Genomic DNA, 115,343 nt, shown 5'->3' with positions numbered 1-115,343 from the left:
CGAGAAGTTAGTCCTGTAGCATTGGCCGTCTCTTTGCATGCTCCAAATGATGAATTACGCAATGAGTTAGTGCCTATTAATAAAAAATATCCTCTTTCACAGTTAATGGCCCTATGTAAACGGTATTTTCAAGATGAGCCTAGGCGTAAGGTTACCTTTGAATATGTCATGTTGAAAGGGGTTAATGATCAACCTGAACATGCACTACAATTGGTAAAGCTGCTATATAATGTTCCTGCTAAAGTCAATTTAATCCCTTTTAATCCTTTCCCATTAACCCAATATGAACGTTCATCGCAAGCAGCTATCAATCGCTTTCGTGATATTTTAATGGCCAAAGGAATTAATACTATTACGCGTAAAACGCGAGGTGATGATATTGATGCAGCCTGCGGACAGTTGGCGGGTTCCGTTAACGATAGGACAAGCCGCTCAGCTCGTTGGCAAAAAATGCATTTTAAGCCAGTGACTAATTTAAAAGAGCAAGAAAAACAAAACTATTAAGCGAGCCTCAGTATATATGACTAAAACTACCTATGCTAATCGTTATCGCGGGATAGATTTTAGGTTAAATCCAGAACGTTATGTCATTGGAAAAGGCGAGCAAGGGGTGTTAATTGCTGAGCCTTATAAAAGTGAAATACTGCCGCATTGGCGTTTTAAAACACCTGATATTGCTAAGCAGTCAGCACAAGCTATTTATAATTTATTTTTACAATACCGTCATGACGATGATTTTGTAGGTATGGATATGGCAAGAAAGTATTTGCAAATGGGTTTTACGCGAGCCAGGCGCTATGCAAATCATGCTAGTGGCCGCAAATATAATGCAGATGGAAGTATTAAACCTCAAGATCTTGATTCAGAAAATTCACCTAAAGCGCAGTCAGCAGCAATCTTTCTTTCCTTTTATCAAAAAGCAATGGCTGATGAACATTATCAAAAATTAAAAGAGCTACATTTACAATTAGAAAAAACACAAACTAAATAATTAAATTTTAAGTTTTTTTTATAACAAAACTTGCAAACTATTCTTCTATGTCCAACTACACTTACACATCGCACTTTTTATTTTCCTACCTTAGACTTCTTTGGAAATTGCTATTGCTGACCAATCTCAAACGAAAAAATATGTTTCAAATTGTTCATTTATTTGATTTAAACTGCCAGTTTTTAACATTTTTTTGCTTAACCTTTTCTTAGTACTAGCACTTTTCAAAGAGATCTATCGCATCGCTTGCTTCTTATATCGCTTCTCATTTTTTACGTCCAGATTCATATTCGCTACGTCTAAATTCATACTCCCTACGTCCCGTGACTTGTTCGCGGGATCCAGTTAAATGCAAGTTTTATTAAGTTTATAGTATATTCGCTGAAGGTGGAAAAATTGACTAAATTACAATATATCAAAAAAAAATACTTTCTAATAAAGGCTAGACTTTAAAAGCAATCTTTTATTTGACTAAGAATAGTCTTTTTTAAATTATCCATTCCCGGTTATAATGCACAGTCAACAAGAAGTAGGATGGGTAATACTTTGTTTAGGTTTAGGGTAGGTCAATTATTACTTGTATCAATTCTAAGTTTATTAGAATTACAAGGATGTCAAATTAATACACAAGAAAAGGCAGAGCAAACGCAACAAACTAATAAACGTAATAATACGGCAGCTTATAACATCCAGTTAGGATTAGGTTATTTACAACAAGATAATAGGCCGCGAGCAAAAAGAAAATTTCTTAAAGCGTTAGAATTATCGCCAAAATCACCTGAAGCAAATGCAGCTATGGCTTTTTATATGGAAAAAACGGGTAATTTAGATGAGGCAAAAACCTTTTATAAAAAAGCATTAACATTAGCCCCGGAGAATGGCGCGCAGTTAAATAATTATGGCGCATTTCTCTGTCGGATTGGCTCTTATCAGGAGGCAGAAAATTATTTTATAAAAGCAGTTAATGATGTGAATTATATTAATACTGCTGGCGCTTATGAAAATGCTGGTCTATGTGCTGCAGCTATTCCAGATGAGAAAAAAGCTGAACATTATTTCTTAAGAGCTTTGGAACAAGATCCAAGACGTAGGCAATCATTAATAGAATTAGTGTCTATTCAGTTAAAACAAAATAAGCCAGCCAACGCCTTAACTTATTTGCAAAAATACCATGAAATAGCATTAACTGATCGTATTTTATTAAAATTAGCTGCACAAGTGGCACAAAAAGCGGGTAAAACTGATTTAGAAGCAGATTATAAGTTACGGTTAAGTAGACTTACTTACTTAACAAAGAGTTCTGGAGCAATAAATGAATACAACAACAATAATGGATGAAGTTAATCAAACATCAGATAGTCCTGGTTTAAACTTAGCGCAATTACGTGAGAAAAGAGGATTTACTCAAGAGTATGTGGCTGGAAAACTACATCTACGCGTAAAGGTTATTGAGCTACTTGAAGCAGACGATTATGAGAATATGCCTGAGCCTGTATTTATTAAAGGTTATCTTCGAGCTTATGCAAAATTATTAGGTGTTTCTCCTGAACCCTTTTTGCAAGTTTTTAATAGCCATTATACGTATGAACGAAAACCAGAAAAAGCATTATGGCAAAGTAGGCGAGAAACAAATAGAGGTGAACGCTTTGTAAGATGGTTTACCGGGCTTGTAGCTATTGCAGCGGTAATTGCTATTGGTTTATGGTGGCATAAAAATAAAGATAATATGCAACCGGTATTCACAGCCAAGCAGCAAGAAGTGGTCAATCCTAATCCTACTAACGCAAGTGCCCAAGCTGAAAAATCAGAAACTAAACTTACAGCACTTTCAAGAATGCAATCAATGTTTGCAACCAGTGATGAAGCTGATGATAACGATAATGGGGCGGAGAAGCAAAGTGGTTGAAAAGGTTCGTGCAATACGAGGTATGAATGATATCCTACCTCATGAAACTGGTGCATGGAGATTATTAGAACAGACATTCATAGCTTGTTTAAGTAGTTATGCTTACCAAGAAATACGCTTGCCTCTTGTTGAAAGTACGCAATTATTTAAGCGGACAATTGGTGAGGTCACGGATATCGTTGAAAAAGAAATGTATACCTTTCAGGATTTAAATGGTGATAGTCTAACTTTGCGTCCTGAAGGTACAGCCGGCTGCCTTAGAGCTTGTTTAGAGCATGGACTTTTGTATAACCAACAGCAAAAAATTTGGTATATTGGTCCTATGTTTAGACATGAGCGACCACAAAAAGGGCGGTATCGCCAGTTTAACCAATTAGGTGTTGAAGCGTTAGGAATAGCAGGTATTGCTATTGAACTTGAGTTAATTGCTATTTGTAAGCGCCTTTGGCAGGAATTAAAAATAGATAAAGCGCTGCGTTTACAAATTAATACATTAGGTGAATTAAATGAGCGTCAAAACTACAAAGAACAACTAATTGCCTTTTTTACCAAGTATTACGATAAGTTAGATGAAGATAGTCAGCGGCGTTTAACTAGAAACCCTTTAAGAATATTAGATAGTAAAAATCCTAATATGCAAGCCTTACTGAATGATGCTCCAAAATTGATTGATCATCTAGGTGAAGAAAGTAAGCAGCATTTTTTTGATTTATGTGCTGGTTTAGACAAAATCGGTATTGAGTATGATATTAACCCCTTTTTGGTACGAGGATTGGATTACTATGGTCATACAGTGTTTGAATGGGTCACTGATAAATTAGGAAGCCAAGCAACTGTTTGTGCAGGAGGCCGTTATGATGCTTTAATTAGTCAGCTAGGCGGTAACCCTACACCGGCGATAGGTTTTGCAATGGGTATTGAGCGTTTACTATTATTAATGGAAACTTTAAATGTTAATTTAATAGCAAAAGCACCACCAAGTTTATTTTTGATTGCTACTAGTGAGGAAGGGTTGCAGCTGGCCATTATGATTGCTGAACAATTACGAGATCATAATAAAACATGGCAAGTAATTACCAATACTGCTGGTGGAAGTTTTAAAAGTCAGTTTAAAAAAGCTGATAAGGTTGGCGCTGACTTAGCACTTGTATTTGGTGATGAGGAATTAAGAAATCATCAAGTCAGTATTAAAAACTTGCGAAGTAATGAACAACAGGTCACTATTTCGCAAAATGAATTAATTAACTATTTACAAAACTACGCATTCTAACGATTATTGCTTTTAAGTTATTTTAATGGGTTTTGAAACTAAGGTGTATTGTGACCTTTAATAAACACACGGTGTCGATGTAGATAATAAAGTTGAAGTTTTTAGTCTTTGAATTTATAACACTGCAAATTGTTTAGTAATTGGTACGATACAATCTTCTATTGGAGATGAGAAGCATGTCAGTATATATGACGGAAGAAGAGCAATTAGAGGCAATTAAAAAATGGTGGCATAAATATAGCACTGTAATTACCATTGTGCTCTCTATTATATTACTTAGTATATCTGCTTATAAATATTGGCATTGGCATCAAGAAAAAGTGATAACTGAAGCGTCTAATGCTTACGAGCATCTAATGGTCGCTTTTTCAAATCAAGATAATAAAAATGTTAAAACGTATGCTAATCAGCTAATTACAGAATATGGCAACACGGTTTATGCTCATGCTGCCAGGTTGACATTAGCAAAGCTATATGTTGCAAATGAAAATTTTAACAAGGCGAGTCAACTACTTGATTATGTCGCTAACCATTGTCCGGTAAAGCCACTTAGAGATGTAGCACGTATTCGCGCTGCCAGAGTTTATACGGCTGAAAAAGCTTATGATAAAGCTCTTACTGAGTTAGGTAAAGTTGATGATTTAGTTTATATTCCAGTAGTCAATGAACTTAAAGGGGACATTTATACTGAAACAGGTCAATATCAACAAGCTATTAACTTTTATAAAAAGGCTATTTCAGAAGTACGTACACAGGGAATGGGCAATCTTTATTTAGAAATGAAAACAAACGAGTTGGCGGCTCTCGCTCAGTCGGTAGATAGCCACATTTCGAAAACAGTGTAAGAGGTTTTATGTTAAAGCTGAAAAGAATAATACTTTACCCATTAGTAATATCATTTACTGTTAGTTGTACAAAGCTTGATGATTATATGTTAGGTAAAGATAATACACCCATACCACAAAACTTAGAGCCAGTTGCTACTAAGGCACAACTAAAAGAAAAATGGTCAGTACCTGTAGGTTCAGGACAAAAAAATAAAGCAGTTTATTTAAAATTAAAGCCTGTTATCCGAGGAGATATTGTTTATACGGCTGACAGTAATGGTGTTGTAGAAGCTATAAATAGAGTTACAGGTAAAATTCTTTGGTCTAAAAAACTTGCTACAGGGGTAGTAAGTGGTCCTGCTATTGCACAAGGTTACCTTATTCTTAGCACAGATTCCTCTAGTATTATTGCCTTAAATCAGACAACAGGTGAAAAACTTTGGCAAAATAAAGTATCTAGTGACGCACTTAGTCAACCCGTCATTGCTCAAGGCAAAGTAATTGCTAAAACAATTGATGGTAATTTATATGCATTTGACTTAAAAACAGGCAATAAACTATGGGTATCGGAACATGGTGCACCTAGTTTAATTTTAAAAGCAAGCTCTTCTCCTGTTGTTGTCAATAACGTCGTTTTAGTCGGCTATTCTGATGGTAAAATGGATGGTGTAGATTTACAGACTGGCCAAATCCTATGGCAACGAAGTATTGCTTTTGCTAGTGGGTCAAGTGATGTCGAGCGTTTAGTAGATATTGATGCTGATCCTATTGTGCAAGGCAATGTTGCGTTACTAGCAAGTTACCAAGGCTATATTGGTGCTTTATCTTTATCTGATGGTCAGTTTATTTGGCGTAAACCTGCTTCCACTTTTTCAAACTTAGCTATTAAAGGTAAGACTTTGTTTATGGCTGATAGTAATGATGTTATTTGGGCATTTAATAAAACGAATGGTCAGGTACAATGGAAGCAAGATGCTTTAAAAGCACGACGCTTAACTGAGCCTGTTTTAATGGGTAATTATTTAATTGTCGGTGATAAGACAGGTATGTTACACGTCTTATCGACTGAGACAGGTGAGTTTATTTCCCGTCTAGCTTTAGGTAGTGCTATTAGCGTTGCGCCAAGCGTTGCTGACAATAATATTTATGTTATGACAGCCGATGGTAAATTAAGTCACTTCACTGTAGGTTAATAATGATTCCTGTTGTAGCTTTAGTAGGTCGTCCTAATGTAGGTAAATCGACTTTATTTAATCGTTTAACCCACACGCAAAATGCGTTAGTGGCTGATTTCCCAGGTTTGACTCGCGATCGGCAATATGGCGAAGCAGAATTTGATAATAAGCCGTTTATTGTTGTTGATACAGGCGGGATTGGTGTTGATGATGTTGCTGTTGATGAATTAATGTCTAAACAATCGCGAGCAGCACTAGATGAAGCAAATATCATTTTATTTTTAGTAGATGGTAGAGCAGGCCTTACCGGCATCGATGAAACGATTGCTAGTAGGTTACGTAAATTAAATAAACCTGTTTTCCTTATTGTAAATAAAACAGAAGGTTTTAATGAGGAAGTGGCTTGCGCCGAGTTTCAGCGTTTAGGTTTTAATAATATTTATTCTATTTCAGCAGCACACGGTCAAGGCATAGAAAATCTCTTACAGACACTAACAGCTGATTTCGTAGTACCTGTTGATAATATTGCAGCTGACGATGCAGCAATTAAAATTACCTTTGTTGGGCGACCAAATGTAGGAAAATCAACATTAATAAATCGTATTTTAGGCGAAGAGCGCGTAGTAGTTTATGATATGCCTGGCACCACTCGAGATAGTATTGCAATTCCATTTAATCGAGATGAAAAAAATTATATTTTAATTGATACAGCAGGTATAAGAAGGCGTGCTCGTATAGATGAAAAAATAGAAAAATTTTCTGTCATTAAAACCTTGCAGTCTATTAGAGAATCTAATGTTTGTTTAATGCTTCTTGATGCTAAAGAAGGTTTAACTGAACAAGACATGCATTTATTAAGCTTTATCATTGAAGCAGGAAAAGCTTTAGTGCTTGCTATTAATAAATGGGATGGGTTAGAGGAAGAGCATAAAGAGCATGTAAAAAACGAACTATCTCGTAGATTGCAATTTGTCAATTTTGCGAAGTTGCGTTTTATTTCTGCGTTACATGGTAGCGGAGTAGGTTTGTTATTTAAGGATATTGATGAAGCGTATGCTTCTGCTATGCAAACTTTTGCAACGCCTAAATTAACCCGTTTATTATTAGATTTAGTAAGCCAACATCCACCACCTTTAGTACAAGGTCGACGGATTAAACTACGTTATGCACATGCAGGTGGCCATAATCCACCTATTATCGTTATTCATGGTAATCAACTAGATTCATTGCCTGATAGTTATAAACGTTATTTAATTAATAACTTTACTACCCATCTTGGCCTGGTAGGTACGCCACTTAAATTAGAATTTAAAGGCAATATTAATCCCTTTAAAGATAAAAAAAATAAGCTTACTTCTAGGCAACTAAAACGAAAGAAACGTTTAATGAAGCATGTGAAAAAACGTTAGCTAAAACCATCGTTAAAAATAATTATTTAGGACAGGCGTTTAATGATAATCTATTAATTTAAGAACTTAATTAGCTCGTAGTGTTAGAACAGCACAAGACGCATGGCGTACAATAGCATCGGCTGTACTGCCTAAAAGTGAAGGCAAAGTATAATGTGAGTGGCTACCAATAATAATCAAATCACAGCCTAATTCTTCTGCTTTTTTCAAAATGTGGCTATAAGCGGTACCAACTTCAACATGCTGGTTAGATAATGGAATATTAAGTGCTTCTCCCAAAGTAGCCATAGTGGTTATAGCATCATCTTTAACGGGTACAGCTAATTCAGCAAAGCCAAGGCTTTGCGCCCATTGTAAAGAGGTAGGTGTTTCAATGACATGTAAGAAATGAAGATTAGCTTTAAAACATTGAGCAAGTGCTACTGCTTGCTGGCAAAGATTATAATGATTTTCGCTTAAATCCGTTGCATGTAAAATTGTTTTATACAATGCTTTCCCCTTACATACTTTTTTAAATTAAAGTAATTTAAAGCTAAGTTCTTTTAATATAAAAGATTTTTTAAATTATTTATAGTGCATAGATAAAAATTAATTTTCTGACAAACTAGTAAACTTAGTCTGTAACTAGATGAAGGAAGCTTTGATCTTTATTAATCTTAAGCGGGTTAAGAATGAGTTTTGAGAAGTTTCCTAGGTAAAGTAAAACCCAGATGTAAAATTACAATCTGGGTTTTTATAAAAATAGACTGCTTAACTAGATTAATTACAATTTCCTTTAATAACACAATTTACTAAGCTAGTAGCAAAATTAAAGTTATTATTTTGATCATAAGTTATTTCCCATTCAAACACGCCACCAAATCCAGGATAAGTTTGAGGAGGAACATAAGTGTCACAGCTAGATGAACTAACAACACCAGTGCGTAAACATTGAATAGCACGCTTGATAGTGCTAATTACGGCTGGAGGTTGTCCATCGCTCTGACCAGAGGCATTGGGTGCAGGATAACCTAAAACCACTTGCGAAGGTTTTAAGTAACTAATATAAGGTTGAAAACCTGTTTTTTGCCCGGTACTCGTTGTTGCCGGCCAATTAGCTAATAAATCAGTAGCCATAGCGACTGAGGCATCAGGACTACTAGTTTTATTGGGATCATAGCAAATTAAATCTATGCCATAAGCACAGCCTGAGTTATACATTTGGATTCCTACCCACTCTAGCGATTGGTAGGTTTGCATAACCAATGAAGCGTAATTTCCCCAGGTTGCATCAAATCCAGAAGTGGCCGCAATATTAGCAATTTGCGGTACTAAAGTAAGTAGTATATTAGGATGCTTACTATGCATGGTGTTAATGATATTCGCTAATACGGCAATATCACCTGTAGGATTTGTAAAAGTTCCGCCAGCATTTAAGCCACTTTCAATGTCAAAGTCAAATCCATCAAAACCATATTGAGTCATTAGGTTTTCAAGGGAGCTAACAAAGGTTTGCTCAAAGGCCGTTGGAGAAGAGGCAGAGGATAAGACCTGATGAAAATCCACACTAGTATTAGGAAGATTAGTTAAAGCGCCGCCTAAAGACAGTAATACTTTGATACCGGCACTTTGTAAAGACTGAATATAGGCTTTGGTAACAGTATCAAAAGCAGGAGTAATTTGACCAGGTGTTGTAGTACTAAACACGCCAAACGCTATTAATACATGTGTATAGCCTGCATTAGCAATGGCAGTGGCGGAGGGTGGGGTTTTCCAGCCAGGTAAATAGGCAATAATTCTACCGCCACTATTAGTAGAGTTTTGTTTATAAGTTATTACTTCAGTAGCATTTGCAGAAGCGGTTAATGGCTGAGGTGAATAACTTACTGTATATCCATTTACTGTCGTGGCACTTACAGTATAAATAACGCCATCACTCAATTGTACTGAGCCTGAGCCTGAACCATTAGATAAAGAAATGGTCTGACTTACTGGGGCTGCATTACCTGGTGGTGTGAAAGTTACTTTTACAGAGGAAGTAGTAGCTGGAGCGCCAGTAATTCTGACTGAAACATTATCTACAGCGACTTGTGAACAACTATAAGTTAGTTGTACAGTTGGTGCAGAAGCAGCCGCCGTTGCTGAGGTAGGTGTAAAGCTTGGAATGCAGTTATACCCATTATAGCTAATTGCGGGAGTAGAAAAGGTATAACTAACACCACTTACTAATTGATTGACCGTAGTAGTAGCATTCCACTTAACTGCTGCCGTAGTTGAACTATGATTATCTGCTCGAGTAAGGGTTACAGTGGGTGTTGCAGTATAGCCTGATAATTGGCTAGGTAAGGCTTGGAGTTTAATATTAATCGCACCTGTATTGGCTTGCGCTGCATAACTAATACTTGAGAGAACGGTGTTATTAGCAGTCACTGTAACCGTGCTAGGACTAGCGCTACCTTGATAAACAACCCCATTACTATCCGTTACACTCAGTGGTGAAATAACATAGGTGCCTGCGGCTAAGCCTGATATTGTCTGTTGCCCAAACCAAGCTAATTGTGCGGTACTAACTGTTTGACCGTTTAAAGTAATATTAACTAAAGCATAAGGTTGACTAACATTAGCTGGCTTAGGAGAGGTACTCGTTAAACTAATCGCTCCTGTGGCAAGTGGTGATCCTAAATAAACTTTAACACTGTTGCTCGTGTAATCAGCTTTTGGTGCACCATAAATAAGAGTAAACGAGCTGCCTTTTGGTAAAATGCTATTGGCTCCATTGTAAGTCGGAAACTGTAATGATAGAGAATCTAAATAGGTGCCATTGCCTTGAGCTTGTGAGGTGATTTTTAAAGAGTTAATAGGATAGGATAAAGGCGGGAAATTACCCCAAAAGTCAGCATTATTAAGATTGCTTGTTGTAGTAAAAGTGATCGTTGAATTTTGAAAATCAACTGCTTGATCACAGTTATTAGTTAATTTTAATGAAATTGTTTTCCAGGAACTACTGCCAGTTGAACTGAAGTTGGCTGAAATACATGTGGTTGGTTGTGGCACAGTTACTACAGGGCTGGCCATGCCCTCACTCAAAGTAAGGGACAATCCCATTGCAAGCCATATCTTTTTCATACTTTTCCTTATTGTTAGAAGTTAAAATATTTTGTTACATCTTAAAGCAGCCTAGGTTGAGTAAATTTTTAGTTTAATAAAAAATTTATTATTTAAGCAAATTTATATTAATTCGTTAATTATTTATCCTCATTTTGAGTTTTTAGATCAGATTATTTTAATGTCGGTAGCTATACTATTTTATTAAGTAATAAATACTGAATTTCTTAAAATTACTTTATAAGGTTATTGAATGCTAAGCATTTAGCTTAATTTTTAAATTTAAAAGGAGGTAAATAATGCGTTTAACTACCACAAATCCTAACGAGCTTTCAGAGGAACAGAAAGCCCTCTATCAAGATATGAAGAAAGGAATTGAAACAAATTTTAAAGGTTTTAAGGCGATAAGTGATAGCGGTGCTTTAATTGGGCCTTGGAATCCCTGGTTAAAATTTCCAAAATTTGGTGCTCCTATGTGGGAATTAGTTAAAACCCTTTCAATGTCACCTGTACTGCCAAAACCTGTTAGAGAAATAGCAATCCTTGCTGTAGGGGCAAAATTCCATGCACCTTATGAATTATATGCGCATATTTTAATGGCTGAAGCGCGTGGCTTAAATGATAAAGTTATTTCAACTATTGTCGCAGGGCAGCGACCTAATTTTGATTTAGATACAGACGAAGGATTAGCTTATGATCTTACTTCTTCGTTGCTTAGCGGTGGGATATTGCCTGAATTGCTGTATAACCAGAGCTTAGCGCATTTTGGTGAAGAAGGAACTTTTGAGTTAATTTACCTAATTGGCCTTTATTGTATGGTATGTCTTACATTAAATGGTTTTGATGTACCTGTTCCTGAATAAGTCTATAAATTTAATAAATTAACTTTATGTTCGAGTTTAAATTTTGCCAATATTAATAAAGATTAAACCGAGTTAAGTGGGTAAAATTAAATTATCAACTTTTAATTGTTTTGCAAACCTGTTCTTGAGCTAAGTTATCATAGATAAGTTCTCCATTAGGTAATCTAGCGTAGGGCGCAATTTTAAGTAATGGAGTAATAACAAAGTCACGATAAAGTAATTGTGGGTGCGGAATAATAAGAGAAGGCTTTTTAATAACTCGACTACCATAAAGTAAGATATCAATATCTATAGTTCTTGCACCCCATTTAATCCTTCGTACTCTACCTTGGGTAGATTCTATTTTTTGGCATGCTATTAGTAATTTTTCGGGCGGTAATGTTGTTAACAAAGCTACTACAGTATTATAAAAATTTGGCTGCGATTTTCTGCCCCAAGCGTGGCTAGAATAAAAGGGCGCTACCTTGATAATATAAGTATTTGGTAAGGTACGAAGACGCTGAATAGCTAATCTAAGTTGGCGTTGAGGTGAATTTAAATTACTTCCTAACGCTAAATAACATAAGATCATGATGATGTTTGTTGTTTTTTCTTTCGTTTTGATTTATGGCTTGTAGGTGTAGGGAGTTTAGCAATCATTTGTAGCTGTTCCTCTTCGCCAGCTTCTTGGAAGGTAGTCCACCACTTAGCTAAATCAAGTGATTCATCACCTGCTAAGGCTCGAAGCGATAAAAAATCATAAGCCGCTCGAAAACGGGGATGCTTTAATAAATTAATAGCCCGGCCGCCCCAACGTTTAGGAAAGCGAAATTGGAGAAGCCATATTTCTCGCATGACTTGGCTGTAGCGTTTAGGAATAGCAATGACTTTATTTTGTTCGCTAATAACTTGTGACATGGCTTTTTCTAAAGCAGGTAGAGGCGGGAGTTGTTCTTCACGTTGCAGGCTGGCTGCTCGGTTGAGTAAAGGAAACCATAATAAAACTGCAAATAAAAAAGCAGGTGTAATAGGTTTGTTTTCATGAACACGAGCATCGGTGCTTTCCAGCGCAACGCCTAAAAAAGCTTTAATAGGATACTGGCTATCAAATAGGGCATGAGTCTGCGCAAAAAGGTGCTCAAATAATCCATATTTTATTAGTAGGCGTTGTACTGTTTCTGACTCGCCACACTGGTAAAGTTTAGTCATTTCATCGAATAAACGAGAGCTAGAAACATGTAAAATTAACGAGCTAAGTTTTTCTAGGGGAGCGGCTGTATCTGCTGCTAGATTAAAATGTAATTTTGCACTAAAACGAATGACCCTTAACATCCTAACAGGATCTTCTTGATAACGAATTTCTGGCTCACCAATAATGCGTAATGTACGATCCTGAATATCTTTTACACCGCCGGTAAAATCAACAATAGCTGCATCATCAATACTGTAATAAAGCGAATTAATAGTGAAATCACGACGCCAAGCATCTTGATCTATTGTACCGTAAACGTTATCTCGGATAAGCATCCCACGCTCATTAGTCATTTGCACTTGCTTATCGTTTTCGCTAGTTCCTCTAAAGGTTGCTACCTCAATAATGTCACGATGAAATATAATATGAACTAATTTAAAACGACGGCCAATAATTCTACCGTTTCTAAATAACGCTTTAATCTCGTTAGGTGTCGCATTAGTAGCTATATCAAAATCCTTAGGTGATTTACCTAAGAGCAAATCTCTAACACTTCCACCGACTAAATAAGCTTGAAAACCGGCGCTGTTAAGGCGGTTTAGTACTTTCAGTGCGTTGGTACTAATATCAGTTTTTGATATATTATGCTGATTACGAGGAATAATATAATTAGCTTCTGCGGGCACATGCTTGCCCCGAGATTTACGTAATAGCTTTTTAATTAACTTAATTATTGGCAATACTCACAGTAGGTATAACGGACTGTATTATAGCCAATATTAAAATAATGTGAAACTCTTCCCACTTGTTTTATAAATTAATTATTATTGCATAAAGACTATAGATGAGGTTATTGTTAACTTTTTTCTTATTTAAAAAATTAATAAGCTTCTTGTTACACTACTAAATCAGCAATTGTTAAAATATGGTAGTGCTTAAATCCTTAGGTACTCAATGTATAGATTAAGCCAGCTTTTATGGTTACTAAACTTAGCTATTAGCAATTTAAAGAAGTCTAATGGATGGTTAATTTAGAGGTTAAAACATGGATTTGATTGATATTTTCTTAAGTTTATGTGCCTTAATTGTTCTTGAAATTGTTCTAGGCATAGATAACTTGGTTTTTTTATCCATTTTAACTGAGAAATTACCAGCTGCACAACGGCGCAGTGCCAGACGTTGGGGTCTTACTTTTGCTTGGATAACTCGTCTCGCTTTACTTGCTTCTGCAGTATGGCTGGTTAAGCTTACAATGCCTTTATTTCATATTGGGAGTTTTGAGCCTTCAATAAGAGATTTATTTTTATTTATAGGTGGCGGTTTTTTAATTGCTAAAGCAACCCAAGAAATTAGACATGAGGTTGATGATGATGCTGATGATATCAAAGAAATGAAGCATAAATCAGTAACTTTTTATGGTGTTGTTATGCAAGTTGGTATTATGGATATTGTTTTTTCTCTTGATAGTGTTTTAACAGCAATAGGTTTAACATCGCGATTATGGGTAATGGCTATAGCAATAACCTGCGCAATTTTAGTAATGATCTATGCCAGTGAGTCTGTAAGTCGATTTATTGATAAACATGCTACTGTGAAGATGTTAGCATTAAGTTTTTTAATTTTAATTGGTATGGTTTTAGTTGCTGATAGTTTTAAATTTCATATTCCGCGTGCCTATATTTATTTTGCAATGGGATTTTCATTAGGCGTTGAAGGTTTAAATTTGCTTAGACGCTCACGGAAAAGACGTCAAAAGCGTAAAGAGTAACTGGGTTAGTTAATAGAACAGGGTATCTTAAATCTTGAAAGATTAGATTTTGTAAGGGGGGCTCGCTTAATGGGGGCAGTTTAGAAATAGCTCTGTCTTTCCCGTGTAGGCGGGAATCTATTTTTATGTCGGCATAGTAAGTATTAAGATAGATTTCCGCCTACGCGGAAATGACAGAATTCTTAAGTTGACACCATTAGGTGATCCCTTAACAGTGTTAATTTAAGCTTAATGTAAGTTAGGTCTTGGCTTAACAATAGCTATGTAAATGTTGGGCCACGGCTAATGGCTGCATTAAGACTCTAGCCTACGTCCGTGGCTTGTCCACGGGGTCCAGAGCTTTAATCCTCGGCCGAGATTCCTGGATCCCTCGGACAAGCCACGGGACGTAGAGTGAGTCAAAATGCCTTAAGGCAGCGCCATTAGGCCACAGCCAACTTACATAAAAATTCTCTTATGTTGATATTATTAGGTGATTTCTTACTATGTTAGTCGTTAAAGCATTTCATATTATTGCTATGGTTGCCTGGTTTGCAGGACTCTTTTATTTACCACGTTTATTTGTTTATCATGCTGAGGCTACTGATAAAATAAGTAATAACCGTTTTAAAGTAATGGAAAGACGTCTTTATTATGGTATTACTTGGCCTGCTGCTTTACTTACAACTATTTTAGGTATCTGGCTTATTACTTTTAACCCATCATATTATCTACAGGCGCCTTGGATGCACGCTAAATTAACTTTAGTTATTCTAACTTGGCTTTATCACTTAAGCTGTGGCCATTTTCTACGTTGTTTTGCTAGCGAGACTAATTGTCGTGTAGCCCTATTTTTTCGGATATTTAATGAGGTTCCCACACTGTTATTAGTTGGGATTGTTTTATTAGTGGTGGTAAAGCCCTTTTAGTAAAAAGCAGCCGTTTTTGCTAAACGACTGCAAAATATGTCAATAGGCGCTGCAGTTTAGTATGAGCCATAAAATTGATTTTATTCAATTTCTATCATTTCAAAATCTTCTTTTCCCGCTCCACAATCTGGACAAAACCAATTTTCAGGTACATCTTCCCAGCGTGTACCTGGCTCAATACCATCTTCAGGCCAGCCTTCTGCTTCGTCATAGATAAAACCACAGATGACGCAAATATAGCGTTTATAGTCTTGCATAAGGTATCTCAAATTTAAAAAAAAGGTAATTTTGCCGGCTGAATAAAGCATTGTAAAGACGAATGATTAATTTGTATTAAATTTATACTTTATACAGCTTGTTAAATTGAGTACACTAAGAACATAATAATAGTAGGAAGTATATTTATGTCTAATTCTGAAAGTTTATTTATCCAAGCTCAATCAGTAATACCTGGTGGCGTTAATTCTCCGGTGCGGGCTTTTAAAGGGGTTGGTGGTAATCCTATTTTTTTTAAAGAGGGTAAAGGAGCTTATTTAGTTGATGTAGATAATAATCAATATATTGATTATGTCGGCTCCTGGGGACCTTTAATTTTAGGTCATTGCCATCCTAAAGTTATTCAAGCTGTTGAGGAAGTATTACACCAAGGCATGAGTTTTGGAGCGCCAACAGAGCTTGAAGTTAAATTAGCCCAAAAAATAATTAACCTAATGCCTTCTATTGAAAAAATAAGAATGGTTAATTCTGGTACTGAAGCTACAATGACAGCTATTCGTTTAGCTCGCGGTTATACAGAAAAAAGTAAAATTATTAAATTTAATGGTTGTTATCATGGTCATAATGATAGCTTATTAGTAAAAGCTGGTTCTGGTGTTTTAACGTTAGGCATTCCTGCTTCACCTGGAATTCCACCAAGTATCACGGAACATACTTTAACAGCTAATTTTAACGATTTAAATCAAGTAGAAGCTTTATTTAAACAATATCCTAAGGACATTGCCGCAATTATTATAGAACCTGTTGCTGGTAATATGGGTTTTGTGCAACCTAAGCCAGAATTCTTAGCAGGCCTGCGTAATTTATGTGATGCTTATCAATCCTTATTAATTTTTGATGAGGTCATGACAGGTTTTAGAGTAGGGCTTGGAGGCGCTCAATCGCTCTTTAATATCAAGCCAGATATTACCACATTGGGTAAAGTTATTGGCGGTGGAATGCCTGTGGGTGCAGTTGGTGGACGCGCAGAAATTATGGCTTGTTTAGCACCAGAAGGCAGTGTTTATCAAGCTGGTACTTTATCAGGTAATCCCTTGGCCATGGCAGCAGGACTTGCAACTTTAAGTGAGATAGAAAAGCCAGGATTTTATGATAAATTGGCGTCACATGCAGAGTTGCTTATGACAAGCTTGGCTGAGCTAGCGCAGGCTTTTGATATTTCTTTTTGGCAGGCATCTCTAGGTGGTATGTTTGGTTTTTGTTTTACACAGAAATCAGAAATTTGGGATTATCAGGACGTTGCTGCTTCTGATGAAAAGTTATTTAAAAGTTTCTACCATAAGATGTTAAAAGAAGGTGTTTATTTTGCCCCATCTATGTATGAAGCTGGATTTATTTCAAGTGCACATAGTCAAGAAGAAATTCGCTTAACTTTAGCTGCTGCAGAAAAGGTATTTAATGATTTAAAAAATCAAATTTAATCAATTAATTACTTAAAATTTATATCAAGGATAAATTTATTTTTTTTATCCTCGATATAAATTAATTTTATAAATTAATTCAACTCATTTATACTGTTTTTTTGATTAAAAAAATTTTAAAGTTAATTTTAAAGGACTTTAAATAGAATAAGGATATAAAATGAGTTTAAAAAAAATTAGTATTATTTCTTTGTTTTTTTACGTAAATTCTTTATGGTCTTTTCCTTTAGCAGATAATTTAATTATTAATTCTAAAGCTAGTGCAGATCCTAATACTTTTACTTTCTCCTATGAAGTAACCATACCACAAAATTTTTATCGCGTTTATCTTGATGTAGATCATCAGCAAAATAGCGGTTTTCCACAAGGTGGTTTGATGGCTAATTACTTAATCGAAAACCAAATGCTTTATAAATATATAGGGCCTGGTTGGAATTGGAGTCCAATTAAATCAATTCCAGTTACTGCAAATAATGTTAAAACTTGGGTGGTTGCACGTGAAGATATTCTTCCTAATCAAAATTGTGCAGGCAGTTTAGATTATCTTTATCAGGTTGAGTCACCTGCAGGAATATCTTCATTAACAAAGATGACTCTTGCATACCCAGCTAATTCAAAGTGCGCTGATAGCACAGGGCAAAAAATTGCTGTTCCATCTTATTTTTATCCTTGTACAGGTACAAATAATTGCTATTGGGATCAATTAATTCAGGGCGCACCGACAGCGAATATTGTCCTAATTAATCCTTCTAGTGGACCTGGAACTGCAAAAAATGCCGCTTATGCTGAGCAAGTGGCTCGGAATCATAACTCTGGTCAAGCAGTTTTAGGTTATGTCTATACCAGTTATGGTAATCGCAGCCTTACAGATGTTAAAAGGGATATTATTAAATATTATAATTGGTATCAGGTAGACGGTATTTTTTTTGATGAGGGTTTTTCTGCCGATTGCAGTAAGCAAAGTTACTATAGAAATCTAAATAATTCTGTTAAAGCTAAAGGGGGTAAAGGCATCACTGTAGTAAATTTTGGAACTAATGTAGCAGAGTGTTATATCAATACCGCTGATATTTTAGTGACCTTTGAAGCAGATTATAATACTTATGTTAAGTGGAATATTAGTGGTTGGGAGACAAAATATCCTGCCTCGCATTTTTGGCATTTAATCCATACTACGCCTTATAATGCTTTAAATAATGCCATAAGTTTGAGTAAACAAAGACATGCAGGTTGGGTGTATATCACACCAGATATTATGCCTAATCCATGGGATACGTTACCAGCTTCTACTTATTGGCTAGACGAGTTAAGCAGGGTAAGCCAACAATAAATCTAAGGGTTCATAAGAGGTTTTTAGTGCTGGTGAAAGGAATAATCAACTAATCGTATTAACTTAAGAACAGTCCTGTCCTTCCCGCCTAAGCGGGAATCTATTTTATATTGGTCAGTTGCAAGTATCGAAATAGATTTCCGCCTACGCGGAAATGACAGAGCTTTTAAGCTGGATCGATCTAATTTATGTGCACCCTTAATGGCGTCAAAATTTAAAACCAGCGCTGTCTTTCTCGTGCCATCAGGTATCTATTTCTATTTGGGCCTGGTGCCAGTATGAAGAAAGATTTCCACCTGCACAAAACTTCTATCATTCCCGCGCAGGCGGGAATCTATTTTTATATAGGCTCAGTGCCAGTCTGAGGATGGATTTCCGCCTGCGCGGAAATGACAGCATGTTTGAGCTATATCGTATTAGGTTATATTAATAATTAAGTAGGTCGACTAAAGAAAAAGCCTCGTCATATCCGCACAAGCGAGAATCTATTTTTAGGTCGGCACAGTGCAAGTATTGAAATACATTTTAAGCTATGCAGAAATGGCAGAGTTGTCAAAGAATGTAAATAATAGGATAGATTTTCTTGCTGTCATTCCCGCGTAGGCGGGAATCTATTTTTAGGTCGACACAGGGTAAATATGAAGATAGATTTTAGCCTACGCAAAATGACAAAGTTCTTAAATGAGAGTGTTATGGCTTATACAAAAAACGTTTAAACACATCAGCTACATCAATTTAAAAATAGCCCTGTTATACCGGCGCAGGCGGGTATCTATTTTTATATAGGCTCAGTGCCAGTCTAAGAATGGATTTCCGCCTGCGCGGAAATGACAGCATGTTTAAGCTGTATCGTATTAGTTTATTTGAACAATTAAATAGGCCGACTTAAGAAAAGCCCTGTCATACCCGCGCAGGCGGGTATCTATTTTTAAGTAGCCACAGTGCAAGTATTGAAATAGATTTTAAGCTACGCAGAAATGACAGGATTCTTAAACAGTAAAATAGTAAGACAGCTTTTCATACTGTCATTCCAGGGTAGGTAGGAATCTATTTTAGGCTGGCATAGTGCAAGTATTGAAATAGATTTTAGGCTACTCAGAAATGGCAGAGTTGTCAAAGAATGTAAATAATAAGATAGATTTTCCTGTTGTCATTCTCGCGTAGGCGGGAATCTATTTTTAGGTCGGCACAGTGTAAATATGAAGATAGATTTTAGCCTACGCAAAATAACAGGGTTCTTAAATTGATATCTTAGGTAAAAATTTACAAATCTAATTTTAAATCTTTAAACATTTAATTTTTCGGCGACTTTTCTAGCTATCCATTTTTCCTCATTTCCTGGAGCAATTACAATGGGAATCCCTGATTTAGTAATTAAATAACATGAGTTTTGTTTTTCTGCATGGTTTAATTGCCTATCTAATTTAAAATTTAAATGAGCTAAGGGGGAGACAATTTTATCACGAATAAAGGCTGCATTTTCGCCAACGCCTCCAGTAAAAATTAATGCATCTAATTTACTTACTTGAGTTAAATAGGCACCAATTATTTTCTGAATGGCATAAACATAGATATCTAGTGCCAGTATAGCGCTTTCATCTCCCATTTCGTAACGTTCTAAAATAGCACGCATATCATTTTCATTCGTAATTCCTTTAAGGCCACTTTGTTTATTAAGCAGAGTATTAACAGCTAATAAATCTAAGCCTTGTTCTTGTAAAAAAAGTACAATAGCAGGGTCTATGTCGCCACAACGTGTTCCCATTACTAGCCCTGCTAAGGGTGTCATGCCCATAGAGGTATCAAATGATTTCCCTGCTTTTACAAGACAGGCACTTGCGCCATTGCCTAGGTGTAGCGAAAGAAAATTACATGCTGAAAGTGGTTTTTTTAATAATTGTGCTGTTTCATAACTGACAAATTCATGATTGATGCCATGAAAGCCATAATGTTTAATATTAAACTTTTGAGCTACTAGTTTATCTATAGCATAGGTTTGAATATGCTCTGGCATGGTATGATGAAAGCCTGTGTCAAAGATAGCAACATGAACTGCTTCTTTAAAATGCGATTGCGCATATTCAATACCAGCTGCATTAATTGGGTTATGAAGCGGCGCTAATTTAGCTAAAGCTTTAATTTCTTTAAGTACTGAAGGCGTAATAATCGCTGGTTGCCAAAGATGTTGCCCACCATGCACAACACGATGACCTACACCAATAATAATTTCATCAACTAAGTCTTTTTTTAATTGTTTATCTAAAGCTTCAAATGCTTTTTCATGATTAATAAACTGATGGCTCCACTGCGCTTGTTGCTTAGCATGGTGATGCCAATGGCCTGATTTTTCAGCAATGCCCTCAATTATTCCTGATATTAAAGGTATATTAAGGTTTTGGGGCCTAAACACTTTATATTTAATCGATGAGCTGCCAGCATTAATCGTTAGAATGCAATCTTGCTTGCTTATTTGGTTATAGTTCATAGTTACCCTCTGCTTGCAACGCAGTCACTAAAATAGTGTTGATTATATCTTGTGGGGTACAACCTCGACTTAAATCATTAACAGGTTTATTTAAGCCCAAGAGAATTGGCCCTATAGCTAATGCTTTAGTTTCACGTTGAACTGCTTTATAGGTATTATTTCCTGTATTTAAATCAGGAAAAATTAAAACATTCGCCTGGCCTGCAATTTTAGAACCAGGAAGCTTTTTGGCAGCAACATCCATATCCACTGCAGCGTCATATTGCATTGGCCCTTCAACCGGAATATGTGGATAATTTTGGTGAAGAATCTCGGCAGCTTCAATAACTTTATCAACACTTTTTCCGCTTCCAGAGTTACCTGAAGAATAAGATAAAAGTGCAGCTTTAGGCTCAATACCTAACTGTTTAGCAATTTCTACTGCTTGTATTGTAATTTCAGCGAGTGTTTGACTATCAGGTTCAGGATTAATGGCACAATCACCATAAATTAAAATACGAGTTGGTAGACACATAATAAAAATAGACGAAACTTTTGTTATATCGGGTTTAGTTTTAATAATTTCTAACGCAGGTCTTACCGTACTTGCTGTAGTATGTTCAGCACCTGAAACCATTCCGTCAGCATCGCCAGAGTAAACCATCATGGCAGCAAAATAATTAACATCAGCCATTCGCTCCAAAGCAATAGGTAAGTTAACATTTTTATGCTGTCTAAGCTGCCAATAACGCTTTGCATAATAGGGCTTTTTTTCCGACTCTTCAATATTAATAATTTGAGCGTGACTTAAGTCAAGTTGCAGGCGCCGTTCTAATAATTTAATTTTTTCTTTATTACCCAGTAAAGTAATTCTAACGACATTTCGTTTAAGTAGGTAATCTGCAGCAATTAAAATACGCGAATCCTCTCCTTCAGGTAAAACAATATGGCGCTTATTTGCTCTTGCTTTATTAAGTAACTCATGTAAAAAAATAGCAGGGGTTAGCCCAGAAATTTTCTGCGCTTGACTAATTAATTTTAAAATAGGAGGGGAGAGATAGGTTTCCATAGCTTCAATGGCATTTTTAACTTTAGTCGTATTATTTTTAGTTAAGCTAAATTTGGCAGAAAATAATAAGGTAGCTGTTTCATAAGTATGATGTGTGGTTAATAAGACAGGGAAAGGGCGCTCTAAGCCTGAAATGATTTCCCGAATTGTTTTGCCAGGCATTTCACCCCCTGTAAGGACAATTCCAGCTATTTTAGGATAAAAACTTGACTGATCAGCTAGCAATGAGCCTAGTAAAATATCGATGCGATCGTCTGGTGTAATAATTAACATTCCATCACGCTTAAGCCTTGATTCTAAAAAATTACCAATTGTTTTGGCAGCGACAGTAAATTGTTTTGCCGGGCGGTGTAATTCGTCTTTCCCACAAACAATAATGGCATTTAATTTTTGAGCAATTTCTTGCATGGATGGATTGGCTAAATTGTCAAATTCAGGAATAATAATGAAAGTTAAATGAGGAAAGTGGTTTTTAAAAAGCTCATAAGCTTTAAATTCATCTTTAAGAGCAATACGGTTAACAATAATTCCAATTACCTGTGCATGATTACGTTTGCTTATCTCTAGCGCGGTTGCAATAACTGATAAGGTATGGTTTAAAGTTCTATCTTTAGCTGAAATTGTAAGAATAATTTCGCAATTTAATTGCGCAGCTAATGTTAAATTTAATTCATATTCGAAAACATCACTATCGCTTTCAAAGTCACTGCCTTCTAAGTAGGTAATTTCATAATCTTTATTATCTTTAATGGTTTCAAAAATAGTTGAGAATAAAACATCTGGTGCGCTTCGCATCATATCGATAGCTTGGTTGACTGTCATAATCGGCGCGATAGTGTTATGGCTAATACTTTCCAAAAGTGAGGTTTGATTATTATTTAATTCTTTAAATAATTTTACACACTGCAAAGAATAATGCTTTTGTAAAATAGCAACAATTCCTAACGAGACAAAGGACTTTCCGGGCTTTTTTTCAATACCCGATAAATATATTCTTTTGTGCATGTAGATAACCTTTATTAAAATATTCTTTAAACGTGATAACAAAATTTAAAATTTGTTTAAAATATAGCAATATGCTTTATTAATGTCATTTTGTAAATAAAATGAGTTATCTTTTACAAAAATACATGACTTTGACTACTAACTTAAATGTCAACATAGACAGTTAAAAAATTGCATGGCATAGTCATGATTATGGCTAACCAGAGGAAGCATTAAATGTCAGCAAAAGATAGCAATAAAGCATTGGGTAGCTTTTTTTCTCAAAGTATTTTTGCACTTTTTTGTATTCAAGTTTTCTCAACTTTAAGCTTTAGTGTTTTATATTCAACACTTGTGCTTTATATGACTGGCCCCCTACATTTAACGACTCAATATGCTAATAGCATTATGGGCGTTTTCGTCGCATTTAATTTTGCCCTACACCTTTTAGGAGGCTATTGGGGTGGAAGATTTTTTTCTTACCGAGCTCTATTTTGTGTTGGCATGATAGCTCAAATTATAGGTTGTTTATTACTTGCCTTTGTTCAAATAGATTATTTGTATTACGGTTTAGCTGCTTTTCTTACTGGAGCAGGCTTAAACGTAACTTGTTTAAACTGTATGTTAACGCAACGCTTTAAGCCTGAAGATGTAAGACGAGAAAGTGCGTTCCTTTATAATTACGCTGGTATGAATATCGGTTTTTTTGCTGGTTTTAGTTTAAGTGGGTATTTTCAACTTTTGCATAATTACCATCGTTTGTTCTTGCTAAGTAGCATTGGCAATTTAGCCGCGTTGCTAATTTGCTTGTATTTTTGGCATGCTTTAGCTGATAAATATAGTATTTTTGCGCAACTTGATAAGCGCGGGCAAATTCGTTCTTCGTTAAAAGGTTTGTTAATGGTTATTTGCTTGCCTTTTATTTTAACACCCTTACTACATTTTGCTGATCTCGCCAATAAGTTAGTACTTCTTACCGGGCTTGCTATGGTTGGTGTTACCTATTTGTTAGCATTTAAGCAGCCTGAAAAGGAAGCACGCGAAAAGATATTTGCTTTTAGTATATTAATGATTGTTGGAATTGTATTTTGGATGCTTTATCAAATTGGCCCTATGGGGTTAACCCATTTTATCGATCATAATGTGCAACGACATTGGTTAATGCTCACTATTCCACCACAATGGTTTCAAAACATTAATACTATTTGTATCGTATTAGGTGGGCCTTTATTAAGTGCTTTATTTACTCGCATGCGAGCACGTGGATTCTATATTAATATCCCTATGCAATTTTCATTTGCACTTTTCTTAATTGGGGCTGCTTTTGCTATTTTACCCATCGGCATTGCTAATGCTAATGCACAAGGATTAGTAGGCCCCGAATGGATAGTGTTAAGTTTTGTATTACAAAGTGCAGGAGAGCTACTTATTTCGCCTATTGGCTATGCGATGGTTGGTGCCTTAGCACCTAGCTCGCTTCAAGGTGTTATGATGGGAATTTGGATGCTATCTACCGGAGTCGGTGCAACCTTATCAAGCTATAGCTCTAACTGGATGACCGTAGGCCAAAATACCGTAAATCCTTTAGTAACTAATGCAGGTTATAGCCATGTCTTTTTAATTTTAGGATCTATAGCGATTACAGCAAGTCTTTGTTTATGTTTAATATCTCCTATTATAAAGAAATGGATGAATGATAAGAAACAAGGTATGCAAAATGATGTATCATTATTGGCTGCATAAAAATTTTTAAGGTTGTTATTTGAGTCGTTTTTTTAAGCCCATAAATACACTTAAATTAACTTGGTATAATGAACTGCCTTATACCAAGGAAAATAATTTATACTGTTTGCCTTGGGAGGTTCAATTAGGTAGGGAACATGCTTATCTTTCTAACAATAATCTTGTCCAACGCTGGCAACAATTAAATTGTAGAGAGAATAACTATTTCACCTTAGCCGATACTAGTTTTCAAGCGGGGCTTACTTTTCTATTAAGCTGGCAACATTGGCTAGACTTTGCGCCTGCAAATGCCTCGCTTTACTATCTTTGTAGTGAAGCAGAGCCTCTAGAAAAAGCAGACTTAGCAAAAATTTTAAGTCACTTCCCTCAATTTAGGGCGCAGACTACATTATTATTAGCAGCATATCCAATACTGACACCAGGCTTTCATTATCTAAGTTTCGAGCAAGGTAGAATCAATTTAATCTTAATGATAGGGGAAATTAATACTTGTTTTCAAAAATTGATAATTTGCGGTGCAAAGGATTTAGAACCAATGTTGCGTCAGTATGCGATAGATGCATGGTTTCTTAAACAAATTAATCTTAAATCCTCAGAAGATCGCAGCGAATTTTTTAATTCTGTAGCACTTTTATCTAAACTTAAAGCAACACTTGCCTGTATAAATACTGGTAGGGATATAAAAACTAATTTAGAAGAAGTAGGCTTTAGCCTTAAAATAAGCGAGGGGGAAGTTTTATCTGCATGTTATAACCAGGCACAAAAGCATGCTAAGGTTAAGCAAACGCCATGGTATATGCCACGTATAAAAAGAAAAGCAAATAACAGAGTTATAGTAGTAGGTGGTGGTTTGGCAGGATGTACTCTTGCTCATTTCTTGGCAAATAAGGGGCAAGAAGTATTTTTACTTGATAAACAACCAGATTTAGGCAGCGAAGCATCGGGTAATACACAAGCTATTTTATATCCTCAACTTTCAGCTTACCATTCTTTAATAGCTAGTTTTATGCTAACTACTTATTTATATGCTCATAATTTTTATAAAAATATATTAATAAATCATTCTATTGGTGAATTACAAGGCATACTACAACTTGGTTATAATGATAAAGAGCAAGAAGCACTTAATAAAATTAATACTCATGTACTAGCTTATTATCCTGAGTTAGGTAGGCTAATGGATGAAAAGGATACGTCACGGTATGCAGGTATAAATATTCCTTATACATCTCTACTCTTACCACTATCAGGCTGGTTAAATAGTAAAGCATTATGTCAAGTACTAACTGAAAATACGCATATCCATCCCATTAATAATTGTGCAGTAAATAGCTTATTTTATGAGAAGAATGCTTGGCATTGTGAAGACTTTAGTGCCGAAACAGTGGTTATTGCAAACGGGTATCAAGCTAGGCAATTTCGTGAAACTTCATTTTTACCCCTAAAGCCTACCTACGGGCAAGTAACTTTGCTGCAGACAAATCCAGAATTAGCAACATTAGCTTTGCCTATCTGTGGTTTAGGTCATATTTTGCCTAGACATAATGCTAGACATGCAGTAGGAGCTACTTACCATCCAAATAAGTTATGTGTAGAAGATAGGCAAGCTGAAAACGAATTAAATTTAAATAAATTAAATAGCCTGTTACCTAACTTAAAAATACCTACTGTAGTTGTTGCTGATTGGCAAGGTATACGTGCCACTACGCCCGATTATTTTCCGCTTGTAGGTCCATTACCTAATGAAGAAGTCTTTAAACAATACTTTGCTCCACTTGGAAAAGATCCTAAGCGCTGGCTACCAGTATGGGGAGGTTATTATCCAGGATTATATATATTTACAGGCTTTGGCTCACGAGGGTTAACAAGTATACCTCTCTGTGCTGCTTGGCTTAGCGCTTTAATTACTAATAAGCCTGCTATCATGCCCTCTTCTTTTATTCGTGCTTTAGCTCCTGCTCGTTTTCTACTTAAAGCAATGCTTAACTAGATTGTTCTATACTTTTAGAATAAGGTATAAAAGGAGTTTATTATGAAAGTATGGACATTAGGGCAATATTTACGCCTGTTGCGTGAAGGGCAATTAAACCCTAGTAAACCATTTGCTAAACAGGAAGATGAGCTTATAGAAATAGGGCGTTTAGCTAAAAAAGTAGCTATTCCTCCTCTGGAAATTAATTTTCCGATTCATGCAGAGCCCGTAGAGAAAATTTATCAATTATTAAAGCCTGTGCTTACTGAACTTGTTAATAATGAAGAATTTTCATGGAGTTACCATTATGGCTTTTTCTCAGCTAAAGAAGTAGCAATGGGGTATTTATCTGAAGCAGTTAATACAGCAATTTTTAAAGCTTCACCTACTACTTGCCAAGAAATAGAATTACAAAAACTTCTATTTTATATCTGTGAAACCTTAAGTAGTGGTGTAGAGGTTAATAAAGCAGTACATATCATAAATGATGCTCATTTACGCAATCAATTTAAGCTAATGATCTCTTCTTTAACATTACAGCGTGCAACTAAAAAAGAATTAATAGCATTTTATAAAAAAGAAAATTGTAAAAATATGGCTTATCAAGCTAGTCTATTTTCTAATAAAGAATTTGAACAGGCCTTAGCTCAACAGTTACAAGTAACCTATAATCAAATTGCTCAATTTATAAAAGAGCATCATTGTGAAATTAGTGAGCAATTTGTTCCAGTCCAAGAAGATAATTATATAAAATTATTAGGTTTATTTCATACTCTTTTTACGAAGTTAATTAACTTAGACTTTCTTTTAATGAAAGAGGTAATTCAGGTAATTAAACAGCACTCTACATTTTTGAAACAAAGTATAGAAAGTGAGGAAAATCCTAAGTTAGCCTTACAAAATCTGAAAAATTTAATAGAACCTTTAATTGAAAAAGAACCTAACAATGTATATCCAATCGATATGAAAATTACATCCAAAAATAATATTAATCATAACTCCTTATAAAAATAATGATTTACTTAAAGTATTTAAATTTAATAGCAGTTAACTAAAACTTACTGACTAGTTAATTAGTTTACCTATAAAATTTCTGTTTTAAAGCTTACAGCGTAACCACTTCCGTTAGCTTATGTTAATAAGCTGCTGCATATATTTAAGATAAACAAAGTAGGAGTCTCTAAACAACTGGATACCGCGAACAAGTCGCGGTACGTAGGCATATGGCTTACCTAATGATATCCCCTGATTTACCTACCGACGTACCGCGACTTGTTCGCGGTATTCAGCAAGTAGCCTGGGTAAAAAGACGTGAAACCTGGGTTTCGGCCCGGTAGGCCTACACCCAAGCTAAATCTGCTACTAAGTACAAAAAATCATATACCCTACGTCCCGCGACTTGTTCGCGGGATCCAGTAAGACAGCTAAATAACTGAAAATTGCGAGCAAATTGTTCGATGAAGAAAACTGAGATGTGCAATGAACTTGCTAATTTTAGTTAAGGTAGGTAATCTTCCGCCACACTGGTTAATGTATAATTTTTGAGGTTGTGCAGTGGATTGTATCGAAATTTTTCAAATAGATGCTTTTACTGATAAAATATTTCATGGTAATCCTGCGGCAGTTTGTCTTCTAGATAATTGGTTGAATGACGAATTGATGCAAGCTATTGCTTCTGAAAATAATCTTTCAGAAACTGCTTTCATTATTGAAAATGAGGCTGGACTCTATATCCGTTGGTTTACACCTAAAGGTGAAGTAAGTTTATGTGGCCATGCAACTTTGGCAGCGGGATTTGTATTATTTGAATTAAATAAAAGCTCACAAGACACTATTGAATTTCTAAGCCTAAGTGGCCCAATTAGGGTGAGTAAACAAGACAATCGCTATCAGTTAGATTTTCCACGGCTAAATTATCTTGATTGTAAAACCCCTGATTTAATCCAAGGGGTAATTGATCAACCGCTAGCTGAAATTTATGAAAGCGAGCTAGATTATCTAGCTATTTTGCATACTGAGGAGGAGCTTGTCCAAGCGCAAGTTAAGTTAAATGTTCTAGCAGGTTTATCTAAACGTGGTTTAATTTTATCAAGTACAGGTACGGAGTCAGATTTTTATTCACGTTGTTTTTATCCTAAACATAATATTGCAGAGGATCCTGTTACAGGCTCAGCACACTGTGTATTAGTACCTTATTGGTCTAATCGATTAGGAAAGACGAATTTAACTGCCATTCAAGGTTTAGAACGCAAGGGAGAAATATTTTGTGAGTTAAAGGGTAATCGAGTTTATATGGCTGGGCACTGTAGATGGTATTTAAAGGGGCAATTAGTCATCTAAGTCGCAAGTATTCTTAGTTAATTATTTTCCCACTGAGCAGATAAGGAAGCCACATGGCCAATAATAGGCTCTGTGGTAAAAATATACTGATTCAGATAACCTATTCCTACAGTAAGATTTTTTGAAGCTTTTTGACTAATACCGATAAAAAAGCGATTTTGATCAAGTGTTTTTGTAGTAATCCAGATGGGCTTATTTAAATTCACAAGAAGCTCATTTGCCAAAACCCAGCCTAAAGATTTATAAAAAACTTTATTAACAGTTAAACGGTTACGTAATCGATAGTTTAAATCTGGAAATAATTCGCGTTTACGTTCTTCAAGTCTTGTTCGCCAATGTAAATTATAATTTTTATTGTTCTTCATTAATGTCATTTGTTGCCAGAAGCGAAATTCTGATCTATTAGGTGCAATATTCAATGAGCCGACAATCAGTGATGTTGTTCCAGCCCACAAGGCCAATGACGGCGTAATTTGATAACCTACCCCCATATTATTTAGAAATTGATCTAATTTATTTGGTGCGTCTTGTAGGCGAAGTTGTGGCTCTAAATAGAAGCGATAATTTTGATGTTTAAGATTAATAGTTAAGGTATTCCAGATTTTAGCTATATCGGTTTGTGCATTACTAAAATTAGACAAAGAGAAGAGCCATAGAAGCCAAACTAGTAGAAGTCCTTTTTTTGTAATAGATCCTTTCATCAAAATTCAAGATGCTCCACTTGAGCTATTACCTTTGTCATTAATAAATACTAAAGGTAGTAACTATTCATTTTGAATAATTTTATAGTTAAGTGCAAGCTAATATTAGCGGAATTAAAAGAAGTAGACTATGCTCAATAAAGCTGAACATATACTTCAGCATCTATTAATTTACTAAATTTTTAAAGAGGATAAAAATGAAAGCATGGAATAGCGTAATTTTTATGAAAACAAATAAGCCTTGGTCTGAAATAAATGCTATGGCTAAATGGGACGGTGTAGAGCACATGTGGTCTACTATGGGTGATTGGGACTGGTGCATTAAGCTTACTGAAGAGTCTTCTACACCTGAAAAAACTGAAGCATTTGTTGCTCGCATGCGTGACCAGCATTGGGCGACAGAAACTAAAACAAGCTGGTGGAAAGAAGTTTCCTCTAGATAAGGCCAACTTGCAATGTAAGATTGTCCAGTCGTTTTTGTAAATATAAAGGCACTTTAATCAATTCTTTATAAGCTATATTATTAAGATTTAGATTAAAAGATTAAAGTGCCTAATTATAAAAAAGTTTAAGAAAAATAAGTAATGTTTAGCTCCTGCCTACCTTTAATTTGGGTTTAAGAATATGATTTTATGCCAAGAAGGCTTAAAGTAAGCAATTTCAAATAGTTATAACTTAAAGAATAATTTGAATTTCCCCTAATTTAATAGATATTATTTAAAAATTAATTAATATATCTTTATTAATCTTTATTATCAAAAGCGTGCACCTTAATAGAGTGAAATTTGGCTTAAAACAGAAATAAGTATAAATTAGTAAATTCTATCTAGTAGGCTTATTACTGCATTTATAAAGCTACAACTTTAAGTTGCTATCAACTGAATGTCATGATAAAAAGTTTATTCACTAGACTAAAAGGAACTAGGTAATGATTAGTTCAAAGGGAAAGATCTTTCGTGAGTTAGTCGCTACAAAGCCACCGTTACAAATTGTAGGAACAATCAATGCTTACTGTGCTATGCTTGCCGAGCAAGCGGGTTGTTCGGCTATTTATCTTTCGGGCGCGGGCGTTGCTAATGCCTCTTATGGTTTACCCGATTTAGGAATGACTAATTTAACCGATGTTTTAGAGGATGTTCGACGAATTGTGCAAGCCTCATCTTTGCCTTTATTAGTAGATGTTGATACGGGATGGGGGCATGCTTTTAACATTGCACGCACCGTAAAGCTTATGGAAAATGCGGGCGTTGCTGCTATCCATATTGAAGATCAAATTCTTGCTAAGCGTTGCGGACATAGACCAAATAAGGAAGTAGTATCAAAGTTTGAAATGGGTGATCGAATTAAAGCGGCAGTTGATGCTCGCATAGATAAAAATTTCGTCATTATAGCTAGAACAGATGCCTTTGCGCAGGAAGGCCTAGATGCCACTATTGAAAGGGCACAATATTATGTTGAAACAGGGGCTGATATGATTTTTGCTGAAGCTATCACGAGTTTGGCAGATTATCGGCAATTTACCCAAACTGTAAAGGTACCTATTTTAGCAAATATTACTGAATTTGGTAAAACACCTATGTTTAGCGTAGAGGAATTAGCTGACGCAGGAATAAAATTAATTCTCTATCCTTTAAGCGCTTTTCGTGCAATGTCTAAAGCCGCTTTAACAGTTTATGAAACAATTTTAGCAGATGGGACACAAGCAAAACTACTCAAAATGATGCAGACAAGAAACGAATTATATGATGTATTAGGGTATCATAATTACGAGAAGCAATTAGATCAATTAATGGAGGAAAAAGATGGTTACTAATACAGCGGGATTGGCCGGAGTTGTTGCAGGGCAATCAGCTATTGCTACAGTAGGGCAGAAAGGAAGTGGCCTTAATTATCGTGGCTACTCCATTGATGATCTAGCTGAAAAAGCATCATTTGAAGAGGTTGCTTACCTCCTACATTATGGCCGTCTTCCTACGCAAAAGGAATTAGATACCTATATTGAAAAGCTTATTGGTTTAAGGCACCTACCTAGTATTTTAAAAAACGTTTTAAAACTTATTCCCAAGCAGTCTCACCCTATGGATGTTTTACGTACTGCTTGCTCAATGTTAGGTAATTTAGAGCCTGAAAATGACTTTTCTCAGCAATATGATATTGCCGATAGGTTACTTGCTTTATTTCCAGGTATTATGTGTTTTTGGTATATCTACCATTTTCATGGTAGAGAGATTAGTGGATTAAGTGACGAAAAAACGATTGGCGGCCACTTTCTTGCTTTATTACACGATCGCACGCCAACTGAACTTGAACGGCAGATGATGAATGTTTCGTTAATTTTATATGCAGAACATGAGTTTAATGCCTCAACATTTGCAGCTAGAGTTACTGCAGCTACTTTAGCTGACTTTTACTCAGCTATCACTTCAGCTATAGGAACCTTGCGTGGGCCTTTACATGGTGGCGCTAATGAAGCAGCAATGGAGTTACTTGAACAGTTTAAATCACCAGATGATGCTGAAGAAAAATTAATGCTTATGTTAGCCAACAAGGCAAAAATTATGGGCTTTGGTCATCGAGTTTACAAAGATTCAGATCCACGCTCAGATATTATTAAAGCTTGGTCAAAAAAATTAGCCGAGGCTAAACATGATACTTTATTATTTGAAATCTCTGAACGTGTTGAATTAGTCATGCGTCGGGAAAAAAAGTTATTTCCTAATTTAGATTTTTATAGTGCTTCAGCCTATCATTACAGCGATATTCCAACTCCCTTGTTTACGCCTATCTTTGTAATGTCACGGATTACCGGTTGGGCGGCGCACATTTTTGAACAACGTGCAGATAACCGTTTAATTAGGCCAAGCTCAGAGTATATAGGGCCTGCACCACGCGCTTTTGTAGCCATTGAGGATAGAGAATAAATGAGTAACTACGTTGAAGACAATATTAAACCTGATTATGACCATGTGATTACTGATATTGTCGATTATGTTTTAAATTATAAAATTGATAGCGTTGCTGCTTATGAAACAGCCCGTTTCTGCCTAATGGATACGCTAGGTTGCGGAATTTTAGCACTGAATTTTCCAGAGTGTACTAAGTTGTTGGGCCCGGTAGTCCCAGGTGCTGAATTATCCCAGGGAGCACGTGTTCCAGGTACGCAATATGAACTTGATCCCGTTCAGGCTGCTTTTAACATTGGCACGATGATTAGATGGCTAGACTTTAATGATACTTGGTTAGCTGCTGAGTGGGGCCATCCTTCAGATAATTTAGGTGCTATTCTTGCAGTTGCTGATTATATAAGTCGCCAAGCTCAAGCGCTTGGTAAGCCTGGGCTTACTATGCATGACGTGCTTACTGCTATGATTAAAGCACATGAAATTCAAGGTTGCCTTGCTCTTGAAAATAGTTTCAATCGGGTGGGTCTTGATCATGTGATTTTAGTTAAAGTAGCAAGTGTTGCTGTTGCTAGTTGGTTATTAGGATGCGATCGTGACATGATGCTTAGTGCTTTATCACAGGTTTTTGTGGATGGTCAAAGTTTAAGGACTTATCGCCACGCTCCTAATGCAGGTTCACGTAAATCCTGGGCTGCAGGGGATGCTACTGCCCGCGCCGTTAGATTAGCTTTAATAGCAAGGCAGAAGGAAATGGGTTACCCAAGTGCTTTAACAGCGCCTAAATGGGGCTTTTATGATGTGCTCTTTAAACAAAATGAATTTAAATTCCAAAGGCCTTATGGTAGTTATGTCATGGAAAATATTTTGTTTAAGTTATCTTATCCTGCTGAATTTCATGCACAAACTGCAGTAGAATGCGCAGTCAGGCTACATCCAATTGTGCAAAATAGATTAGATGATATTGCTCGTATCGAGATTATTACTCATGAATCAGCAATTAGGATTATTAGTAAGCAAGGCTCACTGTATAATCCTGCAGATAGAGACCATTGTTTACAGTATATGATAGCAATAGGTTTACTTTTTGGTGATTTAAAAGCTGAACATTATGAGGATAGTGTAGCTGCTGATCCACGCATTGATAAATTAAGAGCAAAAATGGTTGTCACTGAAAACGAACAATTTTCTCATGATTATCATGATCCAGATAAACGTTCAATTGCTAATAGCCTTAAAATAATTTTTAAAGATAATACAGCTTCAGATTTAGTTACAGTTGAATATCCTATAGGACATAAACGACGTAGACAAGAAGGCATTCCTGTTTTATTAGCAAAATTTGAACAAAATCTTAAAACTCGCTTTGGCGAGCAGCAATTTATGCAAATTGCACAAGCAATGAATGACACAAATGTATTAAGTGCTTTGCCTGTGGTTGATTTTATGGCGCTTTGGCAGGCTTAGTAACAGCTTATCTTATAAATTAAATATAAATAAATGCTACGGTTTAAGCCGTAGCAGTTTAACTACTAGTAATAAATTACTTTTTAACTAAACATAGTTGCCATAAACACTATATTTTCAGCCATTTTTAATTTTATTTTATGACTGCAAGTTGCTAAAGGAGTCAATTATTAAATGGGCTATGTGGCGAAGCCTAATATAAATAAGTTGCTTCTTACAAACATAAATTTAAAATTTGCGTTGGATATTTGCGATGCTAATTACTTTGGTCGCTATTTCTTCTACTGAGAAACGAGTAGAATTTAAAAAAGGTATATTTTCTCGCCTATACATTGCTTCTACCTCTGAAACTTCTATCCGACATTGCTCTATTGATGCATAACGACTATTCGGTCTACGTTCTTGTCTTATGTGTTGTAGCCTTTCTGGATCAATGGTCAGACCGAATAATTTATGTTTATAGGGTTTTAAGCATTCAGGTAGTCGCGAAGCACTTAATTCATCATCTGTAAAAGGGTAATTGGCAGCGAGAATACCAAAGTGTAAGGCCATATATAGACAGCTTGGTGTCTTACCGCAGCGAGATACACCAATTAAAACAATATCTGCTTGCTCATAGCCTTTTATTTTGACCCCGTCATCATGGGCTAGAGTGTAATCAACAGCAATAATACGATGGCTGTAGGCTTGAGAAAAGCCATGAGCTTGGCCTACGGTATAGGAAGACTTTTCACCTAACTCTTTTTCTAGCGGTTCAAGGAAGGTATTAAATAAGTCAAATACACAAGCATTAGCTTGTTTGATTGTATTTGCAATTTCAGAATTAATTAATGTCATAAATACTAAAGGTTTCACACCGGTTTTATTATAAATGTTATTAATTTGTTCAACAGTTATTTGTGCTTTAACTAACGTATCTATATAAGGAATAGTATGCTTCGTAAACTCAATATTACTAAATTGAGTTAATAAACTATGCCCTAAATTTTCAGCAGTGATTCCTGTTCCATCCGAAATAATAAAGGCATGTCGCTTCATAAAAGATCCAATAAGTTAGCTACTATCAATAATAGCAAGAATAAACTTCTGCCGAAACTGCCATTAAGACTAGGCTTATGGCTTTTTATACCTGCGCTATACATAGTTAAAGCTTTGCTTGGCAACTTATAATTCTTCTGCTATGTTGAATAACGTTAGCTATTTAGCCCATTTAATAAAAGAGCTTAAGGTTATAATAACCTAAGTTTGCTTACCATTGCCCAATAGCTTCATCTTATTTATAGTCTAAAAAATTTAATCGGTAATTATAGAAGTTTATTATGAAAGAGCTTGCTTTAAATACTAAAGATTTATTATCTATTGCGACAGAGCTCCAAGCTATTGCCCAAACTGGTCTTGCTTACTGTAAAGATGTATATGATAGGGAGCGTTATAAGCAATTAATGGAAATATCAGCTAAATTATTTACTATAGAAAGTAAAGAATTTTTACCTTTAAAGGTGAAGTTTTTAGAAGAAGCAGGTTATGCTTCGCCTAAAGTAGATGTAAGAGCTGTTATTTTTAAAGCCAAAAAATTATTATTAGTACAAGAGAGCCAGGATGGTAAATGGTCATTACCTGGAGGTTGGTCTGATGTAAATTTATCCCCTTCAGAATGTGTCGTAAAGGAAGTCTATGAAGAGACGGGGTTGCTATCTAGAGCAGTTAAGTTACTAGCCTTATGGGATACCGCAAGGCATGATCATCCACTGCACTGGCCTTATACCTATAAATGTATTTTTGAATGTGAAATTCTTGGTGGTGAATTTAAAACCGATCATGAAATTATGAATGTTGATTTTTTTTCTCTAGATAAATTACCACCTTTATCATTAATTAGGATTACAGAAGAACAAATTAGGACGATAATTAATTTATTAGAGTTAAAAATAGGTTATACAGTTTTTGACTAGCTAAGTGAATTGAAGAATTTTATTAAACAAGTAGTATCTTAATAGTTCATAGATGTGCTTTAGCCTCGTTAAAAGGCGTGAACTATTAAAGATTTTTATTTAAGAACCGTCTTGGTCATTCCCGCCTAGATGTGAATCTGGGGTAGTGCAGATGTTAATTAAGCTAAATTTTCGGCTAAATGGAAATGACGAAATATTTAAGTTAACACGACTATGCGAATGCTTACAGAACGACTTGACTCATAGGTTGCAAAGATGGAATTTGATCGGTATCAACATAATAAAATATTATTTATTATCAGTATGATTAGTCTAGTAATATGTTTATCTATGTTTATTTTTTCACTTTTTATTTTGCCAAACTTAATTTGGCATCTTAATTATGATGTTCCAACTTTTATTTTTACTTGGAGTGAAAATCTTAAACTTCATTACAATTTTACTGACAGAAGTGCACATGTTATTGTTTTTTTAATCTTTTTTTTACCGGCTATCTTTGCAGCTTTTATTGCTTATTTAACGTCAAACACTATTGAAAATGAGTTATATGGTTTGACTACCACTAAAAATGAGTTTAAATCTCGTGCTTTAAAAAATAGCTTTAAAGAAACACTATTAATCATTTTGCAACTATTGATAATTATTGGCCTTGTTATTGGCGCTGTTTATTTCATGCATTGGTTAATTTCTGAACCTTCATCAATTTAGTAGGAGTTATAAATGAATTTTTTTACTCGTTTTACTATAAGATCTATGAAAAAAAAGCTGAAAGTATTAAAGCATAATCGTTTACTTAATCCTGCTTCAGATGAGGCTATTGCTAAAGAAACTAATCTTTACCTAAATTTAGCGAAAGTTTATGAATCTATAAAAAATAGAAAAAAGTTTCCTTTTGCAGAATTAATGGTTAATGAGTGCTTACGAGCGGCTGCTTCCTTAGATTCTTCTGAGGCACAATTTAAACTTGGTAGTAAATTACTTGAAGAGGGAAAATTTCGCGAACAGCTTGAGCAAGAAGAATTGTTTGCCAATGCAAGTAATAATCGCCAACAGCAACAATTATATGAAGAAGCACATGCTTATTTATTAGCTGCTGATAATTTAGGTCATATTGATGCTAAACGATTACGGGGGCTATGTTATATCAATGGGTGGGGAGTTAATGCTGATAAGAAACAAGGCTTTGATTTAATAGTTGATAGTATCGATAAAGAAAACAGTTGGGATAAAGTACCACAAATTTTTGCAGCAATGGGACTGAATAAACCAGAGTTTTTTTCTGCTCTAGCAAAGCATCGGACAAAAAATTAAGCTTAATTTACTAATGCCAATAACTTAAATACCATGTAAGAATACTTGGACCCCAAAATAAAGTGATAAGCCCACTAAGGCAGAGAAATGGCCCAAAAGGAATAGGAGTATCCCGAGATTGTTTTTTTAAATTTAAATAAATGAGACCTATAATAGTACCTGTAATAGAAGAAAATAAAAGAATTAAAGGTATCATTGTCCAACCAAACCATGCACCATAAGCTGCAAATAATTTAAAGTCCCCGTGGCCCATTCCTATTTTACCTGTAATAAGGTAGAAGACTTTTATTAATAACCATAAAACTATATATGCGCCAGCAGCACTTATTACAGCGTTAGGTAACGAGGTAAATAATGATTGTGTATTAGCTAACAAGCCAAGCCATAATAAAAGTAAAGTTAAGTTATCAGGCAATAACTGATGATCAAGGTCTATAAAAATTAGACATATATTTAACCAAATAAAAAGTAGAGCAAATATCAATGAAAGAGTAAAGCCGAAATGCCAACTGGCATATGATCCTATTATCATACTTAAAAATTCTATTATTGGATAACGCCAAGAAATGGGTGCATGGCAAAAATAGCAACGTCCTTTTAAAAGTAAATAGCTTATTAAGGGAATATTATGAATTGCTTTAATAGTTTGTTGACAATGAGGGCAAAATGAGCGAGGTAGAAAAAGGTTTATTTTATCACTTTTTCTTTCAGGTAAATCTAATAAATAAGCACAATCAGCCAATTGTTCATTTTTTAGCATTACGGGAAGACGATAAATAATAACATTAAGTAAGCTGCCAACAATTAATGAAAAAAGAGCAACAGAAATATACAACAAAGGACTATTTAGCATTATAAATTGATCATCTAGCATGACTTATAGCTCACCTAAAGATTGTATTTGGCACATTTTAATAGCTAACCCGGCAAAAAAATCACATAGAACTTTTCATTTCGCTTTTTCAGTATGATGAGTTATTAAACTGTACTTAAATCTAACCTTTCTCTAAAATTTAAGATATCTCAAATTATGTATCCATTTTAGACTACGGAACCGAGTTTAAAAATAGGTAAATACATTGCAATAACTAAACCGCCAACTAAAATTCCTAATATCGACATAATAATTGGTTCAAGCAAATTACTTAATGAGTCTACAGCATTATCAACTTCTTCTTCATAAAAGTCAGCAACTTTTGTCAGCATTTGCTCTAAAGCACCGGACTCCTCACCAATAGCAATCATTTGGATGACCATACTAGGAAATAAATGAGTATTATCCATAGCAATGCGTATTTGTTGACCATTAGAAACTTCTTCACGAATTTTATTGGTCGCTTGAGCATAAATAATATTACCCGTTGCACCTGCAACTGCGTACAATGCCTCTACTAGAGGAAGACCTGCAGCGAAGGTAATAGATAATGTTCGTGCAAAACGAGCAATAGCGGCTTTCTGCAAAATAGAGCCGATAATTGGAATTTTAAGCATAAAACGATCCACGTTATGAGCAAAATTGACTGATCGATTTCGAGCTCGTATAAAAGCATAAATTCCAATACCAATAGCACCAAAAATAATATACCAATAGGTTTGAAAAAGTTGCGATAAACTTATAACTCCGCGCGTTAGTGCGGGAAGATCGGCACCAAAGCCTTTAAAAAGCGCTTCAAATTGCGGAATTACGAAAATTAATAAACCTGCTGTAACTAAAAATGCAATAACTAACACTGCTATAGGATAAGTTAGCGCTTTTTTAATTTTTCGTTTAATTTTTTCTATTTTTTCTTTGTAGGTGGCAATTTTAGCGAGCATGACATCCAATGAACCTGATTTTTCACCAGCATCAACTAAATTATAATAAAGTTCATTAAAATATTTTGGATGTTTTTTTAAAGCTTCTGTTAATGTTAATCCTGATTCAACGTCTTTTTTAATTGTTTCAACAAGTGTTTTTACTTTTTGATTAGTTTGACCTTTAGCAATAATATCAAAAGTTTGTATAAGCGGAATACCAGCATTAAGCATAGTCGCTAATTGACGCGTGAAAGCGGTAATGTCACCAGCAGTTATTTTTCTATTTTTCTTATCAAAGAGAGATTTGCGTTTTTTTACAACTTTATTAGTAATAATCCCTTGTTTTCGCAAAGTAGCTTTGGCAATGGCAATGCTATTTGATTCTATAATACCATTTACTTTTTCACCAGAACGGTTAATGCCTTCCCAACGATAAGTAATGACTGTATTTTTGTTTCTTTCCATAGTTTTATTCAATTGTTACTCGGTTGACCTCTTCAATAGTGGTAACGCCTTCTTTTATTTTTTCAAGCCCTGCTTGGTAGATAGTATTTAAACCTTCAGCTTGAGCTTGATGTAAAATATCAAATGAATTACCACCGGACATAATAACTCGTCCAATCTCTTTTGACATAGGCATAACTTCAAATAAACCAACTCGGCCTTTGTAACCGTTATTTGAACAGTGATGGCAGCCTACAGCTTTATATAATTTCATTGCCTGGGATTTCCTTTTCAGTAAATCCTAGTTCTACCAAGCTTTGTGGCGTTAAATCATCGCGAATAGCTTTACAAGAGTCGCATAAGCGACGTGCTAAACGTTGAGCAATAATTAGTGTTATTGAGCTAGCAATGTTAAAAGAGGGGACACCCATGTTACTTAAGCGGGTTAATGTTTCTGCTGCACTATTGGTATGGATAGTAGATAATACAAGATGCCCAGTTTGAGCAGCTTTAATAGCAATCTCCGCTGTTTCTAAATCCCTTATCTCACCAACCATAATAATGTCTGGGTCTTGACGTAAAAAAGAGCGTAAAGCGCCAGAAAAAGTTAATCCTGCTTTAGGATTAATATTGACTTGATTAATTCCTGGAATTTTAATTTCAACTGGGTCTTCTGCTGTGGAAATATTAACTTCCTTAATATTAAGAATATTAAGGGCTGTATATAATGTGACAGTTTTACCGCTGCCCGTTGGGCCCGTTACTAAAATCATCCCTTGCGGTTTTTCAATGGCTTTTAAAAAATTTTGTTTTTGAATAGGATTAAAGCCTAATGATTCAACTCCAAGTTTAGTGGCGCCTGGGTCAAGAATACGCATAACTACTTTTTCGCCACCAACAGTAGGGCAGGTACTAACTCTAAAATCAACAGCGCGTGCTTTAGTTAATCGCATCTTAAAGCGCCCATCCTGCGGAATACGTTTTTCTGAGATGTCTAAATTTGACATTACTTTAATTCTTGACGTAATTCGGCTGGCTAGACTAATTGGTGGTACTGCTACTTCGGTTAATAGCCCATCGAGACGATAACGAATACGATAGTCTTTTTCATAAGGCTCGAAATGAATATCAGAAACCCCTTTTTTGATTGCTTCAAGAATAATTTTATTTACAAATCTAACAATAGGAGCATCTTCTTGTTTAAGGGCGTCAATTTCTTGGTCATCTTCATTAGCATTAATTTCCATCTCTTCATAGTTGCTATCGGTATTACCATAATTGGCAAGGCCTTCACTTTCTTTTTCATAAAGCAACTTATCAATTAATTTCCCTAATTTATCTGTCTCAACAATAATGGCATGAGTATGTAGCCCTGTATGAAACTGGACTTCTTTTAAGGCAACTTGTTTGCTTGGATCGTCTAATCCTAAATATAAATGATTACCGTGTGTATAAAGTGGAATAATACAATGTCTTGTTATTAGTTTGTCATTAACAAGGGAGATAGGCATAATATCAGGGTTGATACAATTTAAGTCTAATAAAGGAACGCCGAAATTTTGCGCAATAATTAGCGCAACTCGCTCTGCCTCTAAAATATGATTAGATATAAGGTATTGTAAAAGAGTCTGTTTGTTATTTTGAGCAAGCCGTTGATATTCTAAGGCTTTTCCTTTATCTAAAAGATTTTCATGGACCATTAATTGGGCAATACCTTGCAAGGATTGGTCTTCTGCTGTTGCCGTCATAGCTTAGTTGGTTTTAAGATTCCTAATGATTACTATAGACAAAATTGTTTTAATGTGCATTAAAAATATCATCAAGATTCACAAAAAAACAATTTTTTATTAATCATAATTTTAATTAGGCTAGGTAGTCAGCCTATAATTTTTCATTAATTTTATAAATTTATCTTTGTGCTTCGTGAGCCTTGTACTCTTTGCTAGTTATTTAAGAGTATATTAATCTTATTGTTTCAATATAATTATTTTATGTTGAAAAATCAGGAAGCTTGCTGTCCTATAGGCTCTGTGGTAAAAAGGTAAATTTATTATCTAGGGCGATCATTTTGTCTTTAGAGGAACAGCAAAGTAAATTTTACGCTTTAAATGATTGGTGTCATACCGAGCAGGGTGTAAAGGTTATTCAAGCCTTTCTTAGTGAGCTAACGCCTCTAAAAGATCTTTTGCATGGTAATACTCTGCTGCAATTAGGTTATTGTGGCAGTAACCTTTTTACTTCTAACTTACGTTTTCAACACAAATGGATAGCAACGCCTTATCTAGATAAAACCTCTAATGCTGTAATGCTATTTAATCAATTACCATTAGATAGAGAAAGTATTGATTGCCTTATTGCACCACTTACGTTAGATATTTTAGCGGCTAAAAGCTCACTTGATGAAATTGATAGAGTGCTTAAGCCACTAGGTTATATCATTTTTTTTGGTATAAATCCTATTAGTTTATGGGGATGGTGGTTACAAAAAGCAAATAAAAAGAGTTTTGCAGAGTTATTAGGTAAACCTAGGTCAGTTTTATCTATTAAGCGGGCAATGTCACATCGAGGCTATATTCAGTGTCATTTATCTACTTTTTACTATGTACCACCTTGCAAATCTGAAAAATGGCTGAAAAAATTTGAACTATTTAATGAAATAGGCAAAATGATTTCACCTATTCCAGCCGGTTTTTATTGCCTTGTTATGCAAAAACACCAAGAAAACTTAGTTGGTCCTATTTTGCTAGAGGAAGAAGAGGAAACCATTAATACAGTTAATCCTGTAACATTACAACCCACTTGTAAACAATAATAGCTTGCCTAAAGTTCAACTCTTATCAATGAAAAGAATTTGGCATATTTTGAAGTAACATAATGCTCTAAATGCTAATAGAGAGTGTTACACTTTGCTTTGCAGCATTTTTACTTAACCTTCGCTCAAATCTAAGCTTTCATCGAGCTTCTACAGGAGCTCCCGGAGCCTGCACAAGCGATTTGATGGATAAAAAAAAGAAAGACAATACCTAAGCTCTTTTTTATTAATAGCCTTTTAATCATCTACAATCCTGGCTGAGTAAATAAATTAAATAGTTACGGAACAAACAAGCGCATTAGTGTAGATAGAGCCGGTGGTTAGGTTATTGAGATATTGATTATTTACTCTATGTAAATGGCCCGGGCCTAGATAAAAGAAGCGATAACCACATTCCAATGGTATTTGGGCAATATTGTTTAAACGAATTCCTGCACCAACTGTAACAGAAAAGTTAGTTGTTGAGGTTCCTGCAAACGCATTATCAGGTATAGTAACTTCATCTAATGGTATTTCATGATAACTTGAAGTGCGCATAAAATTAGGGCCAATTCCTGCATCGACAGTAAAATTGTATGCTGGATTATTAGTGTATATAAGCGCTTTAGCTGCAAGGTAAACAGGTATGTTTTGAATATTGTACTTATAAGCAAGGTTATTAAATATATCTTCTTGAATAATATTACCTTTTACGGAAGTTTGACCTAAATAGAAAGCATTAAATCCATATGAAAGCTGAAGCCAATTGTAAAAAGGGCCATTAAAATACAAGCCAATACCCGCAAGTCCACTAATTTCAGAATCGTTATGCGCGGTGTATTGATTACCTATTAAACTGTCTATATTAATGTGTTGATTTTTGCCTTCAGGTGCCCAAAAGAAACCGCCTTGAATATGAACAGACCAAGGCTTAGGAGGGTTTATATTACCCATAGTTCCTGCAGAACAAACAAGCGGTAGTGTAAAACTTGCAATAAGCATTTTAGCTAAACGCATAATTATCCTTAATTATAAAGTCCTTAGGTTATGCAAGCACATAAGTTATTATACATTTACCTAAAGGTCAATTAGTTTAAAATCCTAGCGTTAATCAGGTTAAACTCTCTTAATTCAATAATATATTCTTTAGCTAAAGTGCATTAAAAACAACTAAAATTATAGATAGATTCAGTCATAGCATGAAAAAATTAAATGTTTTTGCAGTTAACGCATTGCACATTAACAAAGAATCACAAAATAAAAAATAAGCGTTTATTTTTTAAGGTTATGCGTTATACATAGTAAATTACTTAAAAGACACTAGTAGGAAAAATAGTTCTCTGTATAATGTAGCCATTTAATTTTCTGGTTATAATTAATGTCTAAAAAATCTTTATATCGTTTAATTTTCGCTAACCAGGATGTCGTCTATGAAATTTATGCGCAAAAGGTTTGTGAAAGTCAAATGTTTGGTTTTCTTGAGGTTGAAGAATTTGTTTTTGGCGAAAACACCTCTTTGGTGGTTGATCCCTCTGAGGAGCGTTTAAAGCTTGAATTTGGGAATGTAAAGCGTACCTTTATTCCTATGCATTTTATTTATCGGATTGATGAGGTCAGTAAACAAGGCGTAGGTAAAGTTACAGAAAAAACAAAAGGAACTGATAATAAAGTAAGTTTATTTCCTGTACCTGAGAAGCGTTAATTCATTATTAAAATAGGTCTACCAATGTCAATTCCAAGCAAAATTAAAGAAGTCTATGAAAAATCTACCTGCTTATATACAACTAAAGAGGTAGAAGCAGCTCTTGATAGAATGGCAATTAATATTCATCAAGAGCTTTATGATAAAAACCCTATCATTTTATGTGTAATGATTGGTGGATTAATTCCTATGGGGAATCTTTTACCTAGACTGGATTTTCCACTAGAAGTTGATTACGTTCATGCTACCCGCTATAAGGGAGATATTAAAGCTGGTGACTTAATTTGGAAAGTAAAGCCTAGCCTTAACTTAGCTGGACGTACCGTTTTAGTGATAGATGACATCCTTGATGGTGGGTTAACTTTAGCGGCTATTATTGAAGATGTAAAAAAGATGGGTGCTAGCAATGTTTATAGTGCTGTTTTAGTAGATAAACATCACAAGCGTGACCCAAATGGTTTGAAAAATGCCGATTTTGTTGGTTTACATGTAGATGATCATTATATTTTTGGCTATGGTATGGATTATAATGAGTATTTACGTAATGCGCCTGGAATTTTCGTTGTTTCTCCAGAGCATGAATAGCAATAATTTATTGGTTTAAATTAAAGTATCTTCATTACTTAATGAAGATACTAAATAGGAAATATATCGCACCAGCCAGTAGGTTTTTGACTTAAAGCATAGGATAGTAGAAGACTAAACTTTATATGCTGAAAGCTCACTTAACTTAGCGAGTGACGCCTCTATTAAATATACTTTCGAGAGCTAGGGAATTTATTAAGTGCTGTATGTATTTGTTTATATAGTTCAGGTAACCAACGTGGTTGTGCAAAGTTTGTGGTAGCAGGTTTGGCAGTACGCAAGTCATTTGGCGCTATTATTAATTTAGTGTGATTTAAACCTACTCGACGAGCTAGCAAAAATAACTGATCAATAGCTCGGTCTCCAACCGCCAAGCAGCCAACTGAAAACGATTTCCCATGTAAGAATATATTGTTTCCTAAGCTGCGACGTCCATCTTTAATAGCTTGCAGCCTATCAAAATTATTTGGATAGTCAATCATCATTGATAAATGCATGCTACTGAAAGGATTAAAATTTACTAAACGATAAACACCTTCTGGAATTTGTCCGTCACGCTCCTTTAACTTAGGCCCGAGTCGTCCACTGAACGCTGTTAAAGGATAGTTATGAATAAAGCGCCAGATATTTTTATCGTCTTTTGCCCATAATTCAATTTTTCGCTCCTTTTTAAAGGCGAGGAAAGCAATTTCTTGAGGCGGATAGCTGACTTTTGCTTTGTTAAAAAAGCGAATCATTTCTGGCTCTGTGCGTAATCCATACCGAAGAATAGCGTTATCAACGGCTTTATCCCAATTTAGTTTTGGTGCCATTCCTAAGACAAAATTGCTTATGGATATCAGCCAGCATAAAAAGAAAAGACGCATACGCTTAGGAAGAAATAAAATTTTCAGCATATTAATAAAATAGTAATCTGTGATTTAGGCAAGCTCTTTAACAAAATCTGTCAAGAGCCACAACTTATAATACGTTGGAATAAAAAAGAAAGGAATAAGAAGTTGAAAGTAAGTTAAAATAAATTTAGTACTAGAAAGTTAATTGTAATTGCTATTTTTTAATAGAGCATAGTTTTGGTTAAGGCTAGTAGTATTAACTAGCCAATAGGAATGCAAAGGCTTAGTCTAAGCCATTGCATTTTGGTTAAGTTGTTTAATTTGGGTGCTTTGAAATTTCTTTTGTAAAGCAGGTGGTAGTTGCTTTAAGATAAAGTCAGGCGCAGTATTTAAACCACCTATTGAAGGAATTAAACCATAATGATTAGGACACATAAATTTTACTGAACCATCTTGGCTTATTTTGTAAAATATATAGCGATAGGAACAATAATTTAATTTTTGAAAAGTTCCTACCTGAAAAATAGGGGTTCCAGGCAGACGATTTTCTATAAACCAGGCATTCATCCAGAGGTTAATTAGCAAGAAGCCTATACCAATGACTGAAATGGCACCAAGCAAGCTATTGAAATAACGAAAAGAAGCTATTTCACTGCGGAAATTCAGTGTTAAAAAGATAATACAAGCTAATATAATTAAGAGATTAAGTGAATATATAAAAGCTCGTAAATAATTAAAATAAGAGCCAAGTATCTCACCACCAGCAATTTCATAGTGAATAACAAGCGAGATAATACTTATCCAAACTGCTAAGACAATATAACTTTTTCGTCTATTTTTTACCCCTAATACTAAAAGCAGTAAACTGAGTAGGGGTAAAATAATATGCATTAAATCCCTAAAGTAGCTCATTTTAATTTCCTTTTGACCACCTAATATAAAATCATAGTATAAGAATAAACTATAATGAACTTCTTTCCAAACTGCTATTAATAGCTAATCTCAGTTAATCAAGACGCTCTATAATACTCATATAACTCTAATACATGGCCTTTGTTTAACGTCTTACCGAACGGCCCTTGCTACTCAGTAATAGCCTGAAAAAACTGTTCAGTATTAAATGTTTATTAGTTTATTTAAAAAGCCCTATCTAATCTGCCTTTTGTTAAAAAAGCTATATAAAGGCCTCAATGGTCTTTAGTTGTCAGAAGTGGCTTTGCCGAATTTTCTTTAATCAATAAAATAATGGGTAAAGTAGGGTATTGAGTGCGTCTTAACTTACGCGGCAGCCATATGGGCATAACATTCCGTTTTTGTGAAAAATGAGGTAATGCAGTACTAACATAATCGATAGCTGTGTTTTTTGTAGCTGCTTTTGAAGATGAATAGATACTCACTGAGCCAAGCCAAATAGGCTGCTTAAAATGTTTTAAGTGATAATTTGAGCGCCAGATTCTTAAAATTACTGTTGGACTATTAGAATCAGGCTGATAAGTGATCACCAATACAGGTTTTCGATTTAAATAAAGCTGGGCCATAAGTGGTGAATCTACTGAGGTATGTCCTCCACCGACACGTTTAATTAATGATTTAATAAACGATTCATTTTCCTTTTGCCATCCTGCATTAATTAAGGCTGTTTCCAAATGATTTAAATTACCAACATACTGAATATTAAATAAGCTAATACGTTTACCAAATCGGTTAGTACGATAAATAGGCAATAGAGGTTGTTGCTGATTCCACCAAACATCATCGGTAAAAACGTATTGAACTAAGTATATTTGATGAGAACGTATTGCCGATTCATAATTAAAGACTAATGAAATAGTTGTACCTAAAAGCAGTATTAGAAATAAAAAAGGGGATAAAAAAGGTTTATAGGTGATTGGCTTGCCATGACGACGATATAAAAGCCAAAAAAATAAACTTATACTTAATCCAGCAAGATAGGCGCCTAAAACATCTATAGCCCAGTTATCGCCTAAATAAATATAAGCGGCTCCAGCAATAAATAAAATAACAGGTAATAAAATAGTTAAAATTTGATTAAAGCGGCATTTTCCATATTTATTAAGAAATAAAATAATGCCTATAAATTGCGCTGTGGCAAATGTTAAATGCATTGCAGGATAGGAATAACCCCATTTTATTTCTAAAAGATCACTAGGCCTTGGGCTAGTAATAAATAAGTGTGTGATAATTATCCAAATAACGCAGGTTAAATTAATATTTAACCAGTAAATAAGCGTGCGCTTGTCTTTAAAATAAATGGTAATTAGTAAGATAAAAACAAATAAAGTTAATAAACTAGCATCGCTTACAAATTGACTAAAACTAATAAAGAAAATATCAAAAGGATGAGTCTTAAAACTCTGTAAAAAAAAGTGAATAGATTCATTAATAGTTTTATGCCCTATGCCCTGAGTAACGAATACACTAAATAAACAAAAAAGAAAAAAGCATAAAGCAAAGCCTAAACATAAAGAGATGGTTTGATAATGTTTACTTTCACCAGGAGGCGTTAAGAATTGAATTAATTTTGCAAAGCGAGGGTGCTTTACTGACCAAGTCCAAAAATCTTGAAACTGAATTCTTAAAAAAGTATGAAGTTGGATAACTAGCCATCTAACACCAACTGAAATAAGCCATAATCCTGCCAGAAAAATTAATACTACAATAAACAAACGTGTGGCAATTTCTGGCGATAATTCACTGCTTGCCGCACCAATAAAAATACCAGGAACAACATACAAAAAAGCCCAACCAATAGCTGAAATTACATTAGCTGTAAAGAAACGCCATTGACTCATACGCATCATTCCAGCAATAAGAGGGATTAATGAGCGTAGCGGACCTATAAAACGACCAAGTAACACACTTTTACCACCATGCCGTTGAAAATAGGTTTGACCATACGTAAGCCACGTTGGGTTTTTACGAAAAGGCCAGATTTCTCTTAGGCGGTCTTTAAAGGTATAGCCTAGTAAATAGCTAAAGCTATCGCCAGCAATGGCACCTAAGGTGGCTGCTAGCAATGTTAAATCGATGCGCATGACGCCTGAGCCTGCTAATATTCCTACAGCAGTCATGGTAACTGAGCCTGGAATGATACTCCCTACGACGGCTAATGATTCTGCAAATGAAACAATAAAAGTAAAAAGCAGGGCCCAATTAGGATGAGTTTCCAGCCAAAGTGTAATAGGATGTATGTATTCTGAAAATAATTGCATAGTTCATTAATTGTTAAAGGATTCAGAAAACAGAGCTGCTAATTTATTATTAACATCTGCAAAATTGATGTCAGGTACATAATCATATATTTGAGTCATTTGCAATTTAGCGAAGCCACATGGATTAATGCCAGCAAAGGGAGTTAAATCCATTTTTACATTTAATGCAATGCCATGGTAAGTGCAACCATTTTTTACCCTAAGTCCAATAGAGGCTATTTTTTTATTATCCACATAGACACCAGGGGCTTTTTCTCGTGTTGTGCCTAAAATATTGTACTCGCTAAGTAGTAAAATTAAAATCTGTTCTAATTGGCTAACTAGCGTTCGAATACCTAAATTGCGTTGTTGTAAATCCATTAATAAATAAGCCACAATTTGGCCAGGGCCATGATAAGTTACCTGTCCACCTCTATCTGATTGAATAAGCGGAATACCTTTGGGGTTAATAATATGTTCTGCTTTCCCAGCCTGCCCCTGTGTATAAACTGGCGGATGCTCAAGTAGCCAGCACTCATCATTAGTGTTAGGTGTTCGACTAATCGTAAAATGCTTCATTTTTTCCCAAGTAGCGAGATAGTCTTGTTGGCCTAGCTGACGAACTATCAACATTATAACACCATCTTGATTCCAGGGTATTGAGTAAGCTCTTGATACAAAGCGTCTAACTCTTGCTGACAAGTAGGATATACTGTTGCTGTGATTGCCAAATAATTACCATTCTCACTTGCTTTTGAAATAATTTTGGCATTATCAGTATTAGGAAAATGTTTTAAAATAATCGCTGTGATTTCTTCTTGAAAATGAAGAGAATTAACCCCAATAATTTTAATTGGGAAATCACAAGGAAATTCAATAATTGATTTATCAGTCATTAAAGCCTTTAATTAATTGTTGATACTCATTATGCAATTGTAACCAATAGCTATCAGCATGGCTCTGGCCAATCGCTATACCATCAAGAGTTGCTATAGGATATATTTCTTTAGTTGTGCTAGTTATCCAAATTTCAGTGGCATTAAATGCCGCTTGCACAGAAACAGGCTCCTCTTTAAAGGGTAGCTTAAGCCGCCTTATTAATTCAATAGTTATTTGCCTGGTAATACCAGGTAAGCAAAGATTAGATAAGGGCGGCGTTTGAATAATGCCTTGCTTATCAACCAAAAAGAAATTGGTAGTACTGCCCTCAATTAAAAATCCATTGCGCATTAGCAACGCTACATCTTTGCCTTCAGCTAAAGCTTCTTCATTAAGTAAAATATTACCTAAAAGAGAAGTGGTTTTAATATCACATCGTAACCAACGAATATCTTCAAGCAATTTCGCGTGTAGTCCTTGCTGTTTTTCTGCAAGGGTTGGATAAGGATTATGCAAAGTAAAAGCAAAGCAGGTAGGTTCAATGCTTTGAGGGACATCATGTTTGCGACTTCCTTGGTTACCGCGTGTAATTTGAATATATAATTGTAGATTGCCGCCACCATTATATTGAATCAGCTCTAACAAAATAGCTTCCCACTGATAAGATAGTGGCTTAAATTTTAATTTTTTAAGATTTGTATTTAATCGTTCTAAGTGTAAATCTAGAAAACAAGGTTTGCTATTATAAACCGGAATAACTTCATAAATAGCATCACCAAAAAGAACGCTGCGATCAAAAATAGAAATCTTTGCGTCCTTAGCTGGACAATACTCACCATTTAAATAAACAATGGAATTCATTAAAATCTCAACCAAACCAGCGTTTAAACATTAAGTGAACAGAATCTTTGCAACGAGTAAGAAAACCGCCTGTTGGCACTTCTTCTAAGGAATACAAAGGATAAGTCTCAAGTACTTTATCATCAAAGCGTACAATTAAATTACCAATACGATCACCTTTTTTTATAGGTGCTTCTAGAGCTTGTGGTACTTCACTATTCATGCTCAAGCGTTGGTACTGACCTGTAGGAATGGTAATAAATTGATCTTGTAATAATCCTACCTTAAGTTTACTAGCCTTGCCTTTATAAATAGGTAGCTCCGAAACGCTTTGGTTTGCTTTATACAGCTCATGCGTTTCATAAAAACGAAAGCCATAATTTAATAAACGCTCACTATCGTCTGCACGAATTGAATCACTGGGAGAGCCCAAAACAACAGCTAATAAACGCATATTATCACGTTGCGCTGAAGAGACTAAACAAAATCCTGCCTCACTAGTATGACCCGTTTTAACACCATCAACTTGACTATTTCGCCATAACAAACGATTACGATTTGGCTGGCGAATACCATTGAAGGTAAACCATTTTTGTTTATACCAATGATAATATTGTGGAAAATCATTAATTAATGCCCTTCCCAAAATCGCCAAGTCCTTAGCTGTAGTATATAATTTTTGATCAGGTAAGCCCGTACTATCAGTAAAATGACTATTTTTCATACCCAATTGCTGAGCTTGTTGATTCATAATCTCAGCAAACCCTGCCTCGCTACCGCCCAAATGTTCTGCCACAGCCACACAAGCATCATTGCCAGAATCCACAATAATCCCTTTAAGTAAATCTTCAATAGAAACCTCCTGACCCTCTTTTACAAACATACGCGAGCCCGCAGTTTTCCAAGCATCATGACTAATCCGCACCATATCATTAAGGTGAATCTGTTCACTACGAAGCGCATTCGAAGTAACATAAAGCGTCATCATTTTAGTTAAGCTCGCAGGCGGTAACTTCTGCTCACTATTTTTCTCAGCAATAATCTTACCACTATTAACATCAATCAAAATAAAAGCCTGCGCATTAATAGCAGGAGGCGTAGGCGTAATAAGTGGTTTATTTGTCAAACTAGAAGGTAAAGGAGAGGCAACATTAGCAAGTGAAGAGTTAGCATAAAAAGTGCTTGAATTTAAAATTAATGAAGTAGCAAATACTACCTTAATCGCAGTGGGTAAAATCCTCATTTTTATACTCATTATTCCAAAATGTTGCCATAGTATCACAGGCTTAAGCAGCCATCCAATAGACCTCATCGCATAACCTACTTATTTTAAGTTATAACTGCGTTACAAAGGATTTTGCGGTGCTCATTTACTTAATTGTAAACTCCGCTCCTCAAATCCTTTGCGCCTTATTCTAACTTAAACTAAGTAGGTTATGAGTTAAGTCATAACTGCGTTACAAAGGATTTTGCGGTGCTCATTTACTTAATTGTAAACTCCGCTCCTCAAATCCTTTGCGCCTTGTTCTAACTTAAACTAAGTAGGTTATGAGTTAAGTCATAACTTCGTTACAAAGGATTTTGCACTGCTCATTTACTTAATTGTAAACTCCGCTCCTCAAATCCTTTGCGCCTTGTTCTAATTTAAACTAAGTAGGTTATGAGTTAAGTCATAACTTCGTTACAAAGGATTTTGAACTGCTCATTTACTTAATTGTAAATTCTATGTTTAGTAAAACTTTTGCACTTTGTCTTAAGTTAGAATAAATTATGTAGGGTTTCATAATTTTATTAAGATAAGGCTCTAAAGAGTAATAAAAATTTAAAGAGTAATAATTTATGCAGGGGTTAATTTTAATTTTATTGTTAATGCTAACGGGCTGTTATCATCAGTCAAATCTTATTAAGCCTTCTTCGGTTAACCAACAAAGGCAAGCAAGGTTTAAGAATGTTTTATTTCGCAATAAGCAAAATAGTTTAAATAGTGTAGCTCATAAAAAAGATGGAGCTCCTTTTGGACCACCACCAACAAAATTTCAACGTCTTAAGCCTGTGTATGAACCTTTAAGTCGTTATGGTAATCCTGAATCCTATGCTGTTGAAGGTCGAACTTATTCGGTATTAAGAACAGCTAACGGCTATAAAACGCGAGGTATTGCCTCTTGGTATGGTACTAAATTTCATAAACAGCGTACCTCCAGTGGCGAAAATTATAATATGTATGCTATGACTGCAGCGCACAAAACGTTGCCTTTACCTACTTATTTAAAAGTAAAAAATTTAACTAACGGTCGTGAAGCGATTGTAAAAGTCAATGATAGAGGACCTTTTCGTCATGATCGTATTCTCGATTTATCTTATGCTGCAGCTGCAAAATTAGGTTTATTAACCCATGGAACAGCACCGGTAGAAATTGAGGCGCTAGCTATTCCTGGTAAATCAACGTTTGCTCATTACTATGTCCAAGCAGGTGCTTTTACCTCTAAAGACTTAGCAAAGTTATTACAAAAGAAACTTACTAAGTTTACCCCTTCTCCTGTAGTTGTTGAAAAGCACAAAGAACAATTTATTGTAAAAGTGGGACCTTTTGCAGATAAAAAAATGACAGAAAAACTTAAAATGCAGCTCGCAGCTCATGGTGTAGCGGGCTCATTTACGATGCTACAATAGCTATCTGAAGTTAGAGTTATAAGGCTTACCTAAATGCTTTATTAGTATTTAGGTAGCTTTGTTATGAGTTATTAGCTGAATCAATAACAACTCGTGTTCCTAGTGCACCACCACCTGGTAAGTCCACAAATTCCTCATTTAGCCAGCGGGCATCTTCAATAAACATTCTTATACAGCCATGACTTGCTCGATAGCCTGGAACTTCATTACTACCATGTAAGGCATAACCGCGAAAAAAATGCATGCAAAAAGGCATTACAGCGCCACCGCTATCACCATCTGGACGCCTAGGAAAAGCAGTTGAAATACAATCAATATCTTGTTTGCGGACTATATGAAATGAACCTGTGGGAGTAGTACAGCCGCCATATACACCCGGGCATTTATCTAAACCAGAAGATATAGGCCCCCACCAAACTAATTCTCCAGATTCATCGTAAGCGCCCCAAGCTAATTTTTGCTGGCTAACATAAATTGTCTTCTCTCCTTTACTTTCTATATAACGTGGGAATGGAGAGACATCATAAACACTTAATCGGTCAAGGTTTTTAGGAACAGCTATAGTCATGCCGGGACGCAAACGTATATTCATTCTATTAACCCGTTTTACAATATCAAGTGCTTCCGGGTTATGAAATAGTTTTTGCCAACTATCGCCAGGTTTAATTTTTAGACAAAAATAATCAGGTTGGTTACAAATAATCTCACCATAACGTGTTTGTGACCAAGCATTAATTACACAGGCCATCATCGTTATAATTATTAGTAGTAATCGTTGCATAATTACTCCGATATAGATGGTTATTGACTATATTAGCGACATGTTCTTAAAAAACTTAAATAGACTTCGTGCGAAATGGTTAGTGACGCTTAATTTTAAACCAAGAAAGCACTGCAATATTTTCGTATACTTTATATGCATGTTACTTTGTCATTAGCCATTTCTAAACAATTATAAGGGATTTCTTAGTTGTTATGAGACACTTCAATTTATTACTATATAGGAATATTTTAAGATAAATAGACATTTTCATATAATAAATTTCTTTTAATGCTTATTATTTGTACGTTTAAGTAAAGGGATGCTAACTATAAAGTTATTTTCACGTTATACTATCGCCATTCAATTTGTAGGATTTAGTTTATGAGTTGGCTTAAGAAATTATTACCTTCTATTATTAAAACAGAATCTAGTCAAAAGAAAGGCGTACCAGAAGGTTTATGGGTTAAATGTCAAGGGTGTAATTCTGTATTATACTCAACTGAGCTTATAAAAAATTTATCTGTATGTCCTAGCTGTAATCATCATCATCGCATTACTGCCAGAGAGCGTTTAAATCAATTTTTAGATGAATCTAGTCAAGAAGAAATTGTAGCTAATCTTGAGCCAATTGATCGATTAAAGTTTAAAGATTCCAAAAAATATAAAGATAGAATTAGCCAAGCACAAAAAGCAACTGGTGAACGCGAAGCATTAATAGTTATGAAAGGAACATTAGGATCGCATCCTGTAGTGGTCAGTGCTTTTGAATTTAATTTTATGGGTGGCTCCATGGGGGCAACCGTTGGTGAAAAATTTGTAAAGGCTGTTAAAGTGGCAACTGCCGAAAATAGGCCTTATATCTGTTTCACAGCAAGCGGAGGCGCTCGCATGCAAGAGGGATTATTTTCTTTAATGCAGATGGCTAAAACGTCTGCAGCTTTAGCCCGTTTTGCAGAAACCAAGCTGCCTTTTATTGTAGTGTTAACTGATCCAACCATGGGCGGTGTTTCGGCTAGCTTTGCAAGCTTAGGAGATATTATTATCGCTGAACCTAATGCTTTAATAGGATTTGCTGGCCCGCGTGTTATTGAGCAAACTGTACGACAAACGCTACCAGATGGTTTTCAACGTAGTGAGTTTTTATTGGAACATGGTCATATCGATATGATTTTAGAACGTAAAGCACTACGTCCTACTATTACTGAATTAATTTCTAAATTAACTCCGCATTGAAATGACTACAGAAAAAAGTTTAGCACAATGGCTTACTGATTTAGAAAATAGACACCAGCAAGAAATTCAACTTGGGCTTAACCGTATTAATAAAGTTGCTTCTAGATTAGACGTTCTTCACTTAAACGCTATTATTATTACAGTTGCAGGAACAAATGGTAAGGGGTCAACCGTTGCAGCCCTGGAGTCTATTTATAGTGAGGCAGGGTATCGTGTTGCCAGCTATACTTCTCCTCATTTAATAAATTTTAATGAACGTATACGGGTTAAAAGAAAACCTATCAATGATGCACAATTAATTGAAGCTTTTAAAGTTATTGATAGCGCCAGGGAAGAAATTCCATTAACTTATTTTGAGGTAGCGACTTTAGCTGCTTTATGGCATTTCAAGCAACATAATTTAGATCTAATTATTCTTGAAGTTGGTTTAGGTGGCCGCTTAGATGCGGTAAATTGTATTGACTCAGATTTAGCTATTATTACCACTATTGGTTATGATCATGAGGCTTATTTGGGCAACACTTTAGAAGCTATTGGCCATGAAAAAGCTGGAATTATTCGTAAAAATAAGCCTTTAATTTATGCAGATGAGCATGCTGTGCAAAGCGTTTTAACTAAAGCAACAAGTTGTGCAGCGCCAGTCTATCAAAATGGTCAAGAGTATAAATATAGATTGCTTGATCACCAAATGCAGTTCTTATTCAATGGGCTAACTATTCAATTACCAAAAACTCATTTCCATCCTAACTCTATAGCAGCAGCCATAATGGCAACCTTTTGTTTACAAAAAGAATTACCTCTACATGTTGACGACTGTATTGCAGGTATAAAAAAAATAAATTTAGCAGGACGATTACAAATTATTAAAGAGCCACATCCTACTCTTTTAGATGTTGCTCATAATCCGCAAGCAGCTCAATACTTAGCTTACTACTTGATAAATAATTATCGAAAGGGCAAACTACATGTTGTCTTTTCAGCTTTTGCTGATAAAGATATAATAGGGATGATTAAGCCACTGAAAGATTATGTTCATCATTGGTACCCAGCATTGCTACCTGGAAAACGCGCAGCTAAAGCTAAGCAGTTAATTTCTTCTTTAAAAGCTAACGAAATAAATATAAATACATGTTATAATAATCCATTTTTGGCATATCAAGCGGCTTGTAAACAGGTAAGCAGTAATGATTTAATTGTAGTTTTTGGTTCTTTTATAATAGTAAGTTCAATTTTATCTGCTTTAAGTTTTAATAAAAGCAAAACATCCTAATAGTAGTTTTTAGCGCTTTAAGGAGTGGCTATGAAATTAATAATTGATGAACGATTAAAACATAGATTAATCGGTATTGCTGTTATCATTTCTATCGGAACTATTTTTGCTCCAGCGCTTATAAAAACCTCAAGCCATCGGTTTGATGAAACCATTTCCATTCAATTGCCGCCAAAACCTCTTGCACCAAAATTATCTATGCCAGAAAAACAACAAACCTTTCAATCTATTGAAGTAGCCCACGTTGAGATACCTGATATTCCAACCGAAACTAAATCATTAGCAAACAAAACTCAGCTTAAAGCAGAGCCTATTAGTACTTTAAATGATTTAAAATCGACTATTGTTACGGCTACTAAAGAAACACTCAAACCTAATGCTCAAATTGCCAGTAATTCAAAGCCTAAAGTAATTGATTATAAAGCAAAGCCTAAAATTATGAGTGTTGCTACAGCTTCGGCAAAACAAGTTGCTAATAGCTATATTGCGCCTGCTAAAATTTCTGCTACTAGAGCACTCAATGCGAAAAAGACTTATAGTACAACAAAACCAAAAGTTGTTAACGGTGCTAAGCTTTATACGGTGCAATTAGGTATGTTTTCACAACAAAAAAATGCTATTGCTTTGGTACAAAAATTAAAAAGTAAGGGATATGCCGCTTCTTATAATAAAGTTATGAGTAAAAAGGGAGTTGCTTATCGAGTAATAGTTGGACAATTAAGTCAAAAGCAGCAAGCAATTCTTTTACAACAACAGCTAGCAAGTGCAATGCAATTAAAAGGCTTTATTGTGAATACAAGGATTAGTTAATTATGCAATGGAATTGGGTTGATTTAGCGATTATTGGTATTATTGCACTTTCGATATTAACAGGCCTCTTTCGTGGTTTTGTAAAAGAGTTAATTGCACTTTGTGTATGGGCCATAGCGCTTTGGGTTGCTTTTCATTACTCTCATGACCTTGATCCTTTAATACAAAAATATATTCAAGATAAAACAGCCAGAAGTATTATTACTTTTGTGCTATTAGTCATTGCAACAATTATAATTGGTGCAATAGTTAATACATTGCTTGGTTTTCTCCTAAAACGTTCAGGATTAAGTGGTACTGATAGATTATTAGGGATGGTATTTGGTTTTGTAAGAGGAGTTTTTATCGTAGCCTTAATTATGGTTATGGTTAAAATGACTTCTTATCCTTATCAACAATACAGTACTCAATCACAACTATATGCTCGTTTTGATCCGGTAGTAAATTGGCTTTCTAGTTTAATGCCTGATTTAATTAATAAAGTAAAATCGATAGCGCCAAGCCAAACTGTTGATAGTTTTGTTAATGAAATTCAATTAAGTTAACTTATTTATGTATGCAAAATCAATTAACTCATTAGCTAAAAGTAGCAATTTTTTTCAACAAGCCAAAGTAGACCAATCTAACCAACATCTACCAGCTAGAACTGCTGATGAAATTAAGAAAATGGCTAACCTTTTAAATAGTGAACGAATTATGCTCATATTTGGCCACTATAATGTAGAACTAATTTTACAAGAAAATAGCATTCGTGTATCGAATTTAAATTCTAACGGCGTAATGCGAACTTGTGCAATTGTTAATTTCTCTCTATCAATTCCAGATTGGTTACAAAATACTCATAATAAAATTTACCAAGGAGAATCTATTGGTAAAACAATTAAAAACGGTGGGTTTAATTTAAATAAAGAAGATATTTATTTTGGTCTTGCCAAGTTACCTAAGTTTGTAAAAGATAAGATGGAAACTAATGATGCTTCAGCTGCTATTCACCTCTATCAATTAATTGTTGAAAACCCTAAAAATGGGGAATCAATCGCTTATTGCACGATAACTGAAGTCCATAGCCCTTTATACTTAACGCTAGAAGATTTGCACCAACTGTCTCCAAAAGGCTTTCAGAAATACAATATTTTAACAAATTCAGTGCAAAAATATCTTGATGAGTTTATTTCACTAGATAAATGGGTCGGTCAGTCATCTAGCAATATTACTTTAGCATGAATAGACGTATTTCTCTCATAAGAGAAATACGCAATCATTACATACTAATATAATTAGGCCCGCCACCGCCTTCAGGCGCTGTCCAGACAATATTTTGCTTAGGATCTTTGATATCACAGGTTTTACAGTGAATGCAGTTTTGAGCATTAATTTGTAGGTGTGGCCCAGTTTCGGTTTCTACAATCTCATAAACACCAGCTGGACAGTATTTCGTCTCAGGTGAAGCATATAGACGGTAATTAACCTCAATAGCTAACTCTGGTTTACGAAGTTTAAGGTGAGAAGGTTGATTTTCCTCGTGATAAGTATTAGTTAAAAATACTGAAGATAGACGATCAAATGTTAAGACCCCATCTGGTTTTGGGTAATGAATTTGCTTACTATTTTGAGCAAGTTTTAAAGTAGTATTATCAGCGTGATGTTTTAATGTCCAAGGCACGTAACCTTGGGTAATAGTTTCTAAAACACCATTAGCTAAGCCTACCCATAAGCCATATTTAAAGCCTGGACGAATGTTGCGCACTGAATATAGTTCTTTTGCAAGCCATGATTCTTTAAATTTTTGCGGATAAGCTGTTAATTCGATTAATTTGTTTGTTGTTTCTTTGGTTAACTGAAGTGCCTCAAAGCAAGCTTCAGCAGCTAATAAGCCAGACTTCATGGCAGCATGAATACCTTTAATTTTAGGCACATTTAAAAAACCAGCGGCATCACCAATCAAGGCGCCGCCTGGAAAAGTTAATTTTGGTAACGCTTGCCAGCCACCTTCATTAATAGCTCGAGCACCATAACTAATTCGTTCCCCACCTGTTAATAATTCGCGGAAAAAAGGATGGGTTTTTAAGCGTTGCAGCTCACCAAATGGATTAAGCCAGGGATTTTCGTAATCTAGGCCAATAACAAAACCTAAGGCTACTTGATTATCAGCCATATGATAAAGAAATGAGCCGCCATAGGTTTTTTGGTTTAATGGCCAACCAAAGCTATGTATTACTTTGCCAACTTGATGTTTTTCTGGATTAACTCGCCAAACTTCTTTTATGCCTATACCATAGGTTTGTGGTTGCACCCCATGCCTTAAATTAAAACGATTCATTAAGTTTTGACTTAACTGACCACGACATCCTTCAGCAAAAAGTGTTTGTTTAGCATGTAGATGCATACCAGGTTGATAATTGTTTGTTTTATTACCCTGTTTATCAATACCAACATCTCCAGTAGCCACACCAATGACTTCACCTTGTGGATTATAAAGAATATCGGTAGCCGGAAAACCTGGATAAATTTCACAGCCTAAGGCTTCTGCTTGTGTAGCTAAAAATTGACATAACTCGCCTAAACTAATAATAAAGTTGCCATTATTATGCATTTGAGGTGGTTTAGGAAAACGAATAGCATGCTTTGCCGTTAGTAAATAGAAAATGTCTTCTGTTACAGGCGTGTTTAATGGAGCATCCTGCCATGTATCAGGCAATAATTCTTTTAAACTTCTAGGTTCAAGTACGGCACCAGAAATAATATGTGCTCCTATTTGGGCGCCTTTTTCTAAAATACATACAGTGATATCGGTATTAGCGAGAGCGGCTAATTGTTTTAATTTAATCGCAGCAGTTAAGCCAGAGGGGCCACCACCAACGATGATAACATCGTATTCCATTGTTTCATGTTCCACGCCTAATTCCTTTCAAATACAAAAACAAAATGATCGCTTGTCTTATGTATAAGATCAAGTTTTAATATTAGACTTAAAGTATGTTCTAATCTTGACTTATATCATTTGACTGATTTGGTGTGTTAACTATTAAAGGCATGTCGTTTTCTGGATGAATTTGCTTTCTAAGCGCCTCCATTCGTCCCATTCTAAAAAAGATTTCCGCCATTAAATACATAGGAGCTATCAGTGCTTGCCAAAAATTATTAATTAAAGCAGGACGTCTACCTTCAATAAAATGGCCTATTAATTGAAAGGCCCAGCCCAAAATAAAAAGAATAAGAAACGCCCATAAAGCTCTTTTGGTTGGGCCTGCCCAACTTATCAAATCAGCAATCCATACCATAAAAGTAAAAATAGGTATTAATATAAGGCCTAAACGCCAATTTAAAAAAAGATAATAAAGAAGAGCGATTACTGTGAAAATATCGGCAAATCCAATATTTATAACACCTGGAACTACGATATGAAAAAAACCTAAAAAAATCATTAAGGAGAAAATAATAAGCGGTACACCGATAAGGTGAGTATAAAAAGTAACAGGCTCTTGATGGTATTTTGCATAAAATTGAGCTTGCTCCACAAACGATTTCATTTTAATCATCCTGAAAGTTTAAGTAATAGTTAAATTAGATTTATTAATGAATACTATCCAGTAAAAATTAGAGTATATCATTTGTTATGACGCTTATATATTTATACTCTACTTCTTCTCCGTAATCGAGTGCCACTTACTTTGTTTAAGTTTATGCAATTCTTGCAATTTTAATATCACCAGTAAGTGGCAAAATAGATAAAAGCTACGTTAGAGTAATTAACCTATAAATTTCATTTCCAATTCTTAGCTAAATCCTGCAAGTACAATTTTACCTACTGAATGGCTTTCATCAATTAAATAATGAGCACGTTTGAGATTAGTAGCATTAATAACACCAAATTCTTCATTTAAAGTTGTTTTTATTAAGCCTTGATCAACTAAGCGTGCTGTCTCATTTAAAATTTCATGTTGGCGTATTAAATCTGTTGTTGTAAACATTGAGCGGGTAAACATAAGTTCCCAATGAATTGATATGCTTTTTAGCTTAAATGCTTTAAAATCCAAATTTTTAGGATCGTCAATAAGCGCAAATTTTCCTTGCGGTTTTAAACAATCTATTAATTCTAGGCCGTGCTCATCGGTATGCGTTAAACTAATTACATAATCTACTTCATTTAGACCTAATTCAATTAATTGCGGCTTAAGTGGCTTTAAATGATTTAAAACATGATGCGCTCCATTATCTTTTACCCAAGCTTGCGATTCGGCTCTAGAGGCTGTTCCGATGATGGTTAATGAACTCAATTGACGTGCTAGTTGAACTAGGATAGAACCAACACCTCCGGCGGCACCTGTAACAAGAAGAGTTGCTCTTTCATCTGTCTCAATAGCAAGACGGTCAAATAAGAGTTCCCAAGCTGTAAGAGTAGTTAAAGGCAGGGCTGCTGCTTGACTATAGGAAAGTGTTTTAGGTTTAAAACCAACAATTCGCTCGTCAACTAAATGATATTCGCTATTACATCCTTGCCGATTTATTGCGCCTGCATACCAAACTTCATCGCCAGGTTTAAACAAACTAACCTTTTCACCTACTTCTGTAACAATTCCAGCAGCATCCCAACCAAGAATTTGATATTGATTTTCTTTAGGCTCTACCATATAAGCACGTGCCTTACAGTCAACGGGATTAACTGCAACAGCTTTGATTTCCACCAGCAAATCATGACCTTTCGCTTTAGGCTTGGGTAAATCCATATCTTCCAAAACCTCAGGGGTACCAAGTTTTTTATAGCCAATTGCTTTCATTCTTTACTTTCCTTTCCTTAATTTTGTAAACAAGTATTTAAATTAAACCTATAATTATACTTAAACGTAATTAGAGCTTAGGAGATTAGTATGAAATGGATGAAATTTCTAGGGACTACTGTTTTATTAGTAATAATGGCAACTTCATATGCAGCCAATAAGGCGATGACCATTAATCTTAAGCCCACAGATAATGAATTCCAAGTAGTATTACCCGCCAATCAAACTACAGGCTATCAATGGACATTGCGTAACTATGACCGTTCTTTGCTACGGTTAGTTTCTAGTAAGTATAATCGCCCTGATACCAATCTTATGGGTGCGCCAGGTACAATGGTTTTTACTTTTGCAATTGAACCAAACGCATCACGGCCAAAAGCTACAGCGCTTGTTTTTAGCTATGCTAGATCCTGGGAAAATCAAGGCGCAACCTTGCAAACTGTAACAGTTAATTTTCAAAATACGCCTGTAACTCAATAATCCAGTAACTGCAGGTTGTATATAAGACACTATCTTAGCTACCTTATTTATAAATAAGGTAGCCTTTCAAACTTTAATGTCGTGGCTATTGATACTTCAGATATTACCCAGATTAGGCTCCAATTAACTATTTTCCTTCTCTTTTACGAAAGGGTAAATAGCGTGGTTCCCAAAATAAATCATTTACTACTTTTTCTAAATCAGCTTCTTGATTTTGTTCTGCCAAATTTTCCTCGATTGCAGCTTTTGCTACTGCAACAGCAATATATTTAGCGACAACTTGTGCATCATCTAAAGATGGCAAGAGAGGGAGGAAACTGTCTTTTTTACTTGGGGCAAATTCACTTAACGCTTGAGCGGCGGCCCAAATCATTCCTTTTGACAATCTTAAAGCTTGAACAGCTAAAACACCTAGCCCAATACCTGGGAAAACTAATGCATTATTACACTGAGCAATTTGTATTAAGCGATTTTGATATTCTATAGCCGGAAACGCAGTCCCTGTTGCGATGAGGGCTTTACCTTGACTCCAACTTAAAATATCAGCAGGTTGTGCTTCACATTTCTCATCTGGATTTGAAAGGGGAAAAATAATTGGTCTATCACAATGGTTAGTCATTATTTCAATAATATCTTGTGAGAAAGCACCTGGTTGTGCTGAGCAGCCAATTAATATTGAAGGTTTAACATGACGAATTGTATCCGTTAAAGAAGGATATTGTTTATCATTAATGGTCCAATGGGCAATGTCTTTTAATTTTCTGGCATAAGGTTTCTGGGCATTTGTTAATTCTAAGTCGTTCTCCATTAAAAGACCTTGCCTATCAATTAACCAAAAATGTTCATAGGCGTCTTCTAAATTCATCCCAAGTTTAACTAAAGCATCTACAATTTGATCGCTAATGCCTGTACCGGCTGAGCCTGCACCGAAAACAACGATACAATGTTCATTTAACTTTTTGCCAGTTACTTCACAAGCTGCAAGTAAAGCAGCTAAGGTAACCGCGCCTGTGCCCTGAATATCATCATTAAAGGTACATAGTTCATCTTGAAATTTATCTAATATTCGTCTTGCATTCCCACGACCAAAGTCTTCCCAATGTAAAAAAGCATTTGGAAAATGTTTATGCACTGCTGTAACAAATGTTTCAATAAACCCATCATATTGTTCTGAGCTAATACGAGGGTGCCTACAGCCAAGATAAAAAGGATCACTAAGTAACTCAGTATTATTGGTACCTACATCAAGGAAAACAGGTAATGTACGCGCAGGATCAATACCGCCGCATAAACTATAAACCATTAACTTCGCGACAGGTATATCCATGCCGCCAATACCTTGATCGCCAATACCTAATACCCCTTCGCCATCTGTCACTACAATGACATCAATTTCAGGATTTGAGCGATTACCGATAATTTCTTCAATTAAATTTTTGTCAGAATGGGCAATATATAGACCTCTGGGCTGTCGGTATTCATGGCTAAACCGCTTAACTGCGGTACCTACAATAGGGGTATAAATGGTGGGTAGCATTTCGGCTAAATGGCGACTAACTAGTTTATAAAATAAAATTTGATTTTTATCATGTAAATTATTTAAATAAATATTTTGCTGCAAACTGGTTTTATAGCTTGAAAACTGTAAATAAGCACGCTTAACTTGCTCTTCTAAAGTCTCAACTCGATGGGGTAATTTTCCTAATAAGCCAAATTCACGTCGTTCATCAAAGGTAAAAGCAGTACTTTTATTTAATTGTGGTAAAGTTAGAAGCGCTTTGCCACAGATTGAAGTCTCTAAGTACAATTCCCCAGTTTTTTCATCACGGAAAATATCAAAATCAAGCATAATTATTATCTTTATAAATAAATTGCGTAACAATAGCCAATTGGTAGACTGAATTCAATGAACGTTGCTCCAAAATAATAAAGAATCGTCCATAGCAGAAGTAATTAACTAATGTTAACATCACTAATTTATAACCAAGGGGTTAGTATGGTTAAAAATATAATAGGATGCCTTCTGATGGTTTTTTTAACAAGCTGTATGGCCCATAACAAAGAATATTATCGTAATAATCCACAGGCTTTGCAAGCTGCTCTTAAACAATGCCCCAAAAAACAGCCAGCAACAGTAAGTTGTGAGGAACTTAGTGATATTGCGCAAGATTTAAATCGTTATGCCTATGAGCTACAATTAAATCCACAACAATTTGGTCTAAAAATCTTAAATTTGCAAATTCAGCTAGCAACGGTAAACAATGAATTAAGAAAAGGCAACTCAGAGCCTACTAATTTAAAAGATAAAATAGCTACAAGTGAACAAGAATTAAAAACCCGTTTAGCTGTAGTAAAATGGTTAGAATCACCAGAGACTAGATGATGAGAATCTTAGTAAGTAATGATGATGGTGTGCATGCGCCTGGAATTCATGCATTAGCGACGGAAATGGCTAAAATTGCTGAAGTTGATGTGGTAGCGCCTGATAGAAATCGTAGCGGCGCGAGTAACTCATTAACCTTAACTAGACCGTTGCATATAAGACGGCTTGATAATGGCTACTATAGTGTTGAAGGTACCCCTACAGATTGTGTGCATTTAGCTTTAACCGGGTTTTTAGATTCTATAGCAGATATAGTGGTTTCAGGCATTAATGATGGCGCTAATTTAGGTGATGACACACTTTATTCAGGTACTGTTGCTGCTGCCGTTGAAGGTCGATACTTAGGCTTTCCGGCGCTAGCCTTCTCTATGGTTGGCGATAACATTAAACATTATGATACAGCGGCTATTATTGCTCGTAAGTTAGTTTCTAATATGCGTGCTAAAATGCTAGCTCCTCAGACAATTTTAAATATCAATGTACCTGACTTACCCTTAAATAAAATTAAAGGTTTTAAAATAACTCGTCTAGGTACACGACATGGTGCAGAGCCAGTTGTTAAAGATGTCGATCCGCGAGGCCGTCCTATTTATTGGATTGGGCCACCAGGCATAGAAGCAGATGCAGGTCCTGGTACTGATTTTTATGCTGTAAGCCAAAATTATGTTTCAATTACGCCACTTCATTTGGATATGACTCATCATAAGGTGTTTAATCAATTAACCGATTGGGTTGACCAGATAGAAATAGCTTAATTTCAAGAAATTATAATTTTCTTATTTTAACTAACGCTAACTTATTATAAAAATCATCATGCGTAAGTCTTATCTTTTTTTACTTTTAATATTAATGGGTTGCCAACAACAAAATTATTTAGCTCCAGTTGAAGAGCTACAATGGCACTCTTATATAGGCCGACCTGCAAGGCATATTGTTCGTTCAGGCGAAACTATTTATGCTATTGCTTTCCGCTATGATTTGGATTTTAGAACACTTCTAAAATATAACCATCTAAAAAATTCAAGGCTTTATATAGGGCAGGTTTTACATTTACCTTATTCTGCCCAAGGTAACTCAGCTTGGCAAATTGAGACTCAAGGAAGAAAGTCTGTTTTAGCCAGAAACAAACAACCTTTTAAACTTATGCGAAAGCCGCCTAATATTTATCCAACGGCTTCCAATAAAGCTACAGGTAAATGGGTTTGGCCCGCTTTAGGGAAAATTATTTCTAATTTTAACCCTCAATTAGGAAAAAAAGGCATAGATATTGCTGGTAGAAAAGGAACATTAATTTATGCAGCTGCTCCAGGAATTGTCGCTTATTCTGGAAATGGCCTAGCAGGTTATGGAAATTTGATTATAATTAAACATAGTGATCAATTCCTTACCGCTTACGGAAATAATTTAAATAATCGCGTGCAAGAAGGCCAAATTGTTAAAGCTGGCCAGATTATTGCCGACATGGGTATTGTGGATAGGAAATTTTGGGGGGTTCACTTTGAAATTAGAAAAGCAGGACAGCCAGTTAATCCAGTCGTTTTCCTGCCTAAGCTATAATTATTTTGGCATTATTTAATGTTTATGTTTAATAAAGTTTGCGATAAATAATTAATTTTCAAAGTAAACCAATTTCTCAGGAATGAATTAAACACAAAGGTGAAATCATGCAGGCAGATAACGATTCGATTAAAGAATCTGATTTACCAGATGAAGAATGGGTTGAGCCAGAAGACCTACTTGCCTCTGATGATTTAAGTTTAGATATTGATCCTGAAGAGTTTGAGCCTGACTTTTCTGATGAAGAAGCGTTTCCATCTTTTCAACGTGGCCGTCAAGCCAGCAAGATAATGGATGCAACACAATTATATTTAAGTGAGATTGGTTTCTCACCGCTTCTTTCTGCTGAAGAAGAAGTCCATTATGCGAAGCTTGCTTTAAAAGGTGATGCTAAATCACGTAAAAAAATGATCGAATCTAATTTACGCTTAGTTGTTAAAATTGCTAGACGTTATTTAAATCGAGGCTTGCCTTTACTAGATTTAATAGAAGAAGGTAATCTTGGGCTTATGAAATCAGTAGAAAAATTCGATCCTAATCGTGGCTTTCGTTTTTCTACCTATGCTACGTGGTGGATTAGGCAAACTATTGAGCGGGCTATTATGAATCAAACGCGTACTATCCGTTTGCCAATTCATGTTGTTAAAGAATTAAACGTTTATTTGCGTGCTGCCAGACACTTAACACAAAAATTAGACCATGAGCCTTCACCAGAGGAAATTGCCGATTTAGTTGATAGGCCACTAGAAGATGTACAAAAGCTTCTAGGTCTAAACGACAAGGTAACTTCAATCGATACGCCGATTGGCTATGATGAAAACAAATCTTTACTAGATACTATTCCCGATGAGAATAGTATGAATCCAGCAGAGCTGCTAACTGATGAGGATTTGCGAGTGCATATTGAGTCTTTGCTTGATAAATTAACTGAAAACCAACAGCAAGTGATCGCTAGACGCTTCGGCTTACGAGGTTTTGAGAAAGCAACTTTAGAGGATGTTGGTAAAGAAATCGATTTAACAAGAGAGCGAGTCAGGCAAATTCAGGTTGAAGCCCTAAAAACTTTGCGAGGATTGTTAGAGCGAGTTGGTTTAACGCAGGAAGACCTATTTTAACGATACTTAATTTTAACTAGGGGTTAGGGTAGACATCATTAAAGCAATACCTTACAAATTATTTTAGGCCTGCTAGTTAAATTTAGAGATTAAATAATTGTTACCTAGAATCATAGGTAACTGACCTATTAATTTAGCACATTACCAAATTTAATTTTCTAAAAGGATAAGATAAAGAATATATAAAATATAGTTGTTAAAAATTTACAGAGTAGGTTTTTCTCTTCTACACTAAATAAACGGGAAATAGAAAAAGGATATTTTTATGTTAAGTTCAGAAGAAGCAAAGCAATTATGGGATTTGGTTGAGCCATTAGAAACAGCGATGCTTGTCACCTATGAAGATAATATTTTGCAAGCTCGTCCTATGTATCTAGCTCAAAAAGAATTTAGTGGATCTTTTTATTTTTTTACAGAACATCCTACTGAAAAGACTGAAGCAATAGAGCATGCCCAAGAAGTATGTTTAGCCTTTAGCGGTATTAAGTCACAAACATTTGTATCAGTTTCAGGACGAGCGTCTTTGTGTCAAGATAAGCAATTAATTGCTAAATTATGGAACCCTTTTGTTGCTTCATGGTTTCCACAAGGAAAAGATTCCCCATCTGTGGCTTTAATAAAAGTCGATGCTTATCAAGCAGAATATTGGCAGGGTAAAGGGGCTAAGGTAGTACAATTATTTAAGTATGGTAAGGCTTACTTAACTGGTAAACGTCCTAATATTGGTGAGCATGGGCATTTATAAGTTAACTTATTTAAAAAAACTTATCAAATTGAGTACTTACGAGATAATAGCTATATTAATTTCTCCCTAAGTAAATTATGTTGGGCAAAGAAATATATTTTATAGGCTTAGCTTAGTATTCAATTTGATACCTTAAATAAGTTTCATTAGTATTATCTCGTGTAGTATTAATAGGCAATATTTTAGGGAAAAATTTATAAAACCTAAATCAACTCTACTTTATATAGCAATTGCTCATTATTAGCTCGTAAAATGGCTTTACCTAACCAGAAAAAATATACATCATGTGTAATTTTTTTTGCATTTCTTGCGAATATCCAAGCTTCAACTTCGTGGCATATATCATCGTTAATTTTTTTCTCATCTTGTTGTAGAAAAAAGGCAATTAACCATTTCATTTCTATACTTCCTGGAGCTGGCAACTGAATATAGGTGGTTTTAAGTTCCTTTTCAAAAGGAATAGCCTGATTAAGCAGGGCTGATTCTATTTCATCTGCAGTATAGAATTGTTCATTTGAGTTTCCTATATAGTGCTTAAAATGAGATTGAATTTCATAAATGCCACGTTGCCCCCTTAAGACGATTAAACCGGCTCCTGCACAATTTGCTATTTTGTTAACTATATAGGGCAGGTCAGGGGACCAATAAAGACATTGAGAAGCAATTACCCAATCAAAATGTTCTTCCTTTGGTCTTTGAATAAAGTAGTTTTCAGCAGTATCCATAAAGATATTAATTTGGGCGGGAATATCTAATTGATTCTTTGTATACCGTAATAAAGCCTCAAAGCTAGGATCAACACCAGTCAAGGAAATATTTGCTGGCATTCTGTTAGCATAGGCAGCAAATATTTTTTTTATTAGAGCACCATCATGGCAACCTAAATCTAAAATATTAAAAGACTCTTTGGGCGGAAAAAATCGCGCATTCATTAGATCAATAAGTGTGTTTTTTTCACTAGTATTAGCAAAGTAGGTTTTAAAGAATTCATTGCTATCATACATAGACATTTTATTTTTCCTAAGCCGTTAGACATTATATAAATAAAGATTATTTGGTGGTTGTAACCAATTGTTAGTGGGGTAAATAGTCCCTAAAGTTTCAATAAATTGGAAAGATAATGCTCTACGCATATAACTAGAATTATTTATTGGGCTGCAATGGATAAAATTGCCATGAAATAATAACGCATCTCCAGCTTTGATTTCTAAAGGAGTATAGTCATTATGCTCTGTTACAAAATCCGGGATATATACATCATTAAGTTGCTTAAATCGCCTAACCTTAGCTTGATGATTAACCTGTGAAACCCATTTTAAAGGCCACCGATTGCTGCCGATAACCCCATACATGCAAGCATTTTCTACGTAAGCATCGTCCAACGCCAGCCATAAGACTACCACTGAAGTAGGCTCAGTATATGCAAAAGTTGATTCCTGATGTGGTTTAACTTCACTACCTGAGCCCTTAGGATATTTAGGAATGTAAACACTTAAATGACAAATTGGTCTTTTAAATCCTATACCTTGCAATATTTTTATAAGCATAGCGTTACGATAAACTGTTTGTTGCATTTGAGAATATTTTTCTATGAGATGCATGCCATGACCAATTCTATTGATTACTCGTTTATTATTTATAATTTCATAAAATACATGCGCTTTGTGGCTAGATTCTTGGAAATAAGGTTCTGTCACATATTCGTTGAGTTGCGAATCTGACTTCATAGGATTTTTAGAATAAAAGCAAACAATTTCATTACCCCAATTTTGGATAACATCTAATTCTGCATCATATTGAATAGTTTTAATTTCAGTTAATAATTGGGCTAATTCGATTTGATTAATATAATTTTTGAGAACGATAATGCCATTTTGATTATAATTATTGACGGCTTGATCTAAGTTAGCTTGCAAATCAGCCAAACTATATTCTTTTAACCCATTTAGAGTGGTAGTTTTCATTTTGAGCTCCATTTTAGTTATTTACAAATGGAGGAATGATTTTTATATCTAAGCTAGGGTGCTTTTTTCGCTGGATGGTGTCATTTAATGGAGTAATTAGAATTTCTGTAGATGCACTAGCTTCAGCGCTAATAAGGTGACCACCAAAAACTTGAAAATCATCGCCAGCTAGAGCTACATGAATATGCACAAACCAATCATTATCTATTAAAGTTACATTGCCAGTTAAAGAGGCAATTTCATGGGCTTCTTGAAATAATTTTGTAGTATGCTGTTGAGTATCGCGATGATAAAAGCCAATTCTGACATTAGTTAAAGCACCAAGACCATTGATAATTGCAGATTTTAAATTAGCATAGGATACATAATTTATTATACTTTGAAATAAAGAATCGCCTTCTTTCAGACTTAAGATAAAAGGTAAGTTATCTGGTTGATTCATAGTAATAGCTCCTATTGTTTAAACAATAAGAGCCATCACCAAAAATTTAATGATAGGTTCAATCAGGATGACTCAAAGAGTATTGAACCTTAAAAATTTTCTTAATAAAAATTAGAGCAATTTATACTTGATATGTCAAGAATCATAAATAAATTACAGCAATTACCGTTAAAAATATAAGGCCAAGAAAGGGTTGGCTTACAAAAGACCTTTTAAACTACCCCCTTCCACTCTAATGTTTATGAATGCCCGCGCGAGTTTAGTGATAAATTACTCACAGTTTGGCAATATCAAATCCTCTCCAGCAAGCTGAGTAGTTTTGCTGCCGAGCAGGATGCATAAATGCCCTTTCACTAATTAACCATGGCATAGAGGTTTCAAACATAAAAGCAAGTGTATTCTCATAACGAGTAGGCTTTTGCTCGTCGTTAAGTGCATTTTTATAGGTTTGGCTATCAGGCCCATGGGCTGTCATACAATTATGAATACTAATTCCGCCAGGCAGGAAACCTTCTTTTTTAGCGTCGTACTGGCCTTGAATTAGTCCCATTAATTCACTCATAATATTGCGATGAAAGTAGGGCGGTCTAAAGGTATGCTCAGCAACCACCCAGCGCGGAGGGAAAATTACAAAGTCTAGATTAGCTATACCACTACTATTACTTTCCGAGGTTAATACAGTAAAAATTGAAGGATCGGGGTGATCAAAGCTGACTGTATTAATTGTGTTGAACAATGATAAATCATAACTGTAGGGCGCATAATTACCATGCCAAGCTACTACATTTAATGGCGAATAATTACTGCGACAAAGCCATAAGTGATGAGCTGATTTACAAATTAAAACAACAGGTTGATGAATGTCTTCAAAGGCTGCAACAGGGTAAAGGAAATGACGCGGATTAGCTAAACCGTTTGAGCCAATAATACCTAGTGAAGGAATTGTTAAAGGTTGTGCTGAGTTCTCAGCTAAATAGCCACAAGCTAAATTATCTTTTAATTCAACTTTAAACTTAACGCCCCGCGGTATAACTGCAATTTTTCCAGGGCCAATCTCGAGTCGGCCAAATTCAGTAAATAAAACAATATCTCCTTGATAAGGAACAAATAGCATTTCACCGTCATAATTACTGAAATAACGAGTTGACATAGACTGAGTACATTGATAGAGGTAGGCATTAACAAATTTATTTCCGGCAATATGAAATAGGCTATCTACAAAATCTATTTCGATAGTTGGCGCAGGAAAAGGTGACCAGCGAAATGGGTTAGGTGGCTGTAGAGTAATAAATTTCAATGCTGGTTCATGATGATAACTATAATCTCCTTGTGTAACAGAAGGTGCGGTACGATATAACCAGCTATGTAGATTAAGATGGCGAGGTCTTGTAAACGCGCTACCACTTAATTGTTCTGCATAAAGTCCATAAGCACATTGCTGTGGTGAATTTTGATTTTGTGGTAAGGCGCCAGCAATTGCCTCTGTTTGATGATGGTTACCAAATCCTGCTAACACAAGTTTTCTCCTTGTAACTAATTGCAGTATCTATTATTTGCTAATAGTTGCATTCTAAGACGTTTTATACAAGCCTTACAAATTATAAATAACTAAATTATTTCGATTTTTATTTTAGGAAACTAATTGATGACCGCTGTAGATAAATCATTCTTTTTAAAGTCATGACAGGATATAATTTAGTATTTATCGATTAGAAAGAGGTGGGTTATGGCTGGCCATAGTAAGTGGGCAAATATTAAATTTAGAAAAGGGGTCCAGGATGCCAAACGCGGTAAAATTTTTACTAAATTAATTCGCGAAATTACAGTTTCGGCACGTATGGGTGGTGCAGATGAAACAAGTAATCCTAGATTGCGAGATGCGATTATTAAAGCCTTAAAAGCAAATATGAAGCGTGATACGATAGATAATGCTATTAAACGTGGTGCTGGCGGCCTTGAAGGCGATAGTATGATGCAAATGCGTTATGAAGGTTATGGTCCAGGCGGAGTAGCCATTTTAGTTGATTGTCTATCGGATAACAAAAATCGTACTGTTTCTGAAGTGCGGCATGCATTTACTAAACATGGCGGTAATTTAGGTACTGATGGTTCTGTAGCTTATTTGTTTACCAAACAAGGCGAGATTTTACTTGCCGCAGGTCAACCAGAAGAAAAAATTATGGAAGTTGCTATTGAGGCTGGTGCTGAGGATGTTACTTCTGAAGAAGGACAAATTGAAATCATTACTACTACTGAAAACTATCATAATGTAGAGCAAGCCTTACAAGATGCAGGCTTTGAAATTGAGCAGTCTCATTTAACTATGCATGCTCAAACAACCGTTAAGCTTGACCACGAAACAGCTGAATCATTAATTAAATTAATTGATATGCTTGAAGATCTTGATGATGTGCAAGAAGTCCATAGCAATGCTGAACTTCCTGAGTCTTTATTCGAATCGACCCACTAATGAGTGTTATTTTAGGTATTGATCCCGGTTCTCGTGTAACTGGATATGGCGTCATTAAAGAGGAGAAACGTAATATCTACTATCTTGATAGTGGTTGTATTCGGACATCTGTAAGTGATTTAAGCATAAGGCTTTTACAAATATTTGATGGTATTTGTCAAATTATGGATGATTTTAATCCTGATGAGGTTGCTATTGAAGAAGTTTTTATGCATCAAAATCCTAATGCTGCTTTAAAACTGGGACATGCTCGCGGCGCTGCTTTAGTTGCAGCTGCATCGCACCGTATCAAAGTTAGTGAATACTCAGCTCGAGAAGTAAAACAATCTATTGTCGGCTATGGTGCTGCAGAGAAAGATCAAGTTAATCATATGGTGGTTCGTTTACTAATGTTAAATCGTCCACCGCAAAAAGATGCAGCTGATGCACTAGCTATTGCAATTTGTCACAGCCACATGCGAAATAGTATTAAAAATCAATTAAGGAAACGATAATGATTGGTTGGTTGCAAGGTAAGATTATTGATAAGCAGCAGCCGGGAAAGCTGGTGATAAATGTTCACGGTGTAGGATATGATGTTGAGACCTCATTACAAACCTTTTTTAAGCTTGATGGCGGTGATGATACTGTAAGCTTACATATCCATACAGTGGTTAGGGAAGATGCTTTCTTATTATATGGTTTTTCAGATAAGTTAGAGCGGTCTGTATTTAGAGCGTTAATTAAAATAAATGGAGTAGGCCCCCGGGTGGCTATAGGAATCCTTTCCAGTGTTACTCCTTTAGAGCTGATTCAGTCTATTAGCCAGAATAATACTAATTTTTTAACTAAGCTGCCTGGTATTGGTAAAAAAACAGCGGAACGTCTTATCATTGAAATGAAAGATATTGTTAATCAATTAGCTCAAAATGAAGTAATTTCTATCGCTGATCAAACTATGTTAGGTAATCAACACGAGCAACATGAAGCAATTTGTGCTTTAGAAGCCTTAGGGTATAAGCTGCAAGAGGCAACTCGAATAATTAAAAAATTAGATAATGGCTCAAAAACTTGTGAGCAATTGATTAGAGAAGCGCTACGTCAATTAGCTGTTCATAATGGATAAATAAAAAGCTATTATATTTTGGATTGTTACTTTAACTTTAAATGTTTAATCTTGATTTAAAGCTTAAATTATAACTTGAAAACTACAATTAAACCTTACTTAATCAGTATTTTAAATTTAAGACAGATAGCTAGACTTCTTAGTCTAGCTTCTAGATAGTGGGTAGTTAATTTTGTGAAAGACAGTTATTTCTTGTTACAAATTCTTTTTGCGCTTAATTGAAGCGGATTTGGTGTTTTAATATCCCATACAACGCCAATATAAGAAAGGATTTTAATAACCCCATATGAAAAATCAATTTGACCTTTCTTTAAGCCATGTTTAGCAGAGGATGGAAAGGCATGATGGCTGTTATGCCAACCTTCTCCTAAAGCTAAAATAGCAAATAGCCAATTATTTTTACTATTATCTGAGCTTTGAAAATCTTTTGTTCCCCAAACATGGCAAACTGAATTAATTGCCCAAGTTACATGCTGCTGTAGAAATACTCTCACTATACCGCATATAACTATCCCTTCAATAAACCCATACCAACTTAAATAGAGCAAGCCATTAATTATTCCTGGAATTAATAAGCCACTAAGTGCTATCACGCTGTAATGTCGATTAATAAATCTTATATCCTTGTCTTCTACTAAATCTCGTACGTAATAATTCCAGTTCTCTACTTTATGATTTAACATCCAGCCCATATGTGCATGTATAAGCCCCATTAACTTGAATTTGCCTTCCTTTAAAGGGGAATGAGGATCAGCTTCCTCTTCTGTATACTTGTGATGTCTTCTGTGCGCAGCAACCCAAAACAAAGGCGGGCCTTCATAGGACATACAGCCTAGGCATATTAATATAAATTTTGTAATACGATTTGTTTTAAAAGAACGATGTGTTAATAAACGATGAAAGCCAACTGTAACACCAATGACAGTAGCGCAGTAACATAAAATTAGAAGAATTAATGTCAACATGCCTATTTTAAAAAGCATTCCAGAAAATATACTGTATAAAAATATAATAAAAGGGATAAAAATTATCGAAAAACTATATATTTTTTCATTTCTTGTTAATTCTCTTTGCAAATTATAATTACTTGAAATCATACTACCAAGCCTTAAAACAACCATATCCTGGTTATTATAGACCATTTATTGATCAAATTATAAACAATATAGGCGTTAATTAAGAAAGAAATGTCATATATGAGGAGGGGTTGTTCGATTATTACATCAATTTAATGCTCTAAGTCATTTCTACTTAAGTTAATAGGAAAATACACGCGCACGATAAGGCCTGTACCTTCTTTAGGCGAATCTAATTCAACACGTGCGCCATGTAAGTCACAAATTTGTCTAACTATAGCGAGTCCTAGACCACTTCCAGTTGTTTTATTACCTAATACTCTAAAGAAACGCTCAAAGACCCGACTCTGTAACTCAACAGGAATACCAGGACCATTATCTTGAACTTCTAAAATAAGCTCCTGATCTTTTTGATAAACTTTAACTAAAACCTTGCCTCCATCTTTACAGTAGCGAATTGCATTATCGACAAGATTGCGAATTAAGATGCTAAGTGCTGTTGGGTTACCTTCAAATTTTGCTAGATTCTCATCATGTTCAAATTCAAGTTCAATTTGTTTTTCTACTGCGCTTGGCGCAAGCATTGCTAAAATTTCTCGAGTGATTTTGACTAGATTAACTTCGTCAAGATCATTAATATTTGCTGCCTCAGGAACTAATTTACTCATAGTTAAGAGTTGTTGGACGATATGCGTACTGCGATTGACGCTAGCAATTAATTTCTGTAACGCTTGATTTTTTTCTTCAATATTTTCTGTGTTTAGAGCTACTTGAGCTTGCGCTTTTAAAGCTGCAAGAGGTGTGCGTAATTCATGTGCAGCATCAGCAGCAAAACGTTTTTCCCGTTCAAAGCCTTCCTGAAGTCGATAAAATAATTTATTTAACTCATCAATAACGGGTTTAATTTCTTCAGGAACCTCCTGTAAATCAACTGGTTCAAGGTGAGTCGGTGCTCGGTTAGCTACTTCTTGCGCTACTCTATCTAAGCTATCTAAACCGCGTCCAATAATAATCCAAATTAACAATCCAGATAGGGGAAAAGTAAGTAACATAATATAAAGATCATCTTGAGCAATACGATGACCTAGTTCATTACGGGTATCATAACGCTCTGCAAGGACGGTACGTATACCAGCCTGATCATTATAAGTCGTAAAAACACGCCATTTTTGGTTAGCAATAAGCTTATCGCTAAAACCATCAATTTCAGCAGTTAAAGGAATTTTTGGTGCGGCAGAGGAATGAAGTAATAACTTACCACCGTTTGTCCATACTTGAAAATTAAACTTATCCAGGTAATTCTTAGGTGGTAAATCATTTAAGAACCGACGCTGATAAAAATTTTCAATTTTTTGCGGTATAATTTCTAAATTTTCTTGAATTTTAGTTAAGGGACGTTGATGTACATCATCTCCTAATAAAGCTTGATAGGAGAGAGCTGATATAGCCATTAATGTATCTAGGTGTTCCTGGATATCCTTTTGATCTAAATAATAATTACCAATAGCTGTTAAGGTCGTTGTAATGGTAATAGCTAATAATAAATTAATTAATAAAAATTTACGTATAGATGATTTCATTAAGCGTGATGGCTCTCATTTTTTTCTACCATATATCCTACCCCACGGATGGTGCGAATAAAATTAGCATTAAGTTTTTTACGTAAATTATGAATGTGAACCTCAAGTGCATTACTATCTACATCTTCATCCCAGCCATAAATACTTTGCATCAACTGCTCGCGTGATAAGACTTGGCCGCTGTTTTCAAGTAATTTCTGTAAAAGGGCAAATTCACGACGTGGCACGTTAACTAAAACATCATCTACGTAAACTGAGTGCGCAGCTGGATCAAGTGTAATATTGCGATATTGTAGGATGGAATCTGCACGTCCTTGAGAACGTCGCGCTAAAGCCCTTACACGGGCACTTAGTTCATTTAAATCAAAGGGCTTGATAATATAATCATCGGCACCACTGTCTAAACCTCTAACTCGATCTTCAATAGATTCTCTAGCAGTAAGAATAATAACTGGTGTTGAGTTGCCGTCACTTCGAATCGATTGTAAAAAACCTAAACCAGATAGTTTAGGCAAGCCTAAGTCTAGAATAATTAATTCAAATGATTCAGACTTTACTGCAGCTCGAGCAGCTTCTCCATCTTTTAGCCAATCGACTACATAGCCAAATTGGGTTAGTCCTGTTTTTACTGCATCGCCAAGTAACTCATCGTCTTCAACTAGTAACAGTCTCATCGCTGCTCCTTTGTCTGTTTATAGCAAACTTTGAGAAGAGTCAGAAGCACGCGGCTCTTTCTCTTTATCTAATACATGCCGTGTTAAATAAAATGCTTGTAAAAAGACAAATATTAAAGTTAAACCTGCTCCACCAAATAATTTAAAATTAACCCATACGTTAGTATCATAGTTATAGGCTATATAAATATTAGCAGCGCCCATAAGTAAAAAAAACAAAGCCCATGCATAATTTAATCTAAACCATATTTTTTCTGGTAAGCTGATATTACCGTCCATAATTTTTTGAATTAATGGTTTACTGGCAAAAAAAGGCGAAAGCATAAAGACAATTGCGGTTAGCCAGTAAATGCCGGTAGGTTTCCATTTAATAAACCAGGGATTATGAAAAAACAAAGTCGCACCACCTAATACTAGTATGACGGCTAAGCTAAATAAGTGCATTTTCTCATATCGTTGATGCCTTAGCCTAAAAAAGATAACCTGGAGTAGGGAGGCAACCATAGCAATACCCGTGGCAGTATAAATGCCAAAGAATTTGTAACCTATAAAAAAAAGAAGTACTGGAAAAAAGTCAAACAGTAATTTCATAATATTTAAAATAGTATATTAATTAACTAATTATAACACATGATTTGCCGATAACTTACAAGTACAAAATAGAATTTTATGTTTTTGCTATTTGATTAATCTTTAAATTTTATTATCAAAAACATTAGAAGATGGTTTATCCTACCTTGACGTTGTCCTATATAGGATACATTTGTACTAAAAAATTTCTAGGCGAACGTATATTAGTTGCGAAAATAATTATTAGAAGCATTTAGCCTATTAATATTTTTTGGCCTGGTTTTAAATAGTTTTTATTAACTTTAGGATTTAGTCGCTCAAGCGTTGCTACTTTAGTATTATGTTGTTTTGCGATACTATTTAAACTATCACCCGCAAGTACTGTGTAAATACCTGGATTGATTGCTTTACGCCAAATAATTAACTGCTCACCTTTAATTAAGGACTGCTTTGCAGCTAAGTTATTCCAGGACTTAATATCTGTTGTTTTAATGCCATACTTTTTTTCGAGACTTTGAAATGTCTCACCAGGTTGCACTATGTGAATGACTTTATAGGTTTGTATTGTTGCGGGTCGATCCGCAATAATAGTAGGCGCAGTTTTCGGATCGGCAGTAGGCGCATTACGGGTACTTGGTAGAAGAATATATTGACCTTTCTTAAGTTTGTCTGACTTTAATTGATTAAGCTCGCGTATAAGCTTTGCAGTTGTAAAATAGCGTTGAGCAATTGAATTTAGGTTATCTCCAGCCTTAACCTGATGACGTGTCCAACTTACACGTTTATCTTGAGGGAAATTAGCTAGATTACGATTAAAATCTGCTACTTTGTTAGCTGGAATTAATAATTTAAACGGTTTATAAGGAGCTGTTGCCCAACGGTTAAAGCCCGGGTTTAGCTTAATTAAATCTTTATAAGAGATACCTGCTAACTTAGCCGCGTGATTTAAATCTATTTGGCTACCAATATTTACTTCCTCAAAATAAGGGGCGTGTGGAATATAGGGCAAGGTCATATGATAGCGTTCTGGGTATTTAATAATTTCAGCTAAAGCCAGTAGACGAGGTACATACAATCTAGTTTCACTTGGTACAGGTAAAGACCAAAAATGGATATGGCGTGTTTGACGACTATTTTTTATAGCGCGTGAAACAGTTCCTTCCCCGGAATCATAAGCAGCGATGGCTAAAATCCAATCCCCATGAAAAAAGTGATTTAAGTAGGCAAGATAATTTAAGGCAGCGCTGGTAGATAAACCAATACTGCGGCGGCCATCAAACCACCAATCTTGTTTTAAACCTAATTCACTGCCGGTGCCTGGCATTAATTGCCATAAACCTGCAGCACCTGCACCAGAATAAGCAAAAGGGTCATAGGCACTTTCAATCATAGGTACAAGAGCAAGCTCACCAGGCAATTTTCTTTTTTTTACTTCATTTACTATGTGATAAATATAAGGTTCTGCATGAGCTAATCTTTGGATATAGCCTGGATGTGACATTAACCAACGTAATTGTGCTTGGACTGCAGGTTGCGTAATTTCATGATTAAGTGAAAATTGACCACGCAAGACATCCCATACGGTAGGGATGGCAGCACTGTGAAGTGGATTAAGAAAGCAGAAGCTCAATAAAAAAAATATATTTAAAATTATTCTTTTAACCTTCAATATTAAAGCCTGGGTCTTGCCAAAAGTGTTACAAGTGTACTCGATATAATATTGAGGAGAAAACCTTTTTTTAAGTTAAAAGCTGCTCAAATTTTCAAATTTATGCCTTAAATCAACTAAAATTGTCCTTGTTTTTTCTTATTTGTTTAAAGATGGATAGTAAATCTTCTGAGTGGCAGCCATGCATTTTGGCATAATTTTGCACCTGTGGTTCACTTAATCTTAAAAAAGGATTAACTTCTTTTTCTAGTTCCATTGTTGAAGGTAGTGAACAAGTATGTGGGTCTTTATTTAAAGTTTGCTGGTATTGCTGAATGGCTAGATTGTGAGGTTCAACGGTGGCGGCAAAACGCAAATTTTGTCGCGTATATTCATGACCGCAGTAAATTTTTGTTTGATCTGGTAATGTTTTAAGTAATAGCAAAGAATTTAGTAGCTGCTCATAAGTGCCGTCAAAAACTCGACCACAGCCTGCAGAAAATAAAGTATCGCCACAAAATAATAACTGTTTATTAGTTTCAAAATAACAAATATGGCTTGAAGTATGGCCAGGGATACTTAAAATTCGAAATTGCCAGGGTTCAAGCTCAATTAATGTATTATGTCCTAAAGTATGATGAATGACAGGTATTCTTGAATCAGCTGGACCATAGCTAAGCACATTTGGATAAGCTTGACATAATTCGACTACCCCGCCAATGTGATCCATATGATGATGAGTAAGTAATATTGCTTTAAGGGTAAAACCGGTCTTGTCCAAGTAATCTATAACAGGTTTGGCATCACCTGGATCAATACAAATTACATTACCAATAGTATCAATTAATAGCCAAATATAATTATCTTTAAAGGCTAAAAGAGGCGTAATTATCACAGTAATCCTTACCTAGATTATTAAAACGTGTATTTAATTTACATTAGAGCTTTTTTCCAACTGCTATAAATGGCCAATTTTTATAACAAAAACGGCTTCAAAATGCTTATGTACATCTATATAGTACTTTTTCAGCCTTTTTGCTCAAGACATCATTTCATTTTTGACAGTTTGAAATAAGGTCTATCTTGTTATTAATTTAAAACGAAAAAATCCGTTATCCATTATTTAAGAAATCATAAATTATTTGTTTATTCAATTAAATAAGATGATTTATTTGGATTGATAATTTTTATTAAATAATCAAGCGCTGTTGTCATTTCAGCAGCCAGAGTAAAAGGAGGATTTATAATTAATAAGCCACAACTATTCATACCAAGTTTATCCATAGCTTGGGTTAAATAAAATTCAATTTTTAATACGTCTTTATTTTGGCTCTTAATTTGTTCAATTAATTGCTGGTGTTGGCAACTAGCAAGAATAGGATACCATATACAATAAGTACCTGTTGCAAAACGACGATGGGCTAGGTTTACCGACTCTGCAATTGTTTTATATTCTGTTTTAATTTCATAGCTAGGGTCTATAAAAATGAGCCCGCGGCGCTCTGGTGGTGGAAGTAGGGCCCGCAGTGCTTTAAGGCCATCTATATTGTTAAAAAAAACACGCTTATTTAGGCGAGGAATGCTTTGTAAATTATTAAATTCTTGTGGATGTAATTCCGTGCATACTGCTCGGTCTTCTGGACGTAAGTTTGCAATAGCTAGATAGGGCGAGCCAGGATAAAAGCGTAGTTGATTATTAATATTAAGTGATTTAACTACATTCATATAAGGGTCAAAGAGAGTAGGTAAATTATCTTTCTGCTGCCAAATAAGGGCAATACCTGCATTAAATTCAATAGTTTTTACCGCTTTCTTCGCTTGTAAATCATATAAACCGGAGCCTGCATGAGTTTCTAAGTAAAACAAAGGTTTATCTTTTTGCGTTAAATAATTTAGGATGCGGCACAGGGTTAAATGCTTTATTACATCAGCAAAATTGCCGGCATGATAACCATGTTGATAACTAAGCATAGTAATTCTTATATTACAAAAATTTTACAGTATACGTACTTATATCTAACTTAGCCATCTTCTATAATGTAATTAAGATTGTACAATCTAAATAATATAAAAACTAACTTGAAAAAAATTACTCACAGTGATTATAATTTAATTACATTCATTAATTTGACCTAAATGGAACTGGCGATGAATTTACCAAGAGAATATGATCAAGATTTTGACGAAGATGCCCATTCCTTTTCAGAGTATCCAATTGAAGAGGAAGAAGACTTAGCACATAAAAAGCATGTACGTAAGCTCTTAGAAGAAAAGCTAGAACGTAAACGCTTACGTGAGAATATTGATGAATTAGACGGCGAATTTAATTGGGATGATTTAGAATAATTCTTTCCTATGCTGTTTATTTGCCTGTAGCGTATTCTGGAGTAAAGTTGCTATAGTCATTGGCCCAACTCCTCCAGGCACAGGGGTAATCCAGCCTGCATAATTACTTGCAGTATCAAAGTCAACATCTCCGCGTAATTTACCACTGTTTAAGCGATGTATTCCTACATCAATGACAACTTGTGATTTATTAAGCCAATTTGGCTGAATCAAGTCACATACACCAGTCGCGACGACTATAATATCAGCTAACTTAATATAAGGTTCTAAATTTTTAGTAAATCGATGGCAAATGCTTACTGTAGCGCCAGCAAGTAAAAACTCTAAAGCCATAGGGCGGCCGACGATATTTGATGAGCCTACTACTACTGTATTTTTACTTTTAAGAGGAATTTTATAAAATTCTAGTAACTGAATAATTCCAAAAGGCGTACAGGGCCTAAGTAGCGGAATACGCTGGGCTAAGCGCCCTACATTATAGGGATGAAAACCATCTACATCTTTTGATGGGACAATACATTCAATTATGCGATCGCCATTGATAGCTAAAGGAAGTGGAAACTGAACTAAGATTCCATCAATATTCGTATTCTTATTAAGTTCTTCAATTAAATTAATTAATTTTTCTTCGGTAGTATTTTCTGGTAGGTTATAAGCAACAGAGGTAATGCCTGCCTCTTCGCAAGCTCGCCTTTTATTCGTGACATAAATTTCTGATGCAGGATCATCACCAACTAAAATAACTGCCAGTGCAGGCGGCCGAATCCCTCCCTTCTTTCTCGTGGCAATCTCTTGTGCTACGGCTGTTCTTAGTTGTGACGCAAGTTGTTTACCACTTAAAGAAATTGCTTTCATATCAGCCTATTTAATTAAATATAAAGGATTATGGAATTATAAGCTGCTTAAGGCAATTTTTTAAGTTATAGATTTGTATAAAATCTTATTTCCTACAATGCAAATTAATTTGCCCGTTTAATGTGCTTGAATTTGTTTATAAATTATAACCTGAACTTTTAGCAGTCTTAAGTTAGCAAATTTATAAATGATTTTTGTTGAATTTATTGAATAACAGAGGTTTAGGTGTTATTTTCCCGAATTTAATGGAATAGACTTTGCAGGGAGCACTGTTTGAAATTAATTCGTCTAAGTGCGGCAATTTTCGCTGTATCATTACCCTTCTCATCTTTTGCAATGGGTATGGGTGATATAGAGGTACATTCGTTTCTTAACCAAGAATTTAACGCTGAAATTCCCATCATAGATATAAACAATGTATCGCTAGAGGCTATTAAGGTAAATTTAGCTTCTGTAGAAGATTATGAGCGTATAGGATTAGAACCAAGCAAAATATTATCTTTTCTTAAATTTAGTATAAAAAAAGATAAGTACGGTCATCCTGTTATTAGTATTACATCTACTGATCGAATTTCAGATCCCTATTTACAAATTGTAGTCGACTTAGCTTGGCCTGCAGGACAAATTTATCGAGCTTATACAGTATTATTAGACCCACCTGGCTATAAAGTTAAAACTAAAAAATCTGGCAGTCTAATTAAGAAAATCAATGTTAATAAAATTGATATTGGTAAGCCTGGCGTTATTAATAAGCCTGTTTATCAACATATTAAAGGAGATTTTACCCCAGCAGAAGAGCAAGCAACCTATGGCCCAACTGTAGCTGGTGAAAATATTTGGCAAATTGCAAATCGTTATAAAACTGATCAAACCACTCTACCACAAGTAATTTTAGCCATTGTGAGTAAAAATTTAAATGCCTTTATCCAGGGTAATTTAAATGGTTTAAAAGTAGGTGAGAAGCTTAAAATTCCTTCTAATGAGCAAATTGTAAAAATACCTGCTGAATTAGCGCAAGCTGAAGTAGCTAATCATGATGTAGCTTGGCAAACTAAACAAGAGATTAAGCATGTTATTTCTCCACCTTATCTAAAAGAGGAGGAAAAGGAGGTAGTTAAAAAGCCTAAGCTTAATGAGATTGAGACAACCTATTATGAATCTAAAATTGCGCGGATTCCAAAGTTTAGCTTAGAATCCTCATTGCTAAATAATTCTGCCGCAGTATTGCCTGCTCCTGAGGTATTTTCTGCGCCCACTCATACCTTATCTGCCTTGACTATAAATGGGTCTCCCCACCCAAATGCAAAAAATAATGCGATAAATACAAGTGCTAGTATTGGCGTGACATTGGCGGCTATTGATGCAATTCGCACTGAAAATTCTCTCATGAAAGCTCAAATGGATAAACTAAAAATTGCCAATAACCAATTACAGCAACAAGTTAACAAGCAACAGAAAGAATTGGTTTTATTACGTGAGCAGATAAAAACAATCATTAAAGAGCGTCAGGGTTTAAATGCACAAGCTTTAGCATTGAATCAACCTGAAAAATCATCTCACTCTTGGCTGTATTGGTTGCTTGGTGGTAGTACTATTATCGTTGCTTATGGGTGCCTTTACTGGTTTTGGTTAAGGCAACGGGAAGATAATAATGAAGATATAGACCAAGATACCGTCCCTACATCACGAGATCTATCACCGCTAAACCATTCTCCACCTCCGGTAAGTAATCCGTTTACCATTAATAAAACATCTACATCTGCAAAAGTTAAAGAAAAATCGGAGGAAAAAAATGACGTTGTACCTGTAGTGGTTCCTACGCCTTCAATAAATGAAACTCGCCATAAAGAAAATTTAGCCTCAGACCATACAAATTTAACTTCAAAACAGCAAAATTTTACAGACTCGCAGGAAAATGATACCTCAGTTGAAAAAAATGAAAATACTAATAATGATAATAACCAATCTAGTGATGAAGGAGCAATTCAAGTCCAACAGTCAGCTAGCGAGAAGTCTCTTAATGTTGCAGAAGTCAATAATGCTATGCAAACATCTTCACAAGAATCTAGTATAGAAAATAATGATTCATTAAATACTAAAGAGTCTACCTCTGCTGAAAATAATTTGTTTGTTTCTAATTCTAAAGAGCCTCTCAAGCAAGACGAGGTGGCTGATGGAGAAAATAATAGTTTAGAGTTTGAGGCTGGCCTTGATAAATTTATTAAGCCAACTGTTAAACAGGAAATACATGACGACCAAGCCTTAGATTTTGTAGTTGATGATCAAGTACAAGCTTTGTTAGATAACATTAAACAAGATGATTCTACTTCTTTAGACTCTGCAATACCGCCTACACCAGTCATTCCAGACCAAGATACAAAACAAGTAAAAATAGAAGATAAAGATAACCTCGCTTTTAATGAAAATAAGCTTAATACTGAGAGTAAAAATATGACCGAGTCGCAAGCTAGTAATAATACAGAATCAGAGGCTAAATTAATTAAAAGTCATATAGCTTTAGATACCTTGCTTTCTCTAGCTAGAACCTATATCACTATGGAGGATTTTGAATCTGCAGAGCAATCGTTAGAAGAGGTTATTGCATTTGGCAATACAGAACAAAAAAAAGAAGCGCAAAAATTATTAGATTCGCTAAAAAAATAAACTTTTAGCTGCATTTAGACAATTTAAAGCTGCTTTTAAAACTATAAAGTATATTAAGTGAGTTTTTTTGCTAAGATACTCTAAAGTTTAGTATTTATTCCCTAGACAAACGTATTAGGGTGTTATACATTGACCCTTTTTAGTAGGAAATGCGTATGCGTATCGCCTTAGGGGTTGAATACGATGGAAGCCAGTATCATGGTTGGCAAGCGCAAGCGGGATTACATACGGTACAACAAGTTGTTGAAGCAGCAATTAGTCGTATTGCGGATACCAAGGTAAGTGTTGTTTGTGCTGGTCGAACTGACACTGGCGTGCATGCAACCAACCAAATTATTCACTTTGATTGTGAGAAACAACGTTCTATTCGCTCTTGGATTCAAGGTGCTAATTCTTATTTGCCAAAAGACGTTTGTGTAAGATGGGGCCGAGAAATGCCTAATCATTTTCATGCACGTTATTCAGCCACAGCTCGTCAATATCGTTATATAATTTATAATTCAGCTATTCGTCCCGCACTACTACGGGGTAATGTCACTTGGCAATATCGACAATTAAACCATCGTCATATGCATGAGGCAAGTCAGTATTTACTTGGCGAGAATGATTTTACCTCATTTCGATCAGTAGAGTGCCAATCAAATACACCTATGCGTAATATCCATCAAGTCGAGGTAACGCGGCAGGGTGATTTAGTTATTATTGACATTACAGCTAATGCATTTTTACACCATATGGTAAGAAATATTGCTGGTGTGCTCATTGCTGTGGGCTCAGGAAAAAAACCGGTTACCTGGGTCAATGAGATACTAAAGGCAGCGGATCGGCGACTAGGTGCTGAAACAGCACCGCCTTATGGGCTATATTTAGTAAATGTTACATATCCTAAAGAGTTTGGTATTATAGCATCAGCTACAAATCCTTTATTCTTACTGGAGCGTTAAATGAGTCGTTATTTTCCCCGAATTAAAATGTGTGGGATGACGCGCAAGGAAGATATTGATTATGCTATGGCATTAGGTGTTGATGCTATAGGATTAATCTTTTATAAAGGTAGTAAGCGCGCTGTTTCAATCGAGAAAGCTAAAGGACTACTTAAAGATATACCTGTATTTATGTCGACTGTCGCAGTTATTGTTAATCCAACTGCTGATGAAGTCTGGCAAATTATGCAAGAATTACCTATTCAATGGTTACAATTTCATGGAGACGAAACAGAAGCGTTTTGCAGGCAATTTCGTATACCTTATATTAAAGCTATTCCAGCTAGTAGTAAAAATGAAGTATTAGAATTAATGAGTCAGTATCAAACGGCATCAGCATTTTTACTAGATACGCCTGCTGAAAGTTTGTATGGTGGTACAGGTATTTCATTTGATTGGAGTAATGTTCCTGCAAAGACATTGAAGCCAGTTATCTTAGCTGGCGGATTAACGGCAAATAATATTCAACAAGCTATCAACCAAGTATCAGTATTGGCAGTAGATGTCTGTAGTGGTATTGAACAGTCCCCAGGTATAAAAGATCATGATAAAATGTTTCAATTTGTTAACGCATTAAGAGGAAATTATGAGTATAGAGCTTCCTGATAATCAAGGGCATTTTGGCCCCTATGGTGGTGTGTTCGTTGCTGATACCTTAATGCATGCCTTACAAGAGTTACAAAATGCTTATAGTACTTATCGAAATGAGAGTGATTTTTTAGCTGAGTTAGATAGAGAGCTAAAAGATTATGTAGGCCGTCCAACGCCCTTATATTTTGCCAAGCGGTTAACGGAACTGACTCGAGGTGGAAGGATTTATTTAAAACGGGAAGATTTAAATCATACTGGGGCTCATAAAGTTAACAATACCGTAGGGCAAGCATTATTAGCAAAACGAATGGGGAAAACCCGAATTATTGCAGAAACTGGAGCAGGTCAACATGGAGTGGCAACAGCTACTGTTGCGGCAAAACTTGGCTTTGAATGCGTAGTTTATATGGGTGCTGAAGATATTAAGCGACAAGCCATTAACGTTTATCGTATGAAATTATTAGGTGCTAAAGTCGTACCTGTTACAGCTGGCTCGCAAACTTTAAAAGATGCACTCAATGAAGCGATGCGTGATTGGGTAAGTAATATTGATAATACCTATTATATAATTGGTACTGTTGCAGGTCCTCATCCCTACCCGCAAATGGTCAGAGATTTTCAAGCAGTAATTGGTCAAGAAGCTCGTCAACAACTTTTAGATAAAGAAGGTTGCCTACCTGATGCACTAGTCGCCTGCGTTGGTGGTGGTTCTAATGCAATGGGTTTATTTTATCCATTCTTAAATGATGAAACAGTGAAAATATATGGGGTAGAAGCAGGTGGTAAAGGTATTGAAACTGGCCAGCATGCAGCTTCTTTAATTGCCGGTCGGCCTGGAGTTTTACATGGTAACCGAACCTATCTTTTATGTGATGAATTTGGGCAAGTTAAAGATACTCACTCGGTATCTGCTGGTTTAGACTATCCTGGTGTTGGTCCTGAGCACGCTTATTTAAAGGATCAAGGCCGGGTCCAGTATGTGGCTATTAATGACCAAGAGGCACTTGATGCATTTCGGACCTTAACGCAAGTTGAAGGCATTATTCCTGCTCTAGAATCCAGCCATGCTGTTGCCTATGCTCTAAAGTTGGCTAAAACGATGCAGCCTAACCAGCGTATTATTGTTAACTTATCTGGCCGTGGTGATAAAGATATTCATACTGTAGCAAGTATTGATGGTCTGAGTATTTAAGCTGCGTATGCGTAACTGTTCATGTAATAGTGTCAACTTAAGAGTTTGTAGGTTGGGCCTTGGCCCGACAATAGTTATGATAATGTTGGACCAAGGCCCAACATACATTAACGCTTATATTGACGCCTTTAGATGAATGCGTATGCTTGGTAATTGGAGTCCTTAATGAGTCGAATTGAAAAAACTATATCCGCTTTACAAAGAGATAAGAGAAAAATGTTAAGCCCTTATCTAACAGCGGGTGATCCCTATCCAGAAGCAACTGTAGAGTTAATGCATGCCTTAGTTAGTGCAGGGGCTGATATCTTAGAAATAGGTATTCCTTTTTCTGATCCAATGGCAGAAGGACCGGTTATACAAGCGGCCATGGAACGTGCCTTGCGTTACAACATAACCTGTAAAGATGTATTGAAAATGGTAGCCGATTTTCGCAAGAAAGATAATAATACGCCTATAGTATTGATGGGTTATACTAATCCTATTGAATATTATGGTTATGAACGGTTTGCCAAGCATGCCCATGAAGCAGGTGTTGATGGTACCATTTTAGTTGACTTACCGCCTGAGGAATCAAAAGAGGTTGCAACCATCTGGCAAACTTATAATTTATGTAGCATTTATCTTTGCTCACCTACAACTACTACAAAGCGTATGGAATTAATTAATCAATATGGCCAGGGTTACTTGTATTATGTATCTTTAAAAGGGGTGACTGGTTCAAATGCCCTTGACTTAACGAATGTTAAAAACCTTTATCAGCAACGAAAGGGTCAAACTAATTTGCCATTGATGGTAGGCTTTGGGATCAAAACAGCTGAAGTAGCTGCAGAAGTTGCCGCTTTTGCTGATGGCGTGATAGTTGGTGCTGCTTTAATTAACCGTATTATAGAAGCGCATCAAAGTAATGAAGATATTTGTGTTGCAGGTGCATCATTAATTCAAGAAATGCGGCAAGCTATGGACAAAATTGAGTAAATTATGACTGAGATAAATGAAAAACGTGCTAATTTTATTCGCCAACTTATAGCAGATGATTTAGCTACAGGAAAGCATAAAACCGTGATCACGCGCTTTCCACCAGAGCCAAATGGTTATTTGCATGTTGGACATGCTAAATCTATTTGTTTAAATTTCGGTGTTGCCAATGAATTCAAGGGAAATTGTTATTTGCGCTTTGATGATACTAATCCGATTAAAGAAGAAGACGAATACGTTAAAGCGATTATTGATGATGTAAAGTGGCTAGGTTTTGAGTGGAAAGCAATAACTCATTCTTCTGATTATTACCAGCAGCTCTATGATTATGCCGTACTTTTAATTAAAGCAGGTAAAGCTTATGTTGATAGTTTAAGCATGGAGGAAATAAAAGCTTATCGTGGCACATTACAACAGCCTGGGAAAGAAAGTCCTTATCGCAATCGTAGTATTGATGAGAATTTAGATTTATTTGCTCGCATGAAGGCAGGTGAATTTCTTGATGGCACGCATGTATTGAGAGCTCGCATTGATATGCAATCTGGTAATGTTAATATGCGTGATCCAGTATTGTACCGTATTCGTCATGCACATCATCAGCGTACCGGTGATGAATGGTGTATTTATCCTATGTATGATTATGCTCATCCTATTTCTGATGCCTTAGAAGAAATTACTCACTCTTTGTGTACCCTTGAGTTTCAAGACCATCGCCCTTTATATGATTGGTTTATTGAAAATTTACCAGTGCCGGCCAAACCTGTGCAGACAGAATTTGCTCGCCTTAATTTATCACACACGGTCACTAGTAAGCGTAAATTACGCCACTTGGTCGAACAAAAAATTGTTGATGGTTGGGCTGATCCCCGTCTACCTACTCTAAAGGGCATGCGTGAGCGTGGTTATCCACCTGCTGCCATTCGAAAGTTTTGTGAAGAAATAGGATTGTCGCGCAGTGATTCTGTAATTGATATGTCCATTCTTGAAGCTTGTGTACGAGATGAATTAAATAAAACAGCTAAGCGTGCTTTGTGCGTGCTTGATCCTGTTAAAATTGTTATTGATAATTTTCCAGATAATGAAACCAAAGAAATTTATACTGCTTATCATCAACAAAACCCTGATGCAGGCGGTCGAATTTTACCTTTTACTCGTGAAATTTATATTGAAAAAAGCGATTTCATGGAAAATCCGCCTAAAGGTTATTTTCGTTTATCACCTGGATCTGAAGTACGTTTAAGGCACGCTTATGTCATTCGGTGTAATGAAGTAATTTATGATAATAATAATGAAATTGTAGAAATTCATTGTACTTATGACCCTGATACTTTAGGTAAAAATCCTGAAGGCCGCAAAGTTAAAGGCGTTATTCACTGGGTTTCTAGCAAGTATGCTTATCCAGTTACCATTTACCAATATGATCGTCTATTTAATGATCCAAATCCTGCTCGTGAAGAAGATTTTTTACAATTTTTAAATCCTAATTCATTAAAAATACAACAAGCATTATGTGAGCCTTCGTTAGCAAAGCAGCTCTTAGGTGAAGTGTTCCAATTTGAGCGCTTAGGCTATTATGGTGTTAAAGCAATTAATGATACTGAAGAAGTTATTGCTTTTCAGCGCGTAGTTGATTTAAAAGATACTTGGGGAAAAATAAGTTAAAGATTAAGGTTTATTGACATGTGTTTCACATTTCGCAGCACGTCTACGTGTCGCGGTTTATCAGCCTTATCCCTGGATCCCGTGGACAAGCCATGGGACGTAGAGATTGAAATGAAATGTCAATAGACCTTAACTTTCCTAAATAATTTACAGCTGCTTAGTAAGAGAGAACTATGCTTTATTTATATAATTCATTAACGCGTAAAAAGGAAATCTTTAAGCCCATTACACCTGGCGAAATTGGTTTATATGTTTGTGGGATAACCGTTTATGATCATTGTCATCTAGGTCATGCGCGCTCTATGGTTTGTTTTGATGTCATTGTCCGCTTTTTAAGAAGCCAAGGGTTTAAGGTTAAATTTGTCCGCAATATTACCGACATTGATGATAAAATTATTTTACGTGCAAAAGAGCGTGGGGTAACAATTCAAGTCCTAACCGAACAATATATTAATTCCATGCATGTAGATACGTCTGCTCTAGGTATTTTAATGCCTGATCTTGAGCCCCGTGCTACTCAATCTATTGACTCCATCATTAATCTTATTAAACGACTAATGGCAAAAGGTTATGCTTATCAAAGTGCCAATGGTGATATTTGTTTTGAAGTTGAGCGTTTTAAAAATTATGGTAAGTTATCACATAAGGATGTAGAAGGTTTGCTTGCCGGAGCACGTATTGAAATTGTCAAAGAAAAGCATTCGCCACTTGATTTTGTCTTATGGAAGAAAGCAAAATCTGATGAGCCTAGCTGGCCGTCTCCCTGGGGAGAAGGGCGCCCCGGTTGGCATATTGAGTGTTCGGCTATGGCTATGGATGCTTTAGGTGAACAATTTGATATTCATGGTGGTGGTCTAGATTTGCAGTTTCCTCATCATGAAAATGAAATTGCTCAGAGTGAAGCGGCTAGTGATAAACATTTTGCTAATTATTGGCTGCATGTTGGTATGTTACAAGTTAATAATGAAAAAATGGCAAAATCTACAGGTAACTTTTTTACTATTCAAGATGTTTTAAAGTCTCACCATCCCGAAGTTATTCGTTACTTTTTATTAAGCAGTCATTACCGCAGTCCACTGAATTACTCAGAAGAAAATCTACATAATGCTGCTAAGGCCTTAACTAGACTTTATCAATCTTTAAAAGAAGCAATTAATATAAATGAACAAGAATGTGTAGCTGAATGGGTTGACGAATTTAACAAAGCCATGAACGATGACTTTAATACACCTATTGCTTTATCAGTACTATTTCAATTAAGCCATGAATTTAATAAAACTAAAAATCCAGCGCTTGCTAATACCTTAAAGAAACTAGCAGGTATTTTAGGGCTTTTAGGTGTTTCGCCGGCTGAATTTTTGCAAGTGGAATCTGGTGAAGTTGATAAAGCCTTTATTGAAGACTTAATTGAAAAGCGACGTCAAGCTCGTGCTGCTAAAAATTGGCAACAAGCAGATGAAATTAGAACTACTTTGCTTAACCATAGTATAGAATTAGAAGATGGCCCGAATGGGACAACTTGGCGCAGAAGGTTAGCTAGCTAACATGTTATAAGTTAGTTGGACTTTGGTCCTGAATTGTCAGGTTAAGCATTTTCTCTCACTTCCCGTCTACGTTCCGCGGGCAAGCCGCGGAATGTAGGCAAAATAATGAAATTCTTATAAAGAAAAATAGCTGATTTTTCTTATCTTGACTGCTAGAACATTAGCCTGAGATTCACATAGCAAATGTAGCCTGGGTGTAGGCCTGCGGGCCGCAACCCAGGTTTCACGTAACGTGTAGGTTAGGCCTTGGTTCTTAGTCATTAGGCGGAGCAATTTTTCAGCCATACTTTTTTTTTAAGCCTTTGGATGCTTATAGCAGAGGTGCGTTTGAGCCTTTATTGGAACGTTGTTGGACAAGGAGTCCCAACATCGAGCCGCAGGGAAGGTTTTGGCGATTCCAAAAAAAGCTCGAATTTACTTCTGCCTGCCTCGATCTAATCGATTTATCCTGAGGGCTATGGGTCTTACTTGAGATTCACATAGCTATTGTTGGGCAGAGTCCAACCTACAAAGGAAATTAGATTAATAATTTCCAGGTGGATCGCTTGCTGGAAAGGTGCCTTTTAGAGTTTTATTTAATTTTTTATCTTCATCCTGTTTTGTTTTCTGCTCATCGCTTGTTACGCCAGAGTTATCATCTTGATCTTTGCTTTTATCACTGGTTGAAGCATGATTTTGATTTTTTTCACTTGCCATAATCTTTCTCCTTATTAAGGACGGAAGAAATCAATTAGGTGTATCAATAATACTACTAGTCCTCGTAAAAAATAGCAAATTAGCCAAATAACAGGCTTCTAGTTATATTTTTTTCAATAATATAAAAGACTATAAGCAATATTGTGGTCAATACTTACTTAAGTACTAAGTTTTGCTTAATGCTGGCTTGTTACCCGTAAAATTTCTGCTAAAGAAGTATCACCAGCTAATACTCGCTTAAAGCCATCTTGGCGGATAGTAGGAACTTGTGGCCTTAAATAATTATCAATAGTTTGTAATCCATCATTGCGATGAATCATACCGCGCAGATTTTCATCGAGAACAATTATTTCATAAATACCTGTTCGGCCCCGGTAGCCAAGTTGATTACAAACATCACATCCTTTAGGCTCAAAGACATTAGAAATATCTGTTTCTTTAGTGATGCCCATTAACTCTTTTTCATCGTCACGCAATTTATGCGGTATTTTACATGCCGAACAAAGTCTTCTCACTAACCGTTGTGCAATTAAGCCTATAATACTTGAGGAAAGAAGAAAAGATTCAACGCCCATATCCCTGAGACGCGTTAAAGCACCTAAGGCGCTGTTAGTATGTAATGTAGATAATACTAAGTGACCTGTAAGACTTGCTTGCACAGCAATTTCTGCTGTTTCAAGATCACGTATTTCCCCAATCATTACAACGTCAGGGTCTTGGCGTAGTATGGCTCGTAAGCCTTTTGCAAAAGTCATTTGAACTTTAGTATTAACTTGAGTTTGGCCAATCCCAGGTAAGTCATATTCAATAGGGTCTTCAATTGTTAAAATATTGCGGCTAACTTCGTTTAACTCAGTAAGCATGGCATATAAAGAAGTCGTTTTTCCTGAACCTGTCGGCCCTGTCACTAGAATAATACCATGAGGTTGAGTAATCATGCTGCGAATAATGGTTAACGTATCATTCGCCATTCCTAGAAGGCTTAAATTAAGTTGAGCTGCTTGTTTATCTAAAATTCTAAGTACAATTCGTTCGCCATGATTAGAGGGCAGGGTAGAAACCCGCACGTCAACATTATGACCTCCTATACGCAAAGCTATGCGGCCATCTTGTGGTATACGTTTTTCAGCAATATCCAATTTAGCCATAACCTTAACCCGTGAGATCACAAGTGGTGCAATAGCGCGCTGAATTTCTAATACTTCATGTAACACGCCATCAATACGGTTACGTACCAATACTCGACTTTCATAAGTTTCAATATGAATATCTGATGCTTTTTGCTTAATAGCTTGCGTAAATAAGGCATTTAAGAGTCTAATAATGGGAGCATCATCTTGGTTATCAAGTAAATCCTCACTGGTAGGCAGCTGGCCTGCCAATAGAGACAGATCCATGTCACCTTCCATACCTTCTGCGGCATCTAAAATAGATGACTTAGATTGATATTGGTTAGTTAAATGTTGTTGAAATTCACCTTCAGTAACTTCTTTTAATTCAAGATAGCATTGTAGAAAACGCGAAACTTCAGCCAGTACCGCTAAAGAAGGATTAGGTAGGTGCAATATAACTGCTTTGCCATTATCATTAACAGTGGCTAGAACACCATTGGCCTTGGCAAAGCCGTAAGGTAATTGTTTAGGAGTTTCTAGTACGTTTTCTGGCTCTGTCATTTGGTCATAATTACGGATTGTTTTAATGAATGACTAAATGGTCTAGGTAGATTTGTATCTTTAAGCGGTGCTAAAACCATCTTTCTGTTAGTCACTGCATAATCTTGCGAACGTAAAAATGCAAGTTCATCTTCTCTCAAATCATTATATTTTTGGCCTGTAACTTTTACTGCATCACGAGGCGTTCTTAAAATAATAGGTCTAATAAAGACCATTAATACCCGTTTTTCTCGAGAACGAGAATTATGCTGAAATAATCTACCAAGTCCAGGTATATCACCTAAAATGGGTATACCAACATTATCATTACCCAAGCTATCTTGCGTTAAACCACCTAAAACAACAATATTACCACTTTCTATATGTACAGAAGTAACAATACTGCTGATTTTGAAAACTGGATTGCTAGTGTTTAATGCAGTAGCAGGATCAATTGTATCATTTCCTTGGTCAATTTGTAACTGTATCCCATTGCCACGCGTAATTTGAGGCCTTACATAAAGATGCAACGCCACATTGACGCGGTCAAAAGTTACATAAGGACTTGCTGTTGTTGTTCCACCCGCATTATTAGGGTAAGTTGTGCTAGCAACTGAAACCTGTTTACCTACTAAAATTTTAGCTTGGCGATTATCTAAGACAACTACGGAAGGCGTTGATAAAACATTAGCGCGTCGTTGTCTTACTAATCCATATAATTGAGCTTGAAAAGTATCAATTGAAGTTTGTGAATTAATGATGGCAAAGCCTGGTGAAAAAGTAGATGGATCGCCGCTTTGTAAGGTGCTACCCCATTCAATACCTAAACTATTAATATCACTTTCATCAACTTCTGCTACTAAGGCTTCAATAAGTAGCTGAGCGGGTCGTATATCTAATTGACCAATAACAGATTTTAAAATACGAATTAGACTAGCTGGTGCATTAATAATTATCGAATTAGTATTGGGTTCTGCGATAATTTGTACAGTAGGTTTGGTACTGCCTTCATTTTGTGTGGTAGCACCATTAGTATTTGGTGTCGCTGCAGGATTTGCAGTAGGTGATGGTTGATTTTGATTATTTGCTGATGCACTTGAAGTGCCATTGGCAAGGTTAGACGCGGGATTTGTGCTATCTAACTCAGGTCTTGTGATAGTACCGATCGTAGTGCCTACATTACCGCTAAAATTAGCTTGGGCAATACCTGCTAAAATAGGAACTAAATCTTCTGCTCTTAAATAATTTAAATAAACAACTTGAGTATTACTATTAGTTCCATTTAGATTTTCTCGATCAAGCCGAGCAATTAGCATTCGAAGCCTAAGGCGCTCAGTGCGACTACCACTAATTAAAATGGCATTACTTCTATCATCTGCTGCTAGCATAATTTGATTATGGCCTGTCATTCCAGGCTGAGTCTTTACTAAATCTTTGAGGGTATTGGCAACATCCATAGCAAGCGCATATTTCAAGGGCACCATGTCTATACCATTGGCAGAAGAGGTATCAACCTGCCTAATAATATTAGCTAATTGGCGAATATTATTAGCACGGCCTGATAAAATAAGCATATTTGAAGGGCCATAGGCAGAAACATTACTCCATTGCGGCATGAGCGGCCTTAGTACAGGTATAAGTTGCTCTGCCGGTACGAAACGTACTGGCACCACTTCTACCATCATCGCATCACCGCGGGGAGGATTGCGTAACTCATCCAGTAAATCAGTGGTAACAGTTTTTGCTTCAATATTGGGGATAATTTTAATTACATCTCCTGTGGGAACAGCTGCATAACCTGATACTTGTAAAACAGATAAAAAGACTTGATATAATTCTTTATCAGAAATAGGCGTTGTTGATACAATGGATATTTTACCTTGTACACGCGGATCAATAATAAAATTTTTACCTGTAAGGCGCGATACTTCAGCAATAACTGCCCGAATATCAGCATTTCTTAAATTCCATAATTTCTTTTCAACAGGTATATTAATAGGTGGTATTACGGAAGAGGGCGGTGAAGTAGCATCAACAGCAATAGTTGTGGTTGCCGTCGGCGATTTAACAGGCGAAGTTGTACCACTAATTTCCTGTTCAACGGCTTTTGCGATTTGAAAATCCGTAATAGGCCCTACTGTAACGATATAAAGGCTTCTAATTTTATCAAAATTAATACGAATAGGTTGCTTAAACATAGAAGACAACTTAAATTTAAGTTGCAGAGCATTGCTTTCATGCGGAAAAGCGCCAGCATCAATTGTAAAAGCGGTCTTGCCATCTATACTAACTGCTTTGATTTTGCTATCATCAGCTTGTACATCAATAAAGCAAAACACAATTAAAAGAATTAAAACAAAGCTTCGCATTAACCAACCAATAAATAATCGATACTACATCATAACTAAATTTAATTAGATACAATAGACTTTTTCTTAATTCACACTAAAGAAGCAAAAATGTGCTAATTTAGCTGTCTACTTTAACAAATTAAAAGCATTTTGAGGCAGGGAAATCGATTAATTTTTTAGCAAAATAATAGACTTTGATGGAGTTTCTACAATTATCTCGATCAAAGTACTATTATGCCAACCCTAAATTAAAAGACTATTAAAGAAGCTTATGAATTGCGTTTATCGTCGTCTAAATTAAAAAGCAGTCGTCTAGCTTCTTCACTCATAATAGAGTCTGTTTTAATTTCGGCTCCCTTTTCATAAGCGCGCTTAACAGCGGGACGTTCTTGTATTTTCAAAAACCAACGCTTTAAGTGGGGGAAATTATTTAAATCTTGTTGCTGCATTTCGTGAGAAACAATCCACGGATAGCAAGCCATATCAGCAATAGAATATTCCTTAGCAATAAAGTCACGGTCAGCTAATTGCTTATCAAGTACCCCATATAATCTTGCTGTTTCACGTACATAACGATTTATAGCATAAGGTATTTTTTCTGCAGCATAATTACTAAAGTGATGATTTTGACCAGCCATAGGGCCAAGGCCGCCTACTTGCCAAAATAACCATTGTAAACATTCATAGCGAGTTACTAGATTTTCTGATAGATATTTACCTGTTTTTTCTGCTAAATACATCAGTATTGCCCCAGATTCAAAAATGGCAATAGGCTGGCTTAAGCTGGCATCCTGATCAACTATTGCTGGCATTCTATTATTAGGCGATATTTTTAAAAAATCCTCTTTAAATTGATCGCCTTTAGTAATATCTACCGGAATAATTTGATAAGGTAGGCCACTTTCCTCCAAAAATATAGTTATTTTATGCCCATTAGGTGTAGGCCAATAATAGAGATCAATCATCTTTTTTCCTTGTTGTTAGTATGTTAACGCGAATTCTTGATAGGGAGCGCTTAAAAACTTCGCTAAATTAAAGCTCTTAAAGTAAAACGATGTAAAATACTCAAATTAGGCTGCGAGTTCTGTGCTTTTGCATCGTTTTACTTTAAGAGCTTTGATTTTTCTTAGTTTTAGCCACTTCTAAACTAGCATTCATGTTTTAAAATTAAATTAGCCATCTATTACCAGGTGTTAGAATTTAGCATAGCATTCTTTTTAAAAAAATCTTCTTAGCATTTTTTAGCAGCGCTTAAGTTATCGTTCTATACTAATTGATAGCGACCAAAACCTTGCTCTATTTCTTATGATTAAACAGCTGCAGGATGCATTAAGCGATATTCTTTTAGGAAAGGAAGAGGTAATTAGCCTAGGTATTACCTGTTTGCTTGCTAATGGCAATTTACTCCTTGAAGATAGCCCAGGTATGGGAAAAACAACGTTTAGTCATGCTCTTGCCCAGTTAACAGGTATGCAATACCGGAGAATTCAATTTACTAGTGATTTATTACCTAGTGACCTTTTAGGTGTATCTATTTTCGATTCTCAAAAGCGATTATTTAATTTTCATCATGGCCCAATTTTTGCCCAACTAATTCTAGCTGATGAAATTAATCGTGCGCCACCTAAAACACAAAGCGCTTTACTTGAGGCCATGGAAGAAAAGCAAATTACCACTGACGCGGGCACAGAGTTATTACCAGAGCCTTTTTTTGTCATTGCAACCCAGAATCCTTCACATCACATCGGAACTTATGATTTGCCTGAATCACAACTTGACCGGTTTTTAATGCGCTTAACTATCGGTTATCCGCCACCTGCAGCTGAGCGCCAAATACTTAAAACACCAAGCGGAAATAAAACTTTAATAAAGTTAATGCCAGTTATGAAAACAGCGCAATTAATTGCCTTGCAAAAACAAAGCGAAAAAGTTGTTATTTCAGATGTTGTTCTTGATTATGTGCAAGCACTACTTACTGCAAGTCGAAATCAAGAGTGGTTTGTCCATGGGCTTAGCCCTCGGGCTGGTAAAGGCATTGTTCGTGCCGCTCAGGCTTATGCCCTTATCCATGATCGGCCATTTACCCGACCTGATGATATTCAAGCAATCTTGTCAGCTGTTGTTAATCATCGCTTAATTATTAAAAAAGCCCATAATAATTTATCTGCAGCTGATCTGCTAATTGATAGTGTTAAAGTTCCGATATAAATGATTATGAAACAAAAGATACTCAGTAAAATTAATCAGTGGTTTAAAACACGAAATCAAGCTGGTAATCCACAAGTATTTAATTCTAAAAATATTTATATAATACCTTCATCATTTGGTTGGCTCTATGCCTTAGTACTTTTAACTTTATTTACTGGAGCTATTAATTATCAAATTAGTTTAATCTTTTTATTGGTATTTTTATTAGCTTTAGTAGGTATTGGCAGTGCTTGGGAAGCTCATGCAAATTTTAAAGGTTTAGGAATTAAATTGTTAAATATTGATGATACCGAGGAAGGTTGTTTAGCTTATGTTAACTTATTAATTCAATCTAATAATAAGGTGCGTTACGCTTTAGAGTTTCAGTGTCAACAACAAGATTCAGTTACTCTTGAAAAAATTCCCCTAGAAGAACTTAGTTTTAAATTACCACTAGAAACTAGCAAAAGAGGCTGTTTTAAACTTCCTGTTATAAAAGTAGCAAGTCATTACCCATTAGGGTTATTCACCGTTTGGGGATATGCTTATTTTGATAATGAATATTACGTTTATCCGCAAGCTACTTTTGCAGGGTTTTGGCCTAATTATGTTAATAGACCGCATACAAATCAAATGGCAGCTGTTGGTGATAATGAAGTCTATGATCTAAGGCAGGTGGAAAACCCCTGGACGCAACCTAATTTAATCGCCTGGAAGATAGCTGCGAAAGAGCAGGGATGGTACGTTAAAACCATGGATAGCACTTTCAATCATTATTGGCAGTTTCAGTTACAAGATTTACCCGGAAGTAATTTAGAAGAGAGAATGCGTAACTTAAGTTATTGGCTACAAGAAGCAGAGATTCGCGGTGATTTTTATAGTCTTAAATTAGGTAAGCTAGCTACCGATTTTTCTCACGGCCCGCGTCATTTACATTACTGCTTACGTCAATTGGCTACTTATTCATGAACGAATCTAGTAAGCATTGCTATTTTTTAATATTAAGTCGCTACACTTTAATCACGACTTTATTCTGTTATCTACCTCATTTCAGGCAATCTCCCTATTGGGTAACACTAATCGTTATTGGTGCTATAGTCTATAAGTTCATAGCTGGCTATTTTTATTATCCACCATTACCTTGGTGGCTTAAATTAATTTTAGTTATAGGTTCTTTAATCTTGCTAAAAATCCAATATCCAACTGTTATAACAAGTGGATTTTTTATAGGCTTTCTTGCTACATTTGTTGCGCTAAAATGCCTTGAGATAGCGAGTATTCGTGATATTAAGTTCTTAATCTTTTGTAATTTTTACCTTATTTTTACAGCATTAATTATTGAGCAAACGCTTTGGATAATTATTTATTTAATTATTGCTGTATTAATTAATTTAATCTTAATGTTAAAGTTACATGCTCGTGAGCTTCCACTATCTGATATTAGTCGTAAAAGCCTAAAGTACTTACTAGCCGTTATTCCTTTTAGTTTATTACTTTTCTATATTTTTCCACGAATTTCTGAACCTCTTTGGCAGGTACCCTCACTTACTATAAATCAAGCAGGCTTTAGTGAAAAAATGAGTCCTGGTTCAATTGCTGAGTTATTTAATGATGACCGAACAGCGCTACGGGTTATATTTAATAATCAGCCTATTTTAAATGGTTATTGGCGTGGGTTAGTACTTAACCATTACAATGGTGAAAGTTGGAGCGCTGTAAGAATAAGGCAAAATAACTTAAAACCGTTGCCTGAACTTAAACAAAATAATCAAGCAGATTATGAAGTTCTATTAGAACCACATCAAAAAAAGTGGTTATTTTATTTAAGTTATCCAATAGCTGCCTATCCTAAGCTGCTTTTTGCGGAAAATAGTGGTCTGACTACTTTCAATCAAAAGCCTATTCATGAGCGTTTTAGTTATAGTTTACAAGTACAAGAGCTGCCCTATCAACCTTTAAACGAAATGGAGCTTAATGAAAATTTACAGCTACCTCCGGGGGTAAATCCACTTTTACTGGCTTGGTCTAAAGAGCACTTTGCCCAGTTTAAAGATAATCCTAGGCAAATAGTGCAAATACTAAAAAATTATATTAATCAACAACCTTATTATTATACTTTAACGCCGGGCCAGCTAAATCTACCCAATCAAATGGATGAGTTTTGGTTTAAGATTAAACGCGGTTACTGTGAGCACTATGCCAGTGCCGTTACAATTATTTTTCGCGCAAGCGGCATACCAGCGCGCGTAATTATAGGTTATCAAGGTGGTGTGTGGAATAGTGTAGGTCATTATCTTGATATTGAGCAAAATAATGCTCATGCTTGGGTTGAGTATTGGCAAGCTAATCAAGGTTGGCAGAGGCTAGACCCAACAAGTTTTATTGCCCCAGAGCGCGTGGATGATGTAATCCGCAATTTTCAATCTTCCTATCAAACACAAACTGATAATATTCATGGCCTAGGGTTGACCTGGCTGCAGAAAACAAAGTTTTTCTTTGAGGCACTTCGTTTTTCTGCTGAGCGTTGGCTGCTATTTTATAATCAAGATACGCAACAAGCCTTATTGCAGAAATTAGGTTTGCTAAAATGGGATACAAGTGATTTATTAAGGGTTACTATCATCCTTTTTATAATTTTTATTCTATTAACAGGGCTTATCTATGCTTTCTATCAACGTCAACCTATAGATAACGTGGCGAAAGCTTATAAAAAGCTACAAAAAGAATTTAAACGATTTAACGTGCCTATTAACTCGTCTTCAACATTACAACAGCAATGTAATATACTTATGAAAAAATTACCCAAACTAGCCAGCGAGATCTCGTTATTTCTTGTAAATTATGAAGGTATAAGGCTAAAACAAGCCGAAAGTTATGCTCAAAACAAGCAGAAACAGATCCTAAAATTGTTTAAAAAGTTTAAAAAACTATTACATAAAACAACTTATTCTAACTAAAGCTAGAAAAGCGTATTAAAGTTTATAAATAATTAGAAAAGTTATTACTCTAATGCTGTATACAAGAACTGATAATTAAAAATTATAAGTCTCTGCTATACTGTATAAAAATAAACCAGTTTTAGAGTGAGTTGTTATGGAAACAAAAGATGAACTGCAGAAATCTTCTACGTCTAGTCCAAATGAGTCTCAAGAAACTTCTACTAAGCCGCACGAATTTCAAATAGCTTTGCAAGATCAGGCTAAAAATATAGTTGTTTATTTACAAGAAATAGCAAGGATTAATGGAGACAATTTTCTTAATTTTTTTAAAGGTGGAGGTACAATAAAAGGCATTTCTAAAGCTGATCGCTTATTTTATGAGGGAGATAAAGAAACAATAGAAGATTCCAGAATGCGATCAATACAAGTGGAAATGGAAAATTACTTTAGAAATGAAAAGTTTCTGACATATACCAGGCAGTGGTTAAATAATTTTGAGCTGTCTTTGAATGAGAAAAACCTAGCGTCTACTAAAGACTTTATAGAGGCAATTTTTAAACCTATAGAATCAACTAAGGAATGGGTAAGCTTTCGTCAAGAAATGAATGATAAGTTTGGAGAAAAAGACGCAGAATTTTTGCTTAATAGAATAAAAGGATCTATGGCTTTTAAAGTAATTGGTTTGATCCCACAAGAAAAAAGAGGTAATGCAAATCCATTTAATGATAAATTACGAACAGAACTTTTTAATGATTATCCTAATTGGAATATCGTAATTGAACAACATAAAAATAAAACTTTAAATGAGCTTAATAGATATAAATCCGCAATAGAAAATGCAGTTGCCAAATTAGTGGATTTAAGTTCCGAAAACACTTCAGATAAAAAAAAATATATAGATGACTTGACCGATGACCTAAGGCGTTTAGAGAAAGATATTAATACTACATTAAAAAAATTTGAGTTTTCTACGCTAGGAAATAAGGAGCGTGGAGAGTTTTTATTAAACAATATGCCTTCAATATTTTTTGCTATAAAAACTGCCATAGATAGGGCTAATATAAAAGACCCAGAGTTAAAAAGAGAATTGCAAGCGAGGCTAGTTGAAAATATATTAAAAATTTTTACTGATGGTATTTCAAAAGATGAATTGGATAATCTTCAATGGAAAGGCAATGGGCAAATGAAGATTTTAGCTAAGTTTGTAGTAGAGCATTTTGGTGATTTAAAGTATTTGAAAGATTTACAAACAGAACATCATCTATCTTCTATTATGAATCATTATAAGCCAATTGTGGAATTGTTTAATACTAAAATAAACCAGAATAAGGATGAAGTCAGACAAGCATTCTTCAAGTCCGCTGAACTTCAAAGCAAAGAAGGAGGGCAAAAGGAACCTGAGCAAAAGGTAGTAAGAGAGGTAACGCAATCATTCTTAAAGACCGATGAAGGCCCAGACAAAGAGCAGGGGTCGAGAGGACCTAGCCAAGATCCAGAAAACCCCGGATTATTCTAAATAAAAGTAGAAAGCATCCTACAATTTTATTCTCGAAATTATCGGTAATTTGTTACAATTTAAAAAAGATTTATAAATTACCGATAAATGGATAGTCAAAGTAATAGAATATCCATTCTACTTAACTAGTTATTTATCAATTTTTACATGCAGTTTACCATTTAAATCAATCCAGGCGCGCTTCATAATTTCTGTATTAAAAGCAATTCCAATATCGCCTTGCTGATTAATTGAAATAACACCAATTTCACCACAATTTTTATTACGTTTATGAAGAACTTGCTCACAAATTTCTTGTAGCGGGAGATTTAATTCCGTTAGCATGGAAATCGTATGAGCGATAACACCAGTAATTAAATATTCTCCTTCACCCGTGCCTGAAACCGCGCAAGTTTTATTATTAGCATAACAGCCTGCACCAATTACACAACTATCCCCTATACGTCCAGGAAGGCTATTACTGGTCCCACCAGTAGAGGTTGCAGCAGCAAGATTGCCTTGGCTATCTAGCGCAACAGCGCCAACGGTGCCAGTTGATTTTTTAGTTAATAAGTCTTCATAGGTTTCTTCACTATTAAGGCGTTCATATTCTTCATATTGGTGAGTGGTAACAAAATAAGAATAGGGTTTAAGTGTTAAGCCCTCTTTTTTTGCAAAGTCAAGGGCGCCATAGCCTGATAAAAGAACATGTTTGGTTTTAGTCATAATTAAGCGGGCAAGCGAAATAGGATTTTTAACTTCGCGAACCATAGAGACTGCGCCTGCCTTTAATTCTTTGCCATCCATAATAGAGGCATCCATTTCAACTTCACCGGCACAATTTAAAGCAGAACCGCGGCCGGCATTAAAATAGTGGCTGTCTTCCATTATTTTTACAGCCGCTTCTACAGCATCAAGGGCACTACCACCTTGTTTTAAGATGTCATATCCTTTCTGACACGCTTTTGCTAAATCTTCCTCTGTGGCTTTTTTATTTTTCTTAAGAAAAGGAGAACTCTCGCTTGCACCGCCATGAACAGCAAAGGCTATTTTCATAATTATCCTTATTTATAGCTATTCCTTTTAAGTTAAACGTATAAAATTAATCGTCAAAGTTGGTTGAAGTGGCCGGGTTTGCTAACCTACGTTTAGTTAAGGAAAAATGACAGCCTTTTACTAGTAAATGAACTTTTAAGTCCTCAACATAAACAGCCTGACCTTCTTTAACCTTCGTAATATTAGTTTGATTAATATAGCGACCATCAATAATAACAACCATGCCAGAGCCTCGGCACTCTGCTTCTGTACCATTCTTAATAATTAAAGCGGTATCTTCACCAAGGCCAATACCTAATTGCTCAGGGTTCATAATAATGGCATGAGCAAGACGGCCAAATCGGCCTCGTTTAATAAAGTGCGTGTCAATAATACAAGTTGGTAATAATCCTAAGCCAGAAGTTGTAGCGAGATTTCTATAAAGAAGAGCTTCAGTAAGCCCGCCTGAGGTAATCATAACAGACGACATAACCATGGCACCGGCACTAGTTCCTGCAACAATAAAATCACTATCTTCAAGATAGCGTTGTTTAATAATTTCAATAATAGGGGTACCGCCTAAAATAGTAGAAATTCGAAATTGATTGCCGCCAGTGAAGAAAATGGCGCGTGCTTTAAGTATGCGTTCTAAATATTCTTTTTTTCTCGCCTCATATCGTTCTTCTATAGGAATAAAACCAACTTTATGATAGCCCATTTCTTGAAAAACACGACTGTAAGATTTTTTTACTTCGTCTTGTACTTCGGAACCGGTAGTAATTATCTCTACTCGCTTGGTGCGGCAATCAGATAAAAGCTCGCTTAAAATTTCGTAGCGCGACATTTCTTGCCGCTGCTCATAAATATCAGGCGGCTTATTTGCCTTATCTTCTGCGCCACCAATAATTAGTAGCTTACCTTTTGGCTTCATAAGAAGACATTCTCATTTAATTGCATGGCCGGTTGAATTTGTTGATGTCCTAACATAAATTCAACAGAATCAAATACATTATCTACCGAACAGTAAATTAAACTATTTTTCTCGGCATGGCTCATGGCATAATTAAGTGCTTCAAATTCTTCAGAAATGACCTTAACTTTAGCACTAGGATTAGCTGATTTAATGCCTTGAGTTATGAAATCAGTTAATTCCTGATTAGTTCTACCGCGGCCATTTTTATTGTGGCGAATAATAATTTCATCAAACATCAATGCTGCGTAGTAACCCAATTTTTGAATATCTTCTTCTCGACGATCACCACTTGCAGCAATAATACCGACCTTTTTACTATAATTCATGCTATCTAAAAATTTCTTAAGTTGAATATAGGCATCTTCATTATGAGCATAATCAATCATGACCTGATATTCATCAAGATTAAATAAATTCATACGGCCGGGGGTGTTTTCTACTGTAGGCTGGAAATTTTGTAAGCTTTGAGCCATTGATTTAAAAGAAAAGCCGCGAATAGTGCCAACTAGTACAGCAGGCAAAATATTATAAACCATGAACGTTGCTGTTCCCTTAAAAGTTAAAGGAATGTCCTTTACCTTAATAATAGCTTGTTTCTCCCTGCCTCGACAGACAACAATCATTTCATCTTCTACAAAGGCAGCAAGCCCTCCGGCTTGACAGTGTGCTTTAATACGTTCGTTCTCGGTTAAGGCAAATAAAGCAATATTACAATCTATGTCATTTTTTAAATTATAAACTAGTTCATCTTCAGCATTTAAAATGGCGTAACCCTCTTTATGTGTACTACGTACAACAACTGATTTTACATCTACTAATTTTTCTATCGTATCAATACCATCAATGCCTAGATGATCAGCGGTAATATTGGTAATGATACTAATATCACATTGATCAAAGCCTAAACCTGAGCGAATAATACCACCTCGGGCACATTCTAATACTGCAAAATCAACTAGAGGTTCCATTAGTACAGTGCGTGCACTTAAAGGACCACTACAATCACCGCGATAAACTAATTCATTATTTAAATAAATACCTTCAGTAGTCGTAAAACCGACACAATGGTTTGCATGCTTAGCAAAGAGTGCAATTAAGCGAACTACAGTTGTTTTTCCATTAGTTCCTGTGACAGCAACAAGGGGAACTCTGGAAGGTTTTCCAGGTGGGTATAACATATCAATAAAGGGTGCACCAACATTAATAGGCTCACCTTCATTAGGAGCAACATGCATACGAAAGCCAGGGCTTGCATTAACTTCAATGACAGCTCCTCGCTGTTTAGTAATAGGGTGGCGGATATTTTTGCAAACGATATCAATTCCACAAACATCCAATTGAATTATACGCGCTATGCGCTCAGCAAGAGCAATGTTATCAGGATGTACCTGCTGGGTAACATTAGTTGCTGTGCCGCCAGAACTTAAATTAGCTGTGCATTTTAAATATAACTCTTCACCCGATTTTAAGATATTATGTAAGGTTAAATTATATTCTGCTAAAATTGAATGCGTCTCTTCATCAATTTTAATGGCAGTTAAGCAGTTTTCATGGGCTAAACCACGTTTAGGATCTTCATTTACTTCATCAATTAATTGTTGAATCGTTTTTGTGCCATCACCAACAATTTTAGCAGGTGTTCTCTTTGCTACAGCAACAAGCTTATAGTTAATGACTAAGAAGCGATAATCATTACCTTCAATAAATTGCTCAACAATAATTTGGCGGGAAATTTTTTGCGCTAAATTAAAGGCTAAAATTGCTTTTTCTTTTGTTTGAATATTGGTAATAATGCCACGCCCATGATTACCATTTAAAGGTTTAATAACTAAGGGAAATTCTAAATAATCAATAGCATCATCTAATTCGTCTAAGGAGTTAATGGTAATTCCTTCTGGTACAGGAATGGCGCTGGCTGCAAGAAGTTGTTTAGTCATGTCCTTATGAGCTGCAATATCAACAGCAATTGAACTTGTTTGAGAGGAAATCGTAGCCCAGACACGTTTTTGATATTTACCATAACCTAGAGTAATTAAGGAGGTATCTTTAAAGCGGGTAATAGGAATTTTTCTTTTTTTGGCTTCTTTAAGAATAGCCTCAGTACTAGGCCCCGTTTTTTCGTGTATAGCTATATCTTTTAACTCAGCGATATCTTGCTCTAAAGTTAAATAATCTTTTCCTTCTGCAAGGCACTTGATGATATTGAAAGCAGCAGTAGCTGCATATAAGCCAGCTTTTTCGATTTCATAGGTAAATATAACATCATAAACCCCAAGCATATCTGTTCCATAAGTACGGCCAAAGCCGCAATCCATACCAGCAAGGTTTTGTAATTCTAAAGCAATATGCTCCATGATATGACCAAGCCAAGTGCCATCATCTAACCTAATGAAGAAGCCTCCTTCAATACCTGGGGAGCAATAATGACCATATAAACTAGGAATTAAATTTTTTAAGCGGTCATTAAAACCGGTTAAAGTATTACTTGGAAAATGTTCATAATCTTCCAAATCTAGTCGCACTTCAATTAGGTTATGTCTGTAATTTGACCAGTAATTAGGGCCACTTAATACTCGTGTCGATATAATTTTCATTAGCTCATTCCCTTGCTGTGATGAAAATGTAAAATTAAAAGGAGTTGTTGACTTTAATAATAGTAATAAATTTCATTTTTTTCATGGGTTTAAGAAAAATAATTTTTATTTAAAAAATAAACTCGCTTTCAAACAGCAATAGAAAATTTCTGTATAAATTATAGACTAATTTATCTCGCTTTTAAATCAAAGTTAACTTAGTAGTTAAAATAAATTTCAATAAATTTTAATTAAAATTTAACAAAATTTTATTGCAATTCGATAAATTATCGCTAAAATTGGCGTGAACAAAATAACGGAGGCTACTTTTCCATGAATAAAATTCAAGCTACCAGTCGTATATTGTCGCATTTTTTTAAATTTTTATGTTGGTTTCTGCCCCTATTAACAGCATATTTAATCTTATTTAAGCTACCAAAACTACTAGATTTAATTTCATTTATCTTAACGATGCCATCGGTGCCTATTCTTAATGGCGCCCCTCCTCATTTTTCATTCTTACAACGCTTAGTTATCTTAGCAATTCAATTATTACCATTATCTATGACAACGCTTATCTGTTATAAGCTAGCTAAACTTTTTCAGTTATATGAAAAAGGGATGTTGTTTGAACAAATTAATATTAAATTAATAAAAAGTATTAGTATTTATATGCTAGCAGGCGAGGCTATACAGTTAATTTATCAGCCCTTAATGACTATTGCGTTAACCTTTCATAATCCTCCTGGGCAGCGTATGGCAAGTATAACTTTAGGCTCTACTAATTTATCAACGTTAATTACAGCTGTTATTATTCTTTTTGCTTCTTGGGTCGTTAAAGAGGCAAATCAACTTAAGTTGGACGCCCAATTAACGATTTAAGGAGTAAAAAATATGGCAATTATCGTTAATTTGGATGTAATGATGGCAAAGAGAAAGTGCCGACTTAAAGAACTGGCAGAGGCAATTGGCATAACAGAAGCTAATCTATCTATACTAAAAAATGGCAAAGCAAAAGCTATACGTTTAACGACGCTTGAGGCTATCTGCGCTTATCTAGATTGTCAGCCAGGCGATATTATAGAGTATCAGGTTCAAAATAAATAATAAGAAGCTAACCAGGTAAAGCCTGGTTAGTAAATTATTTAATCTTGAAAGCCTACTTAATTAAATTGTTTATAAGTAGTTGTATTCGTGTTTTCACTATGATCTTCATCAGCGAAATTAGTATTGGGGTCGTTTTTGTTAAATGATTGAAAATCTATATTTTGTAAACTGTTAGCCGATGGTTCAATTTTAGACACTTTACCACCTTTTGTATTATAAATAGATTTAGCTTTTGAATTAGATGGTTGAAACAAACTGCTTCTACTTGACAATTTTGAAAAATTAGATAAAGCCAGGGTATTGACTTTAATTTTTAACAGAACAAGGTTACCCGCTATAATAAGTTCATTATTAAGATATTTTTCTAAATTATCAGGTAAAATTGCAAGCAGTTCTCGGATAATAATGTCTTGTCTTTGCGCTAAGATTTTATCTGATTGAATTTGATGTACAAGAAATTGAGCTAATTTTTTTATTAAAGGATTCGTAAATTTATCAAAAGGTATAGCTTCTTTAGGATAAACGTCATAAAGTAAAGAAGTTCTATCGTCAGGTCCGTTTAATCCATGTCTGAAAGCTTTACCAGTACCTACAAAACAATCTAATTCAAACTTAAAAAATTCATTCGCTTTAATAATTTTATGAAGAGCAATTTTAGTACCATAAAAATACTTGGCAAGTTTAGCATTGGTAAGCCCTATACTAACTTTATCATAATATTTTATATCTAAATTTCGATATTCTTGGCCTAAGCTTTCACGAAATGCTATAGCCATGCGTCTTGCTTTGTCAGCTTTGCAATATTCATCACAAAAGAATAATTTGATAGTATTGGATTTATGAAATTGTGGGATAAGTAAATCTTTCCTGAATCGCTCTCCTAATGTTTTAATTGGTAAAGTTTGGTAAGAACTATTGAGGTCACTTCCATTACAAACTTCTAATTTTGCATTATTTATACCATGGCCTAAAATATAAATTTGACAGTTACCTTTTGCCAGCGCCTGTTTAATTTCAGTTTGGCCATTAGAGCTTTGTGAATCGTAATATAAAACTTTTACATCCTTGTTTCTACTTTTGTAAATTTCACGCCATTTTTCAGCTTTAAAACACAAGTCAAATAAACAATCTTCCCATTTAAAAGGTATATACAAAATAATCATAGACATAACTAAACTAAAATTGTAAAAAATAGAATTATTAAAAACAAAAAGGATATTAATTTAACCATAAAGTTAAAAAATAATCAAAATTATTTAAAATAAATCTAAAAGATTTAATATAAGCCTCTAAGAGTAAGTTATAAAAAAAATTCGAATGATAGCAGTAAAATTGTGACAGGCTGAGAAGGGGATTGAAGTAGGAAGTTAAGCTATTGTAGCTTAACTTCCTATTTTAACGGCTTATTTAAAGATTTTTAGCAAGAAATGCTTTTGTTTCTTCATTTGGGGTAGACGGTGTTAACCTATATCCTTCCCACCACATTTGATCAAGCCAGACCCATAGGGAAACCCCAGCAAAGTTAGGATCAGATTGAACTTGCAATTGTTTAAACACCTCATAAGAGGCTTTAACATAATCAAGCTGGGCATAGCCTGTACTTACTCCATTTTTGCTTTCAAACTCATGTGCAGAAGCTGCAGCAGGTATCGCAAATTGGAACTTAATATTATATTGTTTGGCCTTAGCAAGCATGTTCTTTACTTCAGTTTTAATGTATTTACGATACTCACTAGGAGAATTCACGCTGCCGCCTGGTTTTGGTCCAAGATCATAAAGTGAATCAATGACATAGCCATTTTGATATTTGTTTAAAATTTGTGCGACGGTATTATTAATTCGACTAGCGAATGTAAATATAGAGAATATTCGACCCTTAGGGTGAGCGTTATCAATACACATGCTACTAGCAAAGTCTTTAGCTATTTGTTGATAAAAATAAGCTTGTCCAGATTTACTAATATCAAAAGGTTCAATATCAAATTGTACGCCTTCAACTTGAGGGTCACTACAAAACAATTGAGCTACTTTATCTGCGTAAAGTGCTGCTGTTTTCTGATCTAGATTATTTAAAGCACTTAAATAATCATCTGCACCTTTTTGATCAAGCCTACCGTCTACAATCGGTATAATGGCTACAGGCTTGCTACTTTTACCTAAAACACTGTAATAAGTTGCAGTAGAGAGCTTGCCTTTATCATAATAAACCAACATATTGCTTGGGTTACAAGCTTTACTAGGAGAAGTCCCACCTGAGCCTTGGCAATACATTTCTAAACTTCCACCATAACTGTATAATCTACTAATAATATGGTTGCCACTGGCTGAGAGATTATAGTTATTAATCGTATTGGCAAATAAACCTGGCGAGTGGCCAATCTTTTTTCCAGCATTATTGTAAATATCATCATAAGCCCAAGTGCCATTGCCTACAGGTATAGCAGCAAACAATTTTACCGATGAAAGACTTAAAATTAATAAGGAAGATAGGCTAGTTTGATGAATTTTTTGTGTTAATTTCTGTAACATCATGGTTAATATTCTCCTAATCCATGAAGGTTTTTAATAACTTTACGTGTTTTACTAATTCTATAACATAACACCTATATTAATTAAGATGAATTAAATAATGATTAACGTCAATGGTAATGCAGTTAGCCTTATTCACTACTTATTTAGCTTAAATTTATTATCTTGGTTAACATAGTTGGCATCTAAAGAAAATAAACTGAAATTAGTGTTAGTATCATAAATATCTAATTTTTCAATTTGTTTAAGCCGATTAGCGAGCTTAATGGAAAGAGGTAAACCTATTATCTCTATACTTACTTTGATAAACCACATGGATAAAATCAAATCAATTAGATGCGCAAAGCTCATCACACCATAAAACGCAAAAAAACTGAAAATAAAACTATCTAAACCGGCTGCCACTAAAGTCGATACTAAAAAACGTACACTCAGTAGCTTGCCATGCATTTTTATTTTAAGTTTTGCCATTACTATAGAATTTAAGGGTTCAGAGCTTAAATAGCTCAAGCTAGAGGCAATTATAATCCTTATATTAGTGGCAAGTAGAGTATCAAATATAGCATTGTTAGTTGGATAGTCTGGGCCTGGTAAATGAATGATAATCTGACCATAAATAATAAAAATTACATTAAATAAAAAGCCACACCAAATGGCACGCCGCGCATGTTTGTAACCATATACTTCAGTAATTAAGTTAGACAAAAGAAATGTTAAAGGAAAAACTAGGGTGCCGGCGTCCGTTGTTAAACTAAATAGCTTAATTAAGCGAGGATCAAACCAATTAGCTAATACAATAATCATGGTATAGGTAAGGGTTAAAAACCATAAAAAGTTGGTTTTTAGCGCTAATAAATTAGAATTAAATGTTCGATCAAGCATAAAAATTTCTAATGACTGAGTTAACTACAATTATTAAGTAAAATTGCTATTTTTTGTTTCTACTATCCAATTTTCCAAAATAGTTTTTAAAATAGGTAAAGAAACAACCCCATGATTTAAAATTTGATTATGAAATTGTGAGATTTTAAACTTATTACCTAATTCGTGCTGCGCTAAATGGCGTAATTTTTCAATTTGCCATTTTCCAAGCATATAAGATGTTGCTTGTCCTGGTAACATAGTATAACGATCTACTTCAGCTTGAATAATAGATTCATCAAGTGCAGTATGCTCAACTAAGTAAGCAATAGCTTCTTCTCTGGTCCACTGTAAAGCATGAATACCAGTATCTACTACTAAGCGAGCTGCTCTTAAGCTTTCGTTAGATAACATTCCTAAGCGTGAAATATCATCACTATATAAACTCATCTCATCAACTAAACGCTCAACATATAAAGCCCATCCTTCGCCATAGCCAGCATTCCATAAATATTTATTTAAACTTAAAAGGGATTTGTTTTCAAAATTTAGAGCGATTTGAAAGTGATGTCCTGGTATTAACTCATGAAATAGAGTTGCTTCCATATCCATTCTACTTCGCTTTGAAGGTTCAAAAGTATTAATAAAAAAAATTCCAGGCTCTTTACCATCTTCACTAGGCGGATGATATTCACCAGATGCCCCTGTTTTTGCTCGGTGTAGGGGGTAAGGTTTAATAGTTCCGGCGGCCCTAGGCATTAAGTCAAACCAATCTGAGATGATAAGCTTAACTCGTTCTAAGGCTTGTAAATTGTAGTTTAGAATATCCTCTTCAGAAGCAAAGTAATTTAGGGATTCAAGTTTGGCTTTAGAAAAAATTATTTTAATATCTTTTGTACCATATTTTTTTCCGCCAATAGCAATAATTTCTTTTGCTAAAGTTTCTAGAGTTTGCAATCCAATAGTATGAATTTCTTGTGGCGTAAGTGCTAAAGTTGTTTCTTGTTTTATTTTTGCTTGATAACATTCACTACCATTAGGCAAGGCCCATATACCTATTTCAGTTCTTGTTTTTGGAAGATAACTCTGCTCTAAATATTGGATATATTTGTTTAATGCTGGATTTATTATAGTTTCAATTATCTGGGCAACTTGTATTTTAAAGGCTTTATCGCCATCACGTTTTGCAAAATCAAAAAAAGGTGAGTCCTCAGGACTCTTAGTAAGCATAATTTTAAGTTGTGTTAATACGCGCCTGACTGCAGATTTAGGTGCCGTATAACTAAGTTTTAATCCTTCGTTTAAATTGGTAATTTGACTATCTACTACCGTATCAAAGGTTTGCCAGCGCTTAAGTGCAAGCGTTCTATATTTAGTTGAACCAACGGGTTGTTTTGACGCAACAATAGCCATTTTGTTATGCCAACCCCAAGCAGGATTAATATCCCATAATTCTTCTCTACAAATTCTACTTTCTTGTTTGTTTATGAGGGTCTCTTTTAATAGTAGGTAGGTATAATAATACTCCGGCGTGTCACGAAGGTTTTCTTCACGGATTAGATTTAAATTTTTTAGAAAAATATCTTCTTGTGCTTGCCATTTATGCAGTGCTTCCTGTGAATAATCGGTAAAACGGTCAAGTGCCACATCGAGCTTTCCCCAGAATAAACCTAGCTCTGGCGAGTAATTAAATAAACTTTTTTCATAATCATTAGCTAATTTGGCAAATTCTAAAGACATTCTTTGGGCCTCGATTTATTTATGGGTAGAGAATGTAGCGTAGAAGAAATAAATAAAATTAATACGTAAATTTTATCATTAGTTCCTTGCTTGTACAAAAGCCTAACAGCAAAAAATAATATTTTAATATATAATGATAATAAAATAATCTAATTGATTATAAGGTAATCAATTATTAAATTTAAGGAGTAGGCATGAATAAACACTCAGCCAATGATTACTCTTCGTTATTAGCAATTGTTAGATCGCATACACCAGTTCGCTATAATGAATTAGATATCCCTCTTACTATTTCGCAACAGCATGCAGAAGCAGTTTTGCATGTCGTTCATGATGTTGGAGGCCAACCTGACGGCCCCCTTGATAAATCAACGCATAAGCCAACTTTATGGGAAAAAAATACTCACTGTACTGCAGAATGCTTAGCTTGGCGGGGACATTGGGTAGCTGAGGAACGACGAAGACGGGAAAATGATTTAGGAGAGACCATTTACTTTGGTACACCTTACTATGCTAGATGGTTGCTTGCAATGGTTAAAATGCTTCTTGATAAGGGACATATCACGCCAGATGAATTAGTAAATAAAATGGAAGAAGTTAGAAAGCGTGAGGAGGGTTAAATGGATAAGTATAACTTAGGTGATAGAGTCAAAGTAATTAATTTGCCTTCATATT

Annotated in this window: 105 protein-coding genes and 1 pseudogene (2 of these 106 cut by a window edge); 58 read left to right on the top strand and 48 right to left on the bottom strand. The window is 35.3% G+C overall.

Annotation, left to right across the window (positions count from 1 at the left end):
- From rlmN to der, 8 genes are all read left to right on the top strand, one after another.
- Positions 1-504 carry the 3' end of a 23S rRNA (adenine(2503)-C(2))-methyltransferase RlmN gene (gene rlmN, locus ACNVED_RS08975; RefSeq protein WP_419418687.1) on the top strand. It extends 630 nt beyond the left edge of the window, so 504 of the gene's 1,134 nt are visible here — the last part of the coding sequence; its start codon lies off the left edge, out of view; the stop codon is at positions 502-504.
- 16 nt (positions 505-520) lie between these two features.
- Entirely contained in the window at positions 521-991 is a 471-nt protein-coding gene (locus ACNVED_RS08970; RefSeq protein ID WP_419418686.1) for a DUF4385 domain-containing protein, read from the top strand.
- Between the two features lie 534 nt (positions 992-1,525).
- Positions 1,526-2,329, top strand: a complete 804-nt coding sequence (gene pilW, locus ACNVED_RS08965) for a type IV pilus biogenesis/stability protein PilW (protein ID WP_419418685.1) — start codon at positions 1,526-1,528, stop codon at positions 2,327-2,329.
- Positions 2,304-2,897 (top strand): helix-turn-helix domain-containing protein, encoded by a 594-nt coding sequence (locus ACNVED_RS08960; protein ID WP_419418684.1) that lies wholly within the window; start codon positions 2,304-2,306, stop codon positions 2,895-2,897. Before pilW ends, ACNVED_RS08960 begins: the two co-directional genes overlap by 26 nt.
- Complete coding sequence (hisS, locus tag ACNVED_RS08955; protein ID WP_419418683.1) at positions 2,872-4,167, top strand: histidine--tRNA ligase; 1,296 nt, start codon at positions 2,872-2,874, stop codon at positions 4,165-4,167. The genes ACNVED_RS08960 and hisS overlap by 26 nt, the downstream gene beginning before the upstream one ends.
- A gap of 176 nt (positions 4,168-4,343) precedes the next feature.
- The gene (locus ACNVED_RS08950; protein ID WP_419418682.1) at positions 4,344-5,012 is read left to right on the top strand and encodes a YfgM family protein; all 669 of its coding nucleotides are present in this window, start codon (positions 4,344-4,346) and stop codon (positions 5,010-5,012) included.
- An 8-nt stretch (positions 5,013-5,020) separates the two neighbouring features.
- A complete protein-coding gene (gene bamB, locus ACNVED_RS08945) occupies positions 5,021-6,187 on the top strand; it encodes an outer membrane protein assembly factor BamB (protein ID WP_419418681.1) in 1,167 nt (388 codons plus the stop codon).
- Between the two features lie 2 nt (positions 6,188-6,189).
- Complete coding sequence (gene der, locus ACNVED_RS08940) at positions 6,190-7,578, top strand: ribosome biogenesis GTPase Der (protein WP_419418680.1); 1,389 nt, start codon at positions 6,190-6,192, stop codon at positions 7,576-7,578.
- Positions 7,579-7,644: 66 nt separating this feature from the next.
- Here der and ACNVED_RS08935 read toward each other — a convergent pair whose 3' ends face one another.
- Both ACNVED_RS08935 and ACNVED_RS08930 read right to left on the bottom strand, forming a co-directional pair.
- The gene (locus ACNVED_RS08935) at positions 7,645-8,067 is read right to left on the bottom strand and encodes a universal stress protein (RefSeq protein ID WP_419418679.1); all 423 of its coding nucleotides are present in this window, start codon (positions 8,065-8,067) and stop codon (positions 7,645-7,647) included.
- 270 nt (positions 8,068-8,337) lie between these two features.
- Positions 8,338-10,683: a glycosyl hydrolase family 18 protein gene (locus ACNVED_RS08930; RefSeq protein ID WP_419418678.1), complete on the bottom strand. Its 2,346-nt coding sequence runs from the start codon at positions 10,681-10,683 to the stop codon at positions 8,338-8,340.
- Positions 10,684-10,961: 278 nt separating this feature from the next.
- Here ACNVED_RS08930 and ACNVED_RS08925 point away from each other — a divergent pair, with 278 nt between their 5' ends.
- Positions 10,962-11,525 carry a carboxymuconolactone decarboxylase family protein gene (locus ACNVED_RS08925; RefSeq protein WP_419418677.1) on the top strand — a complete coding sequence of 188 codons (564 nt, stop codon included), beginning with the start codon at positions 10,962-10,964 and terminating at the stop codon, positions 11,523-11,525.
- Between the two features lie 94 nt (positions 11,526-11,619).
- Here ACNVED_RS08925 and folK read toward each other — a convergent pair whose 3' ends face one another.
- Together folK and pcnB are read right to left on the bottom strand one after the other, a co-directional pair.
- Entirely contained in the window at positions 11,620-12,096 is a 477-nt protein-coding gene (gene folK, locus ACNVED_RS08920; RefSeq protein ID WP_419418676.1) for a 2-amino-4-hydroxy-6-hydroxymethyldihydropteridine diphosphokinase, read from the bottom strand.
- On the bottom strand, positions 12,093-13,382 hold the full coding sequence (gene pcnB, locus ACNVED_RS08915) for a polynucleotide adenylyltransferase PcnB (RefSeq protein WP_419418675.1): 1,290 nt from the start codon (positions 13,380-13,382) through the stop codon (positions 12,093-12,095). The genes folK and pcnB overlap by 4 nt, the downstream gene beginning before the upstream one ends.
- A 359-nt stretch (positions 13,383-13,741) precedes the next feature.
- On the opposite strand from pcnB, the gene ACNVED_RS08910 reads away from it, so the two are divergent.
- Positions 13,742-14,464 carry a TerC family protein gene (locus ACNVED_RS08910; protein ID WP_419418674.1) on the top strand — a complete coding sequence of 241 codons (723 nt, stop codon included), beginning with the start codon at positions 13,742-13,744 and terminating at the stop codon, positions 14,462-14,464.
- Positions 14,465-14,949: 485 nt separating this feature from the next.
- The gene (gene hemJ / locus ACNVED_RS08905) at positions 14,950-15,372 is read left to right on the top strand and encodes a protoporphyrinogen oxidase HemJ (protein ID WP_419418673.1); all 423 of its coding nucleotides are present in this window, start codon (positions 14,950-14,952) and stop codon (positions 15,370-15,372) included.
- Between the two features lie 80 nt (positions 15,373-15,452).
- Here hemJ and ACNVED_RS08900 read toward each other — a convergent pair whose 3' ends face one another.
- Entirely contained in the window at positions 15,453-15,629 is a 177-nt protein-coding gene (locus ACNVED_RS08900) for a rubredoxin (RefSeq protein WP_419418672.1), read from the bottom strand.
- Positions 15,630-15,776: 147 nt separating this feature from the next.
- On the opposite strand from ACNVED_RS08900, the gene hemL reads away from it, so the two are divergent.
- On the top strand, positions 15,777-17,069 hold the full coding sequence (hemL, locus tag ACNVED_RS08895; protein WP_419418671.1) for a glutamate-1-semialdehyde 2,1-aminomutase: 1,293 nt from the start codon (positions 15,777-15,779) through the stop codon (positions 17,067-17,069).
- A gap of 160 nt (positions 17,070-17,229) precedes the next feature.
- On the top strand, positions 17,230-18,399 hold the full coding sequence (locus ACNVED_RS08890) for a spherulation-specific family 4 protein (protein WP_419418670.1): 1,170 nt from the start codon (positions 17,230-17,232) through the stop codon (positions 18,397-18,399).
- Between the two features lie 1,285 nt (positions 18,400-19,684).
- Here ACNVED_RS08890 and ACNVED_RS08885 read toward each other — a convergent pair.
- On the bottom strand, positions 19,685-20,884 hold the full coding sequence (locus ACNVED_RS08885) for an acetate/propionate family kinase (RefSeq protein WP_419418669.1): 1,200 nt from the start codon (positions 20,882-20,884) through the stop codon (positions 19,685-19,687).
- Complete coding sequence (gene pta / locus ACNVED_RS08880) at positions 20,874-22,937, bottom strand: phosphate acetyltransferase (RefSeq protein WP_419418668.1); 2,064 nt, start codon at positions 22,935-22,937, stop codon at positions 20,874-20,876. The genes ACNVED_RS08885 and pta overlap by 11 nt, the downstream gene beginning before the upstream one ends.
- Positions 22,938-23,153: 216 nt before the next feature.
- Between pta and ACNVED_RS08875 the strand changes: the two genes are divergently transcribed.
- From ACNVED_RS08875 to ACNVED_RS08860, 4 genes are all read left to right on the top strand, one after another.
- Positions 23,154-24,659, top strand: a complete 1,506-nt coding sequence (locus tag ACNVED_RS08875; RefSeq protein ID WP_419418667.1) for a peptide MFS transporter — start codon at positions 23,154-23,156, stop codon at positions 24,657-24,659.
- A gap of 19 nt (positions 24,660-24,678) precedes the next feature.
- The gene (mnmC, locus tag ACNVED_RS08870; protein WP_419418666.1) at positions 24,679-26,649 is read left to right on the top strand and encodes an FAD-dependent 5-carboxymethylaminomethyl-2-thiouridine(34) oxidoreductase MnmC; all 1,971 of its coding nucleotides are present in this window, start codon (positions 24,679-24,681) and stop codon (positions 26,647-26,649) included.
- 42 nt (positions 26,650-26,691) lie between these two features.
- Positions 26,692-27,639, top strand: coding sequence for a hypothetical protein (locus ACNVED_RS08865; protein WP_419418665.1), 948 nt, complete (start codon positions 26,692-26,694; stop codon positions 27,637-27,639).
- Positions 27,640-28,185: 546 nt separating this feature from the next.
- Positions 28,186-28,971 (top strand): PhzF family phenazine biosynthesis protein, encoded by a 786-nt coding sequence (locus tag ACNVED_RS08860; RefSeq protein ID WP_419418664.1) that lies wholly within the window; start codon positions 28,186-28,188, stop codon positions 28,969-28,971.
- A gap of 17 nt (positions 28,972-28,988) precedes the next feature.
- On the opposite strand, the gene ACNVED_RS08855 is transcribed toward ACNVED_RS08860, so the two are convergent.
- Complete coding sequence (locus ACNVED_RS08855; RefSeq protein ID WP_419418663.1) at positions 28,989-29,612, bottom strand: DUF2490 domain-containing protein; 624 nt, start codon at positions 29,610-29,612, stop codon at positions 28,989-28,991.
- Between the two features lie 257 nt (positions 29,613-29,869).
- Between ACNVED_RS08855 and ACNVED_RS08850 the strand changes: the two genes are divergently transcribed.
- From ACNVED_RS08850 to ACNVED_RS08835, 4 genes are all read left to right on the top strand, one after another.
- A complete protein-coding gene (locus tag ACNVED_RS08850; protein WP_419418662.1) occupies positions 29,870-30,115 on the top strand; it encodes a hypothetical protein in 246 nt (81 codons plus the stop codon).
- Between the two features lie 485 nt (positions 30,116-30,600).
- Complete coding sequence (prpB, locus tag ACNVED_RS08845; protein WP_419418661.1) at positions 30,601-31,485, top strand: methylisocitrate lyase; 885 nt, start codon at positions 30,601-30,603, stop codon at positions 31,483-31,485.
- Entirely contained in the window at positions 31,475-32,593 is a 1,119-nt protein-coding gene (gene prpC / locus ACNVED_RS08840) for a bifunctional 2-methylcitrate synthase/citrate synthase (RefSeq protein WP_419418660.1), read from the top strand. Before prpB ends, prpC begins: the two co-directional genes overlap by 11 nt.
- Complete coding sequence (locus tag ACNVED_RS08835) at positions 32,594-34,039, top strand: bifunctional 2-methylcitrate dehydratase/aconitate hydratase (protein WP_419418659.1); 1,446 nt, start codon at positions 32,594-32,596, stop codon at positions 34,037-34,039. It begins immediately after the preceding gene.
- Positions 34,040-34,267: 228 nt separating this feature from the next.
- On the opposite strand, the gene ACNVED_RS08830 is transcribed toward ACNVED_RS08835, so the two are convergent.
- The gene (locus ACNVED_RS08830) at positions 34,268-35,077 is read right to left on the bottom strand and encodes a pyruvate, water dikinase regulatory protein (protein ID WP_419418658.1); all 810 of its coding nucleotides are present in this window, start codon (positions 35,075-35,077) and stop codon (positions 34,268-34,270) included.
- A 281-nt stretch (positions 35,078-35,358) separates the two neighbouring features.
- Here ACNVED_RS08830 and ACNVED_RS08825 point away from each other — a divergent pair, with 281 nt between their 5' ends.
- From ACNVED_RS08825 to ACNVED_RS08815, 3 genes are all read left to right on the top strand, one after another.
- The gene (locus ACNVED_RS08825) at positions 35,359-35,991 is read left to right on the top strand and encodes an NUDIX hydrolase (RefSeq protein ID WP_419418657.1); all 633 of its coding nucleotides are present in this window, start codon (positions 35,359-35,361) and stop codon (positions 35,989-35,991) included.
- A gap of 255 nt (positions 35,992-36,246) precedes the next feature.
- Positions 36,247-36,699, top strand: coding sequence for a hypothetical protein (locus tag ACNVED_RS08820; protein WP_419418656.1), 453 nt, complete (start codon positions 36,247-36,249; stop codon positions 36,697-36,699).
- A gap of 12 nt (positions 36,700-36,711) precedes the next feature.
- Complete coding sequence (locus tag ACNVED_RS08815) at positions 36,712-37,302, top strand: hypothetical protein (RefSeq protein WP_419418655.1); 591 nt, start codon at positions 36,712-36,714, stop codon at positions 37,300-37,302.
- Between the two features lie 10 nt (positions 37,303-37,312).
- Here the strand turns inward: ACNVED_RS08815 and ACNVED_RS08810 are convergent, their stop codons facing one another.
- From ACNVED_RS08810 to pilB, 3 genes and pseudogenes are all read right to left on the bottom strand, one after another.
- The gene (locus ACNVED_RS08810; RefSeq protein ID WP_419418654.1) at positions 37,313-38,176 is read right to left on the bottom strand and encodes a prepilin peptidase; all 864 of its coding nucleotides are present in this window, start codon (positions 38,174-38,176) and stop codon (positions 37,313-37,315) included.
- Positions 38,177-38,343: 167 nt separating this feature from the next.
- Positions 38,344-39,564, bottom strand: coding sequence for a type II secretion system F family protein (locus ACNVED_RS08805; protein WP_419418653.1), 1,221 nt, complete (start codon positions 39,562-39,564; stop codon positions 38,344-38,346).
- A gap of 4 nt (positions 39,565-39,568) precedes the next feature.
- Positions 39,569-41,291, bottom strand: a pseudogene (gene pilB / locus ACNVED_RS08800) (type IV-A pilus assembly ATPase PilB).
- Positions 41,292-41,611: 320 nt separating this feature from the next.
- Between pilB and ACNVED_RS08795 the strand changes: the two are divergent.
- Positions 41,612-42,355: a methyltransferase domain-containing protein gene (locus tag ACNVED_RS08795; protein WP_419418652.1), complete on the top strand. Its 744-nt coding sequence runs from the start codon at positions 41,612-41,614 to the stop codon at positions 42,353-42,355.
- A gap of 270 nt (positions 42,356-42,625) precedes the next feature.
- On the opposite strand, the gene ACNVED_RS08790 is transcribed toward ACNVED_RS08795, so the two are convergent.
- Positions 42,626-43,351, bottom strand: a complete 726-nt coding sequence (locus ACNVED_RS08790) for a hypothetical protein (RefSeq protein WP_419418651.1) — start codon at positions 43,349-43,351, stop codon at positions 42,626-42,628.
- 361 nt (positions 43,352-43,712) lie between these two features.
- Between ACNVED_RS08790 and ACNVED_RS08785 the strand changes: the two genes are divergently transcribed.
- Together ACNVED_RS08785 and ACNVED_RS08780 are read left to right on the top strand one after the other, a co-directional pair.
- A complete protein-coding gene (locus ACNVED_RS08785) occupies positions 43,713-44,036 on the top strand; it encodes a DUF1820 family protein (RefSeq protein ID WP_419418650.1) in 324 nt (107 codons plus the stop codon).
- A 24-nt stretch (positions 44,037-44,060) separates the two neighbouring features.
- Positions 44,061-44,621, top strand: a complete 561-nt coding sequence (locus ACNVED_RS08780) for a hypoxanthine-guanine phosphoribosyltransferase (RefSeq protein WP_419418649.1) — start codon at positions 44,061-44,063, stop codon at positions 44,619-44,621.
- 164 nt (positions 44,622-44,785) lie between these two features.
- Here ACNVED_RS08780 and ACNVED_RS08775 read toward each other — a convergent pair whose 3' ends face one another.
- From ACNVED_RS08775 to ACNVED_RS08745, 7 genes are all read right to left on the bottom strand, one after another.
- Entirely contained in the window at positions 44,786-45,433 is a 648-nt protein-coding gene (locus tag ACNVED_RS08775; protein ID WP_419418648.1) for a L,D-transpeptidase family protein, read from the bottom strand.
- Positions 45,434-45,742: 309 nt separating this feature from the next.
- Entirely contained in the window at positions 45,743-46,366 is a 624-nt protein-coding gene (locus ACNVED_RS08770; protein WP_419418647.1) for a type I secretion system protein LssZ, read from the bottom strand.
- A gap of 275 nt (positions 46,367-46,641) precedes the next feature.
- Positions 46,642-48,687, bottom strand: a complete 2,046-nt coding sequence (locus tag ACNVED_RS08765; protein ID WP_419418646.1) for a VTT domain-containing protein — start codon at positions 48,685-48,687, stop codon at positions 46,642-46,644.
- A 6-nt stretch (positions 48,688-48,693) separates the two neighbouring features.
- Entirely contained in the window at positions 48,694-49,296 is a 603-nt protein-coding gene (gene lipB / locus ACNVED_RS08760) for a lipoyl(octanoyl) transferase LipB (RefSeq protein ID WP_419421163.1), read from the bottom strand.
- A gap of 2 nt (positions 49,297-49,298) precedes the next feature.
- A complete protein-coding gene (locus ACNVED_RS08755) occupies positions 49,299-49,562 on the bottom strand; it encodes a YbeD family protein (protein WP_419418645.1) in 264 nt (87 codons plus the stop codon).
- Positions 49,555-50,406 (bottom strand): D-amino acid aminotransferase, encoded by an 852-nt coding sequence (locus ACNVED_RS08750; protein ID WP_419418644.1) that lies wholly within the window; start codon positions 50,404-50,406, stop codon positions 49,555-49,557. The genes ACNVED_RS08755 and ACNVED_RS08750 overlap by 8 nt, the downstream gene beginning before the upstream one ends.
- Positions 50,407-50,413: 7 nt before the next feature.
- Positions 50,414-51,628 (bottom strand): D-alanyl-D-alanine carboxypeptidase family protein, encoded by a 1,215-nt coding sequence (locus tag ACNVED_RS08745; protein WP_419418643.1) that lies wholly within the window; start codon positions 51,626-51,628, stop codon positions 50,414-50,416.
- 596 nt (positions 51,629-52,224) lie between these two features.
- Between ACNVED_RS08745 and ACNVED_RS08740 the strand changes: the two genes are divergently transcribed.
- The gene (locus ACNVED_RS08740; protein ID WP_419418642.1) at positions 52,225-53,055 is read left to right on the top strand and encodes a septal ring lytic transglycosylase RlpA family protein; all 831 of its coding nucleotides are present in this window, start codon (positions 52,225-52,227) and stop codon (positions 53,053-53,055) included.
- A gap of 61 nt (positions 53,056-53,116) precedes the next feature.
- Here the strand turns inward: ACNVED_RS08740 and ACNVED_RS08735 are convergent, their stop codons facing one another.
- Entirely contained in the window at positions 53,117-53,836 is a 720-nt protein-coding gene (locus ACNVED_RS08735) for a L,D-transpeptidase (RefSeq protein WP_419418641.1), read from the bottom strand.
- A gap of 363 nt (positions 53,837-54,199) precedes the next feature.
- Here ACNVED_RS08735 and accD point away from each other — a divergent pair, with 363 nt between their 5' ends.
- From accD to ACNVED_RS08710, 5 genes are read left to right on the top strand one after another with little or no spacing between them, the layout of a single operon-like run.
- The gene (gene accD, locus ACNVED_RS08730; protein ID WP_419418640.1) at positions 54,200-55,051 is read left to right on the top strand and encodes an acetyl-CoA carboxylase, carboxyltransferase subunit beta; all 852 of its coding nucleotides are present in this window, start codon (positions 54,200-54,202) and stop codon (positions 55,049-55,051) included.
- Position 55,052: 1 nt separating this feature from the next.
- Positions 55,053-56,321: a bifunctional tetrahydrofolate synthase/dihydrofolate synthase gene (gene folC, locus ACNVED_RS08725; protein WP_419418639.1), complete on the top strand. Its 1,269-nt coding sequence runs from the start codon at positions 55,053-55,055 to the stop codon at positions 56,319-56,321.
- A gap of 30 nt (positions 56,322-56,351) precedes the next feature.
- The gene (locus ACNVED_RS08720; RefSeq protein WP_419418638.1) at positions 56,352-57,131 is read left to right on the top strand and encodes an SPOR domain-containing protein; all 780 of its coding nucleotides are present in this window, start codon (positions 56,352-56,354) and stop codon (positions 57,129-57,131) included.
- A 2-nt stretch (positions 57,132-57,133) separates the two neighbouring features.
- Entirely contained in the window at positions 57,134-57,676 is a 543-nt protein-coding gene (locus tag ACNVED_RS08715) for a CvpA family protein (RefSeq protein WP_419418637.1), read from the top strand.
- A gap of 7 nt (positions 57,677-57,683) precedes the next feature.
- The gene (locus ACNVED_RS08710; protein ID WP_419418636.1) at positions 57,684-58,355 is read left to right on the top strand and encodes a hypothetical protein; all 672 of its coding nucleotides are present in this window, start codon (positions 57,684-57,686) and stop codon (positions 58,353-58,355) included.
- Positions 58,356-58,392: 37 nt separating this feature from the next.
- Here ACNVED_RS08710 and ACNVED_RS08705 read toward each other — a convergent pair whose 3' ends face one another.
- From ACNVED_RS08705 to ACNVED_RS08695, 3 genes are all read right to left on the bottom strand, one after another.
- Entirely contained in the window at positions 58,393-60,027 is a 1,635-nt protein-coding gene (locus tag ACNVED_RS08705) for an electron transfer flavoprotein-ubiquinone oxidoreductase (protein WP_419418635.1), read from the bottom strand.
- A gap of 85 nt (positions 60,028-60,112) precedes the next feature.
- Positions 60,113-60,661 (bottom strand): DUF962 domain-containing protein, encoded by a 549-nt coding sequence (locus tag ACNVED_RS08700; protein ID WP_419418634.1) that lies wholly within the window; start codon positions 60,659-60,661, stop codon positions 60,113-60,115.
- 246 nt (positions 60,662-60,907) lie between these two features.
- On the bottom strand, positions 60,908-61,909 hold the full coding sequence (locus ACNVED_RS08695) for a zinc-binding alcohol dehydrogenase family protein (protein WP_419418633.1): 1,002 nt from the start codon (positions 61,907-61,909) through the stop codon (positions 60,908-60,910).
- Positions 61,910-61,999: 90 nt separating this feature from the next.
- Between ACNVED_RS08695 and ACNVED_RS08690 the strand changes: the two genes are divergently transcribed.
- Positions 62,000-62,389: a protease inhibitor I42 family protein gene (locus tag ACNVED_RS08690; protein WP_419418632.1), complete on the top strand. Its 390-nt coding sequence runs from the start codon at positions 62,000-62,002 to the stop codon at positions 62,387-62,389.
- A 127-nt stretch (positions 62,390-62,516) separates the two neighbouring features.
- On the opposite strand, the gene ACNVED_RS08685 is transcribed toward ACNVED_RS08690, so the two are convergent.
- On the bottom strand, positions 62,517-64,238 hold the full coding sequence (locus tag ACNVED_RS08685; RefSeq protein ID WP_419418631.1) for an NAD-dependent malic enzyme: 1,722 nt from the start codon (positions 64,236-64,238) through the stop codon (positions 62,517-62,519).
- A 147-nt stretch (positions 64,239-64,385) separates the two neighbouring features.
- On the opposite strand from ACNVED_RS08685, the gene ACNVED_RS08680 reads away from it, so the two are divergent.
- From ACNVED_RS08680 to ACNVED_RS08660, 5 genes are all read left to right on the top strand, one after another.
- Positions 64,386-64,772 carry a hypothetical protein gene (locus ACNVED_RS08680; protein WP_419418630.1) on the top strand — a complete coding sequence of 129 codons (387 nt, stop codon included), beginning with the start codon at positions 64,386-64,388 and terminating at the stop codon, positions 64,770-64,772.
- Entirely contained in the window at positions 64,772-65,527 is a 756-nt protein-coding gene (gene surE / locus ACNVED_RS08675; RefSeq protein ID WP_419421162.1) for a 5'/3'-nucleotidase SurE, read from the top strand. The genes ACNVED_RS08680 and surE overlap by 1 nt, the downstream gene beginning before the upstream one ends.
- A 58-nt stretch (positions 65,528-65,585) precedes the next feature.
- A complete protein-coding gene (locus ACNVED_RS08670; RefSeq protein WP_419418629.1) occupies positions 65,586-66,329 on the top strand; it encodes a peptidoglycan DD-metalloendopeptidase family protein in 744 nt (247 codons plus the stop codon).
- A gap of 107 nt (positions 66,330-66,436) precedes the next feature.
- Complete coding sequence (rpoS, locus tag ACNVED_RS08665) at positions 66,437-67,444, top strand: RNA polymerase sigma factor RpoS (RefSeq protein ID WP_419418628.1); 1,008 nt, start codon at positions 66,437-66,439, stop codon at positions 67,442-67,444.
- A 265-nt stretch (positions 67,445-67,709) separates the two neighbouring features.
- Complete coding sequence (locus tag ACNVED_RS08660; protein WP_419418627.1) at positions 67,710-68,189, top strand: pyridoxamine 5'-phosphate oxidase family protein; 480 nt, start codon at positions 67,710-67,712, stop codon at positions 68,187-68,189.
- A 203-nt stretch (positions 68,190-68,392) separates the two neighbouring features.
- Here the strand turns inward: ACNVED_RS08660 and ACNVED_RS08655 are convergent, their stop codons facing one another.
- From ACNVED_RS08655 to hmgA, 4 genes are all read right to left on the bottom strand, one after another.
- Positions 68,393-69,199, bottom strand: a complete 807-nt coding sequence (locus tag ACNVED_RS08655; protein ID WP_419418626.1) for a methyltransferase — start codon at positions 69,197-69,199, stop codon at positions 68,393-68,395.
- An 18-nt stretch (positions 69,200-69,217) separates the two neighbouring features.
- Entirely contained in the window at positions 69,218-70,153 is a 936-nt protein-coding gene (locus tag ACNVED_RS08650; protein WP_419418625.1) for a phytanoyl-CoA dioxygenase family protein, read from the bottom strand.
- A gap of 13 nt (positions 70,154-70,166) precedes the next feature.
- Entirely contained in the window at positions 70,167-70,595 is a 429-nt protein-coding gene (locus ACNVED_RS08645) for a PPC domain-containing DNA-binding protein (protein WP_419418624.1), read from the bottom strand.
- 274 nt (positions 70,596-70,869) lie between these two features.
- On the bottom strand, positions 70,870-72,111 hold the full coding sequence (hmgA, locus tag ACNVED_RS08640; RefSeq protein WP_419418623.1) for a homogentisate 1,2-dioxygenase: 1,242 nt from the start codon (positions 72,109-72,111) through the stop codon (positions 70,870-70,872).
- 210 nt (positions 72,112-72,321) lie between these two features.
- Here hmgA and ACNVED_RS08635 point away from each other — a divergent pair, with 210 nt between their 5' ends.
- The 3 genes from ACNVED_RS08635 to ruvA are packed head-to-tail and all read left to right on the top strand — an operon-like array spanning position 72,322 to position 74,170.
- Entirely contained in the window at positions 72,322-73,065 is a 744-nt protein-coding gene (locus tag ACNVED_RS08635) for a YebC/PmpR family DNA-binding transcriptional regulator (protein ID WP_419418622.1), read from the top strand.
- The gene (ruvC, locus tag ACNVED_RS08630; protein WP_419418621.1) at positions 73,065-73,559 is read left to right on the top strand and encodes a crossover junction endodeoxyribonuclease RuvC; all 495 of its coding nucleotides are present in this window, start codon (positions 73,065-73,067) and stop codon (positions 73,557-73,559) included. The genes ACNVED_RS08635 and ruvC overlap by 1 nt, the downstream gene beginning before the upstream one ends.
- Positions 73,559-74,170 carry a Holliday junction branch migration protein RuvA gene (gene ruvA, locus ACNVED_RS08625; protein ID WP_419418620.1) on the top strand — a complete coding sequence of 204 codons (612 nt, stop codon included), beginning with the start codon at positions 73,559-73,561 and terminating at the stop codon, positions 74,168-74,170. Before ruvC ends, ruvA begins: the two co-directional genes overlap by 1 nt.
- A 185-nt stretch (positions 74,171-74,355) precedes the next feature.
- On the opposite strand, the gene ACNVED_RS08620 is transcribed toward ruvA, so the two are convergent.
- The 7 genes from ACNVED_RS08620 to ACNVED_RS08590 form a co-directional block, all read right to left on the bottom strand.
- Positions 74,356-75,312 (bottom strand): acyl-CoA desaturase, encoded by a 957-nt coding sequence (locus tag ACNVED_RS08620; protein WP_419418619.1) that lies wholly within the window; start codon positions 75,310-75,312, stop codon positions 74,356-74,358.
- A gap of 86 nt (positions 75,313-75,398) precedes the next feature.
- Entirely contained in the window at positions 75,399-76,826 is a 1,428-nt protein-coding gene (locus tag ACNVED_RS08615; protein WP_419418618.1) for an ATP-binding protein, read from the bottom strand.
- Positions 76,826-77,500 (bottom strand): response regulator, encoded by a 675-nt coding sequence (locus tag ACNVED_RS08610; protein ID WP_419418617.1) that lies wholly within the window; start codon positions 77,498-77,500, stop codon positions 76,826-76,828. The genes ACNVED_RS08615 and ACNVED_RS08610 overlap by 1 nt, the downstream gene beginning before the upstream one ends.
- An 18-nt stretch (positions 77,501-77,518) precedes the next feature.
- A complete protein-coding gene (locus ACNVED_RS08605) occupies positions 77,519-78,091 on the bottom strand; it encodes a septation protein A (RefSeq protein ID WP_419418616.1) in 573 nt (190 codons plus the stop codon).
- Positions 78,092-78,323: 232 nt separating this feature from the next.
- The gene (locus tag ACNVED_RS08600; RefSeq protein WP_419418615.1) at positions 78,324-79,739 is read right to left on the bottom strand and encodes a LysM peptidoglycan-binding domain-containing protein; all 1,416 of its coding nucleotides are present in this window, start codon (positions 79,737-79,739) and stop codon (positions 78,324-78,326) included.
- 112 nt (positions 79,740-79,851) lie between these two features.
- On the bottom strand, positions 79,852-80,613 hold the full coding sequence (gloB, locus tag ACNVED_RS08595) for a hydroxyacylglutathione hydrolase (protein WP_419418614.1): 762 nt from the start codon (positions 80,611-80,613) through the stop codon (positions 79,852-79,854).
- Between the two features lie 251 nt (positions 80,614-80,864).
- Positions 80,865-81,689 carry a 23S rRNA (adenine(2030)-N(6))-methyltransferase RlmJ gene (locus ACNVED_RS08590; protein ID WP_419418613.1) on the bottom strand — a complete coding sequence of 275 codons (825 nt, stop codon included), beginning with the start codon at positions 81,687-81,689 and terminating at the stop codon, positions 80,865-80,867.
- 177 nt (positions 81,690-81,866) lie between these two features.
- Between ACNVED_RS08590 and ACNVED_RS08585 the strand changes: the two genes are divergently transcribed.
- Positions 81,867-82,064: a PA3496 family putative envelope integrity protein gene (locus ACNVED_RS08585; RefSeq protein ID WP_419418612.1), complete on the top strand. Its 198-nt coding sequence runs from the start codon at positions 81,867-81,869 to the stop codon at positions 82,062-82,064.
- Here the strand turns inward: ACNVED_RS08585 and folD are convergent.
- On the bottom strand, positions 82,056-82,919 hold the full coding sequence (gene folD, locus ACNVED_RS08580; RefSeq protein WP_419418611.1) for a bifunctional methylenetetrahydrofolate dehydrogenase/methenyltetrahydrofolate cyclohydrolase FolD: 864 nt from the start codon (positions 82,917-82,919) through the stop codon (positions 82,056-82,058). The genes ACNVED_RS08585 and folD overlap by 9 nt on opposite strands.
- A gap of 273 nt (positions 82,920-83,192) precedes the next feature.
- Between folD and ACNVED_RS08575 the strand changes: the two genes are divergently transcribed.
- The 7 genes from ACNVED_RS08575 (at position 83,193) to cysS (ending at position 92,530) form a co-directional block, all read left to right on the top strand.
- Positions 83,193-85,583, top strand: coding sequence for a FimV/HubP family polar landmark protein (locus ACNVED_RS08575; RefSeq protein WP_419418610.1), 2,391 nt, complete (start codon positions 83,193-83,195; stop codon positions 85,581-85,583).
- Between the two features lie 155 nt (positions 85,584-85,738).
- Positions 85,739-86,527 (top strand): tRNA pseudouridine(38-40) synthase TruA, encoded by a 789-nt coding sequence (truA, locus tag ACNVED_RS08570; protein ID WP_419418609.1) that lies wholly within the window; start codon positions 85,739-85,741, stop codon positions 86,525-86,527.
- Positions 86,528-87,172 carry a phosphoribosylanthranilate isomerase gene (locus ACNVED_RS08565; RefSeq protein WP_419418608.1) on the top strand — a complete coding sequence of 215 codons (645 nt, stop codon included), beginning with the start codon at positions 86,528-86,530 and terminating at the stop codon, positions 87,170-87,172.
- On the top strand, positions 87,153-88,349 hold the full coding sequence (gene trpB / locus ACNVED_RS08560; RefSeq protein ID WP_419418607.1) for a tryptophan synthase subunit beta: 1,197 nt from the start codon (positions 87,153-87,155) through the stop codon (positions 88,347-88,349). Before ACNVED_RS08565 ends, trpB begins: the two co-directional genes overlap by 20 nt.
- Positions 88,350-88,514: 165 nt before the next feature.
- Complete coding sequence (gene trpA / locus ACNVED_RS08555; RefSeq protein ID WP_419418606.1) at positions 88,515-89,324, top strand: tryptophan synthase subunit alpha; 810 nt, start codon at positions 88,515-88,517, stop codon at positions 89,322-89,324.
- A gap of 3 nt (positions 89,325-89,327) precedes the next feature.
- Complete coding sequence (locus ACNVED_RS08550) at positions 89,328-90,986, top strand: glutamine--tRNA ligase/YqeY domain fusion protein (protein WP_419418605.1); 1,659 nt, start codon at positions 89,328-89,330, stop codon at positions 90,984-90,986.
- Positions 90,987-91,159: 173 nt separating this feature from the next.
- Entirely contained in the window at positions 91,160-92,530 is a 1,371-nt protein-coding gene (gene cysS, locus ACNVED_RS08545) for a cysteine--tRNA ligase (RefSeq protein WP_419418604.1), read from the top strand.
- A gap of 522 nt (positions 92,531-93,052) precedes the next feature.
- Here the strand turns inward: cysS and ACNVED_RS08540 are convergent.
- The 4 genes from ACNVED_RS08540 to ACNVED_RS08525 all read right to left on the bottom strand — a co-directional run bounded on the left by ACNVED_RS08540 (position 93,053) and on the right by ACNVED_RS08525 (position 98,194).
- Positions 93,053-93,226: a hypothetical protein gene (locus ACNVED_RS08540; RefSeq protein WP_419418603.1), complete on the bottom strand. Its 174-nt coding sequence runs from the start codon at positions 93,224-93,226 to the stop codon at positions 93,053-93,055.
- 176 nt (positions 93,227-93,402) lie between these two features.
- Entirely contained in the window at positions 93,403-94,899 is a 1,497-nt protein-coding gene (lspE, locus tag ACNVED_RS08535) for a GspE family T2SS ATPase variant LspE (protein ID WP_419418602.1), read from the bottom strand.
- Positions 94,896-97,247, bottom strand: a complete 2,352-nt coding sequence (gene lspD, locus ACNVED_RS08530; protein WP_419418601.1) for a GspD family T2SS secretin variant LspD — start codon at positions 97,245-97,247, stop codon at positions 94,896-94,898. The genes lspE and lspD overlap by 4 nt, the downstream gene beginning before the upstream one ends.
- A gap of 251 nt (positions 97,248-97,498) precedes the next feature.
- Positions 97,499-98,194: a glutathione S-transferase N-terminal domain-containing protein gene (locus tag ACNVED_RS08525; protein ID WP_419418600.1), complete on the bottom strand. Its 696-nt coding sequence runs from the start codon at positions 98,192-98,194 to the stop codon at positions 97,499-97,501.
- A gap of 340 nt (positions 98,195-98,534) precedes the next feature.
- Between ACNVED_RS08525 and ACNVED_RS08520 the strand changes: the two genes are divergently transcribed.
- The 4 genes from ACNVED_RS08520 to ACNVED_RS08505 all read left to right on the top strand — a co-directional run bounded on the left by ACNVED_RS08520 (position 98,535) and on the right by ACNVED_RS08505 (position 103,871).
- The gene (locus ACNVED_RS08520; protein WP_419418599.1) at positions 98,535-99,437 is read left to right on the top strand and encodes an AAA family ATPase; all 903 of its coding nucleotides are present in this window, start codon (positions 98,535-98,537) and stop codon (positions 99,435-99,437) included.
- 6 nt (positions 99,438-99,443) lie between these two features.
- The gene (locus ACNVED_RS08515) at positions 99,444-100,385 is read left to right on the top strand and encodes a hypothetical protein (protein WP_419418598.1); all 942 of its coding nucleotides are present in this window, start codon (positions 99,444-99,446) and stop codon (positions 100,383-100,385) included.
- Positions 100,382-102,373: a transglutaminaseTgpA domain-containing protein gene (locus tag ACNVED_RS08510; protein ID WP_419418597.1), complete on the top strand. Its 1,992-nt coding sequence runs from the start codon at positions 100,382-100,384 to the stop codon at positions 102,371-102,373. Before ACNVED_RS08515 ends, ACNVED_RS08510 begins: the two co-directional genes overlap by 4 nt.
- A 136-nt stretch (positions 102,374-102,509) precedes the next feature.
- Complete coding sequence (locus ACNVED_RS08505) at positions 102,510-103,871, top strand: hypothetical protein (protein WP_419418596.1); 1,362 nt, start codon at positions 102,510-102,512, stop codon at positions 103,869-103,871.
- 129 nt (positions 103,872-104,000) lie between these two features.
- On the opposite strand, the gene ACNVED_RS08500 is transcribed toward ACNVED_RS08505, so the two are convergent.
- The 3 genes from ACNVED_RS08500 to cphA are packed head-to-tail and all read right to left on the bottom strand — an operon-like array spanning position 104,001 to position 108,452.
- A complete protein-coding gene (locus ACNVED_RS08500; protein WP_419418595.1) occupies positions 104,001-104,906 on the bottom strand; it encodes an isoaspartyl peptidase/L-asparaginase family protein in 906 nt (301 codons plus the stop codon).
- Between the two features lie 46 nt (positions 104,907-104,952).
- Positions 104,953-105,816 carry a cyanophycinase gene (locus ACNVED_RS08495; protein WP_419418594.1) on the bottom strand — a complete coding sequence of 288 codons (864 nt, stop codon included), beginning with the start codon at positions 105,814-105,816 and terminating at the stop codon, positions 104,953-104,955.
- On the bottom strand, positions 105,813-108,452 hold the full coding sequence (gene cphA / locus ACNVED_RS08490; RefSeq protein WP_419418593.1) for a cyanophycin synthetase: 2,640 nt from the start codon (positions 108,450-108,452) through the stop codon (positions 105,813-105,815). Before cphA ends, ACNVED_RS08495 begins: the two co-directional genes overlap by 4 nt.
- A 312-nt stretch (positions 108,453-108,764) precedes the next feature.
- Between cphA and ACNVED_RS08485 the strand changes: the two genes are divergently transcribed.
- The gene (locus ACNVED_RS08485) at positions 108,765-109,313 is read left to right on the top strand and encodes a DUF2975 domain-containing protein (protein ID WP_419418592.1); all 549 of its coding nucleotides are present in this window, start codon (positions 108,765-108,767) and stop codon (positions 109,311-109,313) included.
- A 12-nt stretch (positions 109,314-109,325) separates the two neighbouring features.
- On the top strand, positions 109,326-109,538 hold the full coding sequence (locus ACNVED_RS08480) for a helix-turn-helix domain-containing protein (RefSeq protein WP_419418591.1): 213 nt from the start codon (positions 109,326-109,328) through the stop codon (positions 109,536-109,538).
- 56 nt (positions 109,539-109,594) lie between these two features.
- On the opposite strand, the gene ACNVED_RS08475 is transcribed toward ACNVED_RS08480, so the two are convergent.
- The 4 genes from ACNVED_RS08475 to ACNVED_RS08460 all read right to left on the bottom strand — a co-directional run bounded on the left by ACNVED_RS08475 (position 109,595) and on the right by ACNVED_RS08460 (position 114,668).
- Complete coding sequence (locus ACNVED_RS08475) at positions 109,595-110,707, bottom strand: hypothetical protein (protein ID WP_419418590.1); 1,113 nt, start codon at positions 110,705-110,707, stop codon at positions 109,595-109,597.
- Positions 110,708-110,945: 238 nt separating this feature from the next.
- A complete protein-coding gene (locus tag ACNVED_RS08470; RefSeq protein ID WP_419418589.1) occupies positions 110,946-112,070 on the bottom strand; it encodes a hypothetical protein in 1,125 nt (374 codons plus the stop codon).
- A gap of 135 nt (positions 112,071-112,205) precedes the next feature.
- Positions 112,206-112,949, bottom strand: coding sequence for a queuosine precursor transporter (locus ACNVED_RS08465; RefSeq protein ID WP_419418588.1), 744 nt, complete (start codon positions 112,947-112,949; stop codon positions 112,206-112,208).
- A 33-nt stretch (positions 112,950-112,982) separates the two neighbouring features.
- Entirely contained in the window at positions 112,983-114,668 is a 1,686-nt protein-coding gene (locus tag ACNVED_RS08460; RefSeq protein WP_419418587.1) for a DUF885 domain-containing protein, read from the bottom strand.
- Between the two features lie 194 nt (positions 114,669-114,862).
- On the opposite strand from ACNVED_RS08460, the gene ACNVED_RS08455 reads away from it, so the two are divergent.
- Positions 114,863-115,288, top strand: a complete 426-nt coding sequence (locus ACNVED_RS08455) for a hypothetical protein (RefSeq protein ID WP_419418586.1) — start codon at positions 114,863-114,865, stop codon at positions 115,286-115,288.
- Positions 115,289-115,343, top strand: the 5' end (the start) of a protein-coding gene (locus ACNVED_RS08450; protein ID WP_419418585.1) for an SH3-like domain-containing protein. It continues 254 nt past the right edge of the window; 55 of the gene's 309 nt are visible here — the first part of the coding sequence; its start codon is at positions 115,289-115,291; the stop codon falls past the right edge of the window.

Origin of the sequence: Legionella sp. D16C41 (assembly GCF_048541585.1) — a bacterium.
Lineage (GTDB): Bacteria > Pseudomonadota > Gammaproteobacteria > Legionellales > Legionellaceae > Legionella_C.
This window is presented reverse-complemented; position numbering and strand designations above follow the sequence as displayed.

What these genes read in the sequence shown, in the direction of transcription:
- ACNVED_RS08970 (WP_419418686.1), top strand. Translation starts at nt 521, where the DNA reads ATGACTAAAACTACCTATGCTAATCGTTATCGCGGGATAGATTTTAGG.
- pilW (WP_419418685.1), top strand. Translation starts at nt 1,526, where the DNA reads ATGGGTAATACTTTGTTTAGGTTTAGGGTAGGTCAATTATTACTTGTA.
- ACNVED_RS08960 (WP_419418684.1), top strand. Translation starts at nt 2,304, where the DNA reads ATGAATACAACAACAATAATGGATGAAGTTAATCAAACATCAGATAGT.
- hisS (WP_419418683.1), top strand. Translation starts at nt 2,872, where the DNA reads ATGGGGCGGAGAAGCAAAGTGGTTGAAAAGGTTCGTGCAATACGAGGT.
- ACNVED_RS08950 (WP_419418682.1), top strand. Translation starts at nt 4,344, where the DNA reads ATGTCAGTATATATGACGGAAGAAGAGCAATTAGAGGCAATTAAAAAA.
- bamB (WP_419418681.1), top strand. Translation starts at nt 5,021, where the DNA reads ATGTTAAAGCTGAAAAGAATAATACTTTACCCATTAGTAATATCATTT.
- der (WP_419418680.1), top strand. Translation starts at nt 6,190, where the DNA reads ATGATTCCTGTTGTAGCTTTAGTAGGTCGTCCTAATGTAGGTAAATCG.
- ACNVED_RS08930 (WP_419418678.1), bottom strand. Translation starts at nt 10,683, where the DNA reads ATGAAAAAGATATGGCTTGCAATGGGATTGTCCCTTACTTTGAGTGAG.
- ACNVED_RS08925 (WP_419418677.1), top strand. Translation starts at nt 10,962, where the DNA reads ATGCGTTTAACTACCACAAATCCTAACGAGCTTTCAGAGGAACAGAAA.
- folK (WP_419418676.1), bottom strand. Translation starts at nt 12,096, where the DNA reads ATGATCTTATGTTATTTAGCGTTAGGAAGTAATTTAAATTCACCTCAA.
- ACNVED_RS08910 (WP_419418674.1), top strand. Translation starts at nt 13,742, where the DNA reads ATGGATTTGATTGATATTTTCTTAAGTTTATGTGCCTTAATTGTTCTT.
- hemJ (WP_419418673.1), top strand. Translation starts at nt 14,950, where the DNA reads ATGTTAGTCGTTAAAGCATTTCATATTATTGCTATGGTTGCCTGGTTT.
- ACNVED_RS08900 (WP_419418672.1), bottom strand. Translation starts at nt 15,629, where the DNA reads ATGCAAGACTATAAACGCTATATTTGCGTCATCTGTGGTTTTATCTAT.
- hemL (WP_419418671.1), top strand. Translation starts at nt 15,777, where the DNA reads ATGTCTAATTCTGAAAGTTTATTTATCCAAGCTCAATCAGTAATACCT.
- ACNVED_RS08890 (WP_419418670.1), top strand. Translation starts at nt 17,230, where the DNA reads ATGAGTTTAAAAAAAATTAGTATTATTTCTTTGTTTTTTTACGTAAAT.
- ACNVED_RS08885 (WP_419418669.1), bottom strand. Translation starts at nt 20,884, where the DNA reads ATGAACTATAACCAAATAAGCAAGCAAGATTGCATTCTAACGATTAAT.
- pta (WP_419418668.1), bottom strand. Translation starts at nt 22,937, where the DNA reads ATGCACAAAAGAATATATTTATCGGGTATTGAAAAAAAGCCCGGAAAG.
- ACNVED_RS08875 (WP_419418667.1), top strand. Translation starts at nt 23,154, where the DNA reads ATGTCAGCAAAAGATAGCAATAAAGCATTGGGTAGCTTTTTTTCTCAA.
- ACNVED_RS08865 (WP_419418665.1), top strand. Translation starts at nt 26,692, where the DNA reads ATGAAAGTATGGACATTAGGGCAATATTTACGCCTGTTGCGTGAAGGG.
- ACNVED_RS08850 (WP_419418662.1), top strand. Translation starts at nt 29,870, where the DNA reads ATGAAAGCATGGAATAGCGTAATTTTTATGAAAACAAATAAGCCTTGG.
- prpB (WP_419418661.1), top strand. Translation starts at nt 30,601, where the DNA reads ATGATTAGTTCAAAGGGAAAGATCTTTCGTGAGTTAGTCGCTACAAAG.
- prpC (WP_419418660.1), top strand. Translation starts at nt 31,475, where the DNA reads ATGGTTACTAATACAGCGGGATTGGCCGGAGTTGTTGCAGGGCAATCA.
- ACNVED_RS08835 (WP_419418659.1), top strand. Translation starts at nt 32,594, where the DNA reads ATGAGTAACTACGTTGAAGACAATATTAAACCTGATTATGACCATGTG.
- ACNVED_RS08830 (WP_419418658.1), bottom strand. Translation starts at nt 35,077, where the DNA reads ATGAAGCGACATGCCTTTATTATTTCGGATGGAACAGGAATCACTGCT.
- ACNVED_RS08825 (WP_419418657.1), top strand. Translation starts at nt 35,359, where the DNA reads ATGAAAGAGCTTGCTTTAAATACTAAAGATTTATTATCTATTGCGACA.
- ACNVED_RS08820 (WP_419418656.1), top strand. Translation starts at nt 36,247, where the DNA reads ATGGAATTTGATCGGTATCAACATAATAAAATATTATTTATTATCAGT.
- ACNVED_RS08815 (WP_419418655.1), top strand. Translation starts at nt 36,712, where the DNA reads ATGAATTTTTTTACTCGTTTTACTATAAGATCTATGAAAAAAAAGCTG.
- ACNVED_RS08810 (WP_419418654.1), bottom strand. Translation starts at nt 38,176, where the DNA reads ATGCTAGATGATCAATTTATAATGCTAAATAGTCCTTTGTTGTATATT.
- ACNVED_RS08805 (WP_419418653.1), bottom strand. Translation starts at nt 39,564, where the DNA reads ATGGAAAGAAACAAAAATACAGTCATTACTTATCGTTGGGAAGGCATT.
- ACNVED_RS08790 (WP_419418651.1), bottom strand. Translation starts at nt 43,351, where the DNA reads ATGCGTTTAGCTAAAATGCTTATTGCAAGTTTTACACTACCGCTTGTT.
- ACNVED_RS08785 (WP_419418650.1), top strand. Translation starts at nt 43,713, where the DNA reads ATGTCTAAAAAATCTTTATATCGTTTAATTTTCGCTAACCAGGATGTC.
- ACNVED_RS08780 (WP_419418649.1), top strand. Translation starts at nt 44,061, where the DNA reads ATGTCAATTCCAAGCAAAATTAAAGAAGTCTATGAAAAATCTACCTGC.
- ACNVED_RS08775 (WP_419418648.1), bottom strand. Translation starts at nt 45,433, where the DNA reads ATGGCACCAAAACTAAATTGGGATAAAGCCGTTGATAACGCTATTCTT.
- ACNVED_RS08770 (WP_419418647.1), bottom strand. Translation starts at nt 46,366, where the DNA reads ATGAGCTACTTTAGGGATTTAATGCATATTATTTTACCCCTACTCAGT.
- ACNVED_RS08765 (WP_419418646.1), bottom strand. Translation starts at nt 48,687, where the DNA reads ATGCAATTATTTTCAGAATACATACATCCTATTACACTTTGGCTGGAA.
- ACNVED_RS08755 (WP_419418645.1), bottom strand. Translation starts at nt 49,562, where the DNA reads ATGACTGATAAATCAATTATTGAATTTCCTTGTGATTTCCCAATTAAA.
- ACNVED_RS08750 (WP_419418644.1), bottom strand. Translation starts at nt 50,406, where the DNA reads ATGAATTCCATTGTTTATTTAAATGGTGAGTATTGTCCAGCTAAGGAC.
- ACNVED_RS08745 (WP_419418643.1), bottom strand. Translation starts at nt 51,628, where the DNA reads ATGAGGATTTTACCCACTGCGATTAAGGTAGTATTTGCTACTTCATTA.
- ACNVED_RS08740 (WP_419418642.1), top strand. Translation starts at nt 52,225, where the DNA reads ATGCAGGGGTTAATTTTAATTTTATTGTTAATGCTAACGGGCTGTTAT.
- ACNVED_RS08735 (WP_419418641.1), bottom strand. Translation starts at nt 53,836, where the DNA reads ATGCAACGATTACTACTAATAATTATAACGATGATGGCCTGTGTAATT.
- accD (WP_419418640.1), top strand. Translation starts at nt 54,200, where the DNA reads ATGAGTTGGCTTAAGAAATTATTACCTTCTATTATTAAAACAGAATCT.
- folC (WP_419418639.1), top strand. Translation starts at nt 55,053, where the DNA reads ATGACTACAGAAAAAAGTTTAGCACAATGGCTTACTGATTTAGAAAAT.
- ACNVED_RS08720 (WP_419418638.1), top strand. Translation starts at nt 56,352, where the DNA reads ATGAAATTAATAATTGATGAACGATTAAAACATAGATTAATCGGTATT.
- ACNVED_RS08715 (WP_419418637.1), top strand. Translation starts at nt 57,134, where the DNA reads ATGCAATGGAATTGGGTTGATTTAGCGATTATTGGTATTATTGCACTT.
- ACNVED_RS08710 (WP_419418636.1), top strand. Translation starts at nt 57,684, where the DNA reads ATGTATGCAAAATCAATTAACTCATTAGCTAAAAGTAGCAATTTTTTT.
- ACNVED_RS08700 (WP_419418634.1), bottom strand. Translation starts at nt 60,661, where the DNA reads ATGAAATCGTTTGTGGAGCAAGCTCAATTTTATGCAAAATACCATCAA.
- ACNVED_RS08695 (WP_419418633.1), bottom strand. Translation starts at nt 61,909, where the DNA reads ATGAAAGCAATTGGCTATAAAAAACTTGGTACCCCTGAGGTTTTGGAA.
- ACNVED_RS08690 (WP_419418632.1), top strand. Translation starts at nt 62,000, where the DNA reads ATGAAATGGATGAAATTTCTAGGGACTACTGTTTTATTAGTAATAATG.
- ACNVED_RS08685 (WP_419418631.1), bottom strand. Translation starts at nt 64,238, where the DNA reads ATGCTTGATTTTGATATTTTCCGTGATGAAAAAACTGGGGAATTGTAC.
- ACNVED_RS08680 (WP_419418630.1), top strand. Translation starts at nt 64,386, where the DNA reads ATGGTTAAAAATATAATAGGATGCCTTCTGATGGTTTTTTTAACAAGC.
- surE (WP_419421162.1), top strand. Translation starts at nt 64,772, where the DNA reads ATGAGAATCTTAGTAAGTAATGATGATGGTGTGCATGCGCCTGGAATT.
- ACNVED_RS08670 (WP_419418629.1), top strand. Translation starts at nt 65,586, where the DNA reads ATGCGTAAGTCTTATCTTTTTTTACTTTTAATATTAATGGGTTGCCAA.
- rpoS (WP_419418628.1), top strand. Translation starts at nt 66,437, where the DNA reads ATGCAGGCAGATAACGATTCGATTAAAGAATCTGATTTACCAGATGAA.
- ACNVED_RS08660 (WP_419418627.1), top strand. Translation starts at nt 67,710, where the DNA reads ATGTTAAGTTCAGAAGAAGCAAAGCAATTATGGGATTTGGTTGAGCCA.
- ACNVED_RS08655 (WP_419418626.1), bottom strand. Translation starts at nt 69,199, where the DNA reads ATGTCTATGTATGATAGCAATGAATTCTTTAAAACCTACTTTGCTAAT.
- ACNVED_RS08650 (WP_419418625.1), bottom strand. Translation starts at nt 70,153, where the DNA reads ATGAAAACTACCACTCTAAATGGGTTAAAAGAATATAGTTTGGCTGAT.
- ACNVED_RS08645 (WP_419418624.1), bottom strand. Translation starts at nt 70,595, where the DNA reads ATGAATCAACCAGATAACTTACCTTTTATCTTAAGTCTGAAAGAAGGC.
- ACNVED_RS08635 (WP_419418622.1), top strand. Translation starts at nt 72,322, where the DNA reads ATGGCTGGCCATAGTAAGTGGGCAAATATTAAATTTAGAAAAGGGGTC.
- ruvC (WP_419418621.1), top strand. Translation starts at nt 73,065, where the DNA reads ATGAGTGTTATTTTAGGTATTGATCCCGGTTCTCGTGTAACTGGATAT.
- ruvA (WP_419418620.1), top strand. Translation starts at nt 73,559, where the DNA reads ATGATTGGTTGGTTGCAAGGTAAGATTATTGATAAGCAGCAGCCGGGA.
- ACNVED_RS08620 (WP_419418619.1), bottom strand. Translation starts at nt 75,312, where the DNA reads ATGGTCTATAATAACCAGGATATGGTTGTTTTAAGGCTTGGTAGTATG.
- ACNVED_RS08615 (WP_419418618.1), bottom strand. Translation starts at nt 76,826, where the DNA reads ATGAAATCATCTATACGTAAATTTTTATTAATTAATTTATTATTAGCT.
- ACNVED_RS08610 (WP_419418617.1), bottom strand. Translation starts at nt 77,500, where the DNA reads ATGAGACTGTTACTAGTTGAAGACGATGAGTTACTTGGCGATGCAGTA.
- ACNVED_RS08605 (WP_419418616.1), bottom strand. Translation starts at nt 78,091, where the DNA reads ATGAAATTACTGTTTGACTTTTTTCCAGTACTTCTTTTTTTTATAGGT.
- ACNVED_RS08590 (WP_419418613.1), bottom strand. Translation starts at nt 81,689, where the DNA reads ATGCTTAGTTATCAACATGGTTATCATGCCGGCAATTTTGCTGATGTA.
- ACNVED_RS08585 (WP_419418612.1), top strand. Translation starts at nt 81,867, where the DNA reads ATGAATTTACCAAGAGAATATGATCAAGATTTTGACGAAGATGCCCAT.
- folD (WP_419418611.1), bottom strand. Translation starts at nt 82,919, where the DNA reads ATGAAAGCAATTTCTTTAAGTGGTAAACAACTTGCGTCACAACTAAGA.
- truA (WP_419418609.1), top strand. Translation starts at nt 85,739, where the DNA reads ATGCGTATCGCCTTAGGGGTTGAATACGATGGAAGCCAGTATCATGGT.
- ACNVED_RS08565 (WP_419418608.1), top strand. Translation starts at nt 86,528, where the DNA reads ATGAGTCGTTATTTTCCCCGAATTAAAATGTGTGGGATGACGCGCAAG.
- trpB (WP_419418607.1), top strand. Translation starts at nt 87,153, where the DNA reads ATGAGTATAGAGCTTCCTGATAATCAAGGGCATTTTGGCCCCTATGGT.
- trpA (WP_419418606.1), top strand. Translation starts at nt 88,515, where the DNA reads ATGAGTCGAATTGAAAAAACTATATCCGCTTTACAAAGAGATAAGAGA.
- ACNVED_RS08550 (WP_419418605.1), top strand. Translation starts at nt 89,328, where the DNA reads ATGACTGAGATAAATGAAAAACGTGCTAATTTTATTCGCCAACTTATA.
- cysS (WP_419418604.1), top strand. Translation starts at nt 91,160, where the DNA reads ATGCTTTATTTATATAATTCATTAACGCGTAAAAAGGAAATCTTTAAG.
- ACNVED_RS08540 (WP_419418603.1), bottom strand. Translation starts at nt 93,226, where the DNA reads ATGGCAAGTGAAAAAAATCAAAATCATGCTTCAACCAGTGATAAAAGC.
- lspE (WP_419418602.1), bottom strand. Translation starts at nt 94,899, where the DNA reads ATGACAGAGCCAGAAAACGTACTAGAAACTCCTAAACAATTACCTTAC.
- lspD (WP_419418601.1), bottom strand. Translation starts at nt 97,247, where the DNA reads ATGCGAAGCTTTGTTTTAATTCTTTTAATTGTGTTTTGCTTTATTGAT.
- ACNVED_RS08525 (WP_419418600.1), bottom strand. Translation starts at nt 98,194, where the DNA reads ATGATTGATCTCTATTATTGGCCTACACCTAATGGGCATAAAATAACT.
- ACNVED_RS08520 (WP_419418599.1), top strand. Translation starts at nt 98,535, where the DNA reads ATGATTAAACAGCTGCAGGATGCATTAAGCGATATTCTTTTAGGAAAG.
- ACNVED_RS08515 (WP_419418598.1), top strand. Translation starts at nt 99,444, where the DNA reads ATGAAACAAAAGATACTCAGTAAAATTAATCAGTGGTTTAAAACACGA.
- ACNVED_RS08510 (WP_419418597.1), top strand. Translation starts at nt 100,382, where the DNA reads ATGAACGAATCTAGTAAGCATTGCTATTTTTTAATATTAAGTCGCTAC.
- ACNVED_RS08505 (WP_419418596.1), top strand. Translation starts at nt 102,510, where the DNA reads ATGGAAACAAAAGATGAACTGCAGAAATCTTCTACGTCTAGTCCAAAT.
- ACNVED_RS08500 (WP_419418595.1), bottom strand. Translation starts at nt 104,906, where the DNA reads ATGAAAATAGCCTTTGCTGTTCATGGCGGTGCAAGCGAGAGTTCTCCT.
- ACNVED_RS08495 (WP_419418594.1), bottom strand. Translation starts at nt 105,816, where the DNA reads ATGAAGCCAAAAGGTAAGCTACTAATTATTGGTGGCGCAGAAGATAAG.
- cphA (WP_419418593.1), bottom strand. Translation starts at nt 108,452, where the DNA reads ATGAAAATTATATCGACACGAGTATTAAGTGGCCCTAATTACTGGTCA.
- ACNVED_RS08485 (WP_419418592.1), top strand. Translation starts at nt 108,765, where the DNA reads ATGAATAAAATTCAAGCTACCAGTCGTATATTGTCGCATTTTTTTAAA.
- ACNVED_RS08480 (WP_419418591.1), top strand. Translation starts at nt 109,326, where the DNA reads ATGGCAATTATCGTTAATTTGGATGTAATGATGGCAAAGAGAAAGTGC.
- ACNVED_RS08475 (WP_419418590.1), bottom strand. Translation starts at nt 110,707, where the DNA reads ATGTCTATGATTATTTTGTATATACCTTTTAAATGGGAAGATTGTTTA.
- ACNVED_RS08470 (WP_419418589.1), bottom strand. Translation starts at nt 112,070, where the DNA reads ATGATGTTACAGAAATTAACACAAAAAATTCATCAAACTAGCCTATCT.
- ACNVED_RS08465 (WP_419418588.1), bottom strand. Translation starts at nt 112,949, where the DNA reads ATGCTTGATCGAACATTTAATTCTAATTTATTAGCGCTAAAAACCAAC.
- ACNVED_RS08460 (WP_419418587.1), bottom strand. Translation starts at nt 114,668, where the DNA reads ATGTCTTTAGAATTTGCCAAATTAGCTAATGATTATGAAAAAAGTTTA.
- ACNVED_RS08455 (WP_419418586.1), top strand. Translation starts at nt 114,863, where the DNA reads ATGAATAAACACTCAGCCAATGATTACTCTTCGTTATTAGCAATTGTT.